The sequence below is a fragment of the Streptomyces sp. HUAS 31 genome (assembly GCF_028198125.1).
Classification (GTDB): domain Bacteria; phylum Actinomycetota; class Actinomycetes; order Streptomycetales; family Streptomycetaceae; genus Streptomyces; species Streptomyces chartreusis.
Genome location: NZ_CP116353.1, coordinates 3,986,446 through 4,101,788 on the forward strand (window position 1 = coordinate 3,986,446; position 115,343 = coordinate 4,101,788).

99 protein-coding genes, 2 tRNA genes, 1 pseudogene and 1 riboswitch (2 of these 103 only partly in view) are annotated in these 115,343 nt (G+C 70.7%); of the genes and pseudogenes, 44 read left to right on the forward strand and 58 right to left on the reverse strand.

Annotated elements, in window-relative coordinates; genetic code table 11:
• Positions 1–450: the 5' portion of a 4-hydroxybenzoate 3-monooxygenase gene (locus tag PGH47_RS17560; RefSeq protein ID WP_271664215.1), read on the reverse strand. Its footprint begins 726 nt before the window's first position; only the first 450 of its 1,176 coding nucleotides appear in the window; it begins with the start codon at positions 448–450; its stop codon lies beyond the left edge, outside the window.
• 147 nt (positions 451–597) lie between these two features.
• Positions 598–681, reverse strand: a tRNA-Leu gene (locus PGH47_RS17565).
• Between the two features lie 393 nt (positions 682–1,074).
• Here PGH47_RS17565 and PGH47_RS17570 point away from each other — a divergent pair.
• Complete coding sequence (locus PGH47_RS17570; protein ID WP_030950468.1) at positions 1,075–1,845, forward strand: ABC transporter ATP-binding protein; 771 nt, start codon at positions 1,075–1,077, stop codon at positions 1,843–1,845.
• The gene (locus tag PGH47_RS17575; protein WP_271664216.1) at positions 1,845–4,376 is read left to right on the forward strand and encodes an ABC transporter permease; all 2,532 of its coding nucleotides are present in this window, start codon (positions 1,845–1,847) and stop codon (positions 4,374–4,376) included. The genes PGH47_RS17570 and PGH47_RS17575 overlap by 1 nt, the downstream gene beginning before the upstream one ends.
• Before the next feature lie 65 nt (positions 4,377–4,441).
• Here PGH47_RS17575 and PGH47_RS17580 read toward each other — a convergent pair whose 3' ends face one another.
• Together PGH47_RS17580 and PGH47_RS17585 are read right to left on the reverse strand one after the other, a co-directional pair.
• Positions 4,442–5,746, reverse strand: coding sequence for an SAM-dependent methyltransferase (locus PGH47_RS17580; RefSeq protein WP_271664217.1), 1,305 nt, complete (start codon positions 5,744–5,746; stop codon positions 4,442–4,444).
• 230 nt (positions 5,747–5,976) lie between these two features.
• Positions 5,977–7,365: an NAD(P)/FAD-dependent oxidoreductase gene (locus PGH47_RS17585; RefSeq protein ID WP_125528599.1), complete on the reverse strand. Its 1,389-nt coding sequence runs from the start codon at positions 7,363–7,365 to the stop codon at positions 5,977–5,979.
• A 547-nt stretch (positions 7,366–7,912) separates the two neighbouring features.
• On the opposite strand from PGH47_RS17585, the gene PGH47_RS17590 reads away from it, so the two are divergent.
• Positions 7,913–8,131 (forward strand): hypothetical protein, encoded by a 219-nt coding sequence (locus tag PGH47_RS17590; protein ID WP_107905792.1) that lies wholly within the window; start codon positions 7,913–7,915, stop codon positions 8,129–8,131.
• Between the two features lie 83 nt (positions 8,132–8,214).
• Here the strand turns inward: PGH47_RS17590 and PGH47_RS17595 are convergent, their stop codons facing one another.
• The 13 genes from PGH47_RS17595 to PGH47_RS17655 all read right to left on the reverse strand — a co-directional run bounded on the left by PGH47_RS17595 (position 8,215) and on the right by PGH47_RS17655 (position 21,600).
• A complete protein-coding gene (locus PGH47_RS17595) occupies positions 8,215–9,180 on the reverse strand; it encodes a Ppx/GppA phosphatase family protein (protein WP_271664218.1) in 966 nt (321 codons plus the stop codon).
• Positions 9,181–9,238: 58 nt separating this feature from the next.
• A complete protein-coding gene (locus tag PGH47_RS17600; RefSeq protein WP_093746284.1) occupies positions 9,239–9,754 on the reverse strand; it encodes a DUF501 domain-containing protein in 516 nt (171 codons plus the stop codon).
• A gap of 25 nt (positions 9,755–9,779) precedes the next feature.
• Entirely contained in the window at positions 9,780–10,253 is a 474-nt protein-coding gene (locus tag PGH47_RS17605) for an FtsB family cell division protein (RefSeq protein ID WP_126904029.1), read from the reverse strand.
• Positions 10,254–10,353: 100 nt separating this feature from the next.
• Entirely contained in the window at positions 10,354–11,640 is a 1,287-nt protein-coding gene (eno, locus tag PGH47_RS17610; RefSeq protein ID WP_107906251.1) for a phosphopyruvate hydratase, read from the reverse strand.
• 283 nt (positions 11,641–11,923) lie between these two features.
• Positions 11,924–12,610, reverse strand: coding sequence for a LysM peptidoglycan-binding domain-containing protein (locus PGH47_RS17615; RefSeq protein WP_271664219.1), 687 nt, complete (start codon positions 12,608–12,610; stop codon positions 11,924–11,926).
• A 4-nt stretch (positions 12,611–12,614) separates the two neighbouring features.
• Positions 12,615–12,814, reverse strand: a riboswitch (cyclic di-AMP (ydaO/yuaA leader).
• Between the two features lie 208 nt (positions 12,815–13,022).
• Positions 13,023–14,081 carry a transglycosylase family protein gene (locus PGH47_RS17620; RefSeq protein WP_271664220.1) on the reverse strand — a complete coding sequence of 353 codons (1,059 nt, stop codon included), beginning with the start codon at positions 14,079–14,081 and terminating at the stop codon, positions 13,023–13,025.
• A 166-nt stretch (positions 14,082–14,247) separates the two neighbouring features.
• Positions 14,248–15,516, reverse strand: coding sequence for a cytochrome P450 family protein (locus PGH47_RS17625; RefSeq protein WP_271668082.1), 1,269 nt, complete (start codon positions 15,514–15,516; stop codon positions 14,248–14,250).
• 119 nt (positions 15,517–15,635) lie between these two features.
• On the reverse strand, positions 15,636–16,616 hold the full coding sequence (locus PGH47_RS17630) for a nucleoside triphosphate pyrophosphohydrolase (protein WP_271664221.1): 981 nt from the start codon (positions 16,614–16,616) through the stop codon (positions 15,636–15,638).
• Positions 16,617–16,887: 271 nt separating this feature from the next.
• Positions 16,888–17,532 carry a SurA N-terminal domain-containing protein gene (locus tag PGH47_RS17635; protein WP_271664222.1) on the reverse strand — a complete coding sequence of 215 codons (645 nt, stop codon included), beginning with the start codon at positions 17,530–17,532 and terminating at the stop codon, positions 16,888–16,890.
• Between the two features lie 178 nt (positions 17,533–17,710).
• The gene (locus PGH47_RS17640) at positions 17,711–19,204 is read right to left on the reverse strand and encodes a serine/threonine-protein kinase (RefSeq protein WP_333938202.1); all 1,494 of its coding nucleotides are present in this window, start codon (positions 19,202–19,204) and stop codon (positions 17,711–17,713) included.
• A gap of 38 nt (positions 19,205–19,242) precedes the next feature.
• Positions 19,243–19,878 (reverse strand): hypothetical protein, encoded by a 636-nt coding sequence (locus PGH47_RS17645; protein WP_271664223.1) that lies wholly within the window; start codon positions 19,876–19,878, stop codon positions 19,243–19,245.
• Between the two features lie 212 nt (positions 19,879–20,090).
• Positions 20,091–20,834 carry an N-acetyltransferase gene (locus PGH47_RS17650; RefSeq protein WP_126903222.1) on the reverse strand — a complete coding sequence of 248 codons (744 nt, stop codon included), beginning with the start codon at positions 20,832–20,834 and terminating at the stop codon, positions 20,091–20,093.
• Between the two features lie 43 nt (positions 20,835–20,877).
• Positions 20,878–21,600 carry an HNH endonuclease family protein gene (locus PGH47_RS17655; protein WP_443048502.1) on the reverse strand — a complete coding sequence of 241 codons (723 nt, stop codon included), beginning with the start codon at positions 21,598–21,600 and terminating at the stop codon, positions 20,878–20,880.
• A 225-nt stretch (positions 21,601–21,825) separates the two neighbouring features.
• Here PGH47_RS17655 and PGH47_RS17660 point away from each other — a divergent pair, with 225 nt between their 5' ends.
• A complete protein-coding gene (locus PGH47_RS17660) occupies positions 21,826–22,008 on the forward strand; it encodes an antitoxin (RefSeq protein ID WP_271664225.1) in 183 nt (60 codons plus the stop codon).
• A 185-nt stretch (positions 22,009–22,193) separates the two neighbouring features.
• On the opposite strand, the gene PGH47_RS17665 is transcribed toward PGH47_RS17660, so the two are convergent.
• Positions 22,194–23,075 (reverse strand): SCO6745 family protein, encoded by an 882-nt coding sequence (locus PGH47_RS17665; RefSeq protein ID WP_271664226.1) that lies wholly within the window; start codon positions 23,073–23,075, stop codon positions 22,194–22,196.
• Positions 23,076–23,195: 120 nt separating this feature from the next.
• On the opposite strand from PGH47_RS17665, the gene PGH47_RS17670 reads away from it, so the two are divergent.
• Together PGH47_RS17670 and PGH47_RS17675 are read left to right on the forward strand one after the other, a co-directional pair.
• Positions 23,196–23,777: a TetR/AcrR family transcriptional regulator gene (locus PGH47_RS17670; protein WP_269641913.1), complete on the forward strand. Its 582-nt coding sequence runs from the start codon at positions 23,196–23,198 to the stop codon at positions 23,775–23,777.
• Between the two features lie 107 nt (positions 23,778–23,884).
• Entirely contained in the window at positions 23,885–24,319 is a 435-nt protein-coding gene (locus tag PGH47_RS17675; protein ID WP_271664227.1) for an SgcJ/EcaC family oxidoreductase, read from the forward strand.
• Between the two features lie 79 nt (positions 24,320–24,398).
• Here the strand turns inward: PGH47_RS17675 and mfd are convergent, their stop codons facing one another.
• A complete protein-coding gene (mfd, locus tag PGH47_RS17680) occupies positions 24,399–27,929 on the reverse strand; it encodes a transcription-repair coupling factor (RefSeq protein WP_271664228.1) in 3,531 nt (1,176 codons plus the stop codon).
• Between the two features lie 348 nt (positions 27,930–28,277).
• Between mfd and PGH47_RS17685 the strand changes: the two genes are divergently transcribed.
• Positions 28,278–29,735: a DUF2079 domain-containing protein gene (locus tag PGH47_RS17685; protein WP_271664229.1), complete on the forward strand. Its 1,458-nt coding sequence runs from the start codon at positions 28,278–28,280 to the stop codon at positions 29,733–29,735.
• Between the two features lie 178 nt (positions 29,736–29,913).
• Here the strand turns inward: PGH47_RS17685 and PGH47_RS17690 are convergent, their stop codons facing one another.
• Positions 29,914–32,484 carry an ABC transporter permease gene (locus PGH47_RS17690; RefSeq protein WP_271664230.1) on the reverse strand — a complete coding sequence of 857 codons (2,571 nt, stop codon included), beginning with the start codon at positions 32,482–32,484 and terminating at the stop codon, positions 29,914–29,916.
• Complete coding sequence (locus PGH47_RS17695; RefSeq protein WP_271664231.1) at positions 32,481–33,269, reverse strand: ABC transporter ATP-binding protein; 789 nt, start codon at positions 33,267–33,269, stop codon at positions 32,481–32,483. Before PGH47_RS17695 ends, PGH47_RS17690 begins: the two co-directional genes overlap by 4 nt.
• A gap of 392 nt (positions 33,270–33,661) precedes the next feature.
• Here PGH47_RS17695 and PGH47_RS17700 point away from each other — a divergent pair, with 392 nt between their 5' ends.
• The gene (locus PGH47_RS17700; protein ID WP_271664232.1) at positions 33,662–35,230 is read left to right on the forward strand and encodes an MFS transporter; all 1,569 of its coding nucleotides are present in this window, start codon (positions 33,662–33,664) and stop codon (positions 35,228–35,230) included.
• On the opposite strand, the gene PGH47_RS17705 is transcribed toward PGH47_RS17700, so the two are convergent.
• Positions 35,211–36,389: an alpha/beta hydrolase family protein gene (locus PGH47_RS17705; protein ID WP_271664233.1), complete on the reverse strand. Its 1,179-nt coding sequence runs from the start codon at positions 36,387–36,389 to the stop codon at positions 35,211–35,213. The two genes, PGH47_RS17700 and PGH47_RS17705, sit on opposite strands and share 20 nt — an antisense overlap.
• Before the next feature lie 132 nt (positions 36,390–36,521).
• On the opposite strand from PGH47_RS17705, the gene PGH47_RS17710 reads away from it, so the two are divergent.
• From PGH47_RS17710 to PGH47_RS17735, 6 genes are all read left to right on the forward strand, one after another.
• On the forward strand, positions 36,522–37,016 hold the full coding sequence (locus PGH47_RS17710; RefSeq protein WP_271664234.1) for a GNAT family N-acetyltransferase: 495 nt from the start codon (positions 36,522–36,524) through the stop codon (positions 37,014–37,016).
• 44 nt (positions 37,017–37,060) lie between these two features.
• Entirely contained in the window at positions 37,061–37,222 is a 162-nt protein-coding gene (locus tag PGH47_RS17715; RefSeq protein ID WP_271664235.1) for a DUF397 domain-containing protein, read from the forward strand.
• Positions 37,223–37,333: 111 nt separating this feature from the next.
• Positions 37,334–37,978 (forward strand): hypothetical protein, encoded by a 645-nt coding sequence (locus PGH47_RS17720; RefSeq protein WP_271664236.1) that lies wholly within the window; start codon positions 37,334–37,336, stop codon positions 37,976–37,978.
• Between the two features lie 129 nt (positions 37,979–38,107).
• Positions 38,108–40,522, forward strand: coding sequence for a hypothetical protein (locus tag PGH47_RS17725; RefSeq protein WP_271664237.1), 2,415 nt, complete (start codon positions 38,108–38,110; stop codon positions 40,520–40,522).
• A gap of 223 nt (positions 40,523–40,745) precedes the next feature.
• Positions 40,746–41,270: a DUF485 domain-containing protein gene (locus PGH47_RS17730; protein ID WP_271664238.1), complete on the forward strand. Its 525-nt coding sequence runs from the start codon at positions 40,746–40,748 to the stop codon at positions 41,268–41,270.
• Positions 41,267–42,877 carry a sodium/solute symporter gene (locus PGH47_RS17735; RefSeq protein WP_271664239.1) on the forward strand — a complete coding sequence of 537 codons (1,611 nt, stop codon included), beginning with the start codon at positions 41,267–41,269 and terminating at the stop codon, positions 42,875–42,877. Before PGH47_RS17730 ends, PGH47_RS17735 begins: the two co-directional genes overlap by 4 nt.
• A 24-nt stretch (positions 42,878–42,901) precedes the next feature.
• On the opposite strand, the gene PGH47_RS17740 is transcribed toward PGH47_RS17735, so the two are convergent.
• From PGH47_RS17740 to PGH47_RS17750, 3 genes are all read right to left on the reverse strand, one after another.
• On the reverse strand, positions 42,902–43,789 hold the full coding sequence (locus tag PGH47_RS17740; protein ID WP_271664240.1) for a cellulose-binding protein: 888 nt from the start codon (positions 43,787–43,789) through the stop codon (positions 42,902–42,904).
• 241 nt (positions 43,790–44,030) lie between these two features.
• Entirely contained in the window at positions 44,031–47,336 is a 3,306-nt protein-coding gene (locus PGH47_RS17745) for an SUKH-4 family immunity protein (protein WP_271664241.1), read from the reverse strand.
• 8 nt (positions 47,337–47,344) lie between these two features.
• Positions 47,345–48,370 carry an SMI1/KNR4 family protein gene (locus PGH47_RS17750; protein WP_125527966.1) on the reverse strand — a complete coding sequence of 342 codons (1,026 nt, stop codon included), beginning with the start codon at positions 48,368–48,370 and terminating at the stop codon, positions 47,345–47,347.
• A gap of 308 nt (positions 48,371–48,678) precedes the next feature.
• On the opposite strand from PGH47_RS17750, the gene PGH47_RS17755 reads away from it, so the two are divergent.
• On the forward strand, positions 48,679–49,203 hold the full coding sequence (locus PGH47_RS17755; RefSeq protein ID WP_126901381.1) for a YwqJ-related putative deaminase: 525 nt from the start codon (positions 48,679–48,681) through the stop codon (positions 49,201–49,203).
• Positions 49,204–49,342: 139 nt separating this feature from the next.
• The gene (locus PGH47_RS17760) at positions 49,343–49,837 is read left to right on the forward strand and encodes an SUKH-3 domain-containing protein (RefSeq protein ID WP_271668084.1); all 495 of its coding nucleotides are present in this window, start codon (positions 49,343–49,345) and stop codon (positions 49,835–49,837) included.
• Between the two features lie 160 nt (positions 49,838–49,997).
• Here the strand turns inward: PGH47_RS17760 and PGH47_RS17765 are convergent, their stop codons facing one another.
• Positions 49,998–51,332, reverse strand: coding sequence for a sensor histidine kinase (locus PGH47_RS17765; RefSeq protein WP_271664242.1), 1,335 nt, complete (start codon positions 51,330–51,332; stop codon positions 49,998–50,000).
• A 222-nt stretch (positions 51,333–51,554) separates the two neighbouring features.
• Between PGH47_RS17765 and PGH47_RS17770 the strand changes: the two genes are divergently transcribed.
• From PGH47_RS17770 to PGH47_RS17800, 7 genes are all read left to right on the forward strand, one after another.
• Positions 51,555–51,626, forward strand: a tRNA-Gln gene (locus PGH47_RS17770).
• A 123-nt stretch (positions 51,627–51,749) separates the two neighbouring features.
• Positions 51,750–53,198 (forward strand): bifunctional UDP-N-acetylglucosamine diphosphorylase/glucosamine-1-phosphate N-acetyltransferase GlmU, encoded by a 1,449-nt coding sequence (glmU, locus tag PGH47_RS17775; RefSeq protein WP_271664243.1) that lies wholly within the window; start codon positions 51,750–51,752, stop codon positions 53,196–53,198.
• 75 nt (positions 53,199–53,273) lie between these two features.
• Entirely contained in the window at positions 53,274–54,254 is a 981-nt protein-coding gene (locus tag PGH47_RS17780; RefSeq protein WP_271664244.1) for a ribose-phosphate diphosphokinase, read from the forward strand.
• Positions 54,255–54,449: 195 nt separating this feature from the next.
• A complete protein-coding gene (locus PGH47_RS17785) occupies positions 54,450–55,046 on the forward strand; it encodes a 50S ribosomal protein L25/general stress protein Ctc (protein WP_271664245.1) in 597 nt (198 codons plus the stop codon).
• 113 nt (positions 55,047–55,159) lie between these two features.
• Positions 55,160–55,762 (forward strand): aminoacyl-tRNA hydrolase, encoded by a 603-nt coding sequence (gene pth / locus PGH47_RS17790; protein WP_271664246.1) that lies wholly within the window; start codon positions 55,160–55,162, stop codon positions 55,760–55,762.
• A gap of 65 nt (positions 55,763–55,827) precedes the next feature.
• Entirely contained in the window at positions 55,828–56,316 is a 489-nt protein-coding gene (locus tag PGH47_RS17795; protein ID WP_271664247.1) for a hypothetical protein, read from the forward strand.
• Positions 56,317–56,460: 144 nt separating this feature from the next.
• Entirely contained in the window at positions 56,461–57,135 is a 675-nt protein-coding gene (locus PGH47_RS17800) for an LPXTG cell wall anchor domain-containing protein (RefSeq protein ID WP_271664248.1), read from the forward strand.
• A 73-nt stretch (positions 57,136–57,208) separates the two neighbouring features.
• Here the strand turns inward: PGH47_RS17800 and ppc are convergent, their stop codons facing one another.
• On the reverse strand, positions 57,209–59,941 hold the full coding sequence (gene ppc / locus PGH47_RS17805; RefSeq protein WP_271664249.1) for a phosphoenolpyruvate carboxylase: 2,733 nt from the start codon (positions 59,939–59,941) through the stop codon (positions 57,209–57,211).
• A 308-nt stretch (positions 59,942–60,249) separates the two neighbouring features.
• Between ppc and PGH47_RS17810 the strand changes: the two genes are divergently transcribed.
• Together PGH47_RS17810 and PGH47_RS17815 are read left to right on the forward strand one after the other, a co-directional pair.
• A complete protein-coding gene (locus PGH47_RS17810) occupies positions 60,250–61,260 on the forward strand; it encodes an acyl-CoA desaturase (RefSeq protein ID WP_125527957.1) in 1,011 nt (336 codons plus the stop codon).
• Positions 61,257–61,934, forward strand: coding sequence for a TetR/AcrR family transcriptional regulator (locus PGH47_RS17815; protein ID WP_030967668.1), 678 nt, complete (start codon positions 61,257–61,259; stop codon positions 61,932–61,934). Before PGH47_RS17810 ends, PGH47_RS17815 begins: the two co-directional genes overlap by 4 nt.
• A gap of 46 nt (positions 61,935–61,980) precedes the next feature.
• Here PGH47_RS17815 and PGH47_RS17820 read toward each other — a convergent pair whose 3' ends face one another.
• From PGH47_RS17820 to PGH47_RS17830, 3 genes are all read right to left on the reverse strand, one after another.
• Entirely contained in the window at positions 61,981–62,154 is a 174-nt protein-coding gene (locus PGH47_RS17820) for a CsbD family protein (protein ID WP_271664250.1), read from the reverse strand.
• A 63-nt stretch (positions 62,155–62,217) separates the two neighbouring features.
• Positions 62,218–62,586 carry a VOC family protein gene (locus PGH47_RS17825; RefSeq protein ID WP_271664251.1) on the reverse strand — a complete coding sequence of 123 codons (369 nt, stop codon included), beginning with the start codon at positions 62,584–62,586 and terminating at the stop codon, positions 62,218–62,220.
• The gene (locus PGH47_RS17830; protein WP_271664252.1) at positions 62,586–63,395 is read right to left on the reverse strand and encodes a trans-aconitate 2-methyltransferase; all 810 of its coding nucleotides are present in this window, start codon (positions 63,393–63,395) and stop codon (positions 62,586–62,588) included. The genes PGH47_RS17825 and PGH47_RS17830 overlap by 1 nt, the downstream gene beginning before the upstream one ends.
• A gap of 94 nt (positions 63,396–63,489) precedes the next feature.
• Here PGH47_RS17830 and tamR point away from each other — a divergent pair, with 94 nt between their 5' ends.
• Positions 63,490–63,987, forward strand: a complete 498-nt coding sequence (gene tamR, locus PGH47_RS17835; protein WP_059196100.1) for a MarR family transcriptional regulator TamR — start codon at positions 63,490–63,492, stop codon at positions 63,985–63,987.
• Between the two features lie 106 nt (positions 63,988–64,093).
• On the opposite strand, the gene PGH47_RS17840 is transcribed toward tamR, so the two are convergent.
• Positions 64,094–64,867: a LuxR C-terminal-related transcriptional regulator gene (locus PGH47_RS17840; protein ID WP_107905831.1), complete on the reverse strand. Its 774-nt coding sequence runs from the start codon at positions 64,865–64,867 to the stop codon at positions 64,094–64,096.
• Between the two features lie 270 nt (positions 64,868–65,137).
• On the opposite strand from PGH47_RS17840, the gene PGH47_RS17845 reads away from it, so the two are divergent.
• Entirely contained in the window at positions 65,138–65,602 is a 465-nt protein-coding gene (locus tag PGH47_RS17845) for a GNAT family N-acetyltransferase (protein ID WP_271668085.1), read from the forward strand.
• Positions 65,603–65,651: 49 nt separating this feature from the next.
• Here PGH47_RS17845 and galK read toward each other — a convergent pair whose 3' ends face one another.
• The 3 genes from galK to galT all read right to left on the reverse strand — a co-directional run bounded on the left by galK (position 65,652) and on the right by galT (position 68,949).
• Positions 65,652–66,827 (reverse strand): galactokinase, encoded by a 1,176-nt coding sequence (galK, locus tag PGH47_RS17850; protein ID WP_271664253.1) that lies wholly within the window; start codon positions 66,825–66,827, stop codon positions 65,652–65,654.
• Between the two features lie 101 nt (positions 66,828–66,928).
• On the reverse strand, positions 66,929–67,891 hold the full coding sequence (gene galE / locus PGH47_RS17855) for a UDP-glucose 4-epimerase GalE (RefSeq protein WP_271664254.1): 963 nt from the start codon (positions 67,889–67,891) through the stop codon (positions 66,929–66,931).
• Positions 67,888–68,949: a galactose-1-phosphate uridylyltransferase gene (gene galT, locus PGH47_RS17860; protein ID WP_214334256.1), complete on the reverse strand. Its 1,062-nt coding sequence runs from the start codon at positions 68,947–68,949 to the stop codon at positions 67,888–67,890. Before galT ends, galE begins: the two co-directional genes overlap by 4 nt.
• A gap of 215 nt (positions 68,950–69,164) precedes the next feature.
• Here galT and PGH47_RS17865 point away from each other — a divergent pair, with 215 nt between their 5' ends.
• Together PGH47_RS17865 and PGH47_RS17870 are read left to right on the forward strand one after the other, a co-directional pair.
• On the forward strand, positions 69,165–70,868 hold the full coding sequence (locus PGH47_RS17865) for a sodium:solute symporter family protein (protein WP_271664255.1): 1,704 nt from the start codon (positions 69,165–69,167) through the stop codon (positions 70,866–70,868).
• Positions 70,869–70,888: 20 nt separating this feature from the next.
• Complete coding sequence (locus tag PGH47_RS17870) at positions 70,889–71,242, forward strand: hypothetical protein (protein WP_271664256.1); 354 nt, start codon at positions 70,889–70,891, stop codon at positions 71,240–71,242.
• A gap of 54 nt (positions 71,243–71,296) precedes the next feature.
• Here PGH47_RS17870 and PGH47_RS17875 read toward each other — a convergent pair whose 3' ends face one another.
• From PGH47_RS17875 to rsmI, 11 genes are all read right to left on the reverse strand, one after another.
• Positions 71,297–71,992, reverse strand: coding sequence for a helix-turn-helix transcriptional regulator (locus tag PGH47_RS17875; protein WP_030951055.1), 696 nt, complete (start codon positions 71,990–71,992; stop codon positions 71,297–71,299).
• Positions 71,993–72,296: 304 nt separating this feature from the next.
• Complete coding sequence (locus PGH47_RS17880) at positions 72,297–74,141, reverse strand: outer membrane protein assembly factor BamB family protein (RefSeq protein ID WP_271664257.1); 1,845 nt, start codon at positions 74,139–74,141, stop codon at positions 72,297–72,299.
• Positions 74,142–74,214: 73 nt separating this feature from the next.
• A complete protein-coding gene (locus PGH47_RS17885; RefSeq protein ID WP_271664258.1) occupies positions 74,215–76,059 on the reverse strand; it encodes an outer membrane protein assembly factor BamB family protein in 1,845 nt (614 codons plus the stop codon).
• A 339-nt stretch (positions 76,060–76,398) separates the two neighbouring features.
• Positions 76,399–78,207: an ABC-F family ATP-binding cassette domain-containing protein gene (locus tag PGH47_RS17890; protein ID WP_271664259.1), complete on the reverse strand. Its 1,809-nt coding sequence runs from the start codon at positions 78,205–78,207 to the stop codon at positions 76,399–76,401.
• Positions 78,208–78,338: 131 nt separating this feature from the next.
• Positions 78,339–79,457, reverse strand: a complete 1,119-nt coding sequence (locus PGH47_RS17895) for a peptidoglycan recognition family protein (RefSeq protein WP_333938058.1) — start codon at positions 79,455–79,457, stop codon at positions 78,339–78,341.
• Between the two features lie 163 nt (positions 79,458–79,620).
• Positions 79,621–80,538 (reverse strand): 4-(cytidine 5'-diphospho)-2-C-methyl-D-erythritol kinase, encoded by a 918-nt coding sequence (locus PGH47_RS17900; protein ID WP_271664260.1) that lies wholly within the window; start codon positions 80,536–80,538, stop codon positions 79,621–79,623.
• Positions 80,539–81,414, reverse strand: a complete 876-nt coding sequence (gene rsmA, locus PGH47_RS17905; RefSeq protein ID WP_271664261.1) for a 16S rRNA (adenine(1518)-N(6)/adenine(1519)-N(6))-dimethyltransferase RsmA — start codon at positions 81,412–81,414, stop codon at positions 80,539–80,541.
• Between the two features lie 39 nt (positions 81,415–81,453).
• Complete coding sequence (locus PGH47_RS17910) at positions 81,454–82,851, reverse strand: resuscitation-promoting factor (RefSeq protein ID WP_271664262.1); 1,398 nt, start codon at positions 82,849–82,851, stop codon at positions 81,454–81,456.
• 140 nt (positions 82,852–82,991) lie between these two features.
• Entirely contained in the window at positions 82,992–83,873 is an 882-nt protein-coding gene (locus PGH47_RS17915) for a TatD family hydrolase (protein ID WP_107905842.1), read from the reverse strand.
• 47 nt (positions 83,874–83,920) lie between these two features.
• The gene (locus tag PGH47_RS17920) at positions 83,921–84,325 is read right to left on the reverse strand and encodes a hypothetical protein (RefSeq protein WP_271664263.1); all 405 of its coding nucleotides are present in this window, start codon (positions 84,323–84,325) and stop codon (positions 83,921–83,923) included.
• Between the two features lie 191 nt (positions 84,326–84,516).
• Positions 84,517–85,365, reverse strand: a complete 849-nt coding sequence (gene rsmI, locus PGH47_RS17925) for a 16S rRNA (cytidine(1402)-2'-O)-methyltransferase (protein ID WP_107905844.1) — start codon at positions 85,363–85,365, stop codon at positions 84,517–84,519.
• A 62-nt stretch (positions 85,366–85,427) separates the two neighbouring features.
• Between rsmI and PGH47_RS17930 the strand changes: the two genes are divergently transcribed.
• On the forward strand, positions 85,428–87,179 hold the full coding sequence (locus PGH47_RS17930) for a dolichyl-phosphate-mannose--protein mannosyltransferase (protein ID WP_271664264.1): 1,752 nt from the start codon (positions 85,428–85,430) through the stop codon (positions 87,177–87,179).
• A 571-nt stretch (positions 87,180–87,750) separates the two neighbouring features.
• Positions 87,751–89,436 carry a right-handed parallel beta-helix repeat-containing protein gene (locus PGH47_RS17935; RefSeq protein WP_271664265.1) on the forward strand — a complete coding sequence of 562 codons (1,686 nt, stop codon included), beginning with the start codon at positions 87,751–87,753 and terminating at the stop codon, positions 89,434–89,436.
• Between the two features lie 170 nt (positions 89,437–89,606).
• On the opposite strand, the gene PGH47_RS17940 is transcribed toward PGH47_RS17935, so the two are convergent.
• Positions 89,607–90,185, reverse strand: coding sequence for a hypothetical protein (locus tag PGH47_RS17940; protein WP_271664266.1), 579 nt, complete (start codon positions 90,183–90,185; stop codon positions 89,607–89,609).
• Positions 90,186–90,195: 10 nt separating this feature from the next.
• On the opposite strand from PGH47_RS17940, the pseudogene PGH47_RS17945 reads away from it, so the two are divergent.
• The 4 genes and pseudogenes from PGH47_RS17945 to PGH47_RS17960 form a co-directional block, all read left to right on the forward strand.
• Positions 90,196–90,567, forward strand: a pseudogene (locus PGH47_RS17945) (tyrosine-type recombinase/integrase); the annotation flags it as partial.
• Between the two features lie 161 nt (positions 90,568–90,728).
• Positions 90,729–92,033: a glycosyltransferase family 4 protein gene (locus tag PGH47_RS17950; RefSeq protein WP_333938203.1), complete on the forward strand. Its 1,305-nt coding sequence runs from the start codon at positions 90,729–90,731 to the stop codon at positions 92,031–92,033.
• A gap of 281 nt (positions 92,034–92,314) precedes the next feature.
• The gene (locus PGH47_RS17955; RefSeq protein ID WP_271664268.1) at positions 92,315–93,952 is read left to right on the forward strand and encodes a penicillin-binding transpeptidase domain-containing protein; all 1,638 of its coding nucleotides are present in this window, start codon (positions 92,315–92,317) and stop codon (positions 93,950–93,952) included.
• Positions 93,953–94,056: 104 nt separating this feature from the next.
• A complete protein-coding gene (locus PGH47_RS17960; RefSeq protein WP_271664269.1) occupies positions 94,057–95,730 on the forward strand; it encodes a penicillin-binding transpeptidase domain-containing protein in 1,674 nt (557 codons plus the stop codon).
• Between the two features lie 24 nt (positions 95,731–95,754).
• Here the strand turns inward: PGH47_RS17960 and PGH47_RS17965 are convergent, their stop codons facing one another.
• The gene (locus PGH47_RS17965; RefSeq protein ID WP_271664270.1) at positions 95,755–96,117 is read right to left on the reverse strand and encodes an SsgA family sporulation/cell division regulator; all 363 of its coding nucleotides are present in this window, start codon (positions 96,115–96,117) and stop codon (positions 95,755–95,757) included.
• 166 nt (positions 96,118–96,283) lie between these two features.
• Here PGH47_RS17965 and PGH47_RS17970 point away from each other — a divergent pair, with 166 nt between their 5' ends.
• The 6 genes from PGH47_RS17970 (at position 96,284) to PGH47_RS17995 (ending at position 101,101) form a co-directional block, all read left to right on the forward strand.
• On the forward strand, positions 96,284–97,348 hold the full coding sequence (locus tag PGH47_RS17970; RefSeq protein WP_271664271.1) for an energy-coupling factor ABC transporter permease: 1,065 nt from the start codon (positions 96,284–96,286) through the stop codon (positions 97,346–97,348).
• A 1-nt stretch (position 97,349) separates the two neighbouring features.
• Positions 97,350–98,111: a cobalt ECF transporter T component CbiQ gene (gene cbiQ / locus PGH47_RS17975; protein ID WP_271664272.1), complete on the forward strand. Its 762-nt coding sequence runs from the start codon at positions 97,350–97,352 to the stop codon at positions 98,109–98,111.
• A complete protein-coding gene (locus PGH47_RS17980; protein WP_271664273.1) occupies positions 98,099–98,860 on the forward strand; it encodes an energy-coupling factor ABC transporter ATP-binding protein in 762 nt (253 codons plus the stop codon). The genes cbiQ and PGH47_RS17980 overlap by 13 nt, the downstream gene beginning before the upstream one ends.
• Complete coding sequence (locus tag PGH47_RS17985; protein ID WP_271664274.1) at positions 98,857–99,318, forward strand: MarR family winged helix-turn-helix transcriptional regulator; 462 nt, start codon at positions 98,857–98,859, stop codon at positions 99,316–99,318. Before PGH47_RS17980 ends, PGH47_RS17985 begins: the two co-directional genes overlap by 4 nt.
• A 124-nt stretch (positions 99,319–99,442) precedes the next feature.
• A complete protein-coding gene (locus tag PGH47_RS17990) occupies positions 99,443–99,892 on the forward strand; it encodes an organic hydroperoxide resistance protein (RefSeq protein WP_271664275.1) in 450 nt (149 codons plus the stop codon).
• Between the two features lie 36 nt (positions 99,893–99,928).
• The gene (locus tag PGH47_RS17995; RefSeq protein WP_271664276.1) at positions 99,929–101,101 is read left to right on the forward strand and encodes a serine hydrolase domain-containing protein; all 1,173 of its coding nucleotides are present in this window, start codon (positions 99,929–99,931) and stop codon (positions 101,099–101,101) included.
• 10 nt (positions 101,102–101,111) lie between these two features.
• Here the strand turns inward: PGH47_RS17995 and PGH47_RS18000 are convergent, their stop codons facing one another.
• Positions 101,112–101,387 carry a DUF1876 domain-containing protein gene (locus tag PGH47_RS18000; protein ID WP_107906256.1) on the reverse strand — a complete coding sequence of 92 codons (276 nt, stop codon included), beginning with the start codon at positions 101,385–101,387 and terminating at the stop codon, positions 101,112–101,114.
• A gap of 405 nt (positions 101,388–101,792) precedes the next feature.
• Between PGH47_RS18000 and PGH47_RS18005 the strand changes: the two genes are divergently transcribed.
• On the forward strand, positions 101,793–103,268 hold the full coding sequence (locus PGH47_RS18005; protein ID WP_271668087.1) for a purple acid phosphatase family protein: 1,476 nt from the start codon (positions 101,793–101,795) through the stop codon (positions 103,266–103,268).
• Between the two features lie 32 nt (positions 103,269–103,300).
• Positions 103,301–104,014 (forward strand): class I SAM-dependent methyltransferase, encoded by a 714-nt coding sequence (locus PGH47_RS18010; RefSeq protein WP_271664277.1) that lies wholly within the window; start codon positions 103,301–103,303, stop codon positions 104,012–104,014.
• Positions 104,015–104,035: 21 nt separating this feature from the next.
• On the opposite strand, the gene PGH47_RS18015 is transcribed toward PGH47_RS18010, so the two are convergent.
• The 7 genes from PGH47_RS18015 to PGH47_RS18045 all read right to left on the reverse strand — a co-directional run bounded on the left by PGH47_RS18015 (position 104,036) and on the right by PGH47_RS18045 (position 110,452).
• Complete coding sequence (locus tag PGH47_RS18015; protein ID WP_271664278.1) at positions 104,036–104,314, reverse strand: hypothetical protein; 279 nt, start codon at positions 104,312–104,314, stop codon at positions 104,036–104,038.
• 1 nt (position 104,315) lies between these two features.
• Entirely contained in the window at positions 104,316–105,458 is a 1,143-nt protein-coding gene (locus PGH47_RS18020) for a hypothetical protein (RefSeq protein ID WP_271664279.1), read from the reverse strand.
• A gap of 18 nt (positions 105,459–105,476) precedes the next feature.
• The gene (locus PGH47_RS18025; RefSeq protein ID WP_271664280.1) at positions 105,477–105,887 is read right to left on the reverse strand and encodes a hypothetical protein; all 411 of its coding nucleotides are present in this window, start codon (positions 105,885–105,887) and stop codon (positions 105,477–105,479) included.
• Between the two features lie 150 nt (positions 105,888–106,037).
• Positions 106,038–106,883, reverse strand: coding sequence for an EamA family transporter (locus PGH47_RS18030; RefSeq protein ID WP_271664281.1), 846 nt, complete (start codon positions 106,881–106,883; stop codon positions 106,038–106,040).
• Entirely contained in the window at positions 106,880–107,419 is a 540-nt protein-coding gene (locus PGH47_RS18035) for a YbaK/EbsC family protein (protein ID WP_443048505.1), read from the reverse strand. The genes PGH47_RS18030 and PGH47_RS18035 overlap by 4 nt, the downstream gene beginning before the upstream one ends.
• A gap of 94 nt (positions 107,420–107,513) precedes the next feature.
• On the reverse strand, positions 107,514–109,748 hold the full coding sequence (locus tag PGH47_RS18040; protein ID WP_271664283.1) for an MMPL family transporter: 2,235 nt from the start codon (positions 109,746–109,748) through the stop codon (positions 107,514–107,516).
• Positions 109,749–109,852: 104 nt separating this feature from the next.
• The gene (locus PGH47_RS18045; RefSeq protein ID WP_107905863.1) at positions 109,853–110,452 is read right to left on the reverse strand and encodes a TetR/AcrR family transcriptional regulator; all 600 of its coding nucleotides are present in this window, start codon (positions 110,450–110,452) and stop codon (positions 109,853–109,855) included.
• Positions 110,453–110,617: 165 nt separating this feature from the next.
• On the opposite strand from PGH47_RS18045, the gene PGH47_RS18050 reads away from it, so the two are divergent.
• Positions 110,618–113,857, forward strand: coding sequence for a S41 family peptidase (locus tag PGH47_RS18050; RefSeq protein WP_271664284.1), 3,240 nt, complete (start codon positions 110,618–110,620; stop codon positions 113,855–113,857).
• A gap of 131 nt (positions 113,858–113,988) precedes the next feature.
• On the opposite strand, the gene PGH47_RS18055 is transcribed toward PGH47_RS18050, so the two are convergent.
• From PGH47_RS18055 to PGH47_RS18065, 3 genes are all read right to left on the reverse strand, one after another.
• Positions 113,989–114,216, reverse strand: coding sequence for a hypothetical protein (locus PGH47_RS18055; protein WP_107905865.1), 228 nt, complete (start codon positions 114,214–114,216; stop codon positions 113,989–113,991).
• A gap of 87 nt (positions 114,217–114,303) precedes the next feature.
• Entirely contained in the window at positions 114,304–115,188 is an 885-nt protein-coding gene (locus PGH47_RS18060) for an SDR family oxidoreductase (RefSeq protein WP_030945741.1), read from the reverse strand.
• Positions 115,185–115,343: the 3' portion of an alpha/beta fold hydrolase gene (locus PGH47_RS18065; protein WP_271664285.1), read on the reverse strand. It continues 786 nt past the right edge of the window; the window shows 159 of its 945 coding nt (coding positions 787–945); its start codon lies beyond the right edge, outside the window; its stop codon occupies positions 115,185–115,187. The genes PGH47_RS18060 and PGH47_RS18065 overlap by 4 nt, the downstream gene beginning before the upstream one ends.

The window sequence follows — 115,343 nt, forward strand, 5'->3', positions numbered from 1 at the left end:
GAGGACGTCCTCGACGCCGTTGCGCCGGAAGCGCACGCGCGGGGCGGCGGTGTCCGCGCCCTCCACGGCCAGCGCCTCCGCCTCGAACAGCAGCGGGCCGCCCTCCTTCGACTGGAGGGCGATGAGGTCCTTGCAGACCTCGGTCTGGGCGTACACCATCACCGAGCGGCCGCCGGTGAGGGCGGGGAAGTCGACGCGGTGGCGCTTGCGGTCGTACCGCAGCTCGATGCCGTCGTGCGGCAGGCCCTCGCGGTCCATCCGCTCCCCGGCGCCGGCCGCGCGCAGCACATCCACCGTGCCCTGCTCCAGGATTCCGGCGCGCTGGCGGTGCTCGACGTAGGCCCGGTCGCGGCTCTCCAGGACGACCGAGTCGATGCCGGCGTTATGGAGCAGGCGCGCGAGGAGGAGGCCGGCGGGGCCCGCTCCGATGATGCCGACGGTGGTGCGCATCGGTCGCTTCCCTTCACACTGTTCGTATGGTGAAGTTTTATTCACCATCTTCGTGCGAGTCTCCGTCCGGGCGCATCCGCTGTCAACGGTTGTGCGGGAACTCCTGAACCGGGGTCAACTCTTGAAGGAAGGGAGGGGTGTCGGAAGTGCCCAGAGCCGGACTTGAACCGGCACGCCCGCGAAGGGGCAGCGAGGTTTAAGCTCGCCGTGTCTGCATTCCACCATCTGGGCAGGCCATGGGCTCCGCATCGAGGTCCCGAGCCTATCGGGATACATCCCCCGAACAGCGGACGGGCGGACTGATGTTGTCTTATTTTATTGACGTCTGAGGGTGCATCAGCCCGCGGAACACGCCATCCGCACTTGCCAATAGCCTTCCGTGCGGCGGTCGGCGGCGCATGCGGAATGACGGAATTTCACCGCCCGAACAAGGACGCTCCACCTGTTCCCGATGCGAACGGGTGTCAGGGGTCGCCGTCATCCTCAGGTATGACGCGGCCGCCTCCGGTCCATCCGCAGTCTGCCTTCGGAACCGGAACAGGGACGGACTACACGGCGCCGGACGGCCGGGACGATGGATACGTACGTCGAACACACCGCCGTCCCCATAGGAGCGTCCTTCTCGTGACCACCGCACCCATCGCCGACCGGGCCACGACCGTGGCCGCGCGGGCCACGGATCTGTCGAAGATCTACGGACAGGGCGAGACCCAGGTGGTCGCCCTGGACCGGGTCTCCGTCGACTTCCGGCAGGCCGAGTTCACCGCGATCATGGGCCCCTCCGGCTCCGGCAAGTCCACGCTGATGCACTGCGTCGCCGGTCTGGACACCTTCTCCTCCGGTTCCGTGCGCATCGGCGACACCGAACTCGGCACCCTGAAGGACAAGCAGCTCACCAAGTTGCGCCGGGACAAGATCGGTTTCATCTTCCAGGCGTTCAACCTGCTGCCGACGCTGACGGCGCTGGAGAACATCACCCTCCCGATGGACATCGCGGGCCGCAAGCCGGACCAGCAGTGGGTGGACTCGGTGATCCGGATGATCGGTCTCTCCGACCGGCTCAAGCACCGCCCCGCCCAGCTCTCCGGCGGCCAGCAGCAGCGCGTCGCGGTGGCCCGCGCCCTCGCCTCCCGCCCCGAGATCATCTTCGGCGACGAGCCGACCGGAAACCTCGACTCGCGCTCCGGCGCCGAGGTGCTGGGCTTCCTTCGCAACTCCGTACGGGAGTTGGGTCAGACGGTCGTGATGGTGACCCACGACCCGGTGGCCGCCGCGTACGCGGACCGCGTGGTGTTCCTGGCCGACGGACGCATCGTCGACGAGATGTACCGGCCGACCGCGGACAACGTGCTCGACTTCATGAAGCAGTTCGACGCGAAGGGCCGCACCAGCTGATGTTCCGCACCGCCCTGCGCAACGTTCTCGCGCACAAGGCCCGGCTCCTGATGACCGTGCTCGCCGTGATGCTCGGCGTCGCGTTCGTCTCCGGCACCCTGGTCTTCGCCGACACCCTCTCCAACGCCTTCCGCAACCAGTCGGCGAAGAGCTACGACGACGTCGCCGTCTCCGTCACCTCGCACGCCGACCCGGACAACCCCAAGGAAGAGCCCGGCCTCTCCGGCAGGACCCTCGACCGGATCACCGCCGTCGACGGCGTCGACGGCGCGTACGGCCGCGTCGAGGGCTTCGCCGGGGTCGCCGACCCCGACGGGAAGCTGATCGGCGTCGGCTGGTCCAACAAGGGCTCCAACTTCGCCCCCGGCAAGGACGGCAAGGACAGCGCCTACACCTTCACCGACGGCTCCGGCCCGGTGAAGGACGATCAGATCGCCCTGGACAAGGAGTCCGCGACCAAGGGCGAGTACCAGGTCGGCGACCGGGTGCGCGTCGCCACCAACGGCCCGGTGAAGGAGTACACCCTCAGCGGTGTCTTCACCACCGAGGACGGCGCCGTGAACGCCGGCGGCAGCCTCGTCCTCTTCGACACCGCGGTCGCCCAGAAGCAGTACCTCAAGCCGGGCTACTTCGAGAGCGTCACCGTCACCGCCGCCCCCGGCGCCGACGACGCGAAGATCCTGGCCGCGGTCAAGCCGCTGCTGCCCGACACCGCCGACGCCCAGACCGGCAAGGCGCTCGCGGACGAGCAGGCCGAGCAGATCGAGCAGGGCATGGGCAACCTCAAGCAGGTCCTGCTCGGGTTCGCCGGCATCGCGCTGTTCGTCGGCGTCTTCCTGATCTCCAACACCTTCACGATGCTGGTCGCCCAGCGCACGAAGGAGATCGCCCTGATGCGCGCCGTCGGTGCGTCGCGCAAGCAGATCACCCGCTCGGTGCTCGCCGAGGCCGCGGTGGTCGGCCTGGTCGCCTCGGTGATCGGCTTCGTCCTCGGCATCGGCCTCGCGGTCGGTCTGCGCTCCGGCATGGCCGCGTTCGAGATGAAGATCCCGGACGGCCCGCTGATCCTGTCCGCCACGCCGGTGATCGCCGCCGTCGCGGTCGGCGTGCTGATCACGATGTTCGCCGCCTGGCTGCCCGGCCGCCGGGCCGCGAAGATCCCGCCGGTGGCCGCCATGAACAGCCTCCACGCGGTGGCCACCACCAAGTCGCTGGTGCTGCGCAACTCCATCGGCACGGCCATCACCGCCCTCGGCGCGGCCGGGATCGTGCTGGGCGCCTCGACCGGCGGCGACGACGGCCGGATGTACATCGGGGCGGGCGCGTTCTTCTCGCTGATCGGCGTGATCATCCTGATCCCGCTGCTGTCCCGGCCCGTGATCGCGCTCGTCCGCCCGCTGCTCGTCGGCCCCTTCGGAGTGGCCGGCAAGCTGGCCGGCCAGAACGCGGTCCGCAACCCGCGCCGTACCGGAGCCACCGCCTCGGCGCTGGCGATCGGACTGACGCTGGTGACCGGTCTGTCGGTGCTCGGCATCACGGTCGGCACGGCCATCGACAAGATGACCACGGACAACATCAAGGCCGACTACATGGTCTCGATGGCGAACGGCGGGGACCTCGACCAGTCCGCGCTGACGGCGCTGGAGAAGGCCAAGGGCGTCTCCGCGGTCTCCCCGCAGCAGGACGCCTATCTCCAGGCCGGCGACGACTACGTGTCCGCCTCCGCGGTCACCCCGGGCGACATCCAGCGGGTCCTGAACGTCGACGTCGTCAGCGGCAACGTCGACTCGCTCGCGAAGGGGCAGATCGCGGTCGCCGAGAAGACGGCGAAGAGCAAGGGCTGGAAGCCCGGCGACAGCGTCTCCTTCACCTTCGCCGACGAGAAGAAGGCCACGCTGACGGTCGGCGCCGTCTACAAGGACAGCGAGTTCCTCTCGCCCGTCCTCATCGACACCGAGGTGGTCGACGAGCACGAGGCGAAGCCGTACATCCGGCAGATCTTCGTGAAGGTCGACGGCGGCCAGTCCTCGGCCAACGAGAAGGTCCTCATCGACGCGCTGGGCGACAACCCCGCGATCACCGTCATGGACCGGCAGGACATCCGCAACGAGTTCGGCGGCGCCATCAACACCCTGCTGAACATCATGTACGGCCTGCTGGCGATGGCCCTGATCATCGCGGTGCTGGGCGTCGTCAACACCCTCGCGATGTCGGTGTTCGAGCGGCAGCAGGAGATCGGCATGCTGCGGGCGATCGGTCTCGACCGGCGCCGGGTGAAGCGGATGGTCCGGCTGGAGGCCGTGGTCATCTCGGTGTTCGGCGCGGTGGTCGGCATCGGTCTCGGCTCGTTCCTCGGCTGGGCGATCGGCGAGACCTTCGCCGACCAGATCCCGGGCTACGCGCTGGTCCTGCCCTGGGACCGGATCGGGATCTTCCTGGTGCTGGCCGGTCTGGTGGGCGTCCTGGCCGCGATGTGGCCGGCCCGCAACGCCGCGAAGCTCAACATGCTGAACGCGATCAAGGCCGAGTAGCGCCTCGACGCACCGAAGGGCCGGGCTTCCCCGTCAGGGGCCCGGCCCTTCGGCTTGCGTCCGGCTCAACGGCCCTCGGGTTCGCCCCACTTGCGGGCGCGCAGCGCCATCCCGGAGTCACCGGATTCGGGGGTTCGCACCGCCAGCACCTGGTTCACGCCGATGCGGTTACGCTCGAAGGCCAGCGCGGAGGCGGCCATGTACAGCCGCCACACCCGGGCGCGCCCGAAGCCGCTGAGCCTGACCGCGCGCGCCCAGTCGGCCTCCAGGTTGGCCACCCAGCGGCGCAGCGTCAGGGCGTAGTGCTCCCGGATCGACTCGACGTCGCGCACCTCGAAACCGGCGCGCTCCAACTGGGCGACGGTGACTCCGACGGGCTGGAGCTCGCCGTCGGGGAACACATAGGCGTCGATGAAATCGTCGACCTCGTAGGACGATTCGTCGCGCTGCGGGCGCCGGGCGATCTGGTGGTTGAGCAGCCGCCCGCCGGGCTTGAGCAGGCGGTGCAGCACATCGGCGTACTCCAGGTACCGCTCGGCGCCGACGTGTTCGGCCATGCCGATGGAGGAGATGGCGTCATAGGGCCCGTCGCCGACCTCCCGGTAGTCCTGGACCCGGATCTCCACCCGGTCGGTGAGCCCCTCGTCGGCGACGCGCTTGCGGGCGTAGGCGGCCTGCTCCTGGGAGAGGGTGATGCCGACGACGCTCACGCCGTACTCGCGGGCGGCGTGCATCGCCATGGAGCCCCAGCCGCAGCCGACGTCGAGCAGCCGCATGCCGGGCTTCAGGCCGAGCTTGCGGCAGACGAGGTCGAGCTTGTCGCGCTGGGCGGTCTCCAGGGTGCTGTCCGGGGCGGGCCAGTAGGCGCAGGAGTACACCATGGACGGGCCGAGGACGATCTCGTAGAAGTCGTTGCCGACGTCGTAGTGGTGGCTGATGGCACGCTTGTCGGTGCGCTTGGTGTGCAGATGGCCCGGCCGGCGCACCTCCTCGGGCGGCGGCGCGGGCGGCAGCGGCACTCCGCCGAGCCTGACGAGCCCGCGCACCGCGGCGCGCACCTCGGGGTCCCGAAGCGCCTGAGCCAGGCTCCGGGCGTCCTCGCCCCGCTCCCACACGAGCCCCGCGAGCAGGTCGAGGGCGGCGTAGAGATCCCCTTCGATCTCCAGGTCCCCGGCGACCCAGGCCCGGGCCAGCCCCAGCTCACCCGGCTTGAACAACAGCCGCCGCACGGCACGGCGGTTGCGTACGACGAGGGTCGGCGCGCCCGGCGGACCCGCCTGCGAACCGTCCCAGGCGCGGATGCGCACCGGGAGCGGAACCCCCAGCAACTGTTCGAGAAGACTCTTCAACCGCACCGCGGCGTCTGCCATGGCACACACCTCCGTGATAACGGATCCCGGAATATCCGACACCACGTAAACACCTGAGGGGCCCGTTGACAGTCCCCCACGCGCGTTACGGCTGGGCAAAACAGGTGCAGGAGCCACCCGGTCGGCCCGCGCGGCGGTTGTGCCCGGGAACGCCGAAGGACCTCCCGCACCACGGATGGCGGGAGGTCCTTCGGTCGGTTCGGCCACCTCGTGAGGTCAGCCGGAGGGGTTCAGGAGGCCTTGGCCTTCTCGCCCTTGTCGGCAGCGCTCGCGGCGGCGACCGGCGCCGGCTTGGCGGCCTCGTAGAACTCCTCGCGGGGAGTCTCCAGGGCACCGAGGGCGACGACCTCGCGCTTGAGGAACATGCCGAGGGTCCAGTCGGCGAAGACGCGGATCTTGCGGTTGAAGGTCGGCATCGCCATGCCGTGGTAACCACGGTGCATGTACCAGGCGAGACGGCCCTTGAGCTTGATCTTCATCTTGCCCATGACGATCATCGCGACGCCCTTGTGGAGGCCGAGGCCCGCCACCGCGCCCTTGTTGGCGTGCGAGTAGTCCTTCTGCGGGAAGCCCCGCATGCCGGAGATCACGTTGTCGCCGAGGACCTTGGCCTGACGCAGGGCGTGCTGGGCGTTCGGAGGGCACCAGGCGTTGGGGTTGCCGGCCTTGCGGCCGACGAGGTCCGGGACCTGGGCGTTGTCGCCGGCGGCCCAGATGTAGTCGGTGCCCGCGACCTGGAGGGTCGGCTCGCAGTCGACGTGACCGCGCGGGCCGAGGGGCAGACCGAAGCGGGAGAGCGCCGGGTTCGGCTTGACGCCGGCCGTCCACACGATGGTGTTGGAGTCGACCTCGAGGCCGTTCTTCAGCACGACGTGGCCGTCGACGCAGGAGTCCATGGAGGTCGAGAGGTAGACCTCGACGCCACGGGCCTCCAGGTGCTCCTTGCCGTACTGGCCGAGCTTGGGGCCGACCTCGGGAAGGATCTTGTCGGCGGCGTCGACGAGGACGAACCGCATGTCCTCGCGGGAGACACTGGTGTAGTACTTGGCCGCGTCGCGGGCCATGTCCTCGACCTCACCGATGGTCTCGGCGCCGGCGAAGCCGCCGCCGATGAAGACGAAGGTGAGCGCCTTGCGGCGGATCTCCTCGTCGGTGGTGGAGTCGGCCTTGTCCAGCTGCTCGAGGACGTGGTTGCGCAGGCCGATGGCCTCCTCGATGCCCTTCATGCCGATGCCCTGCTCGGCGAGGCCGGGGATCGGGAAGGTGCGGGAGACCGCGCCCATCGCGATGACCAGGTAGTCGAAGGGCAGCTCGTACGCCTCGCCGACCAGCGGGGCGATCGTGGCGACCTTGCGGTCCTGATCGATGGTGGTGACCCGGCCGGTGAGGACCTCCGCCTTGGGCAGCACGCGTCGCAGCGGGACGACGACGTGGCGCGGGGAGATGCTGCCGGCGGCGGTTTCGGGGAGGAAGGGCTGGTAGGTCATGTACGACCGGGGGTCGACGACCGTGACAGTCGCCTCTCCGTAGCGCATCTTCTTGAGGATGCGCCGAGCTGCGTACAGGCCTACGTACCCACCGCCTACTACGAGGATCCTGGGACGCTCCGTGGTGCTCATGCCATCGAGTATCCACCCGCCTCAGGGGGGTCGCTCGTGCGCCCCTTCACAAGCTCTTCCACACCCTGTGCTACTATCCCCGGCCCGCGTGACACAGGTCATGGTCACTTGCGGGAACCGGGGTGCGGTACGACCCGTTGTCAATGCCGCGTGAGCTGCCTCTCTGTCGCAACGGGCCCTCTGTGAGGGGCGCCTGGCGGCCTCCGCCGAAAGACCCCCGAAGCCTCCTTACACGAGCCATCTGAACATGTTCAAGGGCCTGTTCACCCCTCGGAAGGGTCAACCGGCACCTGGACATGCTCCGACAGGGCCGAATTCCTTGTGAAGAACTTCACGAACATTCTTGAGCGGGCCGCTCCGGGAGGGCTCCAAGGGGCTCGGAAGGCCCCTCGAAAGCGCTCACACGCTAGCCGTACCGCTCACTCGATGGCTACCGCCGGGTAGCAAAACGAGACACGAACCACCCCGTACCTGCGATCTGAGGCACCGTCACCCGTCCAGCCACTCTCCGCGCGAAAATGATCAGAAGGGCACATAGCGTGCAGCCATGATCACTTCACGGAAGGCCCCCAAGCGGGCCGGCAAGCGAATAGTCTCGGTCGGCGTTGCCCTCGGCATCGCCATGGCGACGGGCGCCCTCACGGCGGCGTCCGCCTCGGCCATGACGCCCGTCCATTCCTCCAAGGCCACCCTCGCACAGGCGAGTCACGGTTACGGCGGGGACGACGACGGGTGCAGCGGCCTCATCGTCATCCTCTGCAACTGACGCCGGCCCGCTCGGGCTCGCACGACGGCCCCGGTCCCCTCCCGCAGGAAGGGCACCGGGGCCGTTCGGTGTCGCGGCGCGGATCAGTGGCCGTTACCGGCGGCCTCTTCCGCGACCTTGAAGGCGATGCCGTCGAGGATGTCGTGCTCGCTGACGACGACCTCCTCGGCGCCGGTCCGCTCCATGATCGCCAGCAGCACCAGCGCGCCGGCCGCGATGACGTCGACCCGCCCCGGGTGCATGGAGGGCACGGCCGCCCGCTCGGCGTGGGTGGAGTGCACCAGCCAGTCGGTGATCTCGCGGACCCGGTCGAGGGTGACCCGGGAGTGGTGGATGCGCGCGGAGTCGTACTCGGGCAGGTCCTGCGCGATCGCCGACACCGTGGTGACCGAACCGGCCAGCCCCACCAGCGTCTTCGCCTCGCGCAGCGGCACCGTCTCCTCGGCGAGGTCGAGGGCGGCCTCGATGTCGGCCCGTATGGCGGCGATCTGCTCGGCGGAGGGCGGGTCGGAGACCGCGCCGTCGCGCACCAGGTGCCGCTCGGTCATCCGCACACAGCCGACGTCCACGGAGCGCGCCGCGCGGACGTGTTCCTCGCCGACGACGAACTCGGTCGAGCCGCCGCCGATGTCGACGACCAGGTAGGGCCGGTGCAGATCCGCCCGCCCGGTCAGCTCCCTGGTCGCGCCGGTGAAGGAGAACTCCGCCTCCTGGTCTCCGGTGACGACCTCGGGCTCGACGCCCAGGATGTCCATGACGCCGCGCACGAACTCGTCCCGGTTCTCGGCGTCCCGTGAGGCGGACGTGGCGACGAAGCGCAGCCGCTCGGCGCCGTGCTCCTTGATGATCGCCGCGTAGTCACGGCAGGCGGCGAAGGTGCGCTCCAGCGCCTCCGGCGCCAGCCGCCCCGTACGGTCGACCCCCTGGCCGAGACGCACGATGGTCATACGCCTGTCCAGATCGACGAGTTCACCGGTGGCCGGATCGACGTCGGCGACAAGAAGCCGGATGGAGTTCGTACCGCAGTCGATGGCGGCGACGCGGGTCATGGGGTGCCCTTCTGACGTACGGGACATTCTTCGAGCAGTGCGGTCGGCGGGGGCGAGGTCACTCCGCGACCACGCACGGCCCCTTCATCCACCACTCCGGCAGCATCGCGATCGCCTCGTCGCCGAGCGGGTTCACGCCCGGGCCGGCCGCCAGCGAGTGCGCGACCAGCACGTGCAGGCACTTCACCCGGTCCGGCATCCCGCCCGCGCTCGGAAACCCGGTCAGCTCCTCGATCTCGTCCCGCCGCCGGATGTAGTCCTCGTGCGCGGAGCGATACGCCGCGGCCAGCTCCGGATCGCTCTCCAGCCGCGCCGACATCTCCTTCATCACGCCGTTCGCCTCCAGCGTGCCGATCGCCGAGGAGGCCTTCGGGCACGTCAGGTAGTACAGCGTCGGGAAGGGCGTGCCGTCGGGCAGGCGAGGAGCCGTCTCGACCACGTCCGGCTGGCCGCACGGGCACCGGTGCGCGATCGCGCGCAGCCCGCGCGGAGGACGGCCGAGCTGCTGCTTGAAGGCCTCGACATCCGCGTCGGTGGGCTCGGTGCGCGGGGTGGGCGGCGGGGGCGTTTCCATGCCTGTCTTTCTATCGGTTCGGATCTCACTGGGCGGCGTCGGCCTTGTCGACCCCGTCCCAGATGTTCGCGTACCAGGGTCGGTCGGCCGCGCTCTGGTCGGTCCGCGACTTCCTGGCCGCGTCCGGGTCGACCACGATGTAGCCGGTCTCCCCGGGCATCACGTAGTGCAGCCGCTGCCGGATCTGCTGCTCGGCGTACGCGTCGTCCTGCCAGCGTGCCTTGATGTCACGCAGGTCCTCGACGCGCTGTGCGGCCTCCTCCTTCTCGCGCTGGAGGTCGGCGATCTCGGCACGCTGGGAGACGTACTGCCTTATGGGGTAGGCCAGCGCCACGACGAGGGAGCAGACCACCAGCGCGAGCAGCGCGGCCCGTCCGGTGAGCCGGGAACGCCGGGCCTGCCGCTTGGTCTGGGAGCGGTAGACGCGGGCCGCCGTCTGCTCGCCGAGCAACCGGATCCTGGTCGCGGTGGAGAAACGGTCCCGGTCCTTGACGGCCATCGGCTCTCGCCTCCCCTTTCACGTGCATACGTCCCCGCACACGGTACGGGACCGAGTACGGGGACGTACGTACGACTGGCTAAGCCTTACCCAGGTGGGGTCAGCCCTTGAAGCGCGGGAAGGCGCTGCGGCCGGCGTACACCGCGGCGTCGTCGAGGATCTCCTCGATGCGCAGCAGCTGGTTGTACTTGGCGACGCGCTCGGAGCGGGCCGGGGCGCCGGTCTTGATCTGGCCGCAGTTGGTGGCGACGGCCAGGTCGGCGATGGTGACGTCCTCGGTCTCGCCGGAGCGGTGCGACATCATGCACTTGAAGCCGCTGCGCTGGGCCAGCTCGACGGCGTCCAGGGTCTCGGTGAGCGAGCCGATCTGGTTGACCTTCACGAGCAGCGCGTTGGCGGCGCCGTCCTCGATGCCGCGGGCCAGACGCTCCGGGTTGGTGACGAACAGGTCGTCGCCGACGATCTGCACCTTGTCGCCGAGCTTGTCGGTGAGGACCTTCCAGCCCGCCCAGTCGTCCTCGAACAGCGGGTCCTCGATGGAGACGAGCGGGTAGGCCGCCACGAGCTCCTCGTAGTACTCCGTCATCTCGGCGGCGGAGCGCTCCTTGCCCTCGAAGAGGTACTTGCCGTCCTTGTAGAACTCGGAGGCGGCGACGTCGAGTGCGAGGGCGATCTGCTCGCCGGGGGCGTAGCCGGCTTCCTTGATGGCCTCGAGGATGAGGTCGAGGGCCTCGCGGTTGGAGCCGAGGTTCGGGGCGAAGCCGCCCTCGTCGCCGAGGCCGGTGGACAGGCCGCGGCTCTTCAGCACCTTCTTGAGGGTGTGGTAGACCTCGGTGCCCCAGCGCAGGGCCTCGGAGAAGGACTCCGCGCCGATCGGGGCGATCATGAACTCCTGGATGTCGACGTTGGAGTCCGCGTGGGATCCACCGTTGAGGATGTTCATCATCGGGACGGGCAGCAGGTGCGCGTTCGGGCCACCGAGGTAGCGGAACAGCGGCAGGTCGGACGCCTCGGATGCGGCGTGGGCGACGGCGAGGGAGACGCCGAGGATGGCGTTGGCGCCGAGGGAGCCCTTGTTGTCGGTGGCGTCCAGGTCGAACATGGCCTGGTCGATCAGGCGCTGCTCGGTGGCGTCGTAGCCGACCAGCTCCGGGCCGATCTGCTCGATGACGGCGAGCACGGCCTTCTCGACACCCTTGCCCTGGTAGCGGTTCGGGTCACCGTCGCGGAGCTCGATGGCCTCGAAGGCACCCGTCGAGGCGCCGGACGGGACGGCGGCACGACCCGTGCTGCCGTCGTCGAGGCCGACCTCGACCTCGACCGTGGGATTGCCTCGGGAGTCCAGGATTTCCCGGGCTACGACGACGTCGATGGACGGCACGAGCATCTCCTTCATGGGATGTGACGCGGGTACGCAGTCCGCGGTGGGTACTGCGAGACGAGCCTAACCGGCTCCGGGCATCAGACCAGCGGTCGACCGCCCCGTGGACAGAACCGAGAGTAAATTGTTTCCGAACGGAACAAAGACACGGTACAAAAAACCCCGCCCCGGTGCGTACGGGGGAAGACGCACCGAGGCGGGGAGCGTGGGGACGGGGGTGACCCTCACGACGCCTTCACTATGAGGTCCACGTATGTGATGGCGCCGTGGTTCAGCTGTCGCCCGTCTGTTACTTCAGGTGCAGCTGCTGACCGGGGTAGATCAGGTTGGCGTCCTCGACGATGTCCTTGTTCAGCTTGAAGAGCTTCTCCCAGCCGCCCTTGACGTCGCGGTCGGCCGCGATCGAGCTGAGGGTGTCACCCTTGACGACCTTGTACTCGCCGTCGCCCTTCTTGACCTTCTTGCCGGTCGGGGTGGTGACGGTCTTGGTGCTCTTCTTGGCGGCCGGGCGGTCGGTGGAGCGGGAGGCCGACTGCTGCTCGGAGGAGCGGGTGGTGGACTCGGTGCTCTGCGAGGAGCCGGCGGAGGAGCCGTTGTACGCGGCGCTCGACAGGCCGGTGCCGCAGTTCGGCCAGGCACCCTTGCCCTGGCCCGCGAGGACCTTCTCGCCTATGGCGATCTGCTGGGCCTTGGTGGCCTGGTCGGCGGTGGCGGCGTACTGGGTGCCGCCGTACGCGGCCCAGGTGGAGGCGGAGAACTGCAGACCGCCGTAGTAGCCGTTGCCGGTGTTGATCGACCAGTTGCCGCCGGCCTCGCACTGGGCGACGGCGTCCCACTCGGAGGCGGTGGCGGCGGAGGCGCTGCCGGCGGCCATCAGCGGGGCGGCGACGGCGGCGGCACCGGTGACGCCGACGACGGCGATGGCGCGAGCGGCCTTGGACGGACGACGGTGCTTGCCCTTGCTGGAAAACAGCATGGTTGGATCCCCTCACCGACGCCTACGAGGTGAGCTGTCGGGTTCGGGCCGGTTGAGTTGCCCGGCCGCACAGGTTCACCTTTCGGCTCCCACTGCGCGGCTTCACCCCGAGCCGGTTCCGGCGGCGCGGTCCCGAAGGACCTCAACTGCCGGACCCGGCGCAAACCTTGGGTCCCCCGCTCCTGCCTACGGCGCTTGACGCGACGACTGTTCCCGTACGGCCGCCGGCAGGATTCGGCGTGACGGCTGTAGGGGCCCGCTCTGGTGGCGAGCGGTCACGACCGTAGACACGCGATTCGCGGAATTACAAAGACGATCAGGGCTTCTGAGATCTATCTCTCACTACTTTCAAAACGGACATTCAACGCGAAACGTGACGTGAACTGCCGTTGTTTTTCGCCCTGTTCGCCCGTTATTCGACAGGGACGTCCAGCGTCTGACCGGGAGCGATGTGGTCGGCGTCGGCACCGATGGCCTTCTCGTTCGCCCGGTACAGCGCGCGCCATCCGCCGTCGAGGTCAAGGGAGTCGGCGATGGAGGCGAGCGTGTCGCCCTCGCGGACCTTGTACGAGGCGTGGCGCCCGGCGGACTTGGTGGTCGCCTCGCTGGTGCCGCTCTCTTCGGCGCTGGGGCCGCGGTGCCGCCCGGAGCCGCCCGTCGCCTCTTCGACCGCGCCCGTGACCTCGCCGTCGACCGAACCGGTGTCGACGAGGCTCCAGGAACCGGCATCCTGTGACCAGTTGTCCTGATTGTCCGCCTCGGATGTCTCGGCAGGCGAGCTCTCCGGCGACTGCGATGCCGTCGCCTCGGGCGACGTATCGGACTTCGAAGACTTGTCGGACTTGGAGGATGAAGATGGAGAAGAAGAGGACTTCCCGGGCGATTCGGACGAGGCGTCCGGAGTGCCGCTCGCCGACTGCGAGGGGTCGTCGGACGGCGTGGACGCGCCGGAGGAGCCGTCGGAGTCGGAACCCTCCGACGAGTCAGATGAATCAGACGAGCCGGACGAGTTGGACGAATCGAGCAATCCGGAGGATCCGGACACCTCGGAGGGCGAGTCGCTCTCCACCCCGGTGTCGAGGTCGACCGATCCGGACTGCTTGGTAAGCCCGTTGAGCACCGCGCACGTGCCCCACGGCTTGGTCCCCTGGTCCGCGAGGATCTTCTGCGCCACGGCTATCTGCTGCGAGCGGCTGGCGAGGTCCGGGCTGGTGGCGTAGTCGAGGCCGCCGTACGCCTCCCAGTCGTCCTGGGTCAACTGGAGTCCGCCGTACTGCCCGTTGCCTTCGTCGGCGCTCCACGAGCCGCCGCTCTCGCACTCGGCCACCTTGTCCCAGACGGTTCCGTCGGCCGCGCTCGCGCCGGTGGCGCCGAGGAGCGGGATGGCGATCGCGGATCCGGTGACTCCGGCCGCGACGAGGAGAGCCGGAGCCTGACGGGGGCGACGGTGACGACCGTTCCCGGAGAGCATGCGGGGACCTTTCGCGAGGCAGCACTGAACACGGCGCGTAAAACCTGGACGCCTTGTTGATCCGTGAACGTATAGGCAGACGATCACTTGTCACAAGTTAATGCCGCGTAGATCACGTGAAGATCACAGACATGAGTGCGTGTCACGTTTGCCGAGGCGGACGTACTCACCCAACCGGGGTGAACTCCACCGGAAGCGTACGCAGTCCGCGCATGATGAGTCCGCCCCGCCACCTCAACTCCTCGGGATCCACGGCGAGTCGGAGATCCGGGAGCCGGGTGAGGAGCGTGGCGAGCGCGGTCTGGCCCTCCAGACGGGCGAGCGGGGCGCCGAGGCAGTAGTGGATGCCGTGGCCGTAACCGAGGTGCTGGTTGTCGCGGCGGCCGAGGTCCAGGACGTCGGGGTCGGCGAACCGCTCCGGGTCCCGGTCGGCGGCGGCCAGCACGACCAGGACGGGGTCGCCGGCCGCGATGTCCTGCCCGCCGATGGTGAGCGGCTCGGTGGCGAAGCGCCAGGTGGCGAGCTCGACCGGCCCGTCGTAGCGCAGGAGTTCCTCGACGCCGGTCTCCAGGAGGGCGGTCTCGTGGGCGGCCAGGGAGGTCTGGAGGCGGGCGCGCTGCTCGGGGTGGGTGAGCAGGGCGAAGGTGCCGTTGCCGATGAGGTTGACGGTCGTCTCGAAGCCGGCGAACAGCAGGATGAAGGCCATGGCCGCGGCCTCGTTCTCGGTGAGGTGCTCACCGTGGTCGGAGGCGCGGATGAGACCGGAGATGAGGTCCTCACCGGGGTCGGGGGTGAGCGGAAGTGCCTCGCGCTTGCGGTGGATCAGGTCGGCCAGATAGCCGCGCATCTTCTTCACGGACCGCGCGACCCCGCCCCTCGGGCCGCCCTGGTGCCGGATCATCATGCCCGCCCAGTCCCGGAAGTCGTCCTGGTCCTCGCGCGGGACGCCCAGCAGGTCGCAGATCGCGTAGATGGGGAGGGGGAAGGCGAAGTCGTGGATGAGGTCGGCGCTCCCCCGGTCCGCGAACCGGTCGATGAGCTCATCGGTGAGCTGCTGCACCCGTGGCTCGAACTCGGCGACCCTGCGCGGCGTGAACGCCTTGGAGACGAGCCGCCGGAGCCTGGTGTGGTCCGGCGGGTCGATGTTGAGCAGATGCGTCATCAGGTCGGCCTTGCGCTCCCCCGGGATACCCGTCCTGCCCTTGGCGTGCGCGGGCTCGTCGTGGTGGGCCGGGTTCTTGGAGAGCCTGTTGTCGGCGAGCGTCTGCTTGGCGTCGGCGTACCGGGTGACCAGCCAGGCCTCCACCCCGCTGGGGAGCCGCGTCCGGTGCACGGGGGCGTGCTCCCGGAGCCAGGCGTAGGCGGGGTAGGGGTCCGTCGCGAACTCCCAGGTGAAGAGTTCGGGGGCCTCGGGGTGGGGGGGGGGTCGGGGGATGGGAGGTCGAGGGGTGGGGCTGGTTGGTCACTCCTTGACGGTATCCGGAGGGGAGAGGGGGTGCGGAGACGGTCTCCGGATGGGGAGGCACGGCTCCGGCCTTCATGTGGCTCTCGGCGCTACGAGGGCACCCCCTCCGCCGCGCGTACCGCGTCGCGGTACGCGCGGGCCGCGACCCGCAGGGCCGCTTCCGGGTCCACTCCGGCCGCCTCCGCGCGGACGGCCATCGCGAGCAGCTCGTAACCGATGCCGTCACCGGTCGGCAGCGGTACGTCCAGGCCCGCCGTGCGGACTCTGGACGCCAGCTTCGCGGCGAGGGCGAGGCCCGGCTGGCCGAGGGGGATGCCCTCCGTCACCGACTCCCGGCGCTTCTCCTCGGCCTTCGTGCGCAGCCAGTGCTCCTTGACCTCCTCGGGGGTCGTCGCCGTCTCGTCGCCGAAGACATGGGGGTGGCGGTGGATGAGCTTGGTGACGATGCCGCCGGCCACGTCGTCGATGGAGAAGGGGGCCTCCGGGTCCTCCTCGGCGATCCGGGAGTGGAAGACGACCTGGAGGAGGACGTCGCCCAGTTCCTCGCGGAGTTCGTCGCGGTCGCCGTCCTCGATCGCCTCGACCAGCTCGTAGGCCTCCTCGATGCCGTACTTCGCCAGGCCCTTGTGGGTCTGCTGGGAGGACCACGGGCACTCGACGCGGATGCGGTCCATGACCTGGACGAGGTCGAGGAGGCGGGCGCCGGGGAGGTCGTAGGAGGCGGGGAGCAGTTCCAAGTCCGGCATCGCCACGCGGCCCGTGCCGGCCAGGCGGGCGAGGCCGTCGGTGAGCGCGGGCTCGCCCTCGCCGGTCGCCACGACCACGACGGTGCGGCCGCCGGCGCACGCGTCGATCAGTTCCTGGGCGGTCGGGGCGGCCTCGTCGACCGGTATCCCGGCCTCGCGCAGATACGGCAGCTGCGGATGGGCGCCGTCCGCGCACAGCACGCGGTCGGCGGAGCGCAGCGCCTGCCACGCGGGCCAGGACAGCAGGCCGGGGGCGACGCGGTGGCTGGTGGTGAGCAGGACGATGCGGCCGGGGGCGGCGGCTTCGGGACTGGTTGCGTTCACGATCCGAACGTAACCCAAGGGACCCACAAGTCCCCGAGTTATCCACAGGCCGGGCGGCGGCGCCGGGGTTGTCCACAGGGGGCGGAGCCGAGATGGCTCGCCCTGCCGGGGGCAGCGGGGTCGGGTGCCCCGCTTTGCGGGGGGGATGCCCCGCCCTGCGGAGGGCGGCGGGGCCGGGATGCCCCGCCTGTCCGGTGGCCGCCACGGCTGTCGTCAGCTCGCGGGCTGTGCCCCCGCCGCCGTCACATCGCGCGCTGTGCCCCGCCCGTCGTCACATCGCGGGCTGAGCCCCCGCCGCCGTCACCTCGCGCACCCACGGTGTCTTCGCGTCGGCGCGGCTGCTCTTCTGGACGTCCCAGGTGCCGTAGCGCGGGTTCACGTCGATGTCGAGCTGCTTGGAGGCCGCGGCCAGGGCGTTCCAGAAGGCCGGCTTGCCGGTGTCGGTGCCGAGGACGGTGGCGAGCTTCTGGGCCTCCAGCTGGAGGCGGAGGTTCTCGTCGAGGCGCTGCGGCGGGATGCCGTACTGCTGGAGCCAGGCGGTCTCCAGCGCCTTCGCGCCGCCGGCCTGGCCCTCCAGGTCGGCGCGCATCTGCTGGATCTCCTTGCGGGTGACGCTCACGTCGGCGTCCTCGGCGGCCTTGTGCAGCACCTCGTCGAGGACCATGTTGTGCAGGACGTCGCGCGGGAGGGTGCCCGACTTGGCGATGACCTGCGCGTAGGCGGCCTCGTCCGGTACGGCGTCACGCTGCGCCGTGCGGACCTCGCTCACCCTGTTCTCCAGCTGCGACACGGTGATCCGCTGGCCTCCGACCACGGCCGCCGCACCGGGGTGCGCGTCGTTACCGCAGGCGGTGAGCAGAGGTGCCGCGACGATCGCGGCGGAGAGGAGAAGCGCGGTACGACGGCGGCGGTGCAAGGAGACCTCCCGAGGAGAGCTTGTGCGACGGTGCACAAAGTCTTGCGGTGATCGATGGTAGGCAGTGGGCAAGCTCTGGCCAACCCATTGGACCAACGATTCACCAGGACTTCGGGCACCGCCGCACCACGCCGAGCGGGTACCGGCCCGTGCGAGGGCCCCGCCATACGGTGCCGGACTAGCCGCGCACCTGCCCCAGCCACTGCAAGGTGCGCCGTACCTCCGCCGCGACCGGGTGGCCTGGGCCGTGCAGGCGCTCCACGTCCATCAGCAGGCGGGCCAGGGTGTCGTGGGCGGCGGGGCGGTCGCCGACGGCGAGCAGGAGGTGACCGATGCGGCGGCGGACGTCGTGGGCGAGCTCGGGGTCGCCCGAGACGTACTGGTTCTCGTAGTACGGCAGCAGCGCGCGGTACTCGGTGAGCGCGGCGGCCGGCTGGCCGAGCTGTTCCAGGCACTGGGCGACGTCGTAGCGGAAGCGCAGGGCCTGCGGGTCGGCCTGGCCGGCCTCGGCGGCGCGTTCGTCGGCGAGGCGGCGCAGTTCGGGCAGCGCGCGCCGGTACTGGCCGTCGTCCATGAGCGTCGCCGCGTACTGCTTGCGCAGCGTACGCACGACCGGGGAGTGCTCACCGTGCTGCTCGGCCGCGGTGGGCAGGATCGCGCCGAGGATGTCGACGGCCTGGGTGATGCTGCCCTCGCCGAGCAGGCGCTTGACCTCGTCGACGGCGCGCGCGACATCCGGCTTCCCGTCGGCGGGTGTGACGGGGGTGGCGGGCGCGGGCTGGGGCGCGGGGGTCCGAGCGCGGTCCGGCCAGGGGGCGTGCGGGCGCAGGAAGGGGCGGGTGGGGTCGAGCGATGCTCCGGTGTGGACGCCGCGCGCGGGGAGCAGCGGCGCCAGGTCCTCGTACACCTCCTGCGCGGAGGCGGGGCGGTGCTGCGGGTCCTTCGCGAGCAGGCGCAGGACCAGGGCTTCGAGTGCCTCGGGGACCTCGGGGCGGCTCCGGCGTACGGGCTGCGGCGGCTCGTACAGGTGCCGGTGCAGTACGCCGAGCGCCGTCGAGCCGGAGAACGGCACGTCTCCGCTGAGGAGTTCGTGCAGGACCACGCCGAGTGCGTACAGGTCGGTGTAGGGGCCGACCGCGCCGCCCATCGCCTGCTCTGGGGCCATGTAGGCGGGCGAGCCGATGGGAGTGCCGGTGTGGGTGAGGCGGGTGGTGTCGGCGTCCATGACGGAGGCGACGCCGAGGTCGAGGACGGTGACCGTGCCGTCCTGCTTCACCATCAGGTTGCGCGGCTTGAGGTCGCGGTGAACGATCGGCACCGCGTGCACGGCGCTCAGCACGGCACACAGTTGCGCGGCGATCGCGACCGCCCACTGCCACGGGTAGGGGTCGTGCTCGGCGAGATGCGCGGCGAGGTCCGCACCGTCGACGTACTGCATGACGAGGAACAGCTCCTCGCCCTCGCTGCCCGCGTCGTGCACCGTGACCAGCCCGGGGTGGTCGACCTGCGCGGTCACCCGGCACTCGCGCACGAACCGGCGGCGCAGCTCGTCCGCCTCCTGCCCGGCCACCTTGTCGGGGCGCAGCAGCTTCACCGCCACACGCCGGTCGAGCCGTTGGTCGTACGCCGTCCAGACCTGGCCCATGCCGCCCTGTCCGATGAGCGCGGACAGGGCGTAACGGCCGGCGACGACACGTCCTGTCGTCACGGTCACCGTCCGCCCTCGTCGCCGTCCGGGCGGGTGTCGTGCTTGCGCAGGTAGTCACTGAGCTCGTCGAGCTCGGCGCGCACCTGGTCGATGCGCGCGGGCGCGGGGCGCTGCGGGGGCGTCGGCGGCGGCGCGGGCGTGCGCGGCACCGGCGTCTGCGACATCGGGGTGCCGGGCAGGGGCCGCTGGGGTATCGGCGGCGACTGCGGCACGGTCGTGGCGGTGTACGGCGACTGGGCCTGCGGGTAGCCGTAGGCCGGGGACGCCTGCCGCTGCCCGGCGTAACCGGAGAAGCGGAGCTGGTGGAAGTGGCGTATGTCCGCGGAGAGGTAGTACGCGATCGCGGCCACCATGCCGCCCAGGACGAGGGCGAGGCCCGTCCAGCCGCCGGGGGTGTGGATCTCGTCGCCCGGCTCGGAGCCCATCAGGTACAGGCCGAGGAACTCCACCACGATCGACGCCGCGAACAGGCACCAGTCGAGCGCCCTGCGGGTCACGATCGCCAGGCGCAGCATCATCACCCACATCAGCAGGCCGAAGCTCAGCACCGACATCACGACGAAGACCACGCGCAGGAAGACCAGCCAACCGGTGGGCGGCGGCTGGTTCACCGGCTGCGGATAGCCGTGGCCTTGCATGACTGCTCCTGATGCCTGAGGTGGGCGCGCGGGGTCGACCGACCCTGCCCGGTACGGGACAACCTCGGTCGTGCGATTGTCGCTTCGAGCGTATAGGTCGACACCGACATGGGGTCACTGGTTGTACCGAACCGTTGTCGTGCTGATCACTTCCCGCGACGGCGCAGGTCGCGCGGAGCCTCGGCTTCCGGCTCCGCGCGCCCCCGGGCGGCTCAGAGTGGGTGCCGCATCCACACATTGGGCTCGACGTACACCGCGTAGCCCCGCTCCGGCTCGCACCGCACCGGCACCAGCGCGCCGGGCACCTCGACGTCGCCCGGGACGTCGAAGGGCAGCCCGGTCCAGCGGCGCCACTGCTCCAGCGATCCGGCGACGGTCATGGAGGCCGGGGCGATGGAGTCGATCGTGGCTCCGGCGCGGACGTGGACGCGCAGCCACGGGTCGTGGGGCAGGCCGTCGGGGCGTACCCGGTGGGCGTACTCCTCGATGGGGGTGCGCGGTTCGAGGTGCTTGGCGTTGGGGCGGACCGGGGCGACGACCTCGTCGAAGCCCTGGGCGCGGGCGTTGGCCCGCATCGCGCTGAGCATCCGCGCGGACAGGCCCCCGCCGAGCGCGTGCGGGGCGATGACGACGGAGATGGCGCTGACGGTGTCGGGGCGGACGCCGCCGCGCAGGTCGGCGAAGGCCCACACCAGCACCTCGTCCCAGCCCCGGGCGGGCAGCCTGCCACGGCCCTCGGCATCGAGGGCGAACGGAACGCTGAACGCATGGGCGACCACCGCCCCCCGCTCGTCCTCGGCGAACAGTGCGTACTCCGGGAACTCCCGGGGGATCCGGGCGTAGTGCGCGTTGCCGACGGGGTCCTGGACGACGAACTCCGGCCATGTGTCCGGCATCGCCAGGACCCGCTGGAGCATCTCGGGCCGTTCCGCCAGGCTCCACACCTTCAGTTCCATGCCGGAACCGTAGGCGCGTGGTGTCCGCGCCGGAAACCCGTTTTCAGCCACCGCACTGACGCAGCATTGTTTCCTTGTCGGCGCCGGTCACGGGGAGTTCGTACTTCAGCGACACCTGGGCGAAGCGCACCGCGTAGGAGCAACGGATGCCCTTGTTCGGGGGCAGCCAGGACGCGGGGCCGGAGTCGCCCTTGGAGCTGTTGGTCGGGCCGTCGACCGGTATGAGGTTGAGGGGGTCGTTGGCGATGTCCTGGCGCTTGCCCTTCGGCCAGCGGGAGGCGCCCATCTGCCAGTCGTACGACAGCGGCATGACGTGGTCGATCTGCACGGTCGTGGCCCGGGACTTGGTCCACTCGATCGTCCTGCCCGTGTACGGGTCGTGCAGCGTCATCGAGGCCACGACACAGTCGGAGCCGGAGCGGTTGCGGACGTCCTCGCCGTCGCGCTTGAGCAGGTCGTTGCGGGTGTCGCAGCCGTTGCGGGAGAACGGGATGCCGCCCGGCGCCGAGTCCATCCACGCGTAGCCGAACTCGTCCCGGTCGTAGCCCGTCTTGGGGCCGCGGCCCTTGGTCGCCACCTTCTCGATCAGGTCCCGGGCCTTGGACCGGTCGGCGTCCGAGGTGAGCGGCGCGAGGCCTGGTTTCGTGCCGTCGGGGTTGTCCAGCGGGCTCACCGCGCGGCCGGACCCGGGGGCCGGGGCGGCGCCGGAGGCCCCGTCGTCCACGGGCAGCTCGACGTTCTCGCATCCCGCCAGGACCAGCACCATGCCTAGCATCGCAGCGGCGCTCGCCGCCCCGCCCTTCAGACGCGTCACGATGCGCCCCTCCCCTGCCGCGCGTTCCGCCCCGCACAGGCGGTTTTCCCTCGTACTCCGTCGCGCACACGGTAGCGACCCGGCGCACGGCGGCATTCAGGAGGTCCGACCCAATCGCGCATACTTCGCAACTCGGGCGTATCGTCGGTGGTGAATCACCTCGGGAAGGAGCTCTGGATGGGCATCTTCGACAGGTTCAAGAACCGCCAGGCACAGGACAAGGCGAAGGACGCGTCCGACACCGCGGAGCGGAAGGTCAACGAGAGGACGGGCAACAAGTACGAGGGCCAGGTCGACGAAGCGCAGCAGAGGATGGAGCGCGAACTCGGCATGGACCGCGACAAGCCCGATCAGTCGTAGGACCGGCAGCCGCGGAGGGCCGGGGACCCAATGAGGGCCCGAGGCCCACGGAACGCCCGGAGACACGAGCCGCCTTGGGCACAGGGGCCGTCCGCGCAGAGAGCCTCACCTCCACGCGGACGGCTTCGCGCGGCCCGCGTCTCCCGTGCGCGGCTGCTTGAGCCGCGGCGGCCACTGAACCCCCGTCAGACCTTCCCGATCCCCAGCGTCGTCTCCGAAGGCAGCAGCCCTGAGGACAGCACCGCCACCCAGAACTCACCGAGGAGTTCCACCAGGCGGTCGATCTCCGCTGCGGTGAGCGACTGCCAGGGCGAGGCGGCGAGTTGGTCGGTGTGCTCCTCCACGGTGCGGCGCAGTTCGCGGCCGGCGTCCGTGGCCGCGCCGTCGGCGTCGACCAGACCTCGGGCGGCCAGGCGGTCACGAGCCGACTCCCATTCCTCGGCGCTCCAGCCACGACTTTCGAAGCGCTCGACGGACGCGGCACCTATCGCGGCGAAGGACACCAGCGCCTCGACGGGGTCCAGGCCGGCCACCATCAGGGCGGCTATGTGACCGTCGCCGCGATGCTCACGCAGGATCGTCGCCGCGTGCCAGAGCTGGAGGTGCGGGGCCTCCGGCCAGTCCAGGGCGGCGTTGGCCGCGGCGAGCGGGCGGCCCGCGGTGTTGGCCGCCTCGGCCGCGCGACGGACGAGGGCCGCGAGCTCGACCAGCTCGGGACTGTCCACCCGGTCACCGAATATCGCGCGGTAGGCCCGGTCGACCCCGCGCACCCGTGCCCGCAGCACGGCCTCGGGACTCGCGATCTTCCAGGCGGGTTCGATGTGTTCGGCCACCATGCGCGGGCTGAAGCTGTAGAACGCGGACGCGACACTCTCCGCGCCGGCCGCCCCCAACGGCGCCGCCCGGTAAGGGAAGTAGCTGGGCCAGCGCTCCTCGGTGGCGTACCCGAGTTCGGCGGCCTCCTCGAACGCTTCCGGCGCGTAATACAGCACCGCGTGCAGCGGCTCCAGCAGATGCCAGAGCTGCCGCACCCGACCCGAATCAATCCCGCTGCCCTGCTTCGCCATGGCGTGCCCCCAGCCTCTCTCCACAACTTGACACTGACAAGATTGCCTGACCCCCCAGAACTTGTCAACGCCTAGATGCGAAAAACTTGTCGCCGCCTAGATTGCGCGTACGCTGCTGCCATGACGCAGCAGACCTCTTCTCGCCGCCCGTACCACCACGGCGACCTGCGGCGAGCCATCCTCACCACCGCGCTCGACGTCATCGCCACCGACGGTCCGTCCGCGCTCAGCCTGCGGGACCTGGCCCGCCGCGCCGGTGTCTCGCACGCCGCGCCGGCCCATCACTTCAGGGACCGCACCGGGCTGCTCACGGCGATCGCCGCCGAAGGGTTCGGACTGCTGTCGACCGCGCTCATCGAGGCGGCGGACCTGAAGGACGCGGGCGTGCGCTACGTCCGCTTCGCACGCGAACACCCCGCGCACTTCCAGGTGATGTTCTCGCCCGAGCTGCTGCGCAACGACGACCTGGAACTGACCACGGCCCGCGCCCTCGCCGGTGACGCCCTGCGCGGCGCCGTCGCCGTCGTACACCCCGAGGAGCTCGGCATCGAGCCCCGCATGGCCTCGGTCGCCGCCTGGTCGCTGGCGCACGGCTTCGCCACGCTGCTCCTCAGCCACAACCTGGACGGCCCGCTCGGCGACCAGGACCCCGAGGAGGTCTTCCGGACCCTGGCGTCGATGCTGTTCCGCAGCACCGCCTGAACACGCCCCACGCCCCACGCCGCGAAGCCCGCACCTCGCGCCCGGCACCGAGCACCCGACACCGGGCACTTGACCTCAAGTCCCCTTGAGGTTCCAGAGTGATCCGCATGACCACCGAAACCACGCGCACCACCCCCACCCCCGCCCCCGCCACCCGCGCAGCCGACCTCCGAGCCATAGCCGAAGTCGTAGCCACCGTGGAACGCACCCAGCGCGCCAAGGACCCCGAAGGCTTCCTCGCCCTCTTCCACCCCGACGCGCTGTGGACCACCGCCCACGGCAAGGTCCTCATCGGCCTCGACGCCATCGCCGAGTTCACCCGGGCCGTACTGCCCGCGGCGACCTGGGACGGCGACGTCACCTACGAGGCCGTGCACACGCAGTTCCTGCGGCCGGACGTGGCCGCCGTCAAGGTCCGGCAGGTCTACCACTCACCGGCCGGCGACACGGAGGGTGCCCCGCTGTACGTCATGACCAGGCAGGACGACGACGGCAGATGGCTGCTGCACGCCTGCCAGAACACCGAGGTCCGCACCGGCTGAAGCACCCACCTCTGCAACCGCGCCCGCAACCCGGCCTGCCGTGCCCGCCGCACCGGCGCGGCCCGCCCGGCCCGCGAGGTCACGACCCCAGAATCGAAGCCAGGAACTCCCCGACCCACCCGAGCAGCTCCCGCCCGACCAGCGGCTTCCCGCCCACCTTCGCGGTCTTCGGGCGGGGCACCAGCAGCTGGTGCACGGCCGGCTTGATGACGGTGCCCGGGTACAGCCGCTTGACCCGCAGCTCCTGGGACTCCCGCAACTCCACCGGCGCGAAGCGGATGTTGTTGCCCTGGAGGACGATCTCGCCGACACCGCACGCGCGGGCCAGCATGCGCAGCCCCGCCACCAGCAGGAGGTTCTCGACCGGCTCGGGCAACTTGCCGTAGCGGTCGACGAGTTCCTCCCGCACGGACGTGATGTCCTCCTCCGTGTTGGCGGAGGCGATGGCGCGGTACGCCTGCAACCTGAGCCGCTCCCCGGGGGCGTAGTCGTGCGGGACGTGCGCGTCGACCGGGAGCTCGATCTTGACCTCCAGCGGCGGCTCCTCCTCGACGCCGCCCTCCAGGGACGCGCGGTAGTCCGCGACCGCCTCGCCGACCATGCGGACGTACAGGTCGAAGCCGACGCCCGCGATGTGGCCGGACTGCTCGCCGCCCAGCAGGTTGCCCGCGCCGCGGATCTCCAGGTCCTTCATGGCCACGTACATGCCCGCGCCCATCTCGGTGTGCTGGGCGATGGTGGCGAGACGCTCGTGGGCGGTCTCCGTCAGCGGCTTCTCCGGCGGGTACAGGAAGTACGCGTAACCGCGTTCCCGGCCTCGGCCCACCCGGCCGCGCAGCTGGTGCAGCTGGGAGAGGCCGAAGTTGTCGCCGCGCTCGACGATCAGGGTGTTGGCGTTGGAGATGTCGATGCCGGACTCGACGATCGTGGTCGAGACGAGCACGTCGAACTTCTTCTCCCAGAAGTCGACGACGACCTGCTCCAGGGCCGACTCGGACATCTGGCCGTGCGCCGTCGCGATCCGCGCCTCGGGGACGATCTCGCGCAGCCGGGCGGCCGCGCGGTCGATCGACTCGACGCGGTTGTGGATGTAGAAGACCTGGCCCTCGCGCAGCAGTTCGCGGCGGATCGCGGCGCCGATCTGCTTCTCCTCGTACGGGCCGACGAAGGTCAGGACCGGGTGCCGCTCCTCCGGCGGGGTGGTGATCGTCGACATCTCGCGGATGCCGGTGACCGCCATCTCCAGGGTTCTGGGGATCGGGGTCGCGGACATCGTCAGGACGTCGACGTTGGCGCGCAGCTTCTTCAGCTGTTCCTTGTGCTCGACGCCGAAGCGCTGCTCCTCGTCGACGATGACCAGGCCCAGGTCCTTGAACTTGGTCTCCGACGCGAACAGCCGGTGCGTGCCGATGACGATGTCCACCGCGCCGTCCTTGAGGCCTTCCAGGACGGCCTTCGCCTCGGTGTCGGTCTGGAACCGGGACAGGGCACGCACGTTGACCGGGAACTGCGAGTAGCGCTCGGAGAACGTCCCGAAGTGCTGCTGCACCAGCAGCGTCGTCGGCACCAGGACAGCGACCTGCTTGCCGTCCTGCACCGCCTTGAAGGCGGCCCGCACGGCGATCTCCGTCTTGCCGTAGCCGACGTCGCCGCAGATCAGGCGGTCCATCGGGACCGACTTCTCCATGTCCTCCTTGACCTCGGCGATGGTCGTCAGCTGGTCCGGGGTCTCGGCGTAGGGGAAGGCGTCCTCCAGCTCGCGCTGCCAGGGCGTGTCCGAGCCGAAGGCGTGCCCGGGCGCCGCCATGCGCGCGCTGTAGAGCTTGATCAGGTCGGCGGCGATCTCCTTGACGGCCTTCTTCGCCCTCGCCTTGGTCTTCGTCCAGTCGGCGCCGCCCAGGCGGTGCAGCGTGGGCGCCTCGCCACCGACGTACTTGGTGATCTGCTCCAGCTGGTCGGTGGGGATGTAGAGCCGGTCGCCGGGCTGGCCGCGCTTGGCGGGGGCGTACTCGACGACGAGGTACTCGCGCGTGGCGCCCTGCACGGTGCGCTGCACCATCTCGATGTAGCGGCCGACGCCGTGCTGTTCGTGGACGATGTAGTCGCCCGTCTCCAGGGTGAGCGGGTCGATGGTCTTGCGGCGGCGGGCCGGCATCCGCGCGCCGTCCTTGCCGGCCGCCTTCTGCCCGGACAGGTCGGTCTCGGTGAGGACGGCCAGTCTGAGGGCCGGGTCCACGAAGCCGTAGTCGATCGAACCGCAGGCGACATGGACGACCGACGGGGAGATCTCCCCCAGGTCGGCCTCCAGGCGGGCCGCGACGCCCTCGCCGCCGAGCACCTCGACCGTGCGGGCGGCCGGGCCGTGGCCCTCGGTCACGAAGACCGTGCGCCAGCCGTCGGCGAGCCAGCCCTTGGTGTCGGCGAGGGCCTTCGCGGTGTCGCCGCGGTACGACTCGGGGGCGTGCATGCCGAGCTTGAGGGTGTCCGCGTCCAGTTCGTCGTCGGCCGCGAAGGGCGAGACGGACCACCACATCATGTCCAGCTCGCGGGCGCGGTCGCGGACGTCCGCGATGGACCACAGGGAGGCCGCGCCGACGTCGATGGGCGCCTCGCCACCGCCGGCGGTGGCGGCCCAGGACGCTTGCAGGAACTCCTGGCTCGTCGCCACGAGATCGGCGGCACGCGTGCGTACCCGCTCGGGATCGCACACGACGGCCATGGCGCCCTTGGGCAGGACGTCGAGCAGCAGTTCCATGTCGTCGACGAGGACGGGGGCGAGGGACTCCATGCCCTCGACCGCGATGCCCTCGGCGATCTTGCCGAGCAGCTCGCCGAGCTCGGGGTGCTCCTCGGCGAGGGCACGCGCGCGTGCGCGTACGTCGTCGGTGAGGAGGAGTTCTCGGCAGGGCGGGGCCCACAGGCCGTGCTCGGCGACTTCGAGGGAGCGCTGGTCGGCGACCTTGAAGTAGCGGATCTCCTCGATGTCGTCGCCCCAGAACTCGACGCGCAGGGGGTGTTCCTCGGTGGGCGGGAAGACGTCGAGGATGCCGCCTCGGACGGCGAACTCGCCGCGCTTCTCGACGAGCTCCACGCGCGCGTACGCGGCGGCCGCGAGGGCGTCCACGACGGCGTTGAGGTCGGCGGTCCGGCCGGTGCGCAGGGCCACCGGCTCCAGGTCGCCGAGGCCCTTGACCTGGGGCTGGAGGACGGAGCGCACGGGGGCGACGACGACGGAGACCGGGCCGGTCTCGGGGTCGTCGGAGCTGGGGTGGGCGAGGCGGCGCAGCACCGCGAGACGGCGGCCCACGGTGTCGCTGCGGGGGCTGAGGCGCTCGTGCGGCAGGGTCTCCCAGGACGGGTACTCCACGACGCCCTGCGACGGGAGGAGGGAGCGCAGGGCCGCGGCCAGGTCCTCCGCCTCGCGGCCCGTCGCCGTCACCGCGAGCAGCGGGCGGTCGGTCTCGCGGGCGAGGGCGGCGATCGCGAACGGGCGCGCCGCGGGGGGTCCGACCAGGTCGACGTGCATGCGGTTGCCGTCTGCGGCCGCCGTGATCGCTTCCGCGAGGGCGGTGTCCTTGACTACGGCGTCGAGCAGACCGTGCAGACTCATGGAGGGCGCTTCCGTCCGAGGGGTGGGCAACACGAAGGGCCCGACACGCGAGACGGGCCGGGTGTTCCAGCGTACGTCGCTGCGCGGGCGGACGCCGGGGCCTGTGGATAACGTCCGTTCTCCCTTGATCGGCATTGCTGCTGGGCCGGGCCCTTCTCGCCCCCGCCGCCCCTGCCCGTCCCATGCCTGGGGGCTGCGCCCCCAGGCCCCCGCTTGGGCCTGAACGGCCTCGTCCTCAAACTCCCCCAAGCTCTTCGAGCAGGGGACCCCCAGACGGGCCGGATGGTTCCGGACCGGGTGAAAGAACCTGAACGGTGGCCAAAGGTCCGCACCGCGTAAGGTCCCCCCATGCCCACCCCCGCCGCCTCCACCACCCCTGACGCGTCCCCGGACCCTCACATACCGGCCCCGAGGACCCCGCACGACCCCGGGGCGGGCCGCCCCGGACCGGGCCGGCGTGACCCGTGGCTGCTGGCCGCCGCGCTGTTCGTCGGGTATGCGATCGTCTCCGTGGGCCGTTACCGGCATCTGGGGCAGAAGTCGTGGGACCTCGGAATATTCGAGCAGGTCATACGGTCCTACGCGCATCTCCAGGCGCCGATCGCCGACCTGAAGGGGCCCGGGTTCAACATCCTGGGGGATCACTTCAGCCCGGTGACCGTGCTGCTGGCGCCGGTGTACCGGATCTTCCCCTCGTCGATCACCCTGCTCGTGGCGCAGGCGGCGCTCTTCGCGCTCTCCGCGGTCCCCGTCACACGGGCCGCGGCCCGGCTGCTCGGGCGGCGGCAGGGGCTCGCGATCGGTGTCGCGTACGGGCTGTCGTGGGGGCTACAGCAGGCGGTCGACTTCGACTTCCACGAGATCTGCTTCGCCGTACCGCTGATCGCCTTCAGCCTCGAAGCGCTCCTCACGCGGCGGTGGCGGGCCGCTCTGCTCTGGGCGCTTCCGCTGGTCCTGGTGAAGGAGGATCTGGGTCTCACGCTCACGGCACTCGCGCTGGTGGTGGCCTGGCGGGCCCGGCAGGAGTCACCGCGCGCGGCCCGGTGGGCGCTCGGCGTCGCCGTGTTCGGTGTGGTGGCCCTCGCGCTGACGCTGCTCGTGGTCATACCGAGCTTCAACTCGGCGGGCACCTACGACTACTGGAACAAGGTCGACGAATCGGGCGGCGGCGGCCCCTTCGACGGCCTCGACACCAAGCTCCGCACGCTCGCCTGGCTCCTGATACCGACCACCGGTCTGCTCGCCCTGCGGTCCCCGATCCTGCTGGTCGCCCTGCCCACGATCGGCTGGCGTTTCGTCTCCGCCTATCCGCAGTACTGGGGCACGGACTGGCACTACAGCGCCGTCCTCATGCCGGTCGTCACCTTCGCGCTCGTCGACGCCCTCGTGATCCACCGGAACAGCACGCGCGCGTGGCTGCGTTCGTACGTCCAGCACCTGCCCGCGGCCGTCGCGGCCGCCTCGCTCGCGCTGACGACCTCGCTGCCGCTGGCCGATCTGACGGAGGGCGAGATCTACCGCAAGCCCGCGCGCGTGAGCGCGATAGAGCGCCTCCTGGCCGAGGTTCCCGACGGTGCCTCCGTCGAGGCGAACATCGCGCCGATCAGCCGGCTCACCTCGCGCTGCCGGGTCTTCTGGGTCAGCAACACCCAAGGCGTCGAACCCGACTTCATCGCCCTCGACAACTCCCGCAAGCGCTACCGGGACGTCGAGTCGTACGCCCGGACCCTGCACCCCGACGCCCGGTACACCACGAAGGGCACCGCCTTCGGAGTCGTACTCCTGGAGCGGCAGACCGGCGGCTGACCGCACGGGCCCGCACACACACGCATGGGCCCCCCACATACACACGCGGGCCCGACACATACACGCGCGGGCCCCCGAATACAGCCGGGCCCGGTCCGGAAGGTGGCAGTGCCTTCCGGACCGGGCCCGTCCCCCGCAACCCCCGTGTGCGGTGGCTATTAAGGGACCTCTCGGCCGGCTACTCGGTCGCGATCGCGTTCAGGACGTTCATCCGGCCCGCCCTGAACGCCGGCACCAGGGCCGCGAACAGGCCCACGAAGGCCGAGCCGATGAAGACCGCGATGATCGTCGGCCACGGGATGTCGAGGACGTTCAGGCCCTCGAGGGCCAGCAGCTTCTGCGCCGTCGCACCCCAGCCCATGCCCAGCCCCAGGCCCAGCAGGGCACCGAACAGGGCGATGACCACCGACTCCATACGGATCATGCGGCGCAGCTGGCGGCGGGAGAGGCCGATCGCGCGCAGCAGGCCGATCTCCCTGGTCCGCTCGACCACCGACAGGGCCAGGGTGTTCACCACGCCCAGGACCGCCACGATGATCGCCAGGGCCAGCAGGCCGTAGACCATGTTCAGGAGCTGGCCGACCTGGTCCTTCAGCTCCTCCTTGTAGTCGGTCTGGTCGCGGACCTGGTACTGCGGGTAGGAGTCGAGAGACTTCTTCAGGGCCGTGTACGCCGCTTCCTCCTGGCCTTCCTTCGCCTTGCCGAACATGATCACGTTCTGCGGGATCCGGTCGGCGGGCAGGTACTTCGACAGGGTCTCGATGCTCGTGTAGCGGGCGCCCTGGTCGATGGAGGTGTCGTCGTCCGTGATGGCCGCGACCTTCAGCTTCGCCGTCTCGCCGCCCTTGAAGGCGACGGAGATGGTGTCGCCGACGCGCACGCCGTGCTTCTTGGCGTAGTCGGAGCCTACCGACATGGCGTCCTTGCCGTAGGCCGCGGACAGGGTGCCCTGCGTGGTCGTACGGCGCAGGTCCTCGGCGTACGTCGGGTCGGCGGCCGTGACCCCGCTGTCGTCGGTCTTGCCGTCCGGCGAGGTCAGGGTGGCGTCGACGTCCTTGTAGCGGGTGACGTGGGCGAGGCCGGGTGTCTGCTGCATGGCCTTCTCGGCCTGCGGCACGATCGGCTGCTGCTGGCTCATGACGATGAAGTCCGCGCCCACCGACTTGTCCAGCTCGCTCGTCGCCGAGGCGACCATCGAGGAGCCGACCACGGAGAGGCAGGCCACCAGCGCGAGGCCGATCATCAGGGCGGCCCCCGTGGCACCGGTACGGCGCGGGTTGCGCAGGGCGTTGCGCTCGGCCATGCGGCCGACGGGCCCGAAGGCGCGCAGCAGGACCGCGCTGATCACCCGGACCACCGCACCCGCGAGGAGCGGGCCGATGACGACGAAGCCGATCAGGGACAGCACCACACCGCCGCCCAGCATCAGCGCGCCGTCGCTCGCCTTGTCGGCGGTGGCGGCGGCGTACAGGGCGAAGGCGCCCGCACCGGTCAGCACCAGCCCGATCAGCGCGCGCACCCAGCCCGCCTTGCCGTCGGCCGGCGTACCGGCGTCGCGCAGGGCGGCCATCGGGGAGACCTTGCCCGCGCGGCGGGCCGGCAGGTAGGCGGCCAGCACCGTCACCACGACGCCGAGGATCAGGCCGACGACCGGGGTCGTCACCTTCACCGTGAGGTCGTCGGTGGAGAGGTTCATGCCGGCCATGGACATGAGCTTCATCAGGCCGACCGCGATGCCGACACCGGCGGCCACGCCCAGGACGGAGCCGATGAAGCCGAGCAGCAGCGCCTCCACGAGCACGGACCGGTTGACCTGCCGCCGCGAGGAGCCGATCGCCCGCATCAGGCCGATCTCACGGGTGCGCTGGGCGACCAGCATCGAGAAGGTGTTGATGATCAGGAAGATGCCGACCAGGAACGCGATCCCGGCGAAGCCGAGCATGGCGTACTTGATGACGTCCATGAACGCGCCGACGTCCTTGCGGTTCTCGTCCGCGCTCTCCTTGGCCGTCTGGACCTTGTACGAGCCGTCCAGGGCCTGCGCGACGTCCTGCTTGAGCTCGGCGTCGCTCACGCCGTCCGCCGCGGTGACGGACACCTGCGTGAAGCGGCCGGTGGCGCCGAGCAGGCCGCGCTGGGCGGTCTCGGTGTCGAAGTAGACGACGGCCGCGCCCGGGTTGGTCACCTTCCAGGAGGCGATGCCGACGATCCGCGCGCGGATGTCGCCGGTGGCGGCGATGGTTCGCAATTCGTCGCCGAGCTTCAGGTCGTGCTTGTCGGCGGTGTCCGCGTCGACCATGACCTCGGTGGGCCCGCGCGGGGCGTGCCCGGAGGTGATCTCCATGGACTTCTTGTCGTTCTCGGTCCAGTTGCCGGCGATGGTGGGCGCGCCGGTGGAGGAACCCATGTTCTTGTTCTCGGAGTTGACGACGGTCACGCTCATCGAGCCGACCGAGCCCTCCGCCTTCTTGACGCCGTCGACGGCCGCGACCTGCTCGACGGCCGAGGCGGGCAGCGAGGCGGGCTTGCCGGTACCGGCGCCGTCGTCCTCGTCCTTCGCCTCCTTGGGGCTGACGGTGACGTCGGAGGAGGTGACGGCGAAGAGCTTGTCGAAGGTGGTGTTCATCGTGTCGGTGAACACCAGGGTCCCCGAGACGAACGCCACGGACAGGAGCACGGCCACGGCCGACAGGGCCATCCGTCCCTTGTGCGCGAAGAAGTTGCGCATCGAGGTCTTCAGGACGGTCATGACGTACGCCCCCGGGCGTCGAAGTCCTTCATGCGGTCCAGGACGGCGTCGGCGGTGGGCTTGTACATCTCGTCGACGATGCGTCCGTCGGCGAGGTACAGCACACGGTCCGCGTACGAGGCGGCGACCGGGTCGTGGGTGACCATCACGATGGTCTGCCCGAGTTCGTCGACGGACCTGCGCAGGAAGCCGAGGACCTCGGCGCCGGCGCGGGAGTCGAGGTTTCCGGTCGGCTCGTCACCGAAGATGATCTCCGGGCGGGCGGCCAGCGCACGGGCTACGGCGACGCGCTGCTGCTGGCCGCCGGAGAGCTGGGTCGGCCGGTGCTTGAGCCGGTCGGAGAGCCCCACGGTGTCGACGACGCGCCCGAGCCAGGCCCGGTCGGGCTTGCGGCCCGCTATGTCCATGGGCAGCGTGATGTTCTCCAGGGCGTTGAGCGTGGGCAGCAGGTTGAACGCCTGGAAGATGAAGCCGATCCGGTCCCGGCGCAGCCGCGTGAGCTTCTTGTCCTTCAGCCCGGTGATCTCGGTCTCGTCGAGGTAAATCTGGCCGCTGGTGACGGTGTCGAGCCCGGCGAGGCAGTGCATGAGCGTGGACTTGCCGGATCCGGAGGGACCCATGATCGCGGTGAACTGGCCCCGCGCGATGTCCACGTCGACGTGGTCGAGAGCGACGACACGGGTCTCCCCCGACCCGTACGCCTTGACGACCTGTCGCGCCCGTGCGGCAACGGCCGTACGCCCTCCAGTACCCCCGTGCCTGGGAATGGTCACAGCCGATGTCACGGTATGTCTCCTAAGTCGGTCAGCTGGTGAATCACGAGAACTGTTACGACGTTCAGTCTCGTGGCGGGAGAGGGTCCGGCGCGCTGGTGCCCGGCCCCCTCTTGTGCGGGGGAAAACCCCACCCCCGGTGGTTCGGTAAGCCGCCCCCCCAGCGGCGTAAAGCCAGGTTAAGGACGGCACCCGCACCGTCTCGTCCTCCGGCGGTACCAACCCTCCCCGAGACCTGGTACGGAGGTCCCCCTAGGGGCTGTCCACCCTTCGGTGGAGTGCGCGTCGGGGTTGTCTCCACCCTTCGGCTCATCGAGCCTCCACCCTCCCGCGGCGTGAGGGTCAAGTGGGAAGCTGTTCGGCGGCAGATAGGTGCAAGGGGAAAGCATCAGGAGAGGAACCCGGTGGGCAGTTCGAGACCCGCGATACCCGACACCGCACCACGGGCCGGAACCGACAAGCGCGGGGCCGTGGTCGCGGCCCTGATGCTCGCGATGGCGCTGGCCGCGCTCGACGCCACCATCGTCTCCACCGCCGTACCGCAGATCGTCGGCGACCTCGGCGGCTTCTCCGTCTTCTCCTGGCTGTTCTCGGGCTATCTGCTCGCGGTGACGGTGACCCTGCCCGTCTACGGCAAGCTCTCCGACACCTTCGGCCGCAAGCCGGTGCTGATCGCGGGCGCGGCGGTGTTCCTGCTGGGGTCGCTGCTGTGCGCGGTGGCCTGGAACATGGCGGCGCTGATCGCGTTCCGGATCGTGCAGGGACTGGGCGGCGGGGCGCTTCAGGGCACGGTCCAGACCCTGGCCGCCGACCTGTACCCGCTGAAGGAACGCCCCAAGATCCAGGCCAAGTTGTCCACGGTGTGGGCGCTGTCGGCGGTGGCCGGGCCGGGTCTGGGCGGAGTGCTGGCGGCGTATGCGGACTGGCGCTGGATCTTCCTCATCAACCTGCCCATCGGGGCGGTGGCGTTGTGGCTGATCGTCCGCCATCTGCACGAGCCGCAGCGCGCGACGACGGGCACGCGCGCGCGTGTCGACTGGGCGGGCGCGCTCGCGGTGTTCGCGTGCGGCGGCGTGCTGCTGACGGCGCTGGTGCAGGGCGGGGTGGCCTGGCCGTGGCTGTCGGCCCCGTCCCTGGCCCTGTTCGCCGCGGGGCTCGCGCTCGTGGCGGTCGTGGTGCTGGTGGAGCGGCGGGCGGCCGAGCCGATCATCCCCGGGTGGGTGTGGCGGCGCCGGACGATCGCGGCGGTGAACCTGGCGCTGGGCGCGCTGGGTCTGCTGATGGTGGCGCCGACGGTGTTCCTGCCGACGTACGCCCAGGCGGTCCTCGGCCTGGCACCGGTGGCGGCCGGATTCGTGCTGTCGGTCTGGACGTTGAGCTGGCCGGTGTCCGCGGCGCTGAGCCAGCACGTGTACCGCAGGATCGGCTTCCGCAACACGGCGATGCTGGGCATCGGAACGGCCTCGCTGATCCTGCTGGCGTTCCTGTTCCTGCCGTATCCGGGGGCGGCCTGGCAGCCGACGCTGCTGATGCTGCTGCTGGGGGCGTCGCTGGGGCTGTTCCAACTGCCGCTGATCGTGGGCGTGCAGTCGACGGTCGGCTGGTCGGAGCGGGGCACCGCGACGGCTTCGGTGCTGTTCTGCCGGCAGACCGGCCAGACGGTGGGCGCGGCGCTGTTCGGCGCGGTGGCGAACGGCGTACTGGCGTCGCGGCTCGGCGGGGCGAACGACCTGGACTCGGTGACCCGGGCGCTGGACTCCGGCGGTACGGCCCCGGAGGCCACCAGGAGGGCCATCGCCGACGCGGTGCACGCCGTGTACCTGGGGGCGTCGTGCGCGGCTGCGCTGGCCTTCCTGGTGCTGTTGCTGCTGGCGCCGAGGCGGTTCCCGGTCCTGAAGGAGCCCGGTGACGAGGTCCCGGATCAGGCCGCCGTCGACGCCGTCAAGGACGCCGTCACGGAAGACGGACGCTGACCTCGGGGTTGTCCGGTGACGGCCCGTCGAGCAGCGGCTGCGGGGCGCCCTTCAGATGCAGGTCGAAGAACGCGGCGACGTACGCGCGCGTGAGGGCCAGTGAACGCTCGTAGGGCACCTGGGCGGTGTCCGGGATGCCGACCAGGTCGGCGAGCAGCGGTACGTCGGTGAAGGAGCCGTGGTCGGTTCCGGCCACCGTCATCCAGCGCTTCCAGCCGTCCAGGTCGGCCCAGGTCCGGTGCCAGGACTCGTCGCCCTGCCTGGCCTCGGCGCCGAACATCAGGAAGGGCCGCCCGTCGAGGCCGCCTTCGGGGACCTTGGAGAAGAAGGTGCCGTCCATGTTGACGCCGGCCCGCACGCGCGCGTCGCCGGCCATCGTCGCGGCGGCCGAGTTGCCGCCGATGGAGTGCCCGGCCATGCCGATGCGCCTGGCGTCGATCACGCGCGCGTACCGCCACGCGGGATGGCGCCCGGTCAGCCGGTCCAGCATGAAGGAGACGTCCCGGGCCCGGCTCTCGGCGACGGCGTCACCGCCGATGGTGGAGAACTCGTCGCAGATCGCGCAGGGCAGGGTCCGCCCGTCGGGGAGGGTCGTGCCGGCGTTCTCGTAGGGATGGTCGACCAGCGCGACGGCGTACCCGCGGCTGGCCAGGTCTTCGGCGAGACCGGTGAGCGTGGCGCGCGGGAAGGTGAAACCGGGCGAGAGCACGACGAGCGGGAACCGGACGCGCGCGGGGCGGGCGTCGGTGTGCGCCCAGGTACGGACGCCGCTGATCACCTCCGGCGGGACGGTGACGTCGGGCGCCCGCAACTCGATGAGGTGGCGGGCCTCTTCGGTGGTCATGTAGGGCGCGGTCGGCCCGCCGGTGCCGGGGCGCGCCGGGTAGTACATGGACACCATCAGCTGCCGGGGCCCCGCAGAGGGCACCCAGGGGTCGGGCCGGTCCCGGTCGACGAGATGGAGGGTGCTGCGGCCGACGGGGTGCGGGCCGGTGGGGCGGGGCAGTTGGGCGGTGGTGGAGGCAGGGGCGGACACGGGCGCGGGCGCGGCGGAGGCGGAGGTCGCGCCGACGACCGGAAGGGCCAGGGCAGGTCCGAGTACGAGCACTACGGACGCCGCCAGTGCCGATAAGCGCGGCCTGTTCGATGATCTGTTCATGCCGAGGACGCTAGGCCGCGGACCCCTGACCTGGCGTCACCCGGCGGTCGTAGGCCAGGGGTGCCGGGTGGGGACAGCGGTGTCGTTCCCCGGTCGGACGGGCCCCTGACGGCCTCACCTACGCTTTCCCCCATGCCGACCCTGGAACGCCTGCGCGCCGACCACGCGGAGGCCCTGCTGGCCTTCGAGCACGAGAACCGGGAGTACTTCGCCCGTACGGTGCCGGACCGCGGGGACGAGTACTTCACCCCCGCGGGATTCGCGGCCAGGCACCAGGCGCTGCTGGCCGAACAGGACGCCGGGATCTGCCACTTCCACGTCGTGCTGGACGTCGAGGGGCGTCTGGTCGGCCGTATCAACCTGATGGACGTCGAGGACGGTTCCGCCGAACTCGGCTACCGCGTCGGCGAGCTCGCGTCGGGCAAGGGCGTCGCCACGGCGGCGGTCGCGGAGTTGTGCCGGTTGGCCTCGGCGTCGTACGCACTGACGTCACTGGTCGCGCGCACCACGCTCGACAACCTGGCGTCCCGGACCGTGCTGGAACGGAACGGGTTCGTCACCTTGGAAGAGACAACGGTCGGCGGCCGGCCCGGGATCCGCTACAGGCGCGAGCATCTCGGGCACTGACGCCATCGAGGACCATCCGCGTTCGCGGGCGGAGGTTGGATCAGGTGTTGGAGGGGGGTGGGTTTCTTCGAGAACTTCACTGCCTCGAAGTCAACGACTCCGCCCGCCCCACCCACATCCCCGTCCGCGACAGCAAGACCCCCACCGGCCCGGCGATCCTCTTCTCCGCCTCCGCCTGGACGGAGTTCGTCGCCGCGCCCCGTTAGGGATCGGCATGGCAAGATGCCGGGCGGGGAGAGGGGGACGCGATTCTTTCCGTCGTCGCGAACATCGGGATCGGGCTGGTCACCAGCCTGCTCGGCGGTGTCTTCGTCTGGGTGTGGGAGCGCACCAAACGCACGCGTGAGGTCAACCGGCGGGCGGCATTCTTCGGCGTCCGGCCGGGGCAGACCTGCCTGGTGGTGCTGGGCAACAAGTACAACGCGCCCGGCACCGCGCATTACCGGGACGTCCGCGCTGTGGTCGAGCTGTCGTTGCTCGCAGGGGAGTTGGGCTGCAAGGTGGCCGTGGAGTCCGGGGACTTCCGCGGCAGCAACGGCGACCGTACGGAGTTCTGTGTGGGCGGCCCGAGCGGCGGCGCCAACATCCGTACCGGCGGCCATCTGGCCGCACATCTCCCCGGAGTCACCGTCCATCCGTACGACGGGACCGGTCCGGACTCGATGGCCATAGAGGTCGGCGGAGAGAAGTACCGCTGCGACCGCGGCAACCAGGAGTACGCCCTCGTGGCGAAGTTCCAGCCCACGGAGTCCACCAGCCCCGTGTTCCTGGTGTCCGGGCAGACATCCGTGGGCAACATCGCCGCGGTCCACTTCCTACGGCGCGAGTACGCGAACGTGGCCGGGCGGCTGTCCTCGCTGGAACGCTTCTGTCTGCTGATCAAGGTGTCCGACATCGGCACGTACGAGTTCCACCGGGCAGAGCTGGCACGAGAGGTCTCCGCGGCCGCGTTCGGGCAGTGACGCGGTCGGCCCTACCGCTGGTCGGGGATGGCGCTCTCGCCCCCTAGGGCCGACCCCGCACCCCTTCTCCGGGACCGTCCACCCTCGCGCAGGACGCCCGGCCGCAGACCCTCCGCGTCTGCTGGAGTCATGGACTTCAACAGGCGTACGGCAATGTCGGCGGGACTCGGCGCGGCGGCGACCCTGGCGGTGGGCGGCGGCTCGGCTTCCGCACGTGGCGCCGACCTCGCGACGATCACGATCCCCGGCGAGTCCCCCACCAGCACGAACATCCCCGTGGCCCGGGACCGCCGTGCCTCCGGCGGCCGCTACCTCGCTCTGCTGACGGCGCAGCGGCCCCCGTCGGACAAGGGCTGGTACGCCACGTACCGCGTCCGTGTCCCGCGGTCGGGTGTGTACGCGCTGACCGCCGTCGCCGTCGCACCCGTGGAGACGCCGCACACGGAGGCGGTCGGCTCCTACCTCCAGCTCTCGGTCGACGGCGGCCCGTTCCGCGAGGTCGCCCGCTCGCAGCCGGACTGGTACGGGTCGCCGGCTGCTTGGGGCGATCTTTCCGAGATGAATCTGGGGGAGGTGGAACTTCGGGAGGGGGACGGGGCGTTCAGCTTACGAGTCGTCGAACCTACGGTCCTTGACAACAGAATCGTGTATGTCCTTTCGCTGGATCATCTGGTCCTGCGCCCCCTGCCCGGCGGCCCCGCTCTGCGCACGGCCGCCGTCCCCCGTCACCGCGTCGGCGAGCCCGCTCGCCTGCGTCTGACCCTCAACGCCCGTGCCACGCGCCCGCACCCCGTTCACTACGCCGTCACCGACTACCACGGCCAACGGGTTGCCGCCGGCCGCGCAGCCGTCCCCGCAGGCCGCAGGACCACCACCGTCACGCTCCCGGCCGACCTCCCGCCGGGCCACTACCGCATCCACGCCGACGACGTGACCAGCACGTTCGCCCGCCTTCCCGTCCGCCTCGCCGTCACGCGCACAGGCGCGGCCGACAACCCCTTCGGCGTCAACGTCTGGGCGTCCTCGCTCGTACCGCCCTCCCGGCTGGACGAATTCGCCGCCGCCCTGCGGGACATGGGGGCGGGGTGGGTCCGTGACGGGCAGTCCTGGCCGGCCGCCGAGCCCGCGCCCGGTGCTTATGACACCGCGCACCACGACCGGGTCACCCGCACGCTGCGTGCCCACGGCCTCGCCGTCCTGGATGTACTCTCCCCCGCGCCCGAATGGGCGATGACCGACGCCTCGCTGCCCCTGCCCGCGGACCTGCGGCACGCCTACCGCTACGCCCGCCGCCTCGCCCTGGCCGCCCCCGAGGCGCTCCAGCTCTCCAACGAGCCCGACGTCGACACCACCCGCAGCACCGGCGACGCCCACGCCGCGTTCGTGAAGGCGACCGCGCTCGGCATCAAGGACGCCCGCGCCGAACCGCCGCTCGTCGTGCTGCCCGGGATCGCACAGTCGGGCCCGTTCCAGGACCTGATGCTCGCCAACGACGTCGTCCGGTACGCCGACGTCTGGGCCTTCCACGGCTATCCGGACCCGGCGGACCAGGACGACCCCGAGTTCCCCGGCGCCGCCGAGGAACAGCACGCGCTCGCCCGGCGACAGGGGGCCGGTGACACGCCCCTGTGGATGACCGAGTGCGGGGCCTTCCTGACGACGCCCTCCGACCTCAGCCCCGCCCAGGAGCGGGTTCAGGCGCGCTATCTCGTCCGGTCGATGGTTGAGGGGCTGGCCGCCGGGAACGCCCGCCAGTTCTGGTTCGCCGCTCCCCCACTGCACGACGACGGCGTCTGGTTCGGCCTGTTCGACCGGGACTTCGGCCCCCTGCCCGCGTACAGCGCCTTCGCCACGCTGACCTCGCTGCTGGGAGCGGCACGTTTCGTGGGACCGGTGCCGCAACTGCCCACCGGGGTGCGAGGGTTCCGCTTCGACGACGGGTGCAGGCAGCAGGTGAGTGTCCTGTGGGCGACGGCGCGGCACACGCGCGTGTCCGCGCCTGGAGTGGCGTACAACATCATGGGCCGCCGTATCGACCGGTCGGGCCAGGACGTCGTCGTCTCTCCCGACCCCGTCTATGTCGTGTCACGCGAGGCGTCTTGGAGCGCGGGGGGCCGAGGCGCGGCGGATGAGCTCCGGCGTCCGGACCCCGGCTCCCTCTCCCCCGCCGAGCACATCGTCCTAAGCCAGCGCTACGCCGCCCGCAACGCAGCGCCCGGCAAGGACGACGGCGACGCGCCACCGCCGCACGGCTACCGCCTGGGCCGTCGTACCCGGATGAGCCTCAACGTCTACAACTTCGGCGATCGGGGGCGGCACGTGACCGTCGCCGCGGAGACGATGGGCGCGGGGTGGTCGGTGCGGCCGGTGAGCGTGGCCGACACGCGGGTGTGGGTGCCCGCCGGCGGGCGCGTCGGGGTGGAGTTCTCGGTCGAGGCAGGGCGGTCCGTGCGCCGGAAGGTCGACCGGCGGCTCGTGTTCGGGGCGCGGCTCGATGGAGGCGGCGAAGTGCCCGGGAGTGTGGCGCTGGTGCACCTGAAGTAGCGCGGTCGTCGCCCTCAGTCGCCGTGCAGCCGATTCAAAAGTCTGAGTTAACGCGGGTAACACCCCAGGTCAGACACGGTTGTGCATCGGAAGCGCATACCGACCACTCAGTTTGCAGAAACCCTCGCGCTCAGCCGGTACTCCACAGTAACCTGCGTGGCTCGCCCGCCCCCCACCTCCCTGCGGTCCGCCGCTGGACCCGAGCCACGCAAGGAGCACCGGGATGTCATCCCCGTACGACCCGCACAACCGGCACAACCAGTACGACCCGTACAACTCACGTGAACCGCACGATCCCTACGACAGGTTCCGGCCACCTCCGCCCGCATCCACATCACCGCCCCCGTCGTACGCCACCTACCCCTGGCAACCGCCCGTCCCACCGGAACCACCGGCACCCCCGAGGCACCTGACCTCCGACCGCCCGCCCCTCGGGCACCACAGCGACCTGCGGATCCTGCGCGGCGCCTACCGCTGGCAGCGGCGCGTGGCGACGCTGACCGCGCTCGGGTACTTCACGCTGTTTCTGATCCTGTCCGCGTTCGCGCCCGGGTTCATGACGGGCACGGTCGCCGACGGACTGCCCGCGGGCCTGCTGCTCGCGCTGCTGCAACTGCCGGTCACCTGGCTGGCGATAGCCCTGTACGAGCACACCGCCCGGAACTACGTCGACCCGATCGCGGACCGTATCCGCAAGGAGGCCGCGGTGGACGCCAAGCGTGAGGCGGAGCGGAGGTCCGGACGATGACCGTCTTCAGCGGAAACGCGCAGGCGATGTCGCTGGTGGCGTTCTGCGTCGTGGTCACCATCACGCTGCTGCTGTGCGTGATGACCGGCCCGGACCGGGACGACCTCGACGAGTTCTACACGGGCTACAGCTCCCTGTCCCCCATGCGCAACGGCCTGGCGATCGGCGGCGACTACATCAGCGCGGCGACCGTGCTCGGCACGACCGGCGTGGTCGCGCTGTGCGGCTACGACGGGATCGTGCTGGCGCTGAGTACCGCCCTGTCGTTGATGCTGCTGATGTTCCTGCTGGCCGAACCCCTGCGCAACGCGGGCCGGTTCACCATGGGCGACGCGCTGGCCCGCCGGATGCCGGGGCGGGGCGTGCGGATCGCGGCGTGCGGGGTGACGCTGGCCGCGCTGCTGCCGCTGATGCTGGTGCAGCTGGCGGGGACCGGGCAACTGCTGGCGTTCATCCTCGGGTTCTCCAGCGACTCCCTGAAGACCGGGTGCGTCATCGGGCTCGGCGTGCTGATGATCAGCTACGCGGCCATCGGCGGGATGAAGGGCACGGCGCTCATCCAGATCCTGAAGTTGGTAATGCTGCTCGGATCGGGCGCCGTCGTCGCCGTACTGGTGCTGCAACGGTTCGACTGGGATCCGGGAGCGCTGTTCAACGCCGCCGCCGAGCAGAGCGGAGTGGGCCCGGCCTTCCTTCAGTCGGGGCTCCAGTTCGCGGGCAGCCCGTACCCCCGTCTCGACATGATCAGCTCCCAGCTCGCGGTGGTTCTCGGCGGCGGGGTCCTGCCGCACATCACGATGCGTATGTACACGGCGACCAGCGCGCGGCAGGTGCGCAGGTCCATGTCCTGGGCGGTGTCGAGCGTGGCTCTGTTCGTGCTGGTGATCACGGTCGTCGGCTTCGGCGCGACGGCACTGATCGGGCGCGAGGTCATCGCCGGGGCGGACCCGCAGGGCAACACGGCCTATCTGCTGGGTTCCAGGGCCGCGTTCGGCGCCGAGGTCTCCACCGCGGAGAGCCTGCTGTTCACGGCGGTCACCACGGCCATCTTCCTCACCGTGCTCGCCTCGGTCGCCGGCATGATCCTCGCCTGCGCGAACTCCCTCGCCCACGACCTGTTCGCCACCCGGATGCGGGAACTGTCCGGGCACCGCGAGATGGCGCTGGCGCGGTGGGCGGCGGTGGGGGTCGGCATCCCGGCGATCGTGCTGGCGACGCTGGTCCAGCACCGCAGCCTGCAACCGCTGGTGACCCTGTCCTTCACCCTGGGCGCTTCGGCCATCGCGCCGGCCCTCGTCTACAGCCTGTTCTGGCGCCGGTACACCCGGGCGGGCCTGATGTGGACCCTGATCGGCGGCTCGGCGGTCGTCCTGGCGCTGATGCCGTGGACCAACCTGGTCTCCGGATCACCGGCGTCGGCCTTCCCCGAGGCCGACTTCAACTGGTTCCCGTTCACGACGCCCGGACTGGTGTCCGTACCTGCCGGATTCCTCTTCGGCTGGCTCGGCACGGTCAAGTCGGGGCGGCGCGAGTCCGAGAAGCAGCGACAGCAGTACGAGGCTGTGGAGGGGTGGATTCTGGCGGGGGCGGTACGCAGGGGGAACTGAGCCGGGGCACGCGGGCCGCCCGGGTCACTCCTGGGCGGCCTGGCCGGTGAGGGCCGTCAGGCTGTTGCGCATCTGGCCGATGTGGGTGCGCACGTCGTCCCACACCTCGCCGTGCTCGCGCAGCACCTGCTCGGTCTCCCGGGCGATCTCCTCCGCCTGCTGCCGGGCCTGCGCGACGAGTTCCGTGGCGCGGTCCTGGGCCTCTTCCTGCACCTTGCGGGCGGAGGCGTCCGCCTCGGCGCGCAGTTCCTTGGCCTCGGCCAGCGCCACCTCGGCCCGGGTCCCCCGGTCCGCCTCCGCGGCCTTCTGGGCGGCCTTCCTCTCCTCGGCCTCCTGCGCGAACACGGTCCAGCGCTCGTCGTGGTCCTTGGACTGCTCGGTGAGCATGCGGGTGGTGCGGTGTCGCAGTTCGCGCAGCGCGAGGAGCTCCAGTCCGCGCTCCTCGCGCACCATGCGCCGGGCGGCGACCCGGATCTCGTCCGCCTCGGCGCGCGCCGCGAGCATGCGCTCCTCGGTGTACGCGTCGGCCTCCGCGGTCAGGGCGTCGGCGTGCGTCCGGGCCGTGTCCCGCAGCCCGCTCGCCCACTCCTTCGCCTTGCCCACCAGGCTCTCCGCCTCCTGCCGCGCGCTCTCCCGCACGGCCTCGGCCTCCTTCTGCACCAGCTCGAAGATCCGCCGCGCCTGGTCACCGAGCGCCTCGTACGTCTGCGGGCCGAGCTGCGCCACCTCCTCCCGCAGCCGCTCCGCCTCCGCCTCCATCTCCTTGGCCAGCACGGTGAGGCGGGCGGCCCGTTCCCAGGCGGCGTCACGGTCGCGGAAGAGGGCGTCGACATAGGCGTCGACCTGTTCGGGACGGTAGCCACGCCCCTTGACGACCACGAAGTCGTGGAGCGAGCACGGTTCGCTGCTCATCCTGAGAACCCCTCTCCGCCGAGCGAATTCGAAAAATGATGATTTAGCGCACATCTTGAGGTATCGGGCGGAGACGGTCATAACGCGACACTCCGGGCGCGGGGCGGGCACACGGAGATCGGTGGACGGGCATGCGAAAGGGCCGGACCCGGTCGTATCGCCGGGGTCCGGCCCTTTCACCGCCTCGCTCGGCCGCCGTCACCGGCGGCCGAGCGAGGTCGTCACAAACAGTCGGGTGGCGTCACAGCAGGCCGTCCCACATCTGCTCCAGCAGCACCGACCACCAGCTCTCCGGCGAGCCGAGCGCCGCCGGGTCGAGGGCGGCGAGCTGGGCCTGGAAGTCGACGGTCCAGCGGCCCGCCTGCTCCTGGTTCAGGCCGAAGCGCAGACGCCACATCCGGCCGAGCAGCGCCAGGCAGCGCTGGAACTCGGGCAGGCCGGTGTTCACGAACTGCGGCGGTACGGGCGCACCGCCCGGCCCCGCCTCCACCGGCACGGCGACGATGTTCGCCGTCCCGTACTGGACACAGATGGCCTTGCCGAAGTCGCTGCCCATGACGAGGTACGACCCGGCGTCCGACGCCGGCTGCACCCCGCGCTCCTGCGCCAGCTCCGCCAGCGTCGGAACGGGCCGCCCCGGCTGGGCCTGCGCCCAGAAGAACGGGCCCATGTCCATCGGCAGCCCGCCGACGACCAGGCTGTGCGCCACGACCGGCGGCACGCCCTGCCGGGACACGGCGGCCTGCTCGAACCGGAAGAGTCCCGGACCGAACGCCCCCGCCAGCTCCTGCGCCACGCCCTCCGGCGGAATCGGCGGCGCCGCCTGCACCTGCGGCAGCGGGGCGCGTACCGGCGCCGGCCGGGCGGGCCCGTCGGCGACCTGGTGCAACTCGCCCTGGTGGGCCAGGAGTTGCTGCATGCCCTGCTGTCGGCTCGCGTGATCGGTGCCGTAGGGCGCGATGGACGTGATGCGCGCCTGCGGCCACTGCTCCCGGATCATCCGCGCGCAGTACGCGCCCGGCAGCTCGCACGACTCCAGCTCGGTGTGCAGCTCCAGGACCTGGTCCGGCGGCACGTTCATGCCACGCAGCTCATGGAAGATCTGCCACTCCGGGTGCGGAGTGCCCGGCGCCGAACGCCGGATCAGCTGCTGCTCCGACCCGTCCTGCGCGCGGTAGCGGAGCACGGCCTGGTAGCCGGGACCGACGGTCGGCTGACCGACGGGCTGCGGCGGATACCCGTACGAGGGCTGGCCGGGAGCCGGGTGTCCGGGGCCGGGCTGACCGGGGCCGAGGGGCTGGCCGAGTCCGGGCTGACCGGGACCGGGCTGACCGGGCGGCGGCGCGAAGGCCCCCGGCGGCATGGGGGGCTGTGCGGCGCCGGGCATGCCAGGGGCACCAGGCATACCGGGAGCACCGGGAGCACCGGGAGCACCGGGAGGTGGCATTCCAGGTCCGGCCGGGGGCATGCCGTGGGCACCCGGTGGCATGCCGGGAGCGCCAGGGGCCTGCGGCGGCGGAGGCACGCCGGGGCCACCGACCGCCGGTCCGGCCAATACGGTCTCCGCGTGGTGAACGGCACCCGCCGCACCACCCGAGGAGCCGGGAGCACCGGGCGGCTGGGGAGCACCGGGACCGGCGGAGCCGGGCGCACCAGGAACGCCAGGGGCGCCGGGCGGCTGCGGAGCACCGGGCATGCCGGGGGCGCCGGGTGTACCCGGGGCGTTCGGGATGCCGGGCGGGTTCGGGGGGCCGGGCGGGTTGGGCGCACCGGGGCCCTGCGGGTTCTGAGCACCCGGGCCCTGCGGAGCACCCGGCGCGCCGGGAGGCTGCGGCGCCCCCGGAGGCTGCGGCACCCCGCCCATCAAGCTCGGGTCGGCGAGCACCGTGGCGGCATGGTGCACCCCGCCGGGGGGCGTACCGCCGGGCGTACCGGGCGGGTTGGGGGCACCCGGAGGCTGCGGCGCACCGGGCATGCCGGGCGCACCCGGAGCACCGGGCGGCTGCGGAAGGCCGGGCGGGTTCGGCGGACCGGGCGGGTTCGGCGCACCGGGACCCTGCGGAGCCCCGGGACCGGCGACGTCGTCCGGCCCGTCGGGCCCGAGCGAGGACACAAGCTGCGTAGGCACGTAAGCGCCCCCCGACGAACCAGGAGCACCCGGCGCACCCGGCGCCGACGGCGGCGCGGGCGGACCGCCCGCCGACGCGCCCGGCATCCCAGGTGCACCCGGCGGCGGAGGCGGCGTCGCCCCACCGCGCGCCCGCGGAGGCGCCGCCTTGCTCGTGGCGGCGTCGGCGATGTCCGCGGCGTTCGGCCCGGACGGCTGCCCCGGCGCCCCGGGAGCACCTGGAGCGTGCGGCACACCGGCGGCACCGGCGGGCGCACCCGACGGAGGCGGCGTACCGGGCCCACCGGCACCCTGCGGATACCCGTACGACGGCGCACCCGGCGGAGGCGGCGGAGTCGCACCCGCCGACGGAGGCGGCGTACTGCTCGGCCCGCCCGCACCTTGCGGATAGCCGTACGACGGCGCACCGGGCGGCGGGGGCGGAGTGCTGCCCGTTCCGCCGCCACCCTGCGGATAGCCGTACGAAGGCGGAGGCGGCGGCGCACTCGGCCCGCCCGCGCCCTGCGGATACCCGTACGACGGAGCACCCGGCGGAGGCGTCGCGCCAGGCCCACCGGGTCCGCCCTGTCCGCCCTGTCCGCCCTGTCCGCCAGGCGCGTTCCCGTCGCCGAGCGCCGGTGAGACCGCCGTGGACGGAAGCTGGCTGCCGCCCGACATCAACGCCGTCTGGGCGTCGGACTGCGCGGTGTCGTCACCGCTCAGCGGCGGCGCGAACACCGTCTCGGGCAGCGGCACGGAACGGTCCTCGCCGGGACCGGGGTTGGTGTCCGTCCCGGCCCAGGGGGTCGCCCCGTCGGGCACCCCGCCCGAGCCCGGACCACTCCCGGCCGGCGGCCCGGCCAACGTCTCGGCAAGCCCCCCGGCCGCACCGCCGGCGGACCCACCGCCGACGGACCCACCACCGGCGGACCCACCACCGACAGACCCACCACCGGCGGAAGCACCACCAGCCGACGCGGCACCGCCACCACCGGCGCTACCACCGGCGCTACCACCGGTACCGGCACCACCGCTCCCCGCCAGCGCCCCGCCCCGGCCGCCGTGCGTCCCGATCCGGTCCGCCGCCTCCTGCAACCACTCCGGCGGAGTCAGCAGGAACGACGTCTGGTTCAGGTCCACCCGGGCCGGAGGCGCCGCCACAGGTTCGGGGACCGCGTCGGCGCGGCCGTACTCCTCCTCGTAGCGGCGGATCACCTCGCCCACCGGCAGCGCGGGCCACAGCGTGGCCTCCCCGCTGTCCCGGGCGATCACCAGCCGCTGGGCACCGCCGTCCGAACGCGGCCCGTCGGCGCGGTCCTCGGCCCACACCACGAACCCGAGCTCGAACTCCCGCACCCGCACCTCACGATGCTGGTACGACGGCAGGTCGCCGTTGATCCACTCCTCGGCGCGCTCCTGCGCCTGCGCGAACGTCACCATCGCGAAGCTCACTCCCCCACAGCCGCGGCCGCGACGGGCACCGCGCGCGCGAACCCACCGTCCACCATCAGATTCGCCACCGTCTCCAACTCCGGCGGAGAACCGGCCAGCCGGGACAGAAACGCGTCGAAGTCCTCACCGCACGGCATCAGCAGCCGCTCCACCCGCTCCGCCGGCGGCCACGTGGGATCCACGTCCCGGGCGTCGTCGAAGGCGCAGAACCACACCGAGCCGATCCGATCGCCCTTCACCTTCACGGCCAGCAGCCCGCCCTGCACGAACCCGACGCCCAGGTAGTCCTTGGTCAGGTGGTCGCGCAGGCACTTGTTGACGTAGACGAGGTCGTTGACCGCTGCCTCGTCCCGCACCGTGAACAGCGGCTGGTCGATCAGCAGGCCCAACTCCGCGTCCAGCGCGGTTCCGACGGGCGCACACCCGCCCGCGGCCTTCAGGAACGAGCGGTACGCGCCGGGCAGCCGGTAGCCGAGGTCCTCCTCAACACCCAGCGCCTGCGCCTCCGTCACCGCCACACCCGACTTCGGCAGCCGGAAGTGCGCCGGGCGGGTCTCCTGCAACGGGCGCGTGCCACGCTTGTCGTGGTCCACCGCCGAGGTCGCTATGCCGCCGTGATGCCGCAGCAGTGCCTTGACCTCGACCGGAACCAGCTCCAGCCGCCGGGTGCCCACAGCGTGGTGCCACGTCCAGCCGTGCGGCGTCGCCACCGCGGGCACCGTGTCCCACAACTCGTGCCCCGTGGCCGCCAGCGCCGCGTTCGCCGACACGTAGTCCGTCAACCGCAACTCGTCGACGCCGAACCCCTCCGGCGGCTCCGCGATCTCCGCCGCCGCACGCGCGTACGGCGAGAAGTCGGGGTAACCACGGTCGTCGACCCGTACCCCTCTCGGGTGACGGGACGCCCGTACCGGATCCGGGAAATGCACGACCTGCCCGGCGTAGGCCGCGTTCGGCGGCGCGGCTTGTCCCCCAGCCTGGCGGCCGGGAGGTGCCCCCAGCCCGAGCCGACCTGTCGTCATGGCGGTTGCCCCCTGCGGCGTTCTGATGCGCGCCACCACGACCACTCTCGGTCACAACGGCACGTATCGACTGTCTCGTCTGCGTCCACGCGTCACCGCATGGAAAGCGGTGCCGACAGCCTATGCGGTACGACGATCCGGGTCACCGGCGCCGGTCACGACCCCCTCCGCTTCCGTGACCAGCCGTCACCCTGCCGTGACAGCCTGCCCAAACCCGGGCGTGTCGCGTCGCCCCAGCTTCCGCACCCGCCACGGCATTTGGCACTCTGTGACGTCCGAGAGCATGCCCGCGGGATGCTCGGGAGGGGATGATGATCATGAACGCGACGCAGACAGGGCCGCACGCCGCGAGGTCCGGCGACCCCCGCATCGGCTGGAGCGCCACCGAAACCGCGCACGCGCCCGCCCTCCACCACCGCCGCGACGGCATACTCCCCACCGTCGCCGCCGCCCTCTCCGTCCGCGGCGCGACGCTCACCGGCACCGCCGCCCGCGGCGACCAGCGCCCCGAGCTGCACCACCTCGTGCAGGACTTCCTGGACACCCTGACCAGCGGGGAGCGCGACCGCTTCACCGGCCGGTGCGCCGAGACCATCCTCATCTCGCGCCACATCGCCGCCGCCGACGCCACCCGCAGCAAACGCGCCGCGCGCAAACCCATGACCAACGGCGAAGCCCGCAAAGCCCTCAAGCAGGCCAAGCTCACCGCCCGCCGCATCCGCGAGGACGGCGACCCCCTGCACGGCAGCTTCGCCTCACCGTGCCGCGCCTGCACCGCCCTGAGCGCCCACTTCGGCGTCCGTATCGTCGACCCGGCAGCGGCGGACGGCTGACCCCGGCCACCCACCACACCCGCACCCACCACAGGACGACCGCACTCCGCCCGAAGGACCGGTTCCACCCGCACGACCGCACTCCGCCGGGCGGCCGAAGGCCGCCATGACACCGGCGCACTCGACGAACGAAGGGCAGATGCACACCGACCGCACCTCCAGCACCCGTTTCCCCGTCCCCGTCGACGCCGCCCTGCGTGCGGCCGGCTGGCAGCCCGGACGCTGGGACATCAAGCAGGCCGAAGTCTGGGCGGACACCCTGCGCGAGCACACCTCACCCGCCGGTCATCGCCATGCCGTCTTCCCCGCCGCGGTCGAGGCGTGGGCAGAATTCGGCGGCCTGCACATCGCACCGACCGGCCCCGGCCGCCAGGTCGCCCCGGCCCATCTGCACTTCGACCCCCTGCACGGCCTCCACATGGCCCGCACGCTCGGCGACCTCGGCCGCGCCCTGGACACCGAGGTCTGCCCCCTCGGTACCGAGTCCGACACCGAGGCGCTGCTCGCGATCGATGCCGAGGGCCGTATCTACGCCCTCGACCACACCGGCGACTGGTACCTCGGCCCCGACATCGACCAGGCCCTCGCCGGCCTCGTCGCGGGGATAGAACCGGTACGGCTCACAGCAGGCTGAGCGAGACCAGTGGGCCGAGCGAGACCAGTAGGCCGAGCGAGACCAGTAGGCCGAGCGAGACCAGTAGGCCGAGCGAGACCAGTAGGCCGAGCGAGAGAAGAAGGCCGAGCGAGAGAAGAAGGCCCCGAACGCCCATGCGGCCCGGGGCGGCCGGCGGAGGCTAGGCCGCCGGAATCACCGCCGACACCCTGAAGCCCCCGGCATCCGTCGGCCCGGACACGAACACCCCGCCCAGCGCGACGACCCGCTCCTTCATCCCCACCAGGCCGTTGCCACCCGACGGCAGCCGCGCGGACGACGCCGACGCCGGCTCCGGCGGCGGGCCGTTCTCCACCTGCATCGCGATCTCCGACATCCGGTGCGCGAGCCGCACCTGCGTCTTCGCACCCGCCGCGTGCTTGTGGACGTTCGTCAGCGCTTCCTGCACCACCCGGTACGCCGTCTGCTCGATCCTCGGCGCGTACTCCCGCGTCTCGCCCTCGACGGACAGCTCCACGACCATCCCCGCGGCCTCCGACTGCCCGATCAGCTCCTCCAGCTCCGACAGGCAGGGCCCCTCCGCGGTGCCCTCGTCGCCGCCGGTCAGCTCCCGGTCGGCCGCGGCGGCCGCCGCGGCTCCCACCGCGGCGAGCGGCACGACGGCACCCCGCGCCCGGTCCGCCGTGGCGGCCCCGCTGCGCAGCACGCCGAGCATCTCGCGCAGTTCGGTCAGGGCCTGGCGGCCCATGTCCCCGACCAGCGCGGCGTTCTTCACCGCCTTTTCGGGGTCCTTGCGGGCGACCGCCTGGAGGGCGGCGGCATGGACCACCATCAGGCTCACCCGGTGCGCGACGACGTCGTGCATCTCCCGGGCGATCCGGGTCCGCTCCTCGCCCCGCGCCCACTCGGCACGCTCCTCGGCACGCTCGGCCAGCAGCTGGAGCTCCCGTTCGAGGCTGTCCGCCCGCTCCCGAAGGCTCTCCATGAGCCGACGCCGCGCGCCGACGTACAGGCCGAGTAGTAGAGGAGGCGCGGTCACGCCGAGAGCGGTGGTCACCGACGCGAACGGAACCACCCAGTCCCCGAAGGTCAGCTCGCCCCGGGCGACGCCCTGGCGGACCCACACGAACGTCACGATCAGCGTGCCGACGAACGACATCCCGGCCAGCGAGGCGATGATCCGCCGTGGCAGCTCGGAGGCGGCGAGGGTGTACAGCCCGACGATGCCGAGCAGGAACCCCATCTGGGCGGGCAGCACCGCGATCGACACGAGCACCACCGCGATGGGCCAGCGGCGGCGCAGCACCAGAACGGCACCGGCCAGCACCCCGAAGACGACACCCGCGGCCTCGGGTATCCCGGCGTCCCGGGCGAACCGAATCCCCTCGACGCCACACTCCAGCGCGGACACGACGGCCAGACTCACGTCCAGCACCGCACTGCGCATCCTGTCCCACCACCAAAGCCCCGCCCCCGGTGGCGGGTCCCCGGCGCGGTCTTCCCCCGTCGTGGTCATGCCTCCAGCCTACGGGCCGACCGACCCGCCTTTCCGGCGAGTTTCGCGGACCGGTCCACACCACTCCCGACAGGCGGTTACGCGGACATCGGCGACCTGAACGCCATCCGCTTCCCGAACCGGGAGCGCCGAGTTGTACCGTCGCACGGAGGGCGTCCGGTGCGGCATAGTAGGAGGCGCCGCCAGGCAGCCGGACCGAATGTCCGGCTTAACCGCGTTCAATCCCCCGTGGTGTAATTGGCAGCACTGTGGCTTTTGGTGCCATCTGTCCGGGTTCGAGTCCTGGCGGGGGAGCAAATACTCAAGGTCGGGCCCGACTGCTGACAGCGCAGTCAGGGCCCGCTCTCATATCCACCACGAAACGCCCCGGTATCCTGCGGATGTCACCCCACCCCCGCCACATCCGAAGGGCAAACCGTGAGCGCCATTCGCCCGGCAGCCGTCGTCGTTCTCGCAGCGGGTGAGGGCACCCGTATGAAGTCGGCCACACCGAAGGTCCTGCACGAGATCTGCGGACGCAGCCTCGTGGGACATGTGCTCGCCGCCGCGCGCGAGTTGGACCCCGAGAATCTCGTCGTCGTGGTCGGCCACGCCCGTGAGCAGGTCGTCGCGCACCTCGGCGAGATCGACCCCGGCGTGCGCACCGCCGTGCAGGCCGAGCAGAACGGCACCGGTCACGCCGTCCGGATGGCCCTGGAGGAGCTCGGCGGCGGGGTCGACGGGACCGTCGTCGTCGTGTGCGGCGACACCCCGCTGCTGACCGGCGAGACCCTGACCGCGCTCGCCGCCACCCACTCCGGCGACGGAAACGCCGTGACCGTGCTGACCGCCGAGGTCCCGGACGCGACGGGCTACGGGCGCATCGTGCGGGACGGCGCCTCCGGTGCCGTGACCGCGATCGTGGAGCACAAGGACGCGACCGAGTCGCAGCGGGCGATCCGGGAGATCAACTCGGGTGTGTTCGCGTTCGACGGGCAGCTGCTCGCGGACGCGCTGGGCAAGGTCCGCACCGACAACAGCCAGGGCGAGGAGTACCTCACCGACGTGCTCGGCATCCTGCGCGAGGCCGGCCATCGGGTGGGCGCCTCCGTGGCCGCCGATCATCGTGAGATCGCCGGGATCAACAACCGGGTGCAGCTCTCCGAGGCCCGCCGGATCCTCAACGACCGGCTGCTGACCGCCGCGATGCTCTCCGGCGTCACAGTGATCGACCCCGCCACGACCTGGGTCGACGTGACCGTCACCTTCGAGCAGGACGTGACCGTCCAGCCGGGTACGCAGCTGCAGGGCGACACGCACCTCGGCGAGGGCGCGGACGTCGGCCCCAACACCCGGCTGAAGGACACCCGGGTCGGCGCCGGGGCGCGGGTGGACAACACCGTGTCCAACGGTGCCGTCGTGGGGGCGCACGCGAGCGTGGGGCCGTACGCCTATCTGCGGCCGGGAACCCGGCTCGGCGCCAAGGGCAAGATCGGTACGTACGTCGAGACGAAGAACGCCTCGATCGGCGAGGGGACCAAGATCCCGCACCTGTCCTACGTCGGTGACGCGACGATCGGCGAGATGACGAACATCGGTGCCGCTAGCGTCTTCGTGAACTACGACGGAAAGGACAAACACCACACCACGGTCGGCTCGCACTGCCGTACCGGTTCGGACAACATGTTTGTGGCTCCCGTCACGATCGGGGACGGTGCGTACACCGCCGCCGGGTCCGTGATCACGAAGGACGTGCCGCCCGGTTCGCTGGCCGTGGCCCGTGGTCAGCAACGGAATATCGAGGGTTGGGTGGCCCGCAAGCGTCCGGGCAGCGCTGCCGCGAAGGCGGCGGAGACGGCGTCTCGGCAGGTCGAGGGCGAGGACTGACCGGAAACGGGTGCGCCAAACACGGCGTACCGTGATAAGTGCACACCCAGTTGAGACACCTCTGAGGAGACAGCTGTGACCGGGAACAAGACGACCGGCGAGAAGAAGTTGATGTTCTTCTCCGGCCGCGCCCACCCCGAGCTTGCCGAGGAGGTCGCCCAGCAGCTGGGGGTCGGGGTCGTTCCGACGAAGTCCTTCGACTTCGCCAACGGCGAGATCTACGTCCGCTACCAGGAGTCGGCGCGCGGCGCGGACTGCTTCGTGATCCAGAGTCACACGGCTCCGATCAACCAGTGGATCATGGAGCAGCTGATCATGATCGACGCCCTGAAGCGTGCGTCGGCCCGCTCCATCACGGTCATCGTGCCGTTCTACGGTTACGCCCGTCAGGACAAGAAGCACCGTGGGCGTGAACCCATCTCGGCGCGTCTGATCGCGGACCTGATGAAGACGGCCGGTGCGGACCGCATCCTGACCGTCGACCTGCACACCGACCAGATCCAGGGCTTCTTCGACGGGCCCGTGGACCACCTCTTCGCGCTTCCGCTCCTCGCGGACTACGTGGGCCGGAAGGTCGACCGGGACAAGCTGACGGTCGTCTCTCCGGACGCCGGCCGGGTCCGGGTCGCCGACCGCTGGTGCGACCGCCTGGGCGCCCCGCTCGCCATCGTGCACAAGCGGCGCGACAAGGACGTGGCGAACCAGGTGACCGTCCACGAGGTCGTGGGTGAGGTCAAGGGCCGGGTGTGCGTCCTGGTCGACGACATGATCGACACCGGTGGCACCATCTGCGCCGCCGCGGACGCCCTGTTCGCGCACGGCGCCGAGGACGTCATCGTGACGGCGACGCACGGTGTGCTCTCCGGCCCCGCCGCGGACCGGCTGAAGAACTCCCGCGTGGGCGAGTTCGTGTTCACCAACACCCTGCCGACGCCGGGCGAGCTGAGCCGCGACCTGGACAAGCTGACCGTGCTGTCGATCGCGCCGACGATCGCGAGCGCGGTGCGCGAGGTGTTCGAGGACGGCTCGGTGACGAGCCTCTTCGACGAGCAGTAGAGATCGCGCGGCAGACCGTGCCGCAGTGATCCTTTTGGGAACGGCCTCCCTGTCCGAGTAGACTGCTTCAGTTGCTCGGCGAGGGAGGCCGTTTCCCGTTCAGGGATCCGGCGATCCGTTATCGACGCGCTCTTCGTAGCAGGCCGTTCGTGGCCGGGTGACCACGTCCGCCACTGTTTTCTACGAGGAGTGATCATGTCCGAGGTCAAGATCTCCGCCGAGACCCGTAACGAGTTCGGCAAGGGCGCCGCCCGTCGCATCCGTCGTGACTCGAAGGTCCCCGGTGTCCTTTACGGCCACGGCTCGGACCCGCTGCACCTGACCCTGCCGGGCCACGACCTGCTGCTCGCGCTGCGTACGCCGAACGTCCTGATCGCCCTGGACATCGACGGCAAGACCAACGAGCTGGCGATCCCGAAGTCCGTCCAGCGTGACCCGATCAAGGGCTTCCTGGAGCACGTCGACCTGCTGCTGGTCAAGCGCGGCGAGAAGGTCACGGTCGAGGTCCCGGTGCACGCCGAGGGCGAGCTGGCCGCCGGCGGCAACCTGCTGGAGCACGTCCTGAACGCGCTGCCGGTCGAGGCCGAGGCCACGCACATCCCCGAGTCCTTCACCGTGTCCGTCGAGGGCCTGGAGGCCGGCTCCTCCGTCCTCGCCAAGGACATCAAGCTGCCCAAGGGCACCACGCTGGCCGTCGAGGAGGACACGGTCGTCCTCCAGGTCCTGGCCGCCCAGGCCGAGGAGGCCCCCGAGGGCGAAGAGGCCGAGGGCGAGGAAGTCGCCGAGGCCTGATCCCCGGCTCCGGCAGAGGCGTGATCCACGGCTCTGCCATCGCTTCGTCAGCCGCTGTTCCCGCCGGGGGCAGCGGCTGGTGCGTATGACTCGGGAAAGCACAGCGAGGAGACATGGACGTGACGACCGATCCGAGCGCGCCGTGGCTGGTTGCCGGCCTCGGTAACCCGGGAGCCGAGTACGCGATGAACCGGCACAACGTCGGCTTCATGGTGGCGGACCTCCTCGCCGAGCGGATCGGGGGGAAGTTCAAGCGGGCCGGCAAGGCGCAGGCGCAGGTCGTCGAGGGGCGGATCGGACCGCCCGGACCGCTGAACCGGCGCGTGATCCTGGTGAAGCCGATGTCGTTCATGAACCTGTCCGGCGGGCCGCTGAACGCCTTGCGGGACTTCTACAAGGTGCCGCTGGGCAACATCGTCGCCGTTCATGACGAGTTGGACATCGACTACGGCACGCTGCGGCTGAAGCTCGGTGGCGGGGACAACGGGCACAACGGCCTCAAGTCGATGACGAAGGTGATGGGTCCGGACTATCACCGGGTGCGGTTCGGGATCGGGCGGCCTCCGGGCCGTATGCAGGTCGCGGACTTCGTGCTGAAGGACTTCGGCTCGGCGGAACGCAAGGAGCTGGACTACTTCGTGGACCGTGCGGCGGACGCGGTGGAGTGTCTGGTGATCGAAGGGCTGGAGCGGGCGCAAAGCACGTACAACTCCTGACTTGTCCGCCCGCCCGGCCGGACCCAGGTTGACCGGGTGCAGGGGCATGGCCAAGGATCGCGGCCATGCCTTCTGCCGTTGTCTCCAGTCAGGGCGCTGTCTCGGCGCTGCGGTTCGGACGGCTCGCGGCGATGGGTACGGTCGCGGTGCTGATCCTGATCGCCGGGGTCTGGGCGTCGTGGGGCACCGCTCATCATGTGATGCTCACGAAGGGCCGGGAGAGCGGCACGATCTCGGTGACGCGGTGCGGCCAGGACACGTGCAGCGGGCCGTACACGCCGGTCTCGGCGGGTTCCCGGGCGCGGAAGTCGGTCGTCATCGAGAAGAACGTGGCGGTCCGCAAGGGGCAGACGTACACGGTGGTGATCAAGCCGGGCGGCGACGAGGTCGTGCGGTCGGGGCCGGCCGGTGTGCTCTACGCGTGGGTTCCGCTGGGCGGTGCTCTGCTGCTGGCGTCGGTCGTGGTCGCGGGCGGGTTGCGGCGGACGCGGCTCGCCTGGGTGATGGCGGGGTTGGGAACGGCCTTGCTCACGGCGGCATTTGTGGTGATCTGAGGCACCTTGAGGCTTACGCGGTGCGGCACTTGTGGGAATTCTGTTCGTTCCCTGTTCGTGATTGACCTGAAGTCAGCCCCGGCAGGAAGCTGAGCCGCCCCCTCCACATCTTCCCGTTCCTTCTCGAAGATGGACTACTGCCCCATGCGTACCCTCATCCGCGCCGGTGCCCTGTCCGCCGTCGCCGCGGCGGCGCTGCTGTCCGCTCCTGCCGCCGCGCACGCGACCGCTCCTGGTGACAACGGCACCGTGAAGATCCATGACGCCACCACTGGCGAGGAACTGCGCAAGAACGAGCCGCACGTCTGCGAGTTCTACCTCGACGCCTTCGGCTTCGACTCCGTCCAGCAGGTCTCCTGGCACATCGAGGCCTGGGCCCCGACGGCCGCCGTCAAGGGCGAGACCGTGAAGTCCGGCGCGATCACGCTGGACGGCGAGGGCCACGGCCGCACGGACGACATGACCCTGCCCGACGGCCACTACAAGCTGTTCTGGAACTTCCAGGGCGAGAACGGGTCCGCCAAGCACAAGGTGTTCTGGACGGACTGCGAGGACGAGGAGCCGGGCGGCGGCACGCCGACTCCGTCCGCCTCCGAGCCCGGGTCCGAGACGCCGGGCGAGGAGACCACCGAGCCGGCCCCGAGCCCGTCCACGTCCGCCGGCGAGGCGGCTCCGTCGTCGTCGCCGTCGGCGCAGGGCGACGCCGAGGGCGATCTCGCCGAGACCGGCAACGGTGCCCCGGTGGGCCTGCTGTCGGCGGCCGCGGCGGCGCTCCTTGGCGCGGGCGGCTACCTGGTGTTCCGGCGTCGCAGGGCCTGACGCGCGGAGCCGGTGAACGAACGGTGCCCCCGTGCTCAAAGCGAGCACGGGGGCACCGTCGTGTGCTGTGCGGTCAGCCGGTGTTGCGCAGGCCGGCCGCCACGCCGTTGACCGTGAGGAGCAGGGCGCGGGAGAGCAGCGGGTCGGGCTCGGCGCCGCTCGCGGCCGCTTCGCGCTGCCGCTTGAGCAGGGCGACCTGGAGGTAGGAGATCGGGTCGAGGTAGGCGTCGCGGATGCCGAACGTCTGCTTCAGGACCGGGGTGGCGTCGAGGAGCTCGGCCTCGCCGGTCACCTTCAGCACCTCGCTGACGGTCAGCTCGTGCTCGGCGCGGATGGTGTCGAAGACGTGCTTGAGCTCGTCGGGTACGAGGGTGTCGACGTAGTGCGAGGCGATGCGCAGGTCGGTCTTGGCCAGGGTCATCTCGACGTTGGAGATGAAGTTCCGGAAGAAGTGCCACTGCTCGTGCATCTCGTCGAGCACGGTGTCCAGGCCCGCCTCGCGCAGCGCCTTCAGGCCGGAGCCGACGCCGAACCAGCCGGGGACGATCTGCCGGGACTGGGTCCACCCGAACACCCACGGGATGGCGCGCAGGCCGTCGAGGGAGACGCCCGAGCCGGGGCGGCGGGAGGGCCGCGAGCCGAGGTGCAGGTCGGCGAGCTGGTCCACCGGCGTCGACGCAAGGAAGTACGTCGGCAGGTCCGGGTCCTCGACGAACGAGCGGTACGCGGCGTGGGCGGCGTCGGAGACGACGTCCATCGCCGCGTCCCAGCGGGCCAGCGCCTCGACGGACTGGCGCGGGGCGGTGTGCAGGGCGGACGCCTGGAGGGTGGCCGCGACGGTCAGCTCCAGGTTCTCCCTGGCCAGCGACGGCACGAGGTACTTGTCGGAGATGACCTCGCCCTGCTCGGTGACCTTGATCTCGCCCTCCAGGGTGCCCCAGGGCTGGGCGAGGATCGCGTCGTGCGAGGGGCCGCCGCCACGGCCGACGGTGCCGCCGCGGCCGTGGAAGAGGCGCAGCCGGACGCCGTAGCGGTGAGCGACGTCGCGCAGCCGGCGCTGGGCGCGGTGGATCTCCCACTGGCTGGTGGTGATGCCGCCGAACTTCGAGGAGTCGGAGTAGCCGAGCATGACCTCCTGGACGTCGCCGCGCAGCGCGACCAGGCGCCGGTACGACGGGTCGGAGAGCATGTCCTCCAGGATCGTGTCGGCGGCCTTCAGCTCGTCGGTGGTCTCCAGCAGCGGCACGATGCCGATCTTGGCCCAGCCGGCGTGCAGGTCGATCAGGCCGGCCTCGCGGGCGAGCACGGACGCGGCGAAGACGTCGTCGGCGCCCTGGCACATCGAGATGATGTACGACTCGATGACCTCGGGTCCGAAGACCGTCAGGGCCCGCTTGATCGTCTCGAACACGCCGAGGGTCTTCTCGCCGGCCGCGTCGACCGGCGCCGGGGTGGGCGCGAGGGGCCGGCGGGAGCGCAGCTCCTTGGCGAGCAGCTTGGCGCGGTACTCGCGGGGCATGTCGGCGTAGCGCCAGGACTCCTCGCCGAGACGGTCGAAGAGCTGGCCGAGGGCGTGGTGGTGGGCGTCGGCGTGCTCGCGGACGTCCATGGTGGCGAGCTGGAGGCCGAACGCGGACAGCGTGCGGATGGTGCGGTTCATCCGGCCGTCGGCGAACAGGCCGCCGCGGTGCGCGCGCAGCGAGTTCTGGACCAGCGTCAGGTCCTGGAGCAGCTCGCCGGTGCCGAGGTAGTCGCGGCCGGCCTCGTGCGGGATGTTCCTGGCCAGCCGGGTCTTGGTGTTCTCCAGCTTCTGCCGGATGCAGGTGGCCTTGAGCCGGTAGGGCTCCTCGGCGTTGAGGCGCTTGTAGCGGGGGCTGATCTCGGGGAGGGCGTCGAGGTCGGCCTTGAGGGACTCCAGGAGCTCCTCGGTGGCGCCGGTGTAGCGGATGGAGTTCGACAGGAAGCCGCGCAGCTCGTCGATCATCTCCAGGGCGTCGTTGATGCCGTGCTCGTGCTGGAGGATGAGGACGTCCCAGGTCACCTGGGGGGTGACGTTGGGGTTGCCGTCGCGGTCGCCGCCGATCCAGGTGCCGAAGGTGAGCGGGCGGGTGGCGTCGGGCAGCTTGTAGCCGACGCGCTCCAGCTCCGCGGTCAGGTCCTCGAGGACGTCACCGACGGCGCCGGCGTGCAGCTCGTCGAGGTAGTAGATGGCGTTGCGGGCCTCGTCGGCGGGCTCCGGGCGTACGACACGCAGCTCGTCGGTCTGCCATACGAGGTCGATGTTCTCGGCCAGTCGGGTGTCATGTCGGCGGCGGTCCCCTTCGAGGACCGGGGCCTCCAGGAGCGCGGCGATACGGCGCAGCTTGTTGAGGACCGAGCGGCGGGCGGCCTCGGTGGGATGCGCGGTGAAGACCGGGCGGACGTTGAGGTGCTCGACCGTCTGGCGCAGGTGCTCCGGGTCGGCGTCCTTCAGCCGGTCGGCCGTACGGGCGAGGAGGCCGCCCTCGGCGGCGCGCCGGGCGCGCAGCTCACGGCCACGGTGCACCTGCTCGGTGACATTGGCCAGGTGGAAGTAGGTGGAGAACGCGCGGACCAGCTTGGCCGCGGTGTCCAGCTCGGTGCCCCTCAGCAGCTCGGCGGCTGCTTCGCCGTCCTCGCGGGTGAGACGGCGGACCTTCTCGACGAGTTCGAGCAGCTCAGGGCCCTCCTGGCGGACGAGCGTCTCGCCCAGTAGGTCACCCAGTCGGCGGATGTCGGCACGCAGCTCACTGCCGGTCGTCGGGTTCTGGTCGTCGGCACTGCTCACAGGTGCGGCTCCTTGCAGTGTTGAAGCTCGTCCGGGAGGGAACCCGGTCGCAGGTGCCGCGCGGCGGGTGCCGCATACGGCTCCTGACATCCGGGAAGAAATCAGAGCGGACCGCGCTGTCCGACCGACACCAAGGATAGGTGTCCATGCGGACGCGCAGACTCTCGGGCTCTTGCCGCCGGGCAACGCACTGCCATACTTACGACGCCGTAGGTTACGGAACCGTAGGCACCGTCGTAACGAAACCCGGGAATGGTTCCGGCAACCCCGGCACCTGCCAAAACCCTCGACCCCACAGGGGACGCCCCATGACCACGAGCTCCGATGTGATCGAAGACGCCCCGAAGGCGAACGACGACACCTCGACGACCTCTGCCACGCTCGGCGGCGAGAAGAAGGGGTCGCTCGAACAGTTCGCGCTCCTCCTCTTCATCGTCGTCCCGTTCCTGGCGCTCGGCGCCGCGGTGCCACTGGCCTGGGGCTGGGGGGTGAGCTGGCTGGACCTCGGTCTGCTGGTCTTCTTCTACTTCCTCGCCTGCCACGGCGTAACCATCGGCTACCACCGCTACTTCACCCACGGTTCGTTCAAGGCGAAGCGTCCGCTGCGCATCGCGCTCGCCGTCGCGGGCTCGATGGCGGTGGAGGGCCCGCTGGTCCGCTGGGTCGCGGACCACCGCAAGCACCACAAGTTCTCCGACGCGGAGGGTGACCCGCACTCGCCGTGGCGTTACGGCGAGACCGTCCCGGCTCTGATGAAGGGCCTGTGGTGGGCGCACATCGGCTGGATGTTCGACGAGGAGCGCACCCCGCAGGACAAGTACGCGCCGGATCTGATCAAGGACCGCGCGATCCGCACCATCTCCCGTCAGTTCATCTGGTGGACGGTGCTGTCGCTGGCCCTGCCCGCGATGATCGGCGGTCTGGTGACGATGTCCTGGTGGGGCGCCTTCACCGGCTTCTTCTGGGGCTCCCTCGTCCGGGTGGCCCTGCTGCACCACGTGACGTGGTCGATCAACTCGATCTGCCACGCGGTGGGCAAGCGGCCGTTCAAGTCGCGTGACCGTTCGGGCAACGTGTGGTGGCTGGCGGTCCTGTCGTGCGGCGAGTCCTGGCACAACCTGCACCACGCCGACCCGACGTCCGCGCGGCACGGTGTGGAGCGCGGCCAGATCGACTCCTCGGCGCGGATCATCCGCTGGTGCGAGATGCTCGGCTGGGCCTACGACGTGCGCTGGCCGTCACGCTCGCGTATCGATTCGCGCCGGAACACCGAGGAAGGCGGCTCCCGGCGCCGGAAGGAACCCGTAGAGGCGGCATGATTGACGCCGTGGCGACCGACTCCAGCAGTACCCCCAGCAACGAGAAGCCCCGGCGGGCGCGCCGTACCCGGATGACCGGGGCGGAGCGCCGCCAGCAGCTGCTGGAGATCGGTCGCACCCTGTTCGCCGCGAAGGGCTTCGAGGGCACATCGGTGGAGGAGATCGCCGCGAAGGCGGGCGTCTCCAAGCCGGTGGTGTACGAACACTTCGGCGGCAAGGAGGGTCTGTACGCGGTCGTGGTGGACCGCGAGATGCGCCGGCTCCTTGACATGGTCACCAGCAGCCTGACGGCGGGCCACCCGCGGGAACTGTGCGAGCAGGCCGCCTTCGCCCTCCTGGACTACATCGAGGAGTACACGGACGGCTTCCGCATCCTGGTCCGTGACTCGCCCATCCCCCAGTCGACGGGGTCCTTCGCCTCGCTGATCTCGGACATCGCCACCCAGGTGGAGGACATCCTGGGCCGCGAGTTCAAGAGCCGCGGCTTCGACCCCAAGCTGGCCCCCCTGTACGCGCAGGCCCTGGTCGGCATGGTCGCCCTGACCGGCCAGTGGTGGCTGGACGTGCGCCGCCCGAAGAAGGCGGAGGTGGCGGCCCATCTGGTGAATCTGGCCTGGCACGGGCTCGACGGCCTGGAGGCGAAGCCCCACCTGATAGGGCGCCGCAAGAGCTGACGCCCCGGCCGCCGGTGCCCGTGCCCTCAGTGCCCGGCCGGCGCCCTCAGTGCTTGAAGGTGTCCTTGCCCTTCTCCTTCGCCTGACGCGCGTCGCCCTTCATCTGGTCGGCCTTGCCCTCGGCGGTCATGCGCTCGTTGCCGACGACGCGGCCCACGGCTTCCTTGGCCTTGCCCTTGGCCTGTTCCTTCATGGCCCTGGTCTTCTCTTCCTTCGCCACTCTTCTCACTCCCGCAAGGTTCGACTTCACTGTCCCCCAGCGGGTGACCCTGCGCGGCGTCGCTCAAACAGCGATGAGCGGCTCCAGGAACTCCAGCCGGTTGCCCACCGGGTCCCGCGAGTAGAAGCGCCGGTGTCCCGGGAGGTTCTCGTCCCACTCCACGCGCGCCCCCTGCGCCCGGAGCCGGGCGCCGTACCGCTCGATCCCGGCGACCCGCAGCCCGGGGTGCGCCTTGTCCGCCGGCCGGAAGTCCTTCTCGATGCCGAGGTGCAGCTGCACGCCGCCGGCCTGGAACCAGCAGCCGCCCCGGGCGGCGAGCACCGGTGGCTTGGGGATCTCGGTCATGCCCAGGACGCCCACGTAGTACGTCCGAAGCCGCTCCTCGGAGCCGGGCGGGGCCGCGAGCTGCACATGGTCGAGGGCGGTGATCATCACGCCTCCTTGCGGGCCACGGCGAAGATCCGGCGGAACGGGAACGGGGTGCCGTGCGCCCCGGTGGGATAGGCCTCGCGCAGGGCAGCCCGGTACTCGTCCAGGAACGCCTCCCGCCGCTCGGGGTCGTCGGCGAGCGCGGTGAGGACCGGTCGCAGCCCCGTGCCCTTCACCCAGTCCAGCACCGGGTCCTCGCCGGTCAGGAGATGGACGTACGTCGTCTCCCACACGTCCGCCGCGCAGCCCAGGTCGGCCAGCCGGGCCAGGTAGTCGCTCGGGTCGAGCACGGCGTCGTCGTGGCGCAGGACGTCGGCGAGGCCGTGGCGGGGGGCGAGGTCGCGCATCAGGCGGTGGCTCGGGGCGGCGAAGTTGCCGGGGACCTGGAAGGCGAAGGTGCCGCCGGGCCGCAGGGCCGTGACCCAGTCCGCGAACCGGTCCGCGTGCCCCGGCACCCACTGGAGCGTGGCGTTGCTGACGATCAGGTCGTGCGGCTCCCCGGTCGTCCAGGTACGTACGTCGGCCGGGGCGAAGTCGAGGCGGCCGCCGCCGGCCGTCGGGCCCTCGTGCTCGACGTGGGCCTTGTCGAGCATCTCGGCGGAGTTGTCGTAGCCGGTGATGTGCGCGGTGGGCCAGCGTTCGGCGAGCAGGGCGGTGACATTGCCGGGGCCGCAGCCGAGGTCGGCGATGCGGGGGCGCTCGGCGGGAAGGTCGGGGACGCGGGCCAGCAGGTCGACGAAGGGGCGGGCGCGGTGGCCGGCGTGACGCAGGTACTGGGCCGGGTCCCAGGTGGGGGTGGCGGCAGTGGACATGGGGCCTCCTGTCTCTACTCGCCTTCCAGCCTGCCTCGCCAGATATCTTGACGTCAAGAGACTTCACGTCGACACAACCACTACACTGATCGTCATGGAGGACGAGGTCGATCGGCTGGTCGCAGCGTGGCGCCGGGAGCGCCCTGACCTCGACGTGGAACCGCTCGAGGTGCTCAGCCGGGTCAGCAGACTGGCCCGGCATCTGGACCGGGCACGCCGGCTGGCCTTCTCCGAGCACAGCCTGGAGCCCTGGGAGTTCGACGTGCTGACCGCGCTGAGGCGCGCGGGAACGCCGTATCAGCTCTCGCCGGGGCAGTTGCTGACGCAGACCCTGGTCACCTCGGGCACGATGACGAACCGCATCGACCGCCTGGCCAAGAAGGGCCTGGTGGAGCGCCTGCCCGACCCCAGCGACCGACGTGGCGTCCTCGTCCGCCTCACGGACGAGGGACGCGACCGTGCCGACCAGGCACTTGCCGGGCTGCTGGACCAGGAACGGGCGATCCTTGCGGAGCTCTCACGGGCACAGCGGGGTGAACTGGCCGGGTTGCTGCGCCAGTTGACGGCACCGTTCGACAACATCCCGGGCTAGGCGCTCCGCGGGACGCCGCGGCAGGACGTCGTGCAGGTGCGGCGCCGTCGTGGCTGGTCGCGCAGTTCCCCGCGCCCCTTGAGGTGTTGCCGCTCGGCGGAGTCCGTCAGGCGCTGCTGCTTTCCTCCGGGATGATTCGGCCCGTCGGGCCCAGGTCCACCGGGCCCACCCCCGCCCGGCGTGCGAGTGCGACCGCGGCCAGGGTCGAGTGGACGCCCAGTTTGCCGAGCACGTTCTGCATGTGGGTGCGGACGGTGTGCGGGGAGAGATACAGGCGCTCGGCGACGGCCTTGCGCCCCAGGCCCGCCACCATGCACCGCAGTACTTCGCGCTCCCTCGGCGTCAGGGACTCCACCAGCCGCTCGCTCTCGGTGCGGTGCTTGCGGGCGGCGGTCAGTTCCCGCAGTACGCCGGTGAGCAGGGCCGGTGGCAGATGCGTCTCGTCGCGCAGCACCCCTCGGATGACGGTGAGCAGCCGGGACAGCGAGCAGTCCTTGGCCACCCAGCCGGACGCACCGGCCTGGAGCGCGAGCGCGGCCCGGCGCGGGTCGTCCTTCTCGGCGAGGACGACGGTCCGTACCGCCGGCTGTGCGGAGCGGACCCCGGCGACCAGCGAGATGCCGTCCACGAGCCCGTCCTCGCCCACCTCCTGCACGGGCACGGCGGGCCGGACACCGGGCACGTTGCCGCCCAGGTCGGCGTCGACGAGCAGGACATCGAACCGGCGCCCCTCGGCGGCCGCGCGCTCCAGGCTGCGCAGTGCCGCCGGACCGCTGCCCGCGGCGGAGACGTCGACGTCGGGCTCGGCGGCCAGGGCGGCGGCGAGCGACTCGGCGAAGATGCGGTGGTCGTCGACGACCAGAACTCGGATGCGAACCACGAAACCCCCTTCCCCAAGCTCTCGAAGAGCAGGGGATACCCCATCGTCAAAGGACGACACCGGGAGACGAACACAGTCGCGGGAACGACGTCCGAAGCGCGGGTGGCGCACGGCCGCCGCCGTGCAGAAACAGCTACCCCCACTTCGGGCGTCGAACCCGACCTGTCTCGCCCCCTGATCAGCACCGGCCCCCACCGGTGCTGTTCATCAGGGTACGGCCGGGGGGCAGGAGCGGAAGGTAATTTGCAGAACTGGTTGGCCGACGCGTTTATGGTGAGCCGCATGTTTCGTCTGGAGACAGAAGTCGACAAATCTCGGCACGATCTTCTTCGCCGTCGGCTGCGGGACGCAAATACCGCGGCCTCCCCGGTCCTGCGCGCACTGCGCGGAACCCCAGGTGAACGTGAACTTCCGCTCCAGGTGTGGGCATTGGACGACTCCGGCGCCCTGGCCGGCGGTCTGGTCGGCCACACCTGGACCAGTTGGCTCCACGTCACGTATCTCTGGGTCGACGAGAGCGCCCGCGGAACCGGCCTGGGTTCGCAACTGCTCGCACACGCGGAGGCCACGGCCCGCTCCGAGCGGGGCTGCACCGAGGCACGCGTGGAGACCTGGGACTTCCAGGCCCCGGGGTTCTACAGGAAGCAGGGGTACGAGGTGGTCTGCGTGATCCCGGACTATCCGCCGGGCATCACGGAGTACACGCTGACCAAGCATCTGACCGACCGGCGTTGAGCTGCCGCGACGAACGGACGGGGCCGACGCAGTCGCCCTCGGCCCCGCCTCACCGTCCGGGCCAGCGCACGCGTCGCGCCCCCGCCGCCGGTACCGCCTCGAAGACCCTCGGTGCCGTGAACCCGGCGGCGGCGAAGGCCTCCTCGACCGCCTTGGTGACGGTCTCCACGTCCGCCGCCTCGGCCAGCACGATCGCCGAGCCGCCGAAGCCGCCTCCCGTCATGCGCGCGCCCAGGGCACCGCTCGCCAGGGCCGTGTCCACGACCAGGTCCAGCTCCGGGCAGGAGATGCGGAAGTCGTCCCGCAGGGAGGCGTGCCCCTCGGTCAGCACCGGTCCGATCGCCCGCGTCTCACCCGACTCCAGCAGGGCCACGACCCGCTCGACACGCTGGTCCTCGGTGACGACGTGACGCACCAGACGACGTACCTCCTCCTCGTCGCCGAGCCGGTCGAGGGCCGCGGCCAGGTCGTCGTAGGCGATGTCACGGAGCGCGTCCACGCCCAGCAGCGCGGCGCCCTTCTCGCAGCCGGCGCGGCGCTTGCCGTACTCGCCCTCGCTGTGCGAGTGCTTGACCCGGGTGTCGACGACCAGCAGCCGCATGCCCTCGGCGGCCAGGTCGAAGGGGATCTGCTTCTGGGAGAGGTCGCGGGTGTCGAGGAACAGCGCGTGGCCCGGCTCGCAGCACGCGGACGCCGTCTGGTCCATGATCCCGACCGGGGCGCCGACGTACACGTTCTCCGCGCGCTGGCACAGCCGGGCCAGCTGCCAGCCCTTCTGGCCCAGGTCGTACAGGTCGTTCAGGGCGAGCGCCACGACGACCTCCAGGGCCGCCGACGAGGACAGGCCGGCGCCGGCCGGGACCGTCGAGGCGAGGTGGATGTCGGCGCCGGTCACCGCGTGGCCGGCCTGGCGCAGCGCCCACACCACGCCCGACGGGTACGCCGTCCAGTCTCGGTCCGACTCGGGTTCGAGGTCGTCGACGCGCAGTTCGACGACACCGCGCTCGACGTCCTGCGAGTGCAGCCGCAGCACGCCGTCGGTGCGCCGCGAGAGAGCCGCGACCGCGGTGTGCGGCAGCGCGAACGGCATGACGAAGCCGTCGTTGTAGTCGGTGTGCTCGCCGATCAGGTTGACCCGGCCCGGCGCGGCCCACACCCCTTCCGGCTCGGCCCCGTACAGCTCCTCGAACCGCTCGGCGACCGCGGCTGCCGTGTCGACGTTCATCCCCTGCCCCTGACCTTCCGTGCTGAACCGGCCGAAGCGGCCGGTGAGTTGACCGACCGCACGACCTGAGAACCTACGGCCGGCGGCACCGGCCGTAGAACTTAACCTGCGTCTCGCTGCGCGAACTCCCACGCGTCCGCGACGATGCCCGCGAGGTCCGCGCGGGACGGGTTCCAGCCGAGCCGCTCGCGGGCGGTGCCGGCGGAGGCGACCAGGACCGCCGGGTCGCCGCCCCGGCGCGGGGCCACGACCTCGGGGATCGGGTGCCCGGTGACCTGCCGGACGGTCTCGATGACCTGGCGCACGGAGAAGCCGTTGCCGTTGCCGAGGTTGCAGATGAGGTGCTCGCCCGGGGTGGCGGCCTTGACGGCCAGCAGGTGGGCCTCGGCCAGGTCGGCGACGTGGATGTAGTCGCGCACACAGGTGCCGTCCGGCGTCGGATAGTCCTCGCCGAAGACGGAGATCGCGTCGCGCCTGCCCTGGGCGACCTGGAGGACCAGCGGGATCAGGTGCGACTCGGGGTCGTGGCGCTCGCCGTAGGCGCCGTAGGCACCCGCGACGTTGAAGTACCTGAGGGACACGGCACCGAGGCCGTGGGCCGCCGCCTCGCCGGTGATCATGTGGTCGACGGCGAGTTTGGAGGCGCCGTAGGGGTTGGTGGGCCGCGTCGGCGCGGACTCGACGATCGGCACCTCGGCCGGCTCGCCGTAGGTGGCGGCCGTGGAGGAGAAGACGAGCTTGCGCACGCCCGCCTCGCGCATGGCGCCGAGCAGCGCCATGGTGCCGGCGACGTTGTTGTCCCAGTACTTCTCGGGCTTCACGACCGACTCGCCGACCTGCGAGAACGCGGCGAAGTGCAGCACCGCGTCGAAGGAGGCGTCCAGCCACTTGGCGGCGTCGCGGATGTCGCCCTCGATGAAGGACGCCCCGGACGGCACACCCTCGCGGAAGCCGGTGGAGAGGTTGTCGAGGACGACGACCTCGTCCCCGGCCTCGATGAGGTGCTGCGCGACCACGCCGCCGACGTAGCCGGCACCGCCGGTGACCAGAAACTTCCCACTCATCTACTCGCTACCTCTCGCAGTCGCTCGGCCGCGCGCTCCGGCGGCACGTCGTTGATGAACACGTTCATGCCGGACTCGGAACCCGCGAGAAACTTCAGCTTGCCGGAAGTGCGGCGGATGGTGAAAAGCTCGAGGTGAAGCGCGAAATCCTCCCGCACGACGCCCTCGAAGTCCTCCAGCTGGCCGAACGGCGCCTGGTGCCAGGCGGCGATGTACGGCGTCGGAGGCTCACTGTCACCGAAGATCCGGTCGAAGCGCCTCAAGAGTTCCAGATAAACCTGGGGGAACTCTGAGCGCGCCTCCTCGTCGAGGGCGAGCAGGTCGGGCACCCGGCGCTTCGGGTACAGGTGGACCTCGTACGGCCAGTGCGCGGCGTACGGCACGAAGGCCAGCCAGTGTTCACTCTCCAGGACGACCCGCTCGTCGGCGAGTTCACGCTCCAGGACGGCGTCGAAGAGGTTCTGCCCGCCGGTCGCCTCCTTGTGCGCGGCGGCCGACCTCAGCATCAGGGCGGTACGCGGAGTGGTGAAGGGGTAGGCGTAGATCTGCCCGTGCGGGTGACCGAGGGTGACACCGATCTCGGCGCCGCGGTTCTCGAAGCAGAACACCTGCTGGACGGAGGGGAGGGAGGACAGTTCCGACGTCCGGTCCGTCCACGCCTCCAGCACCAGCCGCGCCTGTTCCTCGGAGAGATCGGCGAAGGACGCGTTGTGGTCGGAGGTGAAGCAGACGACCTCGCAGCGCCCGGAGTCGCCGGCCAGCGAGGGGAAGCGGTTCTCGAACACCACGACGTCGTACGACGAGTCCGGGATCTCGCTCAGCCGGTCGCCCTCGGAGGGGCACAGCGGGCACTGGTCGGCCGGCGGGTGATACGTGCGCCCCTGCCGGTGCGAGGCGATGGCGACCTCGTCGCCGAGCAGCACGTCATGACGGACCTCGGACGAGGTGACGGTCCGCTCCAGAGGGCGGCGGTCGACCGCGTCCCGCACGGTGTCGTCACGCAGGTCGTAGTAGATGAGCTCACGACCGTCGGCCAGTCGGGTCGAGGTCTTCTTCACGCCGGACTCCATTTCGAGCCGCTCAAGGGTCTTCCAAGACTTCATCAAACAGAACTAAACACAGAGAAACACAACTCACCACCTGCGTCAACATCACAATCAAACAAAGAGCATCACCGGATGTGTTCAATTACTGAACACAGGGGCGTAGGTTCCGCTCTGTATCGATTCGCGAGACGAAGCGAGTACACATGCAAACCCCCACAATTTCCCCCATGCTCTCCCCCACTTCCCCCACCTCCCCCACCTACCTCGCGGCCGAGCTGCGGCTCCCCACCAACTGGCTCGACTACACGTTGCTCGGCATCTACTTCGTGGTGGTGCTCGGCATCGGCTTCGCGGCCCGCCGCTCGGTGAAGACCACCCTCGACTTCTTCCTCTCGGGGCGCTCCCTGCCCGCCTGGGTCACCGGCCTGGCGTTCATCTCCGCCAACCTGGCCGCCACCGAGATCCTCGGCATGGCCGCCAACAGTGCCCAGTACGGCGCCTACACCGTGCACTGGTACTGGATCGGCGCCATCCCGGCCATGGTGTTCCTGGGCCTGGTGATGATGCCCTTCTACTACGGCAGCAAGGTCCGCTCGGTCCCCGAGTTCCTGCTCCTGCGCTTCGACAAATGGGCACATCTGCTCAGTTCGATCCTGTTCGCCTTCGCCGCGATCCTGATCGCCGGAGTGAACCTGTACGCCCTGGCGATCGTGGTCGAGGCCCTGCTGGGCTGGCCGCAGTGGGTGGCCATCGTGGTCGCCGGCTTCTTCGTCCTCGCGTACATCACCCTCGGCGGCCTGTCCTCCGCGATCTACAACGAGGTACTCCAGTTCTTCGTGATCCTGGCGGCGCTGATCCCGATCACCGTGCTGGCGCTGAAGAAGGTGGGCGGCTGGGACGGCCTGACCGACAAGCTGACCCAGGCCCACGGCGACAACTTCGTCACCGCCTGGGGCGGCACCGGCATCGGCGAGGCGAACCCGCTGGGCGCGAACTGGCTGACGATCGTCCTGGGTCTCGGCTTCGTGCTGTCGTTCGGCTACTGGACGACGAACTTCGCGGAGGTCCAGCGGGCGCTGTCCGCGAAGAACCTCTCGGCGGCCCAGCGCACGCCGCTGATCGCCGCGTTCCCGAAGATCTTCATCGTGTTCCTGGTGATGATCCCGGGCCTTGCGGCCGCGGCCCTGGTCCCCGGCTTCGGCACGGAGAAGTCGGGCTACCAGTACAACGACGCCATCCCCTATCTGATGGAGGGGCTGCTGCCCAACGGCGTACTGGGCATCGCGGTGACCGGTCTGCTGGCCGCGTTCATGGCGGGCATGGCGGCGAACGTGTCGTCCTTCAACACGGTGTTCACCACGGACATCTGGGCGAAGTACGTGGTGACGGACCGCGAGGACTCCTACTACGTGCGCTTCGGCCGGCTGATCACGGCGATCGGTGTCATGGCCTCCATCGGCACGGCGTTCCTGGCGTCGTCGTTCTCGAACATCATGAGCTACCTCCAGACCCTGTTCTCCTTCTTCAACGTGCCGATGTTCGTGGTCTTCATCGTCGGCATGTTCTGGAAGCGGGCGTCGATGAAGTCGGGCTTCTGGGGTCTGCTGGCCGGCACGACGGCGGCGATGGTGAACTACTTCGTCCTCTACAAGCAGGACATCATCTCGATCCCCACCGACCAGGGCGCCAACTTCGTCTCCGCGATCGCGGGGTTCGTGGCCGGCGCGGTCGTCATGGTCGCCGTCTCCCTGTTCACCGCTCCCAAGCCGGCGGACGAACTCCAGGGCCTGGTCTACGGCACCCGCTCCCCCGGGATGGCCGAGCCCCCTGCCGAGGGCGACGACGCCTGGTACCGCAGGCCGGCGTTGCTGGGCTGGGGCGCGATCGTGCTGGCGGCCGCCTGCTACATCCCGTTCTCGTTCTCGCTCTGACGACGGAGGACCGACAGACCATGACCGACCACCACTCCGAACACCCCAAGCACTCCGGGTACTCCGAGCAGGACGTCCAGCGCGAGGTCAGCGAACTGAAGGAGAAGTCGGCGACGGCCGCCCGGCTCTTCGACATCAGGCGCATCATCGGCGGCCTCTTCGTGCTCTACGGCGTGATCGTCACGATCGCCGGGCTCACCGACGACGACGCCACGATCGACAAGGCCGAGGGCGTCAACATCAACCTCTGGACCGGGCTGGGGATGCTGCTCCTGGGCATCTTCTTCCTGGCCTGGCTGAAGCTGCGGCCCACGGCCCCGCCGCCGCCCGACGTGGAGCCCGGGGAGGAACCGGGGACCGAGCCGAAGGGCTGACTCCGGGTACTCCCCGCACCACCGGCGTACTCCCGGCACGGCACCCCACCGGCGCTACGGCTCCCCCTGTGTCTCCGGCTGCGGCACCGGACCCGCCCGGTCCAGCAGGCCCGTGCGGGCCGCCAGGGCCGCTGCCTCCAGGCGGGAGCCGACGCCGAGTTTCATCAGGACGCGCTGGACATGGGTACGGGCCGTGGACGGGGCGATACCCATGCCGGCGGCGATCAGCCGCGTGTCCTCGCCGTCGGCCACCCGGACCAGGACCTCGACCTCGCGGGGCGTGAGCATCTGGAGCAGGCGCTGGCCCTCGTCGTCCGGCTGGGCTGCGGGGTTGAGCAGTTCGCTGAACGCGCCCTGGAGCAGCTGCGGCGCCACCGCCGCCTCCCCGGCCCGTGCCTTCATGATCGCCCGCTCGACGCCCTCTATGCGTTCGTCGTGCCGGACATAGCCGGACGCCCCGGCCGCGAACGCCGCCGCTATGCCGCGCGGGCTCGGCACCGGGCCGAGCACCAGCACCGCCACCTGCGGGCGTTCCCGCTTGATCTTCGCGACCGGGTCGAACATCCCCGGCTCCGCGGGCGTCGCCGTCCCCAGCAGGCACACCTCGGGCGCCCGCGTGATCACCAGATCCGCCGCCCCCGCGGCGGGCGCCGCCGCGGCCAGCACCCGGTGCCCCCTCAACTTCAGTGCCGAGGCCAGCGCCTCGGCGAGCAATCGGTGGTCGTCGACCACCATGAGCCGAACTCCCATCGAGCAACCCCCCAGTCCCCCCAATGGATCCCCATCAATACCCAGGACCGCCAGCGCCGGTCCGGATGCCCCACTATGGATGCCCACTGGTCCGCGCGGACAGAAGCCCCCTCCCGGCTCCCCCGCCCTTCATGCCCCCGGAAGCTACACGCTTGTTCGACGTTGCGCTCCCCCTACCGGCGAGAAGTGCCCCGGAACGGCGGATTTTCTGGCTTTCCGCGCATTCGAGGGCGTTGAGACGGTACGCGAACGGCCCCGCCCCCGAGCAGGGACGGAGCCGTCTGTGCGACCGGGTGCGGCGGCCTCAGCCGCTCGCGCCGAACGCGATCACATGGGCCTTACGGGTGTCCGAACTGCCCAGCTCGCTGGCGAACTTGGCGGACATGTACAGGTGCCCCTGGGCGTAGAGGATCTCGGAGTACTCCGGAGACATCCGCATCTCCACGTCCCGCACCGGCCTGGCGGACGGGTTCTCCAGCAGCTTCGTCTCCTTGAAGCTGCCGCCGTCGATGCTGACGATCTGCCCGCCCTTGTCGTACGGGGGACGCTTGTACGCGATCACGTTGCCGCCGTCCATGCGCAGCGGCGTGATCGTGTACCGGTCGCCGGCGTCCGCGCGCTGGCCGGTCTGCTTGCCGGTGGCCAGGTCGATGGCGACGATCTCGTTGGTCTGGCCGTACTCGCCGCCGCCGTCGTGCTGTTCGGTCTCCACGTAGAGCCGGTCGTTGCCCACCACGATGCCCGTGCACGACTCGATCGTGGTGACGCCGGAGCAGCGGGCCGCGTACTGGTCGCCCGGCACGGAGATGCGGATGCGCAGCTTGCCGGTCTTGTTGTCGATGGAGAAGGCGTCCGTGATGCCGATGGCGTCCTCGGACTGGCCGGCCTCGGCGGCGACCACGAGCGGGTCGGTGGAGATGACGCTGGCGTACTCGACGCCCTCGGCCATCTTGTACTCGGAGATCACCTTCCCGGTCTTCGGGTCGATGGTCTGGATGTGCAGCTGGGGCTGGTCGTAGGAGCCGCACTTGCGGACCGCGACCATCTTCGGGCCGCCCGCGTAACCGAGGTCGTAGCAGTTGTCGTCGGCCTTCGGGACCCACAGCGACTTGCCGGTCCTCAGGTCGAAGGCGGCGCCGCCGCTGGTGCCGCCGGCCGCGACCGTGCCACCGCTGACGGTGATGTTGTCGTAGCGGATCAGCCCGTCCTCGTTCTGGGCGGTCTTCGACCAGAGCTTCTTGCCCGTGTCGAGGTCGATCGCGGCGACCTGGGTGCAGCCGTGCGAGGGCTTGTCCTTGGTCGGCATCGCGGGCTCGAAGGCGACGGCCGTCACGCCGTCCTCGCTGATGTGCTTGGCGGCCTGGCAGACCGGGCCGGGCAGCTTGACCGACCACAGCTTGGAGCCCTTGTCGGGGTCGTAGCCGACGATCTCCGCGACACCGCTCTTGACGTACGCCTTGTCGGTCAGCCAGGAGCCGGACACCACGATGCTGGTGTCGTCGTCGACGTTGGGCGCCGGGACCTGGAAGAGGACCGAGGAGGCGGTGTTCGAGGGGACCTTCTCGGTGCCGTCGGGGGCGTCGAAGCCGCCGCCTCCCGAGTCGTCGCCCCCGCCGCCGGTGCCGCCGCTGGAGCCGGCGGTGTCGTCCTTGCCGCCCTGGTCACCGGACTTCGCGTACCAGACGCCACCGCCGATGATCAGCGCGATCACCACGACCGCGGCCGCGATGATCACGGCCAGCTGCGAGCTGGACCGGCCCCCGCCGGAGGGCTGTCCGGGCTGGGGGTGCATCGGCACGGTCTGCTGCGGATAGCCGTAGCCGGGCGCCTGGGTGTACGGGTTCTGGGGCTGGCCGTAGGGGTTCTGCGGCTGACCGTACGCGGCGGGCTGCTGGGTGGGATAGCCGTACCCGGGCGGGGTGGCCTGGGGAGGCTGGGGGTAGCCGTAGCCGGGCTGGCCGGGTGCCTGCGGAGGCTGCCCGGGTGCCTGCGGAGGCTGCCCGGGTGCCTGCGCGGGCGGCTGCTGGGGTTGCTGCGGCGGCTGGGGTGCGCCGAAGCCGCCGCCCGGCTGCTGGGGCGGCTGGTCCTGCGGCGGGCCGAACCCGCCCTGCGGGGGCTGGTTGGGCGGCGGAGGCGGCGGCTGGGTCATGGCGTGGGCACCTCAGGGGAGGGGGACGGCGGGGGCGACGGACACGGGCGTGAGGGCGTGAGCGGTGCGCGCCTCACTTGCCGAAGGCGAGCATCAGCTTCTCCTTGGCCTCGTCCTGACCGCTCAGCCGGGTGCTGGAGAGGTAGAAGCGGCCGTCGGCCCAGTCATAGGCCTTGGAGAAGAAGCCGTTCTCGATGTCCGCGGCGCTCGCCGGGTTCTGGAGCAGCTTCGCCGGCTGGTGGCTGCTCCCGGAGATCGGGATCGCCACGACCTGGCCGCCCGCGTCGTAGGACGCCTGGACGTAGGCGATGAGCTTGCCGTTCTCGACCTTGATCGGCAGCATCGAGTCGTCGGCGGGGGACTTCACCCGCCACTTCTCCTTGCCGTTGCCGAGGTCGATGGCGACGATCTCGTTGGCGCTGGCGGTCGCCTTGGTAGGCATGTACAGCGTGTTCGCGTCCGCGACCACGCCGGAGCAGCCCTGAAGGTCACGCTGGAGGATGGCCCAGCCGCACTCGGCGCCGATCTCGAGGTCGACGTCGACCTGCGAGCGGATCTTGCCGGCGGAGTCGAAGGTGGAGATGTTCCACGCCTTCTTGTCCTCGTTGGTGCCGTAGATGACCAGCGGGTCGAGGGAGAAGACACGCGCCACGCGCCAGCCCTTGTCGAAGCGCATGGTCCACTTCGCCTTGCCGGTCGACGGGTCGAGCTCCTGCACCTCGTCGTGCTCGTCGCTGCTGGAGGCGGCGCAGGACGCCACGGCGATGATCTTCTCGCCGCCCGCGAACGCGTCGGGGAAGCACTTGTCCCCGAACCGCGTCTTGTCCCACATCTTCTTGCCGCTGTCGACGTTGTAGGCCGTGCCCGACTGCGAGCGGCCCACCAGCAACGTCTTGCCGGTGATGGACAGTTCGACGTCGAGGGTGCTGTCGAAGAGCTGGCCGTCGGCGACGCTGCCCTTCCAGCCCTTGTCGCCGGTGTTCAGGTCGATCTGCTGGAGCTGGTTGCACTTGGCGCGGTCGCTGCTGCCGCTCATGTAGGCGACGACGACCTTGTCGCTCGCCGACTTCTGCGGGGTGACCGCGCAGATCTTCTCCGGGAACGTGATCGGGTCCCAGGCGTCCTCGCCGTCGCCGACCTTGAAGCCGAAGACCTGCTTGTACGCCGCCTTCACCGCGGTCTTCTCGGTGATCCACATGCCGGGGGCGTCGGCGCCGGACTTGGGAGCGTCGGGCGCCGGCTTGTACCAGAGCACCTTCGACTCGCCCGCCTGGCGGCCCGCGTTGAGGTTCTCCGGGTCGTCGCCGCCCTCGCTGCCGCCGTCGCCGGATTCGGACGGCGAGTCGGAGCCCTTGGGGTCGTCACTCTGCTGGGCGACCGGCTTGTCGTCCTTCTTGTCGTCACCGCCGCGGGTCACCGCGAACACGGTGCCGCCGACGACGAGCAGGACGGCGACCGCGGCACCGATGGCCACGGCGGGCTTGCCCTTGAAGGGGTTGCGCGAGCCACCGGGCGGGGTGCCGGGCGCGCCCGGGTACTGCGGCTGGGGCGGGTAGCCGTAACCGGGGGCGGGCTGCTGGCCGTAGGGGCCGGGCTGCTGCGGATAGCCGTACGGCCCCGGCTGCTGCGGGGGCTGGGCGTACGGTCCGGACTGGTACGGGCCCGGCTGGGCGGGCTGGCCCGGCTGCTGCGGGTAGCCGTAGCCGGGCTGCGGGGCGCCGGACGGCGGGGTCTGCGGGGGCGGCGGCGTCTGCGGCGGGCCCGGCGGCGGCGGGGGTGTCTGGGGGGCGCCCTGCGGCGGGGGCGGGGTCTGCGGCGCGCCCTCCGGGCCGGGCTGCGGCGCTCCGAAGCCGCCCTGCCGCGGATCCTGTGGTGCGCCGAAACCGCCCTGCGGCGGCTGGTTGGGCGGCTGGCTCATGAGCGGTTCCCCCTTGAGACCGGTGTGGTGCCACGTTCTGTGCCGTCGCGTTTCCGCCACACCAGCTTTTCTCAGACTGTTCTCAGGCGGCCTTTCTATCACCCGCCACCGACAGCACACCGGCCCGCATCCACCCCTGTTCCCAAGGGAGAACCGCCCCGTGATGCCCCCGTTATGCGCCTTCACGCCCCCTTCACAGGGCGCACGCAGACCCCCGAGAACGGCGCCGCAGGCGCCTTCGAAGGGGCGCGGGGAACTGCGCGACCAGCCACGAAGGCGCCGCACCCGACACCCCGCACGAGCCCGGCACTTCCGTAGTCACGGCCGCCCCGCGAAGCGCTACGCGTCCTCCGCCAGTTCCAGCCAGCGCAGCTCCAACTCGTCCCGCTGACCGGCCAAGTCGCGCAGCTCCGCGTCGAGTTCGGCGACCTTCCCGAAGTCCGTCGCGTGCTCGGCGATCTGGGCGTGCAGCTTGGTCTCCCGCTCGGAGAGCTTGTCGAGCTGCCGCTCGATCTTCTGCAACTCCTTCTTGGCGGCACGCGAGTCGGCCGAGCTCTTCTCCGGTACGGCCTTCTCGGCCGCCGGGGTCGTGGCCGCGGCGGCGACCTGCGCCTCCATGCGGTGCCGGCGCTCCAGGTACTCGTCGATACCGCGCGGCAGCATCCGCAGCGTGGCGTCGCCGAGCAGCGCGAACACCCGGTCCGTGGTGCGCTCGACGAAGAACCGGTCGTGGGAGATGACGATCATCGAGCCGGGCCAGCCGTCGAGGACGTCCTCGAGCTGGGTGAGCGTCTCGATGTCGAGGTCGTTGGTGGGCTCGTCGAGGAAGAGGACGTTGGGCTCGTCCATGAGCAGCCGCAGCAGCTGGAGCCTGCGGCGCTCACCGCCGGACAGGTCGCCGACCGGCGTCCACTGCTTCTCCTTGTTGAAGCCGAACGTCTCGCACAGCTGACCTGCGGTCATCTCGCGGCCCTTGCCCAGGTCCACGCGCTCACGCACCTGCTGGACGGCCTCCAGCACCCGCAGGTCCGGGTTCAGCTCGGCCACTTCCTGCGACAGATACGCGAGTTTGACGGTCTTCCCGACCGCGATCCGCCCACCGGCCGGCTGCGCCTCGCCCTCGGTCCGCGAGGCCTCGGCCATCGCGCGCAGCAGGGACGTCTTGCCCGCGCCGTTGACGCCGACGAGGCCGATGCGATCACCGGGTCCGAGCTGCCACGTCACATGCTTGAGCAGCACCTTGGGGCCGGCCTGGACGGTGACGTCCTCCAGGTCGAACACCGTCTTGCCGAGCCGGGAGGAGGCGAACTTCATCAGCTCGCTGCTGTCGCGCGGCGGCGGCACGTCCTTGATGAGCTCGTTGGCGGCCTCGACCCTGAAGCGCGGCTTGGACGTCCGCGCGGGGGCGCCGCGGCGCAGCCACGCCAGCTCCTTGCGGACCAGGTTCTGCCGCTTGACCTCCTCGGTCGCGGCGATGCGCTCGCGCTCGGCGCGCGCGAAGACGTAGTCGGAGTAGCCGCCCTCGTACTCGTAGACGTCGCCGCGCTGGACGTCCCACATGCGGGTGCAGACCTGGTCGAGGAACCAGCGGTCGTGGGTGACGCAGACGAGCGCCGAGCGCCGCTCCCGCAGATGCCGGGCGAGCCAGGAGATCCCCTCGACGTCGAGGTGGTTGGTGGGCTCGTCCAGGACGATGAGGTCCTGCTCCTCGATGAGCAGCTTGGCGAGCGCGATGCGCCGCCGCTCGCCGCCGGAGAGCGGGCCGATGACGGTGTCCAGGCCCTGCGGGAAGCCGGGCAGGTCGAGCCCGCCGAAGAGGCCCGTGAGCACGTCCCGGACCTTGGCGTTGCCCGCCCACTCGTGGTCGGCCATGTCCCGGATGACCTCGTGCCGGACGGTGGCCGTGGAGTCGAGCGAGTCGTGCTGGGTGAGCACGCCGAGGCGCAGCCCGCCGGAGTGCGTGACCCGGCCGGTGTCGGTCTCCTCCACCTTGGCCAGCATCCGGATCAGGGTCGTCTTGCCGTCGCCGTTGCGCCCGACGACGCCGATGCGGTCGCCCTCGGAGACCCCGAGCGAGACACCGTCGAGCAGGGCACGGGTGCCGTACACCTTGCTGACGTTCTCGACATTGACCAGGTTGACGGCCATTTCTCTCCTGCCCAGGGGGACGATCGACCTTCCAGGGTAGTCGCGCCCGCCGACAGCCCCGTACGCCGCCGTCCGCACAGCCGTGCGCCCCGGGGACCCCACCGCGGTCCCCGGGGCGCCTGGGGCCTGCGTCAGCGGCGGGCCGCCGCCGAGCGGACCTCGGCCAGGAGGTCGTACATGACCTGGCCGGGGCACTCGGTGTCGAAGTAGTCGCGGTGGCCGCCGACCGTGTTGGTGTCCTTCTCGGTGCCGTTGACCGGGTTGGTGTACGTCACCCTCGCCTGCGGGTCGAGGCCCTTGAACCGGGATATCACCTGGATCAGCCGGATCAGGGAGGCCTTGGCCGCGTCCGTCGGGGGCTTCTCCTGGAGGTTGCCGATCAGGGCGATGCCGAGGGCGCCGGAGTTGTAGCCGACGGAGTGGAACGCGGTGACGAGGTCGCCGTCCGGATCGAAGGCGGGGATGCCGTCGTCGCCGGAGTAGCGGCCCTCGTAGACGGTGCCCGCCTCGTCGATGAGGAAGTGGTAGCCGATGTCGCCCCAGTCGTTGGTGATCGCGTGGTACTCGTACATCGCGCGCACCGTCGCGGCCGGGTCGGGGTCGTCGTTCGGCGTCGCGGTGTGGTGGACCGTGATGACCTGGAGCGGGTAGTACACCTCGGGCGAGTTGACCTTGCCGTCCTTGTACCGCTTGGACTCGTCGGCGCCCCAGGCCGCGCGCGAGAGGTAGCCGACGCCGCGCACGCGCGTGGGCTCGCTCGGCACCCGGACCGTGCGGTCGGGGCCGTCGGTGGTGTCGATCGCCAGCGAGCGCACGCCGTCGATGCCGCTCGGCGCCCTCAGCTCGTAGACCTTGGCGTCGCCGGCGGCGACCAGGGCCGTGCCGCCGTCCTCGACAGCCGCGCAGCCCCCGGTCAGGTCCTGCCAGTCGCCGTTCGCGAGCCGGATGGCGGCGCCCTCCTTCGCGCCGGACCAGCGCACTCCCACATAGGAGGCGGCGAAGGCGGTGGTGGCCTCGCCGGTGCCGGTGGCGGCCTCGGTCCGGGTGGCCGGGAACTTCTCCGGCGTCGTGCCCGAACCACCGGATCCGGAGGCGGAGTCGTCCGGCTCGCCGGAGTCGGCGGCGGCGAACACCATCGGCGTGAGCGCGGCTCCGGCGGCCACCGCCCCGCCCGCGGCGATCATGCCGCGCCGGGACAGGGAGCGCTTTCTACGGTGAGACGGCTGGATGGGTGTGGGGGATTCGGACACAGGAGTGTCCCCTTCCAGATGGCACTTGACGGTGAACCGGGCACACTGGCCCGACAGTTGAAACGTCAAGCGACCCTATTCGCCCCAACAGCCCCACGGGTACTGCGATCGCAGTACTTCCGTGTGGAGATCGAGCGAAGAACGCGTACTTGTGAGTACGGCGTCACGCTCCGGCGGCGCGCACCACCGTGGCGCCCTGGGCGGGCCCCGACGCGGTGCGCACCGCACGGCAAGTGCCGGACGTGCGCAGGGTGTCGGCGACCTTCACGGCCGACTCGGCGTCCCGGGCGAGGAACGCCGTCGTCGGGCCCGAGCCGGAGACCAGCGCCGTCAGCGCGCCCGCCGCGAGGCCCGCGGCGAGGGTGTCGGCGAGCTCCGGGAACAGGGAGAGCGCGGCGGGCTGGAGGTCGTTGGAGACGGCGGCGGCGAGCGCGTCCGGGTCGCCCTTGGCGAGGGCGTCGAGCAGCGGCTGGGAGGCCACGGGCTCGGGGATGTCGGTGCCCTCGCCGAGCCGGTCGAACTCACGGAAGACGGCGGGCGTCGACAGCCCCCGCGAGGCCATCGCGAACACCCAGTGGAAGGTTCCGCCCACATCGAGCGGGCGCAGCTTCTCGCCCCGCCCGGTGCCGAGGGCCGCGCCGCCGACCAGGCTGAACGGCACGTCGCTGCCCAACTCGGCGCAGATGTCGAGGAGTTCCTCGCGGGAGGCGTTCGTGCCCCACAGCGCGTCGCAGGCCAGCAGCGCGCCGGCGCCGTCCGCGCTGCCGCCCGCCATGCCGCCGGCGACCGGGATGTCCTTGGCGATGTGCAGATGCACGTCGGGGGCGAGGCCGTACCGCGCGGCGAGCGCCTCGGCCGCGCGGGCCGCGAGGTTCGTACGGTCGAGGGGGACCTGGTCGGCGTCGGCGCCGTCACAGGTGACGCGCGGGCCGCCCGGCGAGGGGGTCACGGTGACCTCGTCGTAGAGGCCGACGGCGAGGAAGACGTTGGCGAGGTCGTGGAAGCCGTCCGGGCGGGCGGCGCCGACCGCGAGCTGGACGTTGACCTTGGCCGGGACGCGTACGACGACGCTCGCGCTCACTTACTCGGACCCCTCGTGCTGCTTGTTCTCGGCGATGGCTGCGAACTCCTCGACCGTCAGGGACTCGCCGCGGGCCTGCGGGGAGACACCGGCGGCGACCAGGGCGGCCTCGGCGGCGGCCGCCGACCCGGCCCAGCCGGCGAGGGCGGCGCGCAGCGTCTTGCGGCGCTGGGCGAAGGCCGCGTCGACGACGGCGAAGACCTCGCTCCTCGCGGCGGTGGTCTTGATCGGCTCGGTGCGCCGGGTCAGCGCCACCAGCCCGCTGTCGACGTTCGGCGCGGGCCAGAAGACATTGCGTCCGATGGCGCCGGCCCGCTTGACCTCGGCGTACCAGTTGGCCTTGACCGAGGGCACGCCGTACACCTTCGAGCCGGGTGCGGCCGCGAGCCGGTCGGCGACCTCCGACTGCACCATGACGAGGGTGCGTTCGATGCTCGGGAAGGTCGCGAGCATGTGCAGCAGGACCGGGACGGCCACGTTGTACGGGAGGTTCGCGACCAGCGCGGTGGGCGGCGGGCCGGGCAGCTCGCCGACGTGCATCGCGTCGGAGTGCACCAGCGCGAAACGCCCGGCGCGCTCGGGCATCCGGGCCGCGACGGTGGCGGGCAGCGCGGCGGCCAGGACGTCGTCGATCTCGACGGCGGTGACCCGGTCGGCCACCTCCAGCAGGGCGAGGGTGAGGGAGCCGAGTCCCGGGCCGACCTCCACCACCACGTCGTCGGGCCGCACCTGCGCGGTGCGGACGATTCGGCGGACCGTGTTCGCGTCGATGACGAAGTTCTGGCCGCGCTGCTTGGTGGGACGTACACCGAGGGCGGTCGCCAGTTCACGGACGTCGGCGGGGCCGAGGAGGGCGTCGGGGGTCGGGCTGCTCACCCGACAAGGGTACGGGGCGCCGCGGGGCCGGCCCGCCCCTCACCTGTGCAGCCGCGATCCGCAGTGCGGCCAGGGACTGGTGCCCTGCCGCACGTACAGCTTCTTCGCCCGCATCGTCTGCTCCTCCGCCGGGGCGTCCTGCGGCCGGCCCTTGCCGCCGAGGTCGCGCCAGGTGTGGGTGTCGAACTGGTACAGCCCGCCGTACGTCCCCGACGAGTCCACGGCGTCCGCCTGTCCCCCGGACTCGCACGCCGCGAGCCCGTCCCAGTTCAGCCGGCCCGCGCCGCTCACGGACGTCGGCAGGGGCTTCGTGCCCACCTTCACCACCTGCGTCTGCGGCTCGCGCACCACCTCGGTCCTGATCCGCCGCGGCTTCTGCCGCACGCCGTTGACCGTGCGCAGCGTGTACGTCATCCGCCGCAGCCCCGCCTGCCCCGCCCGCTCGACGACCTCCGTGCCCTTGAAGACGGCGGGGTCGTCGACGCGCTCCACCGCGAACGGGATCGCCTCGTCGCGGATCTCCTTGCGCCCGGTGATCCGCAGCACGGTGACCGTCTGCCCGTCGCGCGGGAAGCTCTCCAGGGGGACGGAGGTGGTGTCCTGCCCGCGCAGGGTGATCCCGGCCTGCTCCACGACCTCGCCGACGCTCGCGGCGTTCGTCCGGATCGTGCGCGCCCGGCCGTCCGCCATGACGGTCACCGCCCGTTCGGTGCGCACGTCCAGCGCGAGGCCCTGCCGCCCGATGCGCCGGGAGCGCGACGTCGACAGATACGCGCCCTCCGCGCGCACTCCCAGCTGGGTGAGCGCTGCCTCCACCGTCCGGGCGGTCGTCCACACCTCGCGCTTCTGGCCGTCGATGGTGAGCCGCACGGGGCGTCCGTAGTGCACCGCGACCTCGTCGCCGTTGCCGAGCCCCGCGCCGGGAGCGGGCGCGACCATGTCGTGTGCCCCGACGTCGACGCCCTCCTCGGCCAGCAGGTCGCCGACGTCGTCCGCGAAGGTGTGCAGGGTGCGCGGCCTGCCGCCGTCGACGCTCAGCTCGACCGCCTTGTCCTTGGCCACGAAGGCGCTGGTGCCGCCCGCGAGGAACGCGACGACCAGTGCCTGCGGGACCAGCTTGCGCATGGTGGCGTCGCCGCGCTCCGCGGCCCGCGCCCGGCGCCGGTGCGCGGCACGTCGGCCACTCCTGGGGCGCGCGACGGGCGCGTGCGCCGCTTCGGCGATCTCGTACGCGGGCCGGTAGGTGTCCTCGTACGCCGCGTACGACTGGTGCGGGGCATACCGGTCGTAGCCGGTTGCGTAACTGTCCGTACGCGACGCGTACGGCGCCGGCACCCCGTACGCCAGCGTCTGCGCGCTGTACGGGTCGAAGCCGCCGTACCCCGGCGGCTCATGGGCCGGGGTCGGGCCGTACGTCTCGAACTGCGCGTTGCTCACGACGACACGCTCCACCGGAGGGGTCCGTTTCGGGCCACAGAACCTAGCGGAGGGGTCGGAACTCTCCAAAGCGACTCGACTACGCAGCGTGGCCGTCGGTCGGTGGTGAGCCCGCGCGAGCGTTACCGCGCGGTTATCGGTCAGTAGCCGAAGGCATGTGCCGTGTTCGTCCCGAGGGCCGTCGCCAGCGTGTCCTCGTCGATGCCCCGCACGGCCGCCAGGGCGCGCACCGTGATCGGAATGAGATACGGCGCATTGGGCCGTCCGCGGTACGGCACCGGCGTGAGGAACGGCGCGTCGGTCTCCACCAGGAGCAGCTCCAGCGGGGCGATCGCCACCGCGTCCCGCAGATTCTGGGCGTTCTTGAAGGTGACGTTGCCGGCGAAGGACATGAAGTACCCGGCGCGGGCGCACACCTGCGCCATCTCCGCGTCGCCGGAGTAGCAGTGGAAGACGGTCCGCTCGGGAGCGCCCTCCTCCTTCAGGACGCGCAGCACGTCGGCGTGGGCGTCGCGGTCGTGGATGACGAGCGCCTTGCCGTGCCGCTTGGCGATCTCGATATGGGCCCGGAACGACGCCTCCTGCGCCTCCTTGCCCTCGGGCCCGGTGCGGAAGTAGTCGAGGCCGGTCTCGCCGACGCCCTTCACCTGAGGGAGTGCGGCGAGGCGGTCGATCTCCGCGAGCGCCTCGTCGAGCGCCCGCGCACCGCCCGGCTCACGCGCCCCCTGCCGCGACCAGCCGTCGGGGTCGCCGTGCACGATGCGCGGCGCCTCGTTGGGGTGCAGCGCGACGGTGGCGTGCACGGCGTCGTACTGCGCCGCCGTCTCGGCCGCCCATTGCGAGCCGCGCACGTCGCAGCCCACCTGCACGACCGTGGTCACCCCCACCGACGCGGCCTTGTCCAGCCCCTCCCGCACGGTGCCGGACTGCATGTCGAGGTGGGTGTGCGAGTCGGCGACCGGTACCCGGAGCGGCTCCGGGAGCGGCGGGGCGGCGTGCTTGTCGGCGGCGTTCGAAGGCATGCCCCGATCCTACGAAAGGGGCATGCCCCGCCGGCCGGGCGCTCGGCTCAGCTCGCCTTGCGGTGGAAGACGTGCAGCAGATCGGACAGATGCCAGTGGTGGTGCGGCTCGGCCGGCGCCGACTCGCTCTCCGCGTCCGCCTTCGGCTGGGTCGGGACCGGGGCGGGGCGGTGCAGGGAGTTCTGCACGGAGGACACCTGCCCGGCGGCCATGATCCGTACGATGTGCCCGTCGCAGTTGTGGCACGTGGGCCGGCTGAGCGGGGACGGGACGACCTGGCCGTTCGCCACGTACATCACGAACTCACGGCCGTCGCCGTCTGTGTGGTGCTCTATCTCGTACGACTGCTCCCAGCCATGCCCGCAGCGCATGCAGGCGAACGAATACGACTCGTGGACGACGGCGGTCGCGGCGCTGCGAAGGCCCGTGGTCTGCTGTGCGATCTCACTCATGCCAGCTCCTGTGGTCCGCTGGGTGGGACGGGTCACGTCCCACAACCCAGTGGACTCCTCCGCAGGAGTGAACGCACGCAATCTGTCCAGTGTTGGCGCCGACTTGTACGTTCCTTGCCGTTGGGCCCGGTCTGCTTTACCCCGCCATGGGGCGCACGCTCATGCGATATACGCCCTGCTCACACGGCGTTTCACGCCCCCGCGTTCTTCGCCGCCACGACGGCGTCGAACACCTCCCGCTTGGGCAGTCCGGCCTCCGCCGCCACCGCCGCGATGGCCTCCTTGCGGCGCTCCCCGGCGTCTTCGCGGACGCGAACCCGGCGCACCAGCTCCTGCGCGTCGAGTTCCTCCGGCCCCTTCTCCGGAGCCCCCTCGACGACGACGGTGATCTCCCCGCGCACCCCCTCGGCGGCCCACGCCGCGAGCTCCCCGAGCCCGCCCCGCTTGACCTCCTCGTACGTCTTGGTCAGCTCCCGGCACACGGCGGCCCGCCGCTCGGTACCGAACACCTCGGCCATCGCGGCGAGGGTGTCGTCGAGGCGGTGCGGCGCCTCGAAGTAGACGAGCGTGCGCCGCTCCCCGGCGACCTCCTTCAGACGCGACAGCCGCTCCCCTGCCTTGCGCGGCAGGAACCCCTCGAAGCAGAACCGGTCGACGGGCAGCCCGGACAGCGCGAGCGCGGTGAGCACGGCGGACGGCCCGGGCACGGCGGTGACCTTGATGTCCTTCTCCACGGCCGCCGCGACCAGCCGGTACCCGGGGTCGGACACCGACGGCATCCCCGCGTCGGTCACCAGCAGCACCCGCGAGCCCGCGAGCAACGCCTCGACCAGCTCCGGCGTACGGGCCGACTCGTTGCCCTCGAAGTACGACACGACCCGACCCGCCGGCTGCACGCCGAGCGCCTGGGTGAGGCGCTTGAGCCGCCGGGTGTCCTCGGCCGCGACCACGTCCGCGCCCGCCAGTTCCTCGACGAGCCGGGGCGGGGCGTCCTTGACGTCGCCGATGGGGGTGCCTGCCAAAACAAGGGTTCCTGTCACGTTTCCATCCTCGCAGGGCGCATCCGCGCGACTCCCACAGACGTGTTCCCTACGATGGCGCGGTGACCAGTACAGCGTCGTCGATGGACTCCACGGACCTCCAGCAGGGCCAGGCACCGCACGAGCAGCGGCCGTCGTGGCAGCAGCGGCTGCGCCGATTCGGCTACACGGCGGCGCCGAGAGGCGACGTACGCGACCAGCTCGTGCCTCCCTACGTCCGGCCCAGCCCGCGGATGTGGCAGTTCCTCGGCATCTCGCAGCCGCTCGCCGAGCGGGTCGCGCGCTGGTCGGCGTGGGGCGGTCCGCTGCTGGTGACGCTGCTCGCCGGGGTGCTGCGGTTCTGGAACCTGGGCAACCCGCGGAAGGTGATATTCGACGAGACGTACTACGCGAAGGACGCGTGGGCGCTCGTCCACCGGGGCTTCGAGGTCGACTGGGACAAGAACGCCAACGACCTGGTCCTGCGGCTCGGCGACCAGGTGCCGATCCCGACGGACGCCTCCTACGTGGTGCATCCGCCGGTGGGCAAGTACGTCATCGGGCTCGGCGAGCTGATCTTCGGGTTCAACCCGTTCGGCTGGCGGTTCATGACGGCACTGCTCGGCACGCTCGCGGTGCTGATGCTGTGCCGCATCGGCCGCCGTATCTTCCGCTCGACGTTCCTCGGCTGCCTCGCCGGCACGCTGATGGCGGTGGACGGGCTGGCGTTCGTGATGGCGCGCACCTCGCTGCTCGACGGGGTGCTGATGTTCTTCGTGCTGGCGGCGTTCGGCTGCCTGGTCATCGACCGGGACCGGGCCCGCGAGAGACTCGCCGCCGCGCTGCCCGTGGACGCCGACGGGCGGGTCCGCCCCGACGCGCACGTCGCCGAGACCCTGCGCCTCGGTTGGCGCCCCTACCGCTGGCTGGCCGGTCTGATGCTGGGCCTGGCCATCGGCACCAAGTGGAACGGCCTGTACTTCCTGGTCGCGTTCGGTCTGCTGACGGTGCTCTGGGACGTCGGCGCCCGCCGGGTCGCGGGCGCGCACCACCCGTACACGGCGGTGATCAAGCGCGACCTGGGGCTCGCCTTCCTCGCGACCGTGCCGGTGGCGATCGTCACCTACCTGGTGTCCTGGACGGGCTGGATCCTCTCCTCCACCGACGGCAGCGGCGGCTACTACCGCGACTGGGCGACCGCCAACGGCCGCAGCAGCAGCTGGTCGTGGCTGTTCCCCGACTGGTGGCTGAGCCTGTGGCACTACGAGCACCAGGTGTACGAGTTCCATGTGGGCCTGTCGTCCCCGCACACCTACCAGTCCAACCCGTGGAGCTGGATCGTCGCCGGCCGCCCGGTGTCGTACTTCTACGAGTCCCCCACCCCGGGCAAGGACGGCTGCCCGGTCGACGCGGGTGAGAAGTGCGCCCGCGAGGTACTGGCCCTCGGCACCCCTCTCCTGTGGTGGGTGGCCGCCTTCGCCCTCCTGTACGTCCTGTGGCGCTGGCTCTTCCGCCGCGACTGGCGCGCGGGCGCGATCGCCTGCGGCATCGCCGCCGGCTACCTCCCCTGGTTCCTCTACCAGGAACGCACCATCTTCTTCTTCTACGCCGTCGTCTTCCTCCCCTTCCTCTGCCTGGCCGTGGCGATGCTCCTCGGCGCGATCATCGGCCCACCCGGCTCCAGCGACACCCGCCGCGTGGCAGGCGCAACGGGCGCGGGCGTCCTGGTCCTCCTGATCGCCTGGAACTTCATCTACTTCTGGCCCCTCTACACCGGCCAGGCAATCCCGATCGACGACTGGCGGTCGCGGATGTGGCTGGATACCTGGGTCTAGCTGGAGAGACATGTCATGAGGGCGCGGCATTCAGCCGCGCCCTCATTGGTTGTTGTTGGTCATTGATGGCTGTCGTCGGTCCCCTCGGACGGCCCGAGCACGGCCCAGCACTTGGCTTAGGCAGATTGACAGCGGGCCGTCCCTAGCAGCTCTGACCAGCCCATTGGTGGCTGAAGATCCGCTTTCAGATCCTCTGAGTTGCCGATCCGAGGAAGGCGACGGATCCTCCTACACGAGCGCGCCCGAACCCTGTGGGTCCGGGCGCGCTCGTGTAGGAGGACAAACTGGCGCGCGACAAGACCGGCTCTTAACTCCGACCAAGGACTCGCACAGAAATGGCACTTGCCCAGGACGTTCGCTAACTACGTTTGCGGCGGCAGGATGTCGGCCACACAAGGACAAGTGCAGACATCTGCCCTGTGCCCGCGGTGGGTTACTGCGCCTCGCTGTGCAAGTGCCTTAGATACGGCTGCCAGTGTGGCCTTCACCGATCACGGGCTGGCCCGGCGTGTCAGAATTCACACGTTGCGACGGGGAGGGGGATGCCATGTCCGGTAGGCCTGCGGCGTTCATGAGCTACGTCCGTTTCAATGACGAGCACGATGACGGTTTGCTCACCCAGCTCCGGGAGCGGCTGGGCACCGAGGTCCGGGCGCAGACCGGCGAGGAATTCTCCATCTTCCAGGATCGCAACGATGTCGCCTGGGGCCAGAACTGGCAGCAGCGCATCGACGAGGCGCTGGATGAGGTCACGTTGTTACTTGTCATCATCACGCCGAGCCTGTTCCGCAGCCCGGCCTGCCGGGCGGAGGTGGCACGGTTCCTAGAGCGGGAGGGGGAGCTGGGCCGCTCGGACCTGATCCTTCCTGTGTATTACATCGGCGCTCGGGAGCTGGACGATCCTGTGCTGCGCGAGGCCGACGAGTTGGCCCAGATGTTGGCCTGCCGCCAGTACGCCGACTGGCGGGAGTTGCGGTTCGAGCCGTTCACCTCACCGATGGTGCGCAGGGCCCTTGCGCAGTTAGCGTCGCGCATGCGGGATACGTTCTGGCATCCGCCTGCCACCACTCTGACGCGCTCCGGCAGGAGTGCGGAGGCCACTGGAGCAGCGGCCGGGTCCACGGAGCAGACGGATGGTACGGCCCAGGCCCCGGTCACGGCCAAGGCCGAGCCGCCGACGCATGTGGTGGACCCCTATCACCGGGGGGACTTCACCACGGTCAGTGCGGCGATTAGCGCCGCGAAACCTGGTGACCGGATCCTGGTCCGGGCGGGCCTGTACGAAGAGGGCCTGGTGGTCGACAAGCCTCTGGAAATCCTCGGCGACGGCCCTGTCGCGGACATCCAGATCCGCGCCAGCGACGCCGCCGCGCTGGTGTTCCGGACCAGCATCGGCCGGGTCACAAACCTGACCCTGCGCCAGACCGGCGACAAGTGGTACAGCGTGGACATCACCCAAGGGCGGCTGGAGCTCGAAGGCTGCGACATCAGCAGCCAGGGCCTCGCCGGCGTCGTCATCCGCGATGGCGCCGACCCTCGCCTGCGCCGCAACCAGATCCACGACAGCAAGCAGGGCGGTGTCTTCGTCCGAGACGGCGGCGCGGGCACACTGGAGGACAACGACATCTTTGGCAACACCTTGTCGGGTGTGGAGATCAAGACGGGCGGCGACCCCATCCTGCGCCGCAACCAGATCCGTAACAACAAGCAGGTCGGTGTCTTCGTCCTAGACAGCGGCGCGGGCCTGCTGGAAGACAACGACATCTCCGGCAACACCTTGTCGGGTGTGGAGATCAAGACGGGCGGCGACCCCATCCTGCGCCGCAACCAGATCCACGACGGCAGGCAGAGCGGCGTCTACGTCCATGACGGCGGCGCGGGCCTGCTGGAAGACAACGACATCTCCGGCAACACCTTGACGGGTGTGGAGATCAAGACAGGCGGCAACCCCATCCTGCGCCGCAACCAGATCCGTAACAACAAGCACGGCGGCGTCTACGTCCATGACGGCGGCGCGAGCCTGCTGGAAGACAACGACATCTCCGACAACTTCCCGACGGGTGTGGAGACCAAGACAGGCGGCAAGCCCATCCTGCGTGCCAACCGGATCAATCGCAACGCATTCGAGGCTGTTTGGATCCACGAGAGGGGCTGCGGCGTAGTCGAGGACAACGACCTGACGGCCAACACCAATGGCGCGTGGGACATCGCGGAGGAATGCGAGGACGACGTTACCCGGGCCCGAAATAAGGAATAAATGGCTGCGCACACCCCGAGGGCCCGAGCCCGCCATATCACGAACTAGCGCAGCTCGTGCGAGAAGCCGTCGACATCCCGCCGTGGTGAGCCGTAGCGAATGGGCGTCACAATCCCACGTGCGGGTAGATTAGCCCCAATTCCGGCTTCAATCCCGGCATTCAATGAACACTACACGGCGGAATCTTTCTCCTGTGCCGTCGAAGGAATGTTCAATTCTTCACCCAGCCCCGCGATACTGACCAAGTATTCCATAAGGATATAGGGGCCAGACTTGATTCCCTCGTAGTCTACTTCTACATCATCGAAGTCAGAGTTGATGCCGGCCTCGATTGAGCCCCAGAAGACGCCAAGGCAACGCACACACTCGACAGCTGCCAACAGAAGATCACTTCGCACCTCGAATTCCGGGTCTACAAGAAGCTTCGGCAGCTCATGTGCAATCTCATGTCGATGCTTTCGAATTTCCTCAAGCGTGTCAACCTGGCGGTCTGTCAATGCCCTCATGTCAACCAGCCAGGCACAAGATGCCAAGTACCTGCTTCTCGGATTTAGGGCTAGCACCGAGTCGCCGTATCGCCTCTCGTCATACTGATGCACTCCACCCTGGAAGCCGCACCAGAAGAAGTCGTGCACCTTGTCGACGATCTCGGACTTGATCAACTCGTAGGCGGAGAGGAACGAGCCGGCCCTCATCAACGTGGACGCCGCCTCCGGGGCCAACTTGGCGCTCAGTTCGTCCGCATCCATGAGCATTACCGTGACAGTCAACTGGTGGTCTGTCGAGCCGTTTTGCGGCGTGCCCAAACGACTCCTGTTCTGCGGGGTCAAAGGCAATCACGTGCGCGTGAGCAACTTCAACGATTACCACTGGAAGCGTGCCCTGGCCGCCGCACATGTCATCCCCGCTAAGCAACAGGGCGAGCGGTACACGTCGGCCCCGGAACACGGCATGCACGCCCTCAGACACTTCTATGCCTCGGTACTACTGGACGCCGGCGAGAGCATCCGGGCCCTGAGTTCCTACCTCGGTCACAGCGATCCGGGGTTCACGCTTCGGACGTACACCCACCTCATGCCGAGCAGCGAAGGCAGAACCCGCAGGGCTGTTGACGACGTGTACGGCATCTAGAGGCTGCGTGCGCTACAGTCACTCTCGTGGCAGTAGCGCACGCCACTCGCCGTCGTCGTCCCACCCACGCAGGGATTGACGTGATCGGCCAAGGTCTCTCGGGATCCGCTCCTTCTGCATACCTCTGCGGACAGGCGTGGGATGTCTGGAGAGAGTTTTCGATGGGGCGTACACGCCAGCAGTCCACAGCCGCGAAGAAGGCTCGCGCTCTACAACGCGCCAGCGGCTTGAAGTACACCGTCGCGCTACGAGCAAGTACCCACGCCAGCGCCAGCCCTGGGGCACCGCGGCGCATCCTTTCGGTGGCCAGTGAATGGCATGCGACCCGCGGCGGGGTGAGCGTTCTGAATCAAAGTCTGTGTACTGCGCTGGCTACGGCGGGAGCCGAGGTGTTTTGCCTGGTTCCTTCCTCGTCAGAACGTGAACGTGCGAGCGCCAACGCAGTTGGCGTGCACCTGGTTACCCCCGCCGCGGTGGCAGGAATGTCGGAGCACACGGCCCTGATGCGTAAGCCGAAGCTTCCGAAGGGCATCATCCCTGACGCGATCATCGGTCACGGCAGGATCACCGGCCCCGCGGCGACGGTGCTAGTTGAGGACCACTATCCGTCGGCGGCGCGGCTGCACTTCGTTCACGTGGCGCCAGACCAAATCGAGTGGCACAAACTCGACCGTACCGACGACGCTGCCGAGCGAGCGGAGCAGCGAGCATCACTGGAACTCAACTTGGCGCGCAAGGCCACCCGCACATTCGCAGTAGGACCGATGCTGGCGTCCTGGCTTCACCGCGATCTGTCCGTGTACCAGAACACGCCGCCGCCAGTGCGATTCGATCCAGGCTTCGACATCACAGAGGGAGTGAGGCGCCAACCTCCCCCCGGAGTACCTCAGATCCTTATGACAGGACGCATGGAGGACGCACCCCTCAAAGGTTTGGACATCGCAGCGAAGGCAGTAGGTCAGGCCATTCGGCTGAGCCCCATCGCGGACCAATGGGAGCTGCTGGTGAGAGGAGCGCCAACTGGAGGGTCCGGAACTCTCCGAGACCAAGTGTTGACCTGGGTGGATCACCGCGCCGTACACGTCACGGTACGTAACTACTCCACGACGTTCGACGCAGAACGAGAGACCCGACGAGCAAGCCTGGTTGTCATGCCCTCTCGGGCGGAAACCTTCGGGCTTGTGGGACTTGAGGCCATTCGCGCCGGAACCCCTGTGCTGGTGAGCAGCAGGAGTGGGCTTGGCATGTTGTTGCGAGAGGTGCTGGCCAAAGAGGCAGATCGCTTCGTTGTACCTGTGGCGAACGGTGACGAAGACGATGTTCTCCAGTGGGGTCATGCGATCGCTGCTGTCATGCGGGACCGGGGAGCGGCATTTGCCGCGGCTGAGCAGTTGCGGCAAGTCATGGCCCGCCAGCGGTCATGGGCCGCGGCAGCCCAGCTGGTGCTGGATGCCGTGCCTTCGTAGATGACGGCCCAGGGACGGCCCTGGCCCCCCCGACAGGCTCCCGCCCAAAGTCGTACGCGCTGGTCGGGGGCCTACGGGGCTGGATCACACACACTTCATCTACTTCTGGCCCCTGTACACGGGCCAGGCAATCCCGATCGACGACTGGCGGTCGCGGATGTGGCTGGATACCTGGGTGTAGTGAGCACGAATCGGTCACACATTCGGACAACAAAAGGAAACAACTCCCACTGGTTTCCCGCATGTCACTTACAGTGCGGGGGACATAACGGGGAGGGGCCATGCCCAAGGGGGTCAAGGTCGCCGTCATAGGCGGCGTGTTCGCGGTGATGGTGGGCGGAGCCGGCTACGGCGCCTACAACATCGTGTCGGCATTGAACGGCGGTGGGGCGACGGGGTCCGCGGGCCCCGCGCCCGAGCGGACCGGGCCGCCGAGTGCGGAGGAGGTCGAGGACACCACGACCAAGTTCTTCGCCGCCTGGGAGAAGGGCGAGGCCGCGCAGGCCTCGACGTACACGAACAACGACGCGGCCGCCCTGGCGCTGCTGTCCGCCTACGGCGAGAACGCCCACATCACCGGCGTGACGATCACGCCGGGAGCGGCGCGCGGCACCACCGTGCCGTTCACCGTGAAGGCCAAGGTGTCATACGAGGGCAAGTCCAAGCCGCTCACCTACAAGAGCGAGCTCACCGTGGTCCGCGGCCGCACCACCAAGCGGGCCCTCGTCGACTGGCAGCCCACCGTCGTGCACCCGCAGCTGAAGCGGGACGACACCCTCGTCACCGGCGAGGCCGCGAACCCGCCCATCGAGGCCGTCGACCGCGACGGCGCCGTGCTGACGAAGGAGAAGTACCCCTCGCTCGGCCCGGTCCTGGACGCCCTGCGCGCCAAGTACGGCGACAAGGCGGGCGGCGAGCCCGGTGTCGAGCTGTCGATCCGGCATGCCGACGAGTCGCCGGACACCTCGCTGCTGACCCTGTCGAAGGGCAAGCCCGGCAAGCTGGAGACGACGCTCAGCGCGAGTGTGCAGGCGGCCGCCGAGACGGCCGTGAAGAAGTACGCCGAGTCCTCCGTCGTCGCCCTCAAGACCGGCACCGGCGAGGTGCTGGCGGTGGCGAACCATCGCGGCGACGCCTTCAACGCCGCCTTCGAGGGCCGCGTCGCACCCGGCTCCACGATGAAGATCCTTACCGCCGCGATGCTCATCGACAACGGCGTGACCACGATGAACGGCCCGGCGCCCTGCCCGCCCACGGCCACCTGGCGGAGTCAGACCTTCAAGAACCTCGACGGTCTGAAGCCCGACGAGAGCGCGAACGCCACGCTCGCCAACGGCTTCCTGCGCTCGTGCAACACGGCCTTCATCAAGCTCGTCGACGAGGACCCGCTCACCGACGCCTCGCTGATGAACGAGGCCCAGGAGCGATTCGGGCTCGGCCGCGACGACTGGAAGACCGGCATCGTCTCCTTCGACGGCAGCGTCCCCGCCTCCACCGGCCCGGACCGCGCGGCCAACGCCATCGGGCAGGGCCAGGTCCAGATGAGCCCGCTGAACATGGCGTCGGTCACCGCCACCGCGATCACCGGCGACTTCCGGCAGCCGTATCTGATCGCGCCCGCGCTCGACGGACGCCAACTGGCCACCGCCAAGGGCCTGTCGTCGAGCACCGCCGCCCAGCTGAAGCAGATGATGCGGCTGACCGCGACACAGGGCACCGCGAGGCCGGCCATGTCCGCCGTCGGCGGTGACATCGGTGCCAAGACCGGTTCCGCCGAGGTCGACGGCAAGGCCACCTCGGACAGCTGGTTCACCGGCTTCCGCAATGATGTGGCCGCCGCGGCCATGTCCCAGCAGGGCGGACACGGCGGCGACGCGGCGGGCCCGATTGTCGCAGCCGTGCTACGAGCGTCCGGCTGAACTTATCCGTCGCGGCACGGGACTCTAGGGTGGGCCTCGTCGTTGGTATGCGTGAGGTCGGCGGGGCGGCGGGGGCCCCTGAATACGCGAGGGAACGGAAAGCAGTGGGCAACAGAAGGCGCGTCGCCGAGCGACGGAAGACCAACCCCGCCGTGCTCGGCGGGATGATCGCCGTCGTCGTCGGCGGCGCCGGGTTCGGTCTCTACGCGCTGCTCGGCAGCGGCGCGGCGGCCGAGAACGGCCCCGAGTCGGGCTCCGGGCAGAAGTCCAAGTCCGTCAAGACCGGGCCGCTCTCGGCGACCGAGGTCACCACCGCGGCCCGTGACTTCCTCACCGCCTGGCAGGCCGGCAAGGTGACCGAGGCCGCCGCCGCCACGGACGACACCACCGCCGCCCAGGCCCTGCTGACCGGCTACACCAAGGACGCCCACATCAAGGACGTCACCCTGACCTCCGGCACCCGCGCCGGCGCGAAGGTCCCCTTCTCCGTGAAGGCCACGGTGTCGTACAAGGGCACCACCAAGCCGCTGACCTACGACAGCGCGCTGACCGTCGTACGGCGCGAGGAGGACGGCAAGCCGCTGGTCCAGTGGCACTCGGCGGTCGTCCACCCCGACCTCGAGGACGGCGACACCCTGGTCACCGGCGCGTCCGGCACCCCGCCGGTCAAGGCCCTGGACCGGGACGGCGGCGAGCTGACGGAGAAGGAGTACCCCTCGCTCGGGTCGGTCCTGGACGGGCTGCGCGAGAAGTACGGCGAGAAGGCCGGCGGCAAGGCGGGCGTCGAGCTCCAGGTGGTCCGGGGCAAGGAGTCCAAGAAGGCCGAGCTGTCCGACAAGACGCTGCTGGAGCTGAGCGAGGGCACGCCGGGCACGGTGAAGACGACGCTCAGCCCGTCGATGCAGGCCGCCGCGGAGCAGCAGGTCGCCGCGAAGGAGAAGGCGTCCGTGGTCGTGCTGCGGCCCTCGACCGGCGAGATCCTCGCGGTCGCGAACTCCTCGCACGGCTTCAACACCGCCTTCCAGGGCTCGCTCGCGCCCGGCTCCACGATGAAGGTCATCACCTCCTCGCTGCTGATCGAGAAGGACCTCGCGTCGGTGAACAAGGAGCACCCCTGCCCGAAGTACTTCACGTACGGGCACTGGAAGTTCCAGAACGACGACAAGTTCGAGATCAAGGGCGGCACCTTCAAGGCGAGCTTCGCCCGCTCCTGCAACACGGCCTTCATCAGCCAGGCGCCCGAGCTGGACGACGACAGCCTCACCAAGCAGGCCCAGCAGGTCTTCGGTCTCTCCCTGAACAACTGGTCCGTCGGCGTCTCCACCTTCGACGGGGCCGTCCCGGTGCAGTCGCAGGCGCAGATGGCGGCCGAGCTCATCGGGCAGGGCGGGGTGCGGATGAACCCGCTGAACATGGCGTCGGTGTCGGCGACCGTGAAGACGGGCACCTTCAGGCAGCCGTACCTGGTCTCCCCCGACGTCGACGGCCGGCAGCTCGCGAAGGCGTCGCGCACCATGTCCGCGGCCACGCTGTCCCAGCTGCGCGAACTGATGTCGTACACGGCGGCCTACGGCACGGCGGCGGAGGCGATGTCCGGGGTCGGCGGTGACGTCGGTGCCAAGACCGGCTCGGCGGAGGTCGACGGCCAGAAGAAGCCGAACGGCTGGTTCACGGCGTACCGCGACGACCTGGCGGCGGCCGGCGTGGTCCAGCAGGGCGGGCACGGCGGCGACACGGCCGGCCCGATCGTGGCGGCACTGCTGAAGTCTGGCGGCTGAGCCTCAGTGGTACGCGGCTGAACCTCAGTGCGGCACCGGTGCCTCGGCGGCCAGATAGGTCCGTCGCAGGAACCGCATCAACGCCTTCGTCTCGAACTGCACGACCGACACGCCCTGCGCGGAGTGGATCTCCACCACGGCCTGCACACGACCGCACGGCCACACCCGGACGTCTCCACTCCCCGCGGGGGCACGCAGTCCCTGTTCCAGGAGTGAGCGCGCGAAGCTCCACTCATGGGCTTCACGTCCGGGCAACCCGAGCCGCACCTCGCGGGGATCGGACTCCGGGTCGTACCGCAGCACCACCGGCACCGCGTCCTGGTCGACCGCCAGGCTGTCCGCGTCCGTGACGATATGGGCTCGCGCGTACTGCTCGACTACGGACATCGGTCGACCCCTTACGCTGCGCATCCTTTGCGAAAGCTGTACTTCCGCACCCCTTCCAATGTCGCATATTTCCTGAATTCTGCCCCCGGAGGAAAAGGGTGTCCTCTCGCAGTTCCCAGCTCCTCGCTCTTGCAAGGAGTTCGCAACAAGCCACTATCATCGAACGGTGCACGTACCTGACGGATTCATAGACGCCCCCACCTCCGCCGTGACCGGAGTGGTCGCCGCCGCCGCGGTCGCCGTGAGCCTGCGCGGCGCACGCCGCGAGCTCGACGAGCGCACCGCGCCGCTGGCCGGCCTGGTGGCGGCGTTCATCTTCGCCGTACAGATGCTGAACTTCCCGGTCGCCGCGGGGACCAGCGGACATCTCCTCGGCGGGGCGCTCGCGGCGATCCTCGTCGGCCCCTACACAGGGGTGCTGTGCGTCTCGGTCGTCCTGCTCATGCAGGGCATCCTGTTCGCGGACGGCGGTCTGACCGCCCTCGGCGTGAACATCACCAACATGGCCATCGTCACGACCGTCGTCGCCTACGCCGTATTCCGCGGCCTGGTGAAGGTGCTGCCCCGCAGCCGCCGTTCGGTCACCGTCGCCTCCTTCGTCGCCGCCCTGCTGTCCGTACCGGCGGCCGCACTCGCCTTCACGCTCATGTACGCGGTCGGCGGCACCACCGACGTCTCCATCGGCAAGGTCGCCGGCGCCATGGTCGGCGTGCACATCCTGATCGGCATCGGCGAGGCCACGATCACCGCCCTGACCGTCGGCGCCGTCGTGGCCGTGCGCCCCGACCTCGTGTACGGCGCCCGCGATCTGCGTCAGCGCCTTCAGCTGCGGGTGGGCGGCGAGCTGGTGGACGCGCCCGCCGCCGAGCCGGCCGTCCCGGTCGCCGCGCGTTCCCCGCGCAAGGTGTGGGTCGTCGGGCTCGTCACCTCCCTGGTGCTCGCCGGGTTCGTCAGCTTCTACGCGTCGGCGAACCCCGACGGCCTGGAGAAGGTCGCCGCCGACCACGGCATCGACAAGAAGACCGAGGACCACTCCACCGCCGACTCCCCGCTCGCCGACTACGGCGTCAAGGACATCACCGACGCCCGTCTGTCCGGCGGTCTCGCGGGCGTGATCGGCGTCGGTGTCACGGTGGTCGCGGGCAGCGCGGTGTTCTGGGCGGTGCGCAGGCGCCGTACGGACGACGTCTCGCCGTCGGGCACGAGCACCACCGCGGGTTCGAGCGCCTGACATGGGGACGGGGCACGCACACCGGCTCTACCGGCACGGGCACTCGCCCGTGCACGGTCTGCCGCCGCACACCAAGCTCGCCGCGACGTTCGCGTTCGTGGTCGTCGTGGTGTCGACGCCGCGGGAGGCGATGTGGGCGTTCGGCCTGTACGCCGTCCTGCTCGCGCTCGTCGCGTACGCCGCGCGGGTGCCGGCCGGCTTTCTGCTCAAGCGGCTGCTGATCGAGGTGCCGTTCGTCGCGTTCGCCGTGCTGATGCCGTTCGTGGCGGAGGGCGAGCGGGTCGAGGTGCTCGGCATGTCGCTGAGCGTCAGCGGGCTGTGGGGCGCCTGGAACGTGCTCGCCAAGGGCACCCTGGGCGTCGCCGCCTCCGTGCTGCTCGCCTCCACCACCGAGCTGCGTGAACTGCTGCTCGGCCTCCAGCGATTGAAGCTGCCGCCGCTCCTCGTGCAGATCGCGTCCTTCATGATCCGCTACGGCGACGTCATCGCGGACGAGATGCGGCGGATGCGCATCGCGCGGGAGTCGCGCGGCTTCGAGGCGAAGGGCGTGCGCCACTGGGGCGTCCTCGCGAAGTCGGCGGGCGCGCTGTTCATCAGGTCCTACGAGCGCGGCGAGCGGGTGCATCTGGCCATGGTCAGCCGCGGATACGCCGGTTCGATGCCGGTGATCGACGAGGTGACCGCGTCCCGGGCACAGTGGTCGTACGCCCTCGCGCTGCCCGTCGCCGCCCTCGTCGTCTGCGTGTTGGGATGGACCCTGTGAGTACCGCTTCTCTCGAGGTCTCCGGCCTCGCCTTCGCCTACCCCGACGGCCACCAGGCCCTGTTCGGCGTGGACTTCTCCGTCGCGCGCGGCGAACGGGTCGCGCTGCTCGGCCCGAACGGCGCCGGCAAGACGACCCTCGTGCTGCATCTCAACGGCATCCTGACCGGCGGCACGGGCACGGTGAAGGTCGCCGGACTGCCCGTCGGAAGGCAGCACATGGCGGAGATCCGGCGCCGGGTCGGCATCGTCTTCCAGGACCCGGACGACCAGTTGTTCATGCCGACGGTCCGCGAGGACGTCGCGTTCGGGCCGGCCGCGGCCGGGCTCAAGGGCGCGGAGCTGGAGGAGCGTGTCGACCGGGCGCTGGAGCGGGTGGGCATGGCGGAGTTCAAGGACCGCCCGCCGCACCACCTCTCCTTCGGGCAGCGGCGCCGGGTCGCGGTGGCGACGGTGCTCGCGATGGAGCCGGAGATCCTCGTCCTGGACGAGCCCTCCTCCAACCTCGACCCCGCTTCGCGCCGTGAACTGGCCGACATCCTGCGCTCGTTGGACGTGACGGTCCTGATGGTCACGCACGACCTGCCGTACGCCCTGGAGCTGTGCCCGCGCTCCCTGATCCTGAGCGAGGGCGTGATCGCGGCGGACGGCAGGACCGGTGACGTCCTCGCGGACGACGAGCTGATGCGCGCCCACCGGCTGGAGCTGCCGTTCGGCTTCGACCCGCGTTCCGTGACAATGGGCGCGTGACGCATCAAGAGGACGCCGGGTCGCTGCTCCTGGACGACCAGCTGTGCTTCGCGCTGTACGCCGCCCAGCGCGCGGTGACGGCCGCCTACCGCCCCCTCCTCGACGAGCTGGGCCTGACCTATCCCCAGTACCTGGCCCTGCTGTTCCTGTGGGAGCGCGGCGAGACGACGGTGAAGGACCTGGCCGGTGCCCTGAGGCTCGACTACGGCACGGTGTCGCCGCTGCTGAAGCGGCTGGAGTCGGCGGGCCTGATCCGCCGGGAGCGCGCGGCGAGCGACGAGCGCTCAGTGCTGATCGCGTGCACGGGGCGCGCCGAGGAGCTGAGGGAGCGCGCGGCGCATGTGCCCGGTTCCCTGCTCGCGGCCACGGGCCTTGAGGGCCCGGAGGTGGCGCGGCTGCGCGAGGAGCTGTGGCAGCTGGCGGCGAAGGCCGGGGCGGCTGCCGCACGCACCCGCTGATCTCGGGTTACCCGCGGTTGCTACCCCCTGGTAACGGCAGACTCCGTACCGACCAGTACCTTGTGCACGATGTACTTGTGCGCACTCTTTCCTGGGGCGCACTGTTCCGGGGGGAGGGCCACCCATGACAGCCGAGGGCACCGCCGTCGACACCCGTCCGACGAAGATCATGTACGTCGCCGAGGCCACCGCGCACGGCGGCCGGGACGGCTATGTCACCAGCCAGGACGGCCGACTCGAACTGAAGGTCGCGATGCCGCCCGCACTCGGGGGCGACGGCAACGGCACCAACCCCGAGCAGCTGTTCGCCGCCGGCTACAGCTCCTGCTTCCACAACGCGCTGATCCTCGTCGGCAACCGCGAGGGCTACGACCTCTCCGGCTCCACGGTCGCCGCGAAGGTCGGCATCGGCCCCAACAAGCACCGCGGCTACGGCCTCGCGGTCGCCCTCAGCGTCTCGCTGCCGGTGCTGGACGCGGACCTGGCGGAGAAGCTGGTGGACGCCGCGCACGAGGTCTGCCCGTACTCCAACGCCACCCGGGGGAACATCGACGTCACCATCCTGCTTGGGTAGAAGGGCACCCGCACAAGGCAGGACGAGGAGACGGACGTGGACGTGAACGGCACTGTCGCCGAGGGCTTCGAGCCGGTCAGGGACGCGTTCGTCCGGAACTTCGAGACGCTGGGCGAGCGGGGCGCGGCTCTCGCGGTGTACCGGGACGGCCGCAAGGCAGTCGACCTGTGGGCCGGCACGAAGGACGTCGACGGCACCGAGCCCTGGCAGCGGGGCACCGCGCAGGTCGTGCGCTCGGCGACGAAGGGCGTCGCCGCCGCCGTGCTCCTCGCCCTGTGGCAGCGCGGGCAACTGGACCTGGACGCGCCGGTCGCCGAGTACTGGCCGGAGTTCAAGGCCCGCGGCAAGGAGCGGGTGCTGGTCAGGCATGTGCTGAACCACCGGGCCGGGCTGCCGGTACTGGACCGCCCGCTCACCCCACAGGAGTCGCTGGACCCGCTGCGCGGCCCGGAGGCGGTCGCCGCGCAGGCACCCGAGTGGGAGCCGGGCACCGAGCACGGCTATCACGCGCTGACGTACGGCTGGATGCTCGACGGGATCGTGCGGCGGGTGACCGGCAAGGGCACCGGCGAGTGGATCGCGGACGAGATCGCCGGGCCGCTGGGTGCCGAGCTGTGGCTGGGACTGCCTGCCGCCGAGGAGGCGGCCGGGCGGGCGGGCCGGGTCGGGCGCGTCGAGGCGCCGGAGCCCGCGTCGGGGGCCGTCCTGAAGGCCCGTCCGAAGCGCTCGGTCACCGATGCCTACCAGGACCCCGACTCCCTCACCCGCCGGGCCTTCGCCGCGATCACCCCGTTCCCCGACCAGAACGACCCGGCGTACCGGGCGTCGGCGCTGCCCGCGACCAACGGCATCGCCACCGCCGACGGACTGGCCCGCGTCTACGCGGCGCTGATCGGCGAGGTCGACGGCGTACGGCTCCTCGACACGGCGACGGTGGAATCGGCGAGGGCCGAGGAGTCCTGCGGCCCGGACCGCGTCCTGGTCGTGAACACCCGTTTCGGCCTCGGCTACATGCTGCACGGCACCGCGTCGCCCCTGCTGGGCCCGGGCTCCTTCGGCCACCCCGGACGCGGCGGCGCCCTCGGCTTCGCCGATCCGGAGGCGGGAATCGCGCTCGGCTACGTGACGAACGGCTTCCGCAAGACGGTGACGGCGGACCCGAGGGCGCAGGGGTTGATACGGGCGCTGCGAACGTCCCTCGCGGGCTAGGAGCGCCGGTTCACACGTGAATCGGGTGCGATGTGCGCCCGGAAGCCGCGTCGATCTCGCCGTGCGCCTTCGTGAGCATCTGCATGGCGAGTTCGTTCAGTGCGCGGGCACCGGCGATCTCCTCCCCGACGCGTGGCTGATTGGAGTCCGTGTGGTGCCGCGCGGCGTGCCCGTGGGCCCGTACCTCGGTCCCGTCGGGCAGCCGCACCATGGCGACGGCCTTCGTGTGCTCGCCGTCCTCCATGAACTCCATCTCGACATGCCATCCCACTGCGGTGTGCATCATGACGATCACCTCCGGAAGTACTGCTTCCAGGGTGCGCCTGACGAGGGCGGCGGACTAGTCGGCTGCGGCGAATCCCCCGAGGCGACCGCAGCGGCCGCCGCGAGGGGACCGCGAGGGGACCGCGAGGGGACCGCGAGGGGACCGCGAGGGGACCGCAAGGGGACCGCGAGGGGACCGCGAGGGCTCCCCCCCCAGTCCGCCCCTGCGCACGATCTGTCCCTCTCTGCACCCCCGCCCCACCGGTCACACACCGGGACGAAGCCCGCAACTCGGGATCAGGTGAGACTCGGCACAGTCCCTTCGGCGGGCGGTCCCGGCCTGCTTCCATGGAGATGTCGCGCGCCGGCCCTGGCCCCGCCGCCACCGCCACGTCCCCTGTTAACCACTCCGGGCCACATGAAGGACATGCGCTGCTGCTTCTCCGCCCATCTCCCCGCTCTCGCAGCACTGTCGGCCTTCCCCGGCCCCTGCGAGGTGCTGCGCTCCGGTGCGCGCCTCGCCCCCGCCCTGCTGCGTTCGGCCTCCGCGGCCGTACGCCGGGTCCGCTCGTGGCACCCCGACGACCTCACCGCCGTCAATCTGGAACTGGTCACCCTGACCGAGGACACCGCCGTCATCACCTGGTACACCGGCATCCCCGGCACCGATGACGGCCTGGGCCACCCCCTGCCCGCGATCACCGAGGGCGAGGTCGTCTACGGCACCCACCCCGCGCGGCTGAACCGCTCCGCCTCCGAGGGCCGGGCGACCGCCCACCACCAGGTCGAACTCACCGACCTGGAGCCCGGGCAGACGTACTACTACCAGGCCCGTTCCAGGGGCGCTGCCGCCACGCCGACCCCGCTGCACCTGGTGCGCGGCAACGCCGTGGGCACCTCCGCGTTCGGACTCGGCTCGGGCGGCGGGCCGTACTCCTTCACCACCCCGCAGCCCCCGCCCGGCCGGCACCTGCTGTCGATCGCGCTCTGCAACGACCTGCACCTCGGCGAGACCACCGCCGGCCTGGTCGGCGGCATTCCCCTGCTGCGCGGCGTGGTCCAGCAGCCGGGCCGCGCGCCCTACCCGGAGCTGATGAGCCGCGCCCTGGTCGCCGAGGCCCGGCGGCGCGGGGCGGACCTGCTGCTGGCCGGCGGCGACATCTCGGCCGGCGGGTCGGCGCACGACCTCGGCGAGGCCCGGCGGATCCTGGACGGCTTCGGCGCGCACGGCGAGGACTACTTCGTCGTACGCGGCAACCACGACCGATCCCGGGACGATGCGTTCCGCACGACCTTCCAAGTGGGCGACGGGCCCGGGTACTTCTCCCGCGACCTCGGCGGGCTGCGGATCATCGGCCTCGACACCTACGCCAAGTCCGGCAACGGCGCCGACGCGGGCGGCCTCGGGGCCGAGCAACTGGCCTGGTTCCAGGGGCAGCTGCGGCAGCAGCCGGACCAGCCGACGCTGGTCTTCGGCCACCATCCGCTGACCGTGCGGGACTCCCTCTTCCCGGTGACCCGCGGCCAGTGCCTGGAGCGCCGCCAGGCCCGCGCCCTGGTCGACGCCTACGCCTCCGCGCCCGGCGTCTTCCTCCACCACGCCGGGCACACGCACCGCAACAAGCGGACCGTGCTGACGCGGGCCCCGCACGTCACCCATCAGGAGGTGGCCGCCGCCAAGGAGTACCCGGGCGGCTTCACCCTCGTGCGCATCCACTCCGGCGGCTATGCCCTCAACCACTTCAAGGCGGGCGACGTGGCGGCCCGGCAGTGGAGCGAGCGCAGCCGGCGGGTGGCCGCGGGCCTGTGGCCGCACCACGCGCTGGGCCGCTCGGTCACCGACCGCAACAGCGTGCGGGCGCACGACCTGTCCGGGGTCATGGCGCTCGCGGGCCGTGAATAGCGCGTGACCGTGCGTGCTCGTAGCCTCGGAGCATGGCGACCCTCTGGGACCTCATGCGGGACTGCATCCCCGACGACCACGCCCGGCAGGTCACCTCGCGCTACTACGTCGACGAGGTGATGGCCGCCCCCGGCGCGCCCGGGGTGGTGGTCGACCTGGGGTGCGGCCGCGGCACCTCGGCCGCGCTGTTCCGCAAGCACGACCCCGAGGTGCGGTGGATCGGCGTCGACATCGGCGACTCGCCGGAGGCCGGGCAGCGCACGGCCGGCGGCGACCCGGTGGTGCACTACGACGGCGTCCATCTGCCCCTCGGCTGCGGCTCGCTGCCGCTGGTCTACTCCCACCAGGTCTTCGAGCACGTCGCCCGGCCGCGCGAGCTGCTCGCCGAGATCGCCCGGGTGCTGCGGCCCGGCGGCCGCTTCATCGGATCGACGTCGCAGTTCGAGCCGTACCACTCCTTCAGCCTGTGGAACTACACGCCGTACGGCTTCCGCAGGCTGGTGGAGGAGGCGGGGCTGGTGCTGGAGGAGATCCGGCCCTCGCTGGACGGGGTGGCGCTGATCATGCGGAGCTACCTGGGCCGGCCGCCGGAGTACAGCCGGTACTGGGACACGCAGTCGCCGCTGAACGACGAGATCGACCAGTGGGCGCGGCACGGGCGCCGGCGGACGGCGCTGGTGAATCTGCGGAAGCTGACGTACTGCGGCCAGTTCGCGTTCCGGGTGGTCAAGCCGGCGCTCTCCTGATCCGGGACAACGCCTGAGGATCTAGAACAACGCCTCGATCCCGCCGATCAGCGGCAGCGGGGCGATCGCCAGGACCAGTGCCGTCACCGCAAGCCCCGGCCGGATGTCCCGCTTGCCCAGGAAGCCCGCCACCGCGGCGACGGGCGGCAGGAAGCAGAACACCAGGAAGCTCCAGTGCCAGCCCTCCTCGTTGGTGAGGAAGAGCAGGAGGGCCAGGTAGGCGGGGACGGCGCCCGCGGACATCATCCGGGCGCGGGAGAGGAACAGCTCAAGGTTCTCGCCGGAGGCGGGGAAGGACATCTCAGGCCACCACTCGGTTGTCGTAGCCGGCGGAGCTGGCCTCGGGGAACCCGTCGGCCGCCGAGAAGCCGTTGACCGCCGCGGACAGCACCACCCCGAGCCCTGTGATGGCCATCATGGTCGCGTCGAACGCCTTCACCAGCGCGGCGAACCTCTCGATCATCATGACGGCCTGGGCCGCCGCCAGGGCGAACATGGCGACGGACGCCGCCTGTCCGCCGATCGGGATGGCGTTGACGGCTGTGGCCGCCGCCATGTTGGCCATCCAGATGATCGCCATGTCCGCGAGGAAGACGACCCCGGCCTTCAGGAGCTCGGCGAACTGGAAGACCTCCTGGGCCGCCGCGTCGTAGCAGGTCCTCAGCGATTCGAAGGTCTCCTTGAAATCGTCGAGTTTCTTGCCGAACTCGTCGAAGTAGACCTTCGCGGCGTCATAGGCGTTGCCCTGCCAGGTCACGCCGACATTGGTGGTGCCCTTCTTCAGGTTCGCGGCCACCGAATCGCAGAACGTGCCGAGATTCGACCAGACCTCGGCGCAGTCCTTGTACTTGCTCCAGTCGCCGAGGACCCAGTTGTTGATCTCGCCGAAGATGTCGAAGCCGAAGAGGAGTTTCACCGCCTCCACCGCCACGGTCGAGGGGCTTCCCAGGTCCAGGACGGTGCCGAGGGTCTTCTGGACCGGGTTCATCTTGTACTCGTCGACGTGGCCCTGGCCGTAGCTGATCAGCGGGTTGTCGCTGTCCCCGGCCGGCGCCCTGAGAGCGGCGGACGCGTCCTGCGCGTCGGCGAAGTCGCTGCCGTTGCCGCCCCCGGCCGGCGCGCCCCCGCCGCCCTTGGAGCCCGGGTAGGTGGCGTCCATCTTCGCGGCCTGCTCGGTGTCCGTCTCGCGGTAGTACTTGGCGGACTTGGACAGTTCCGACTGGGAGGAATTGAGGACGCTCTGTGCTTTCCGCAGGGCCTTCTTGGCGGATTCCACGTACTGGTCGTGATCCCCCGCGACGAGATCCCAGAGCTGTCCGCCGACCGCCTTGTCGATCTGCGTGTTGTTGCCCGTGTATTCAACGGCTCTGGTCGCGCCGTCGGCGCCCCGTGACACGAGCGAGGCGAAGCCCTGGATCGCATCCGGCTCTACTTGAAAACCCACGGTCGTCTCCTGCCCCCGTCAGTACAGTGACCAGCCCCGGCCCTCGTGCCGGGACTTGTGGCCGGCGCCCGTTTCGGGCGTCGCGCGGCGTTCCTCGTCGATCTGCTCCTGCTCCGCCGCGATCGCGCGCCTGCCCTCGGCGGCCAGTTCCTCGCGCTCGGCCTCGGACAGCGCGGCCCACTTCTCCGCCATGGGGGCCGCCTGATCGACCAACTGGTCGGCGTACGCGGACACGTTCGCCGCATCGCGCAGGCCGACCCGCCCGGAGAGGACCTCCTGCGCCATCTCCTTCAGAGCGTCGCCGCCGTGCCCTGCGGCGAGGGTCTCCAGGGACTTGCGCAGCAGTCTCGCCTGCGCCGGGTCGCCCTGGGACATCTCCAGGAGTTCGGAGTCGTCGAATTGCTTTTCCGAGTCCGGCCTCTCGGCCACATGTCCTCCTTCGGGCAGATCACTGCTGCCGTTCACTTCGAACCCAGGGTGCCCGGCGCGACACCCCCGAAGTGATGCAATCACAGATCCGCCACATGCCCCGCGCGCGACGGATGTGTGACCGGACGCGACAGGAGGCCGCCTCGGGGTTCAACTCGCGTGCAGCATCAAGGCGATCCCGACGACCAGCAGCCCGGCCGCCGCGATCCGGGGCGCCCCGAACCGCTCCTTGAAGACGACCGCTCCGATGGCCGCCCCCACGAGGATCGACGACTCCCGCAGCGCGGAGATCGGGGCCAGTTCCGCCTTGGTCTGGGCCCACAGGACCAGCGCGTACGCGGCGACGGAGAGGGCCGCGCCCAGCAGTCCCAGCCAGGCGAACGGACGCAGCACAGCGAGCGTCTCGCCGCGCCAGCGCCACACCGCGTACGCCGGGATCGCCAGGCCCTCGATCGCCATCAGCCAGGCGATGTAGCCGAGGGACGAGCCGGAGGCCCGCACGCCAAGGCCGTCCACGACGGTGTACGCGGCGATGGTCAGCCCGGTCGCCAGCGCCGCGCCGATCGCCGCCCAGTTCGGCCGGCGTCCGCGCAGCCCCCACAGGGCGACGCCGGTGAGTCCCGCGCAGGACAGGGCGATCCCGGCGGCCCCCCAGCCGTTGGGCACCTCGTGTGCGAAAACGGCCGCGAACACGGCGACGACGAGCGGCGCGGTGCCGCGCGCGATGGGGTAGGCCTGCCCGAAGTCGCCCAGCTTGAAGGACTTCATCAGCAGCGCGAAGTAGACGATGTGGATGACGGCGGAGGCCAGCAGATACGGCCACGCGCGGGCCGCCGGGAAGGTCCCGAAGGGCATCAGCAGCAGCCCGATCAGCACCCCGCCGCCCGCGATGAGCGTGAACCCCACCAGCTTGTCGGTGATCTTGTGCGCGATGGCGTTCCAGCCGGCGTGCGTGACGGCGGCCAGCAGGACGGCGGAGGTGACCAGCGGGGTCACGGAGTCTGCTCGCGCACGTCCACCAGGGTCGCGCCGGCGTGGGCGACGAGGTCCTCGGGCGCCATCGGGAACACGGCGTGCGGGTTGCCCGCGGCGGCCCACACGACGTCGTGCTCCAGCAGCGAGCGGTCGGCGAGCACCCGCGTCCTCGTGAGGTGCCCGAAGGGCGGTACGCCGCCGATGGCGTACCCGGTCGTCTCCCGTACGACGTCCGCCTTGGCCCGCGTCACCTTCGCGGCCCCGAGCTCCTGCCGGACCCGCTCCAGGTCGACCCGGGAGGAGCCGTCCATGAGGACCAGCACCGGCACGCCGTCGGCCGCGAAGATGAGTGACTTGCAGATCTCGCTGAGCTCGCAGCCGATCGCGGCGGCGGCCTCGGCGGCGGTGCGGGTCGCGTCCGGGAAGCGGCGGATCCGCCCCCGCAGCTCGCCCAGGCCCAGCTCGTCGAGGGCGGCGGCGAACCGGGGGTGGGCTCCGGAGTGCGTGCTGTCGGTCGTCGTCATGCAGGGCACGCTAGCGGTGCGTGTACGGGACATGCGACCGAGTTCGGCGCCCGGCAGCGACGGGGCCGGTGAGGGCTCCCCGTCCCCACGGGGCCCTCACCGGCCGGTCCTCTTCAGGTGTGACCGGTCAGACGCGTACCAGCGCCCGGTCCTCGTCGGGGTCGCCGTCCTTGCGGGACTCGCCCTGCGTGCGCAGGCCCTCGCCCTCGACGTCCACGTTCGGCAGGGCGCGGTCGAGCCACTTCGGGAGCCACCAGGCCTTCTTGCCGAGCAGGGCCAGGACGGCCGGCACGATGGCCATCCGTACGACGAAGGCGTCGAAGAAGACGGCGATCGCGAGACCGAAGCCGATCATCTTGACCATGGACTCGGACGAGCCGATGAAGCCCGCGAAGACCGCCATCATGATCACGGCCGCGGCCGTGACGACCCTGGCGCCGTGCTTGAACCCGGTCACCACCGCCTGGCTCGGCTTCTCGCCGTGGACGTACGCCTCGCGCATCCGCGTCACGAGGAACACCTCGTAGTCCATCGCCAGGCCGAAGACCACGCCGACCATGAAGATCGGCATCATGGACATCACCGGGCCGGTCTCCTCCACGCCCATGAGGCCCGCGAACCAGCCCCACTGGAAGACCGCGACCACCGCGCCGAGCGCCGCCATCACGCTGAGCAGGAAGCCGAGCGCGGCCTTGAGCGGGACCAGGATGGAGCGGAAGACCACGATCAGCAGGAGGAAGGCGAGGCCGACCACCAGCGCCAGGTACGGCAGCAGCGCGTCGTTCAGCTTCTGCGAGACGTCGATGTTCATCGCGGTCGAGCCGGTGACCAGCACGTCCGCGTCCGTGTCGGCCTTCACCTCGGCGCCCTTGTCACGGATGGAGTGCACCAGGTCCTCGGTCGTCACCGACGAGGGCTTCGACTTCGGGATGACCGTGATCGTCGCGGTGTCGCCCGCCTTGTTGGGCGCGGCCGGCGTCACCGTCACGACGTTCTTCAGGCCCTTGATGTCGTCGCCGACCTGCTGGAAGACCGCGTCCGGGTCATCCTGGCCCTTGGCGTCGACCACTACCATCAGCGGACCGTTGAAGCCCGGTCCGAAGCCGTCGGACAGCAGGTCGTAGGCACGGCGCTGGGTGGTGGACGTCGGCTGCGAGCCGTCGTCGCCGAGGCCCAGTTCGAGGGAGCTCGCCGGGATCGCGGCGGCGCCGAGACCGATGACGCCCAGCAGCAGTACGGCGATCGGACGGCGTACGACGAAGCTGGCCCAGCGGGTGCCCATGTTGGGCTTGGTCTTGCCGGAGGCCGCCTTCCTCTCGGCCCGGTTGCCGCCCATCCAGCGGCTCTTGGCGCCCGCCGGGCGTACCTTCTTGCCCGCGTATCCGAGCAGGGCCGGGATCATGGTGAGCGCGATCAGCACGGCGATCACGACGGTGCCGGCGGCCGCGATGCCCATCTTGGTCAGCATCGGGATGTTGACGACCGACAGTCCGACCAGCGCGATGACGACGGTCAGACCGGCGAACACCACCGCCGAGCCCGCGGTGCCGACGGCCCGGCCGGCCGCCTCCTCGCGCTCGCGGCCCTCGGCCAGCTCGGCGCGGTAGCGGGAGACGATGAACAGGGCGTAGTCGATGCCGACCGCGAGGCCGATCATCATCGCCAGCGTCGAGGTCGTGGAGCCGAGCTCCAGCGCGTTGGCCAGCGCCGTGATGGTGGAGATGCCGATGCCGACGCCGATCAGGGCGGTCAGCAGCGGGAGTCCGGCGGCGATCAGCGAGCCGAAGGTGATGACGAGGACGACCGCGGCGACCGCGATGCCGATGACCTCCGTGGCGCCGGTCTCCGGCGTGGTCTGGAGCGCGTCACCGCCGACCTCCACGGTCAGCCCGGCGTCCCGCGCGTCCTGCGCGGCGTCCTCCAGCGCCTCGCGGGAGGCGTCCTTCAGCTCCATGCCGGAGACCTCGTACTTCACCGAGGCGTACGCGATCGTGCCGTCCTTGCTGACGGCCTTCGCGGCGTACGGGTCGGCGACGGAGGCCACCTCGGAGCCGTCGGACAGTTCCTTGACGGTGTCCTGGACGGTCGCCTTGTTGCCGGCGTCGGTCATCTTCTCGCCGTGCGGCGCCTTGAAGACGACCCGGGCGGTGGCGCCGTCGGCGCTCATGCCGGGAAAGCGCTGGTCCAGCAGGTCGAAGGCCTTCTGGGCCTCGGTGCCGGGGATCGAGAAGGACGTGGAGCCCGCTGCGGGCGCACTGGCCGCGCCGACACCCGCGAGGGTGAGCAGCGCGACCCATATCAGGGCGACGAAGTGCCGTCGCCTGAAGGCGAGCCGGCCGACTTTGTAGAGGAACGTGGCCACGAGGGCGACTCCCGGTCAGGTCGTGGGGTTGGTTCTGGGCAGGGGTGATCAGCCCGACGACGTGAGCGGTTACGTCAGGTGGAGGGCTAGCTGAAGGGGACTCGTCAGTTGACGGGAACGCCGAGGGCGGGGAGGACCACGGCGTCGATGTACGAGGTGAGGAACTGCTGGGTCGGCGGCTGGTCGTCGATCAGCGTGCGCGTGGCGAACGCGCCGACGAGCATGTGCACGATGTACTCCAGCGCGGGGCGGTCGGCGCGGATCTCGCCGCGGTCGACGGCCCGCTGCACCACCCGGTGGAACTCCTCCATCTCGGGCTCGATGAGGAGCTCCTTGAACGCCTGGAGAAGGTCCGGGTTGCCGTGCACCGCCATGAACAGACCCCGCATCAGCGCGGCGTTCTGCTGCATGGAGCAGTCGTCCTCACGCGAGGTGAGGGCGTGCAGGTCGCCCCGCAGGGATCCGGTGTCGACGTCGGAGATGCTGCCCGGCTTGTTGTGCCGGATCGCCTTCGCCACCAGCTCCGGCTTGCCGCCCCACTGGCGGTAGAGCGTCGCCTTGCTGGACCGGGTGCGGGCCGCCACGGCGTCCATGGTGAGGGCGTCGTAGCCGACCTCCCGGAGCAGGTCGAGCACGGCCTCGTACAGCTCGGCCTCGCGCTCGGGGGTGATCCGGCTGCGACGTGCAGTTGCGACCTCGGCCACCGAACTCACCTTCCCACTCCGAACGACACGGTTTCGTACACCAACGACGATAGCGCACCCCTCATCGAAACGAAACGGTTTCGTTCGTGTTCTGGGTCACGCCGGTCCGGATGACATGCGATGTCACGAGTTACTCCGATCCGTCCGCGGGAAAAGCATGGGGAGGTGAGCTATCTGCGCCTGCCTCATCTCCATGACGACCTGCTGTGCTTCGTGGCCGAGGACGACCTGTGGCTGGCTCCTCTCGACGGCCCCGGCCGCGCCTGGCGCCTCACCGTGGACCGCACCAAGACCGGCCATCCCCGCTTCGCGCCCGACGGCCGCCACATCGCGTACACGAGCTGGCGCAGCCTGGTCCCCGAGATCCACCTGGTCCCGGTGGACGGCGGCCCGGGCCGGCAGCTCACCCACTGGGGCTCGGCGGACACCCAGGTGTGCGGCTGGACCCCCGACGGGGTGATCCTCGCCGTCGCCTCGCACGGCGAGCCCTTCTCCCACTACACCTGGGCCTACAAGGTCCGTCCCGACGGCGATCCCGGCCGCAAGCTGCCCTGGGGCCCCTGCTCCGACATCCAGGTCGCCGACCTCGACGACGAACGCAGGACCCTGCTGCTCACCGGCACCCCGCCGCACGAACCGGCCTCCTGGAAGCGCTACCGGGGCGGCGCCACCGGCAGGCTGTGGCTGCACTGCGAACGCCTGCTCCCGGACATCGACGGCCATCTGGCCTCCCCCATGTTCGTCGGCGGCCGGATCGCCTTCCTCTCCGACCACGAGGGCGTCGGCAACCTCTACTCCTGCGCCCACGACGGCTCCGACCTGCGCCGGCACACCGACCACGACGCGTTCTACGCCCGGCACGCCGCCAGTGACGGCACCCGGGTGGTGTACCAGTGCGCGGGCGACCTGTGGCTGGTGGACGACCTGGCCGCAGGCTCCGAGCCGCGCCGACTCGACGTACGGCTGAGCGGGCCGCGCCCCGGGCGCCGCAAGTACCAGGTGCCCGCCGCCCAGCACGTCGACGGCGTCTCCGTCGACGAGACGGGCCGCGCGAGCGCCGTCGTCGTACGCGGCAGCCTGTACTGGCTGACCCACCGGGACGGCCCGGCCCGCACGATCACCGACACCGCCGGGGTACGGGTCCGGCTCCCGGAGATGCTCGGCTCGGTCGGCCAGGTCGCCTATGTGACGGACGCGGAGGGCGAGGACGCGATCGAGATCGCCTACCTGCCCCGCGCGACCGGCGACCGCGACCCGCGCCGGCTGGCCTCGGGCGACGTGGGCCGGGTCCTGGAGATGGTCTCCGACCCGGGGGGCGAGCGCCTCGCCATCGCCGCGCACGACGGAAGGCTGCTGCTCCTCGACGCCACCGAGGACTCCAACGGCGAGGTCACGGAGCTGATCCGGTCGGTCAACGGGCCCGTGCGGGACCTGGCGTTCTCCCCGGACGGGACCTGGCTCACCTGGTCGCATCCCGGGATCGGCCGCTCCCTGCGCCAGATCAAGCTGGCCCGCATAAAGGACCGCCTGATCGTCGACCTCACCGGCGGCCGCTTCGAGGACGAGAACCCGGTGTTCACCCGGGACGGCCGCTACCTCGCCTTCCTGTCCTGGCGGGGCTTCGACCCGGTGTACGACGTCCACACCGGGGACCTGTCCTTCCCGCTCGGCTGCCGCCCCTACCTGGTGCCGCTGTCCTCCGCGACCCCCTCCCCCTTCGCCCTGAACCCCGAGGGCCGCCCGGCCGCCGGGGGCCTGGACCCGGTGGAGGACGACGAGGGCGACGGCGGCGGCGCGACGATCGTCGAGGTCGAGGGCCTGGAGAGCAGGGTCACCCCCTTCCCGGTCGCCGCCTCCAAGTACTCGGCGCTGTACCCGGTCTCGGGCGGCGGTCTCGTCTGGCTGCGCTGGCCGATCTCGGGCGCGCTCGGCGAGACGTTCGCCAACCCGGACGACACGACCGGGCGGCCCACCCTTGAGCACTTCAACATCAGCAAGGCCAAGAAGTCCGAACTCGTCGACCACCTCGACTGGTTCACGGTCAGCGGCGACGGCACCCGGCTGGTCGTCGTCGACGAGGGCGACCTGCGCGCGGTCCCCGCCACCGAGTCCGGCGACAGCGACTCCATCGTGTGGATCGACGCCCGCCGCATCCTGCACGAGGTGGATCCCGCGGCCGAGTGGCGGCAGTCGTACGAGGAGGCGGGCCGGCTGATCCGGGCGTACTTCTGGGAGCCGGGCATGTGCGGCATCGACTGGGACGCGGTCCTCGACCAGTACCGGCCCCTGGTCGAACGCGTCGCCTCCCCCGACGACTTCGCGGACCTGCTGCGCGAAGTGCTCGGCGAGCTCGGCACCTCGCACGCCTATGTCACGGCCGCCCGCCGCAACGAGGGCCCGCCGCACTACCAGCGCTGGCAGGGCCTGCTCGGCGCCAACTTCGTACGCCGCGACGACGGCTGGACCATCAGGCGCATCCTGCCCGGCGAGTCGTCGGACTCCAAGGCCCGCTCCCCGCTGGCGGGCACGGGCATCCGGGAGGGCGCGGTCCTCACCCACGTCGACGGCCGCCCCGTGGACCCGGCCGCCGGCCCCTATCCCCTGCTGGCCGGCGCCGGCGGCACCACGGTGGAGCTGACGTTCACCCCGGCGGAGGGCGTGGCCGGCCGGGCGCGCCGGGTGGCCGTGGTCCCGCTGATCGACGAACGCCCCCTGCGCTACCAGGACTGGGTCGCCAAACGTCGTGAGGTGGTGCGGGAGTTGAGCGGCGGCCGCTGCGGCTATCTGCACATCCCCGACATGGGCGGCTCGGGCTGGGCCCAGTTCAACCGGGACCTGCGGATGGAGGTGTCCCGGCCCGCGCTGATCGTCGACGTACGCGGCAACGCGGGCGGCCACATCAGCGAACTGGTGGTGGAGAAGCTGACCCGCACGATCCTGGGCTGGGACCTCACCCGCAACGCCCAGCCGGTGTCGTACGCCTCCAACGCCCCGCGCGGACCCGTGGTCGCCCTGGCCGACGAGTCGACCTCATCCGACGGCGACATGATCACGGCGGCCTTCAAACTCCTCAAGCTCGGGCCCGTCGTCGGGCAGCGCACCTGGGGCGGAGTGGTCGGCATGACCGGCCGCCACCGCCTCGGCGACGGCACGGTGATCACGGTCCCGATGAACGCGGCGTGGTTCGACGCGTACGGCTGGAGCATCGAGAACAAGGGCGTCACCCCCGACCTGGAGATCCTCCGCACCCCCCTGGACTGGGCGGAGGGCCGCCACGCCCAACTCACCGACGCGGTCGAACTGGCCCTGGAACTCCTGGAGTCCAACCCGGCGGCAACACCCCCGGACTACTCACACGTACCGGACCGGTCACGTCCGAAACTGCCGCCACGTACAACCCCCTAGGGGCGCGGGGAACTGCGCGAAGCCCCCCCCACCGGCCCCGCACCCGACGACGCACCCCTCAAGGGCAACGCAAAACGCGGGGCACCCACCGAACAGGGGGCACCCCGCGTCGCGTTCAGCGCGGCGACTGACTACCGGTCGTAGTCCTGGTCGAACCGCTCCTCGTCCTCACGCATCCGCTCGGGCTCGCGGTCGCGCTCCGGCCGCTCCGGACGCTGGGGGCGACCCCGCTCCGGCTGGCCCTGCGGACGACCCCGCTCCGGCTGGCCCTGCGGACGGCCGCGCTCCTGCTGACCGTGCTGGCGCGCACGCTCCTGGAGCTGCTCGGACTTCTCCTTGAACTGGTCCTTCATGCCCATGTGGGTTCACTCCCGTAGTGGGTGGGGATTGGCCCCTCGGTGGGGCCTCGACCAGATTCACACGGGCGATAACCCTGCGCATGTCGATCAGTTACGCCGCGTAATACGCTCCTGCTCATCGGCCGCGCCACCCGCTCCGACCAGCCCCGTGCGCATGCCTTCAAGCCGGTCCGCGAACCGCCGCATCTCCCGCTGCCCCACCGTCCCGATGAGCGCGGGCAGATACCCGCGAACGCCCTGCATCCCGCGCAGCCACCACTGCCCGTACACATGGCTGGAGCGCCGCTCGATCCCGGCCACGATCCGGTCGACCGCCGGCCCCAGCGGATACGTCTTGTTCGACGGCCACGGCAGCCGCTGCCTCAACTCCCGCATGACGTCGTCCTGATCGGCCCCGCGCACCATGTCGGTGTCGGTCCAGGACAGATAACCGACCCCGACCCGCACGCCCTTGTAGCCGACCTCGGCCCGCAGGCTGTGCGCGTACGCCTCCACACCCGACTTGGACGCGCAGTACGCGGTCATCATCGGCGCCGGCGTGATCGCCGCGAGCGAGGCGATCTGGAGCAGATACCCCCGGCTCTCCATCAGCACCGGCAGGAACGCGCGGGCCGTCACCGCCGACCCGATGAGGTTGACCTCGATGACCCGCCGCCAGGCGTCCGGGTCGGAGTCGACGAACGGACCGCCGGTCGCGACACCCGCGTTGGCGACGACGATGTCGACCTTCCCGAACCGCTCCTTGACCTCCTGCGCCACGCGCGCCATCGCCTCGTGGTCGGTGACATCGGCGTACCAGTGGTCGCTGTCGCCGTGCAGCCGCTCCGAGACCTGCTTGAGGGCGTCCGCCTCCAGCCCGACCAGCGCCACCGAGGCACCGCGTGCGGAGAGCTTGCGCGCGAGCAGCTCTCCGACGCCCCGCGCCGCGCCGGTCACGACGGCGACCTGTCCTTCGAGGCTCACCTTGCTCATGCGCCCTCCTTCACCTGCGTGTTCTTCGTGGCCTTGGGGGATGTGGTGACGAGTTCCCGTATTTTCGCGGTCACCAGCTCGGGCGCCTCGACCGGCGTCATGTGCCCGAGGCCGGGCAGTTCGGTGACGTCGAGGAGCTGCGGCAGCGCGGCGGC

Bases quoted from the DNA above. Each gene is read 5' to 3' on its own strand.
- PGH47_RS17815 (WP_030967668.1), top strand. From the start codon at position 61,257: ATGATTGACGCCGTGGCGACCGACTCCAGCAGTACCCCCAGCAACGAG.
- PGH47_RS18005 (WP_271668087.1), top strand. From the start codon at position 101,793: ATGCGCTGCTGCTTCTCCGCCCATCTCCCCGCTCTCGCAGCACTGTCG.
- PGH47_RS17675 (WP_271664227.1), top strand. From the start codon at position 23,885: ATGACCACCGAAACCACGCGCACCACCCCCACCCCCGCCCCCGCCACC.
- PGH47_RS17950 (WP_333938203.1), top strand. From the start codon at position 90,729: ATGGGGCGTACACGCCAGCAGTCCACAGCCGCGAAGAAGGCTCGCGCT.
- PGH47_RS17980 (WP_271664273.1), top strand. From the start codon at position 98,099: ATGGACCCTGTGAGTACCGCTTCTCTCGAGGTCTCCGGCCTCGCCTTC.
- PGH47_RS17825 (WP_271664251.1), bottom strand. From the start codon at position 62,586: ATGATCACCGCCCTCGACCATGTGCAGCTCGCGGCCCCGCCCGGCTCC.
- mfd (WP_271664228.1), bottom strand. From the start codon at position 27,929: ATGAGTCTGCACGGTCTGCTCGACGCCGTAGTCAAGGACACCGCCCTC.
- PGH47_RS17765 (WP_271664242.1), bottom strand. From the start codon at position 51,332: ATGACCACGACGGGGGAAGACCGCGCCGGGGACCCGCCACCGGGGGCG.
- PGH47_RS18035 (WP_443048505.1), bottom strand. From the start codon at position 107,419: ATGTCCCGTACACGCACCGCTAGCGTGCCCTGCATGACGACGACCGAC.
- PGH47_RS17650 (WP_126903222.1), bottom strand. From the start codon at position 20,834: ATGGAACTGAAGGTGTGGAGCCTGGCGGAACGGCCCGAGATGCTCCAG.
- PGH47_RS17875 (WP_030951055.1), bottom strand. From the start codon at position 71,992: ATGGGAGTTCGGCTCATGGTGGTCGACGACCACCGATTGCTCGCCGAG.
- galE (WP_271664254.1), bottom strand. From the start codon at position 67,891: ATGAGTGGGAAGTTTCTGGTCACCGGCGGTGCCGGCTACGTCGGCGGC.
- PGH47_RS17785 (WP_271664245.1), top strand. From the start codon at position 54,450: ATGTCCGAGGTCAAGATCTCCGCCGAGACCCGTAACGAGTTCGGCAAG.
- PGH47_RS17735 (WP_271664239.1), top strand. From the start codon at position 41,267: ATGACCGTCTTCAGCGGAAACGCGCAGGCGATGTCGCTGGTGGCGTTC.
- PGH47_RS17605 (WP_126904029.1), bottom strand. From the start codon at position 10,253: ATGGCCGTCAAGGACCGGGACCGTTTCTCCACCGCGACCAGGATCCGG.
- PGH47_RS18015 (WP_271664278.1), bottom strand. From the start codon at position 104,314: ATGTCCTTCCCCGCCTCCGGCGAGAACCTTGAGCTGTTCCTCTCCCGC.
- PGH47_RS17730 (WP_271664238.1), top strand. From the start codon at position 40,746: ATGTCATCCCCGTACGACCCGCACAACCGGCACAACCAGTACGACCCG.
- PGH47_RS17685 (WP_271664229.1), top strand. From the start codon at position 28,278: ATGCCCACCCCCGCCGCCTCCACCACCCCTGACGCGTCCCCGGACCCT.
- PGH47_RS17760 (WP_271668084.1), top strand. From the start codon at position 49,343: ATGCACACCGACCGCACCTCCAGCACCCGTTTCCCCGTCCCCGTCGAC.
- galK (WP_271664253.1), bottom strand. From the start codon at position 66,827: ATGAACGTCGACACGGCAGCCGCGGTCGCCGAGCGGTTCGAGGAGCTG.
- PGH47_RS17620 (WP_271664220.1), bottom strand. From the start codon at position 14,081: ATGCTCTCCGGGAACGGTCGTCACCGTCGCCCCCGTCAGGCTCCGGCT.
- PGH47_RS17920 (WP_271664263.1), bottom strand. From the start codon at position 84,325: ATGAGTGAGATCGCACAGCAGACCACGGGCCTTCGCAGCGCCGCGACC.
- PGH47_RS17655 (WP_443048502.1), bottom strand. From the start codon at position 21,600: ATGGTGCTGGTCCTGGCGGGATGCGAGAACGTCGAGCTGCCCGTGGAC.
- PGH47_RS17600 (WP_093746284.1), bottom strand. From the start codon at position 9,754: ATGGAAACGCCCCCGCCGCCCACCCCGCGCACCGAGCCCACCGACGCG.
- pth (WP_271664246.1), top strand. From the start codon at position 55,160: ATGGACGTGACGACCGATCCGAGCGCGCCGTGGCTGGTTGCCGGCCTC.
- PGH47_RS17870 (WP_271664256.1), top strand. From the start codon at position 70,889: ATGACCGACCACCACTCCGAACACCCCAAGCACTCCGGGTACTCCGAG.
- PGH47_RS17710 (WP_271664234.1), top strand. From the start codon at position 36,522: ATGCCGACCCTGGAACGCCTGCGCGCCGACCACGCGGAGGCCCTGCTG.
- PGH47_RS17755 (WP_126901381.1), top strand. From the start codon at position 48,679: ATGATGATCATGAACGCGACGCAGACAGGGCCGCACGCCGCGAGGTCC.
- eno (WP_107906251.1), bottom strand. From the start codon at position 11,640: ATGCTCGTGCCGTCCATCGACGTCGTCGTAGCCCGGGAAATCCTGGAC.
- PGH47_RS17645 (WP_271664223.1), bottom strand. From the start codon at position 19,878: ATGCAAGGCCACGGCTATCCGCAGCCGGTGAACCAGCCGCCGCCCACC.
- PGH47_RS17865 (WP_271664255.1), top strand. From the start codon at position 69,165: ATGCTCTCCCCCACTTCCCCCACCTCCCCCACCTACCTCGCGGCCGAG.
- PGH47_RS17580 (WP_271664217.1), bottom strand. From the start codon at position 5,746: ATGGCAGACGCCGCGGTGCGGTTGAAGAGTCTTCTCGAACAGTTGCTG.
- PGH47_RS17795 (WP_271664247.1), top strand. From the start codon at position 55,828: ATGCCTTCTGCCGTTGTCTCCAGTCAGGGCGCTGTCTCGGCGCTGCGG.
- PGH47_RS17965 (WP_271664270.1), bottom strand. From the start codon at position 96,117: ATGTCCGTAGTCGAGCAGTACGCGCGAGCCCATATCGTCACGGACGCG.
- cbiQ (WP_271664272.1), top strand. From the start codon at position 97,350: ATGGGGACGGGGCACGCACACCGGCTCTACCGGCACGGGCACTCGCCC.
- PGH47_RS17955 (WP_271664268.1), top strand. From the start codon at position 92,315: ATGCCCAAGGGGGTCAAGGTCGCCGTCATAGGCGGCGTGTTCGCGGTG.
- PGH47_RS17725 (WP_271664237.1), top strand. From the start codon at position 38,108: ATGGACTTCAACAGGCGTACGGCAATGTCGGCGGGACTCGGCGCGGCG.
- PGH47_RS17745 (WP_271664241.1), bottom strand. From the start codon at position 47,336: ATGGTGACGTTCGCGCAGGCGCAGGAGCGCGCCGAGGAGTGGATCAAC.
- PGH47_RS17800 (WP_271664248.1), top strand. From the start codon at position 56,461: ATGCGTACCCTCATCCGCGCCGGTGCCCTGTCCGCCGTCGCCGCGGCG.
- PGH47_RS17665 (WP_271664226.1), bottom strand. From the start codon at position 23,075: ATGGCGAAGCAGGGCAGCGGGATTGATTCGGGTCGGGTGCGGCAGCTC.
- PGH47_RS17915 (WP_107905842.1), bottom strand. From the start codon at position 83,873: ATGCCTTCGAACGCCGCCGACAAGCACGCCGCCCCGCCGCTCCCGGAG.
- PGH47_RS17615 (WP_271664219.1), bottom strand. From the start codon at position 12,610: ATGCTGTTTTCCAGCAAGGGCAAGCACCGTCGTCCGTCCAAGGCCGCT.
- PGH47_RS18055 (WP_107905865.1), bottom strand. From the start codon at position 114,216: ATGGGCATGAAGGACCAGTTCAAGGAGAAGTCCGAGCAGCTCCAGGAG.
- PGH47_RS17595 (WP_271664218.1), bottom strand. From the start codon at position 9,180: ATGACCCGCGTCGCCGCCATCGACTGCGGTACGAACTCCATCCGGCTT.
- PGH47_RS17590 (WP_107905792.1), top strand. From the start codon at position 7,913: ATGATCACTTCACGGAAGGCCCCCAAGCGGGCCGGCAAGCGAATAGTC.
- PGH47_RS17990 (WP_271664275.1), top strand. From the start codon at position 99,443: ATGACAGCCGAGGGCACCGCCGTCGACACCCGTCCGACGAAGATCATG.
- PGH47_RS17940 (WP_271664266.1), bottom strand. From the start codon at position 90,185: ATGGATGCGGACGAACTGAGCGCCAAGTTGGCCCCGGAGGCGGCGTCC.
- PGH47_RS17690 (WP_271664230.1), bottom strand. From the start codon at position 32,484: ATGACCGTCCTGAAGACCTCGATGCGCAACTTCTTCGCGCACAAGGGA.
- PGH47_RS18060 (WP_030945741.1), bottom strand. From the start codon at position 115,188: ATGAGCAAGGTGAGCCTCGAAGGACAGGTCGCCGTCGTGACCGGCGCG.
- PGH47_RS17705 (WP_271664233.1), bottom strand. From the start codon at position 36,389: ATGAACAGATCATCGAACAGGCCGCGCTTATCGGCACTGGCGGCGTCC.
- PGH47_RS17670 (WP_269641913.1), top strand. From the start codon at position 23,196: ATGACGCAGCAGACCTCTTCTCGCCGCCCGTACCACCACGGCGACCTG.
- PGH47_RS17810 (WP_125527957.1), top strand. From the start codon at position 60,250: ATGACCACGAGCTCCGATGTGATCGAAGACGCCCCGAAGGCGAACGAC.
- PGH47_RS17880 (WP_271664257.1), bottom strand. From the start codon at position 74,141: ATGACCCAGCCGCCGCCTCCGCCGCCCAACCAGCCCCCGCAGGGCGGG.
- PGH47_RS17585 (WP_125528599.1), bottom strand. From the start codon at position 7,365: ATGAGCACCACGGAGCGTCCCAGGATCCTCGTAGTAGGCGGTGGGTAC.
- PGH47_RS17750 (WP_125527966.1), bottom strand. From the start codon at position 48,370: ATGACGACAGGTCGGCTCGGGCTGGGGGCACCTCCCGGCCGCCAGGCT.
- PGH47_RS18010 (WP_271664277.1), top strand. From the start codon at position 103,301: ATGGCGACCCTCTGGGACCTCATGCGGGACTGCATCCCCGACGACCAC.
- PGH47_RS17740 (WP_271664240.1), bottom strand. From the start codon at position 43,789: ATGAGCAGCGAACCGTGCTCGCTCCACGACTTCGTGGTCGTCAAGGGG.
- PGH47_RS17575 (WP_271664216.1), top strand. From the start codon at position 1,845: ATGTTCCGCACCGCCCTGCGCAACGTTCTCGCGCACAAGGCCCGGCTC.
- PGH47_RS17935 (WP_271664265.1), top strand. From the start codon at position 87,751: ATGAGCTACGTCCGTTTCAATGACGAGCACGATGACGGTTTGCTCACC.
- tamR (WP_059196100.1), top strand. From the start codon at position 63,490: ATGGAGGACGAGGTCGATCGGCTGGTCGCAGCGTGGCGCCGGGAGCGC.
- PGH47_RS18000 (WP_107906256.1), bottom strand. From the start codon at position 101,387: ATGATGCACACCGCAGTGGGATGGCATGTCGAGATGGAGTTCATGGAG.
- PGH47_RS17890 (WP_271664259.1), bottom strand. From the start codon at position 78,207: ATGGCCGTCAACCTGGTCAATGTCGAGAACGTCAGCAAGGTGTACGGC.
- PGH47_RS17885 (WP_271664258.1), bottom strand. From the start codon at position 76,059: ATGAGCCAGCCGCCCAACCAGCCGCCGCAGGGCGGTTTCGGCGCACCA.
- PGH47_RS17660 (WP_271664225.1), top strand. From the start codon at position 21,826: ATGGGCATCTTCGACAGGTTCAAGAACCGCCAGGCACAGGACAAGGCG.
- PGH47_RS17830 (WP_271664252.1), bottom strand. From the start codon at position 63,395: ATGTCCACTGCCGCCACCCCCACCTGGGACCCGGCCCAGTACCTGCGT.
- PGH47_RS17845 (WP_271668085.1), top strand. From the start codon at position 65,138: ATGGTGAGCCGCATGTTTCGTCTGGAGACAGAAGTCGACAAATCTCGG.